96 protein-coding genes and 9 pseudogenes (1 of these 105 cut by a window edge) are annotated in these 114,935 nt (G+C 65.6%); 28 read left to right on the forward strand and 77 right to left on the reverse strand.

Annotated features, from left to right (window positions below; genetic code table 11):
- The 4 genes in view from RZE79_RS34100 to RZE79_RS34115 are tightly spaced (at most 54 nt apart) and all read right to left on the reverse strand, a layout consistent with a single transcriptional unit that may run on beyond the window.
- A protein-coding gene (locus RZE79_RS34100; RefSeq protein WP_319361857.1) for a tripartite tricarboxylate transporter substrate binding protein crosses the window boundary here: on the reverse strand, positions 1-528 show its 5' portion. The gene continues 447 nt to the left of window position 1, outside the view; only the first 528 of its 975 coding nucleotides appear in the window; its start codon is at positions 526-528; its stop codon lies beyond the left edge, outside the window.
- Between the two features lie 54 nt (positions 529-582).
- Positions 583-1,539, reverse strand: a complete 957-nt coding sequence (locus RZE79_RS34105; protein ID WP_319361858.1) for a tripartite tricarboxylate transporter substrate binding protein — start codon at positions 1,537-1,539, stop codon at positions 583-585.
- Complete coding sequence (locus RZE79_RS34110) at positions 1,532-2,908, reverse strand: amidase (RefSeq protein ID WP_319361859.1); 1,377 nt, start codon at positions 2,906-2,908, stop codon at positions 1,532-1,534. The genes RZE79_RS34105 and RZE79_RS34110 overlap by 8 nt, the downstream gene beginning before the upstream one ends.
- Positions 2,905-3,573 (reverse strand): RraA family protein, encoded by a 669-nt coding sequence (locus RZE79_RS34115; protein WP_319361860.1) that lies wholly within the window; start codon positions 3,571-3,573, stop codon positions 2,905-2,907. Before RZE79_RS34115 ends, RZE79_RS34110 begins: the two co-directional genes overlap by 4 nt.
- 119 nt (positions 3,574-3,692) lie before the next feature.
- Between RZE79_RS34115 and RZE79_RS34120 the strand changes: the two genes are divergently transcribed.
- A complete protein-coding gene (locus tag RZE79_RS34120; RefSeq protein ID WP_319361861.1) occupies positions 3,693-4,583 on the forward strand; it encodes a LysR family transcriptional regulator in 891 nt (296 codons plus the stop codon).
- Positions 4,584-4,674: 91 nt separating this feature from the next.
- Here RZE79_RS34120 and RZE79_RS34125 read toward each other — a convergent pair whose 3' ends face one another.
- Genes RZE79_RS34125 through RZE79_RS34135 form a run of 3 tightly spaced genes read right to left on the reverse strand, consistent with a single transcriptional unit; the run spans position 4,675 to position 8,735 of the window.
- Complete coding sequence (locus RZE79_RS34125) at positions 4,675-6,069, reverse strand: M20/M25/M40 family metallo-hydrolase (protein WP_319361862.1); 1,395 nt, start codon at positions 6,067-6,069, stop codon at positions 4,675-4,677.
- On the reverse strand, positions 6,066-7,727 hold the full coding sequence (ggt, locus tag RZE79_RS34130; RefSeq protein WP_319361863.1) for a gamma-glutamyltransferase: 1,662 nt from the start codon (positions 7,725-7,727) through the stop codon (positions 6,066-6,068). The genes RZE79_RS34125 and ggt overlap by 4 nt, the downstream gene beginning before the upstream one ends.
- Before the next feature lie 15 nt (positions 7,728-7,742).
- The gene (locus RZE79_RS34135) at positions 7,743-8,735 is read right to left on the reverse strand and encodes a tripartite tricarboxylate transporter substrate binding protein (protein ID WP_319361864.1); all 993 of its coding nucleotides are present in this window, start codon (positions 8,733-8,735) and stop codon (positions 7,743-7,745) included.
- Positions 8,736-8,837: 102 nt separating this feature from the next.
- Here RZE79_RS34135 and RZE79_RS34140 point away from each other — a divergent pair, with 102 nt between their 5' ends.
- A complete protein-coding gene (locus tag RZE79_RS34140) occupies positions 8,838-9,716 on the forward strand; it encodes a LysR substrate-binding domain-containing protein (RefSeq protein WP_319361865.1) in 879 nt (292 codons plus the stop codon).
- 136 nt (positions 9,717-9,852) lie between these two features.
- Here RZE79_RS34140 and RZE79_RS34145 read toward each other — a convergent pair whose 3' ends face one another.
- The 5 genes from RZE79_RS34145 to RZE79_RS34165 are packed head-to-tail and all read right to left on the reverse strand — an operon-like array spanning position 9,853 to position 14,220.
- Positions 9,853-10,605 (reverse strand): ABC transporter ATP-binding protein, encoded by a 753-nt coding sequence (locus tag RZE79_RS34145; protein ID WP_319361866.1) that lies wholly within the window; start codon positions 10,603-10,605, stop codon positions 9,853-9,855.
- Positions 10,595-11,428: an ABC transporter permease subunit gene (locus RZE79_RS34150; protein ID WP_319361867.1), complete on the reverse strand. Its 834-nt coding sequence runs from the start codon at positions 11,426-11,428 to the stop codon at positions 10,595-10,597. Before RZE79_RS34150 ends, RZE79_RS34145 begins: the two co-directional genes overlap by 11 nt.
- On the reverse strand, positions 11,428-12,405 hold the full coding sequence (locus RZE79_RS34155; RefSeq protein WP_319361868.1) for a PhnD/SsuA/transferrin family substrate-binding protein: 978 nt from the start codon (positions 12,403-12,405) through the stop codon (positions 11,428-11,430). The genes RZE79_RS34150 and RZE79_RS34155 overlap by 1 nt, the downstream gene beginning before the upstream one ends.
- Before the next feature lie 52 nt (positions 12,406-12,457).
- Positions 12,458-13,375: a TauD/TfdA family dioxygenase gene (locus tag RZE79_RS34160; protein ID WP_319361869.1), complete on the reverse strand. Its 918-nt coding sequence runs from the start codon at positions 13,373-13,375 to the stop codon at positions 12,458-12,460.
- Between the two features lie 35 nt (positions 13,376-13,410).
- Positions 13,411-14,220, reverse strand: coding sequence for a rhodanese-like domain-containing protein (locus RZE79_RS34165; RefSeq protein WP_319361870.1), 810 nt, complete (start codon positions 14,218-14,220; stop codon positions 13,411-13,413).
- Positions 14,221-14,455: 235 nt separating this feature from the next.
- Here RZE79_RS34165 and RZE79_RS34170 point away from each other — a divergent pair, with 235 nt between their 5' ends.
- Together RZE79_RS34170 and RZE79_RS34175 are read left to right on the forward strand one after the other, a co-directional pair.
- Positions 14,456-15,898, forward strand: coding sequence for an MFS transporter (locus tag RZE79_RS34170; RefSeq protein ID WP_319361871.1), 1,443 nt, complete (start codon positions 14,456-14,458; stop codon positions 15,896-15,898).
- 21 nt (positions 15,899-15,919) lie between these two features.
- Entirely contained in the window at positions 15,920-16,456 is a 537-nt protein-coding gene (locus RZE79_RS34175; protein ID WP_319361872.1) for a MarR family transcriptional regulator, read from the forward strand.
- A 12-nt stretch (positions 16,457-16,468) separates the two neighbouring features.
- Here the strand turns inward: RZE79_RS34175 and RZE79_RS34180 are convergent, their stop codons facing one another.
- Positions 16,469-16,711, reverse strand: coding sequence for a hypothetical protein (locus RZE79_RS34180; RefSeq protein WP_319361873.1), 243 nt, complete (start codon positions 16,709-16,711; stop codon positions 16,469-16,471).
- Positions 16,712-16,840: 129 nt separating this feature from the next.
- Here RZE79_RS34180 and RZE79_RS34185 point away from each other — a divergent pair, with 129 nt between their 5' ends.
- Entirely contained in the window at positions 16,841-17,341 is a 501-nt protein-coding gene (locus RZE79_RS34185) for an SET domain-containing protein-lysine N-methyltransferase (protein ID WP_319361874.1), read from the forward strand.
- 551 nt (positions 17,342-17,892) lie between these two features.
- On the opposite strand, the gene RZE79_RS34190 is transcribed toward RZE79_RS34185, so the two are convergent.
- The 5 genes from RZE79_RS34190 to RZE79_RS34210 form a co-directional block, all read right to left on the reverse strand.
- Complete coding sequence (locus RZE79_RS34190; protein ID WP_319361875.1) at positions 17,893-19,152, reverse strand: PepSY-associated TM helix domain-containing protein; 1,260 nt, start codon at positions 19,150-19,152, stop codon at positions 17,893-17,895.
- A 5-nt stretch (positions 19,153-19,157) separates the two neighbouring features.
- Positions 19,158-21,644 (reverse strand): TonB-dependent siderophore receptor, encoded by a 2,487-nt coding sequence (locus RZE79_RS34195; RefSeq protein ID WP_319361876.1) that lies wholly within the window; start codon positions 21,642-21,644, stop codon positions 19,158-19,160.
- Positions 21,645-21,779: 135 nt separating this feature from the next.
- Positions 21,780-22,751 carry a FecR domain-containing protein gene (locus RZE79_RS34200; RefSeq protein ID WP_319361877.1) on the reverse strand — a complete coding sequence of 324 codons (972 nt, stop codon included), beginning with the start codon at positions 22,749-22,751 and terminating at the stop codon, positions 21,780-21,782.
- A gap of 40 nt (positions 22,752-22,791) precedes the next feature.
- Positions 22,792-23,268 (reverse strand): sigma-70 family RNA polymerase sigma factor, encoded by a 477-nt coding sequence (locus RZE79_RS34205; RefSeq protein WP_319361878.1) that lies wholly within the window; start codon positions 23,266-23,268, stop codon positions 22,792-22,794.
- A 274-nt stretch (positions 23,269-23,542) separates the two neighbouring features.
- On the reverse strand, positions 23,543-24,682 hold the full coding sequence (locus RZE79_RS34210; RefSeq protein ID WP_319361879.1) for a pyridoxal phosphate-dependent aminotransferase: 1,140 nt from the start codon (positions 24,680-24,682) through the stop codon (positions 23,543-23,545).
- Between the two features lie 131 nt (positions 24,683-24,813).
- Here RZE79_RS34210 and RZE79_RS34215 point away from each other — a divergent pair, with 131 nt between their 5' ends.
- Positions 24,814-26,253: a PLP-dependent aminotransferase family protein gene (locus RZE79_RS34215; protein WP_319361880.1), complete on the forward strand. Its 1,440-nt coding sequence runs from the start codon at positions 24,814-24,816 to the stop codon at positions 26,251-26,253.
- A gap of 135 nt (positions 26,254-26,388) precedes the next feature.
- On the opposite strand, the pseudogene RZE79_RS34220 reads toward RZE79_RS34215, so the two are convergent.
- The 4 genes and pseudogenes from RZE79_RS34220 to RZE79_RS34235 form a co-directional block, all read right to left on the reverse strand.
- Positions 26,389-26,641: pseudogene (locus tag RZE79_RS34220) on the reverse strand (NAD(P)H-dependent oxidoreductase); the annotation flags it as partial.
- A gap of 18 nt (positions 26,642-26,659) precedes the next feature.
- On the reverse strand, positions 26,660-27,166 hold the full coding sequence (locus RZE79_RS34225) for a hypothetical protein (protein ID WP_319361881.1): 507 nt from the start codon (positions 27,164-27,166) through the stop codon (positions 26,660-26,662).
- Positions 27,167-27,813: 647 nt separating this feature from the next.
- Positions 27,814-28,011, reverse strand: a complete 198-nt coding sequence (locus tag RZE79_RS34230) for a hypothetical protein (protein WP_319361882.1) — start codon at positions 28,009-28,011, stop codon at positions 27,814-27,816.
- 423 nt (positions 28,012-28,434) lie between these two features.
- The gene (locus RZE79_RS34235) at positions 28,435-28,848 is read right to left on the reverse strand and encodes a hypothetical protein (RefSeq protein WP_319361883.1); all 414 of its coding nucleotides are present in this window, start codon (positions 28,846-28,848) and stop codon (positions 28,435-28,437) included.
- Here RZE79_RS34235 and RZE79_RS34240 point away from each other — a divergent pair.
- Positions 28,838-29,098, forward strand: coding sequence for a hypothetical protein (locus RZE79_RS34240; protein ID WP_319361884.1), 261 nt, complete (start codon positions 28,838-28,840; stop codon positions 29,096-29,098). The two genes, RZE79_RS34235 and RZE79_RS34240, sit on opposite strands and share 11 nt — an antisense overlap.
- Before the next feature lie 65 nt (positions 29,099-29,163).
- Positions 29,164-29,448 carry a hypothetical protein gene (locus tag RZE79_RS34830; RefSeq protein ID WP_373696608.1) on the forward strand — a complete coding sequence of 95 codons (285 nt, stop codon included), beginning with the start codon at positions 29,164-29,166 and terminating at the stop codon, positions 29,446-29,448.
- Between the two features lie 31 nt (positions 29,449-29,479).
- On the opposite strand, the gene RZE79_RS34245 is transcribed toward RZE79_RS34830, so the two are convergent.
- The 5 genes from RZE79_RS34245 to RZE79_RS34265 form a co-directional block, all read right to left on the reverse strand.
- Entirely contained in the window at positions 29,480-30,292 is an 813-nt protein-coding gene (locus RZE79_RS34245) for a sigma-70 family RNA polymerase sigma factor (protein ID WP_319361885.1), read from the reverse strand.
- A gap of 114 nt (positions 30,293-30,406) precedes the next feature.
- Positions 30,407-42,088 (reverse strand): filamentous haemagglutinin family protein, encoded by an 11,682-nt coding sequence (locus RZE79_RS34250; protein ID WP_319361886.1) that lies wholly within the window; start codon positions 42,086-42,088, stop codon positions 30,407-30,409.
- A gap of 284 nt (positions 42,089-42,372) precedes the next feature.
- A complete protein-coding gene (locus RZE79_RS34255) occupies positions 42,373-43,374 on the reverse strand; it encodes a FecR domain-containing protein (protein ID WP_319361887.1) in 1,002 nt (333 codons plus the stop codon).
- A gap of 123 nt (positions 43,375-43,497) precedes the next feature.
- Positions 43,498-44,010 carry an RNA polymerase sigma factor gene (locus RZE79_RS34260; protein WP_319361888.1) on the reverse strand — a complete coding sequence of 171 codons (513 nt, stop codon included), beginning with the start codon at positions 44,008-44,010 and terminating at the stop codon, positions 43,498-43,500.
- 5 nt (positions 44,011-44,015) lie between these two features.
- Positions 44,016-44,750, reverse strand: coding sequence for a hypothetical protein (locus RZE79_RS34265; RefSeq protein ID WP_319361889.1), 735 nt, complete (start codon positions 44,748-44,750; stop codon positions 44,016-44,018).
- Between the two features lie 246 nt (positions 44,751-44,996).
- Between RZE79_RS34265 and RZE79_RS34270 the strand changes: the two genes are divergently transcribed.
- The 4 genes from RZE79_RS34270 to RZE79_RS34285 all read left to right on the forward strand — a co-directional run bounded on the left by RZE79_RS34270 (position 44,997) and on the right by RZE79_RS34285 (position 48,265).
- Entirely contained in the window at positions 44,997-45,902 is a 906-nt protein-coding gene (locus RZE79_RS34270; RefSeq protein WP_319362392.1) for a LysR substrate-binding domain-containing protein, read from the forward strand.
- A gap of 178 nt (positions 45,903-46,080) precedes the next feature.
- Positions 46,081-47,322: an MFS transporter gene (locus RZE79_RS34275; RefSeq protein WP_319361890.1), complete on the forward strand. Its 1,242-nt coding sequence runs from the start codon at positions 46,081-46,083 to the stop codon at positions 47,320-47,322.
- 457 nt (positions 47,323-47,779) lie between these two features.
- Positions 47,780-48,028 (forward strand): hypothetical protein, encoded by a 249-nt coding sequence (locus RZE79_RS34280; protein ID WP_319361891.1) that lies wholly within the window; start codon positions 47,780-47,782, stop codon positions 48,026-48,028.
- 3 nt (positions 48,029-48,031) lie between these two features.
- Positions 48,032-48,265, forward strand: coding sequence for a hypothetical protein (locus tag RZE79_RS34285; protein WP_319361892.1), 234 nt, complete (start codon positions 48,032-48,034; stop codon positions 48,263-48,265).
- Between the two features lie 114 nt (positions 48,266-48,379).
- On the opposite strand, the gene RZE79_RS34290 is transcribed toward RZE79_RS34285, so the two are convergent.
- Positions 48,380-49,309, reverse strand: a complete 930-nt coding sequence (locus RZE79_RS34290) for a LysR family transcriptional regulator (RefSeq protein WP_319361893.1) — start codon at positions 49,307-49,309, stop codon at positions 48,380-48,382.
- Between the two features lie 117 nt (positions 49,310-49,426).
- On the opposite strand from RZE79_RS34290, the gene RZE79_RS34295 reads away from it, so the two are divergent.
- Genes RZE79_RS34295 through RZE79_RS34310 form a run of 4 tightly spaced genes read left to right on the forward strand, consistent with a single transcriptional unit; the run spans position 49,427 to position 53,800 of the window.
- Positions 49,427-49,882 (forward strand): DoxX family protein, encoded by a 456-nt coding sequence (locus RZE79_RS34295; RefSeq protein WP_319361894.1) that lies wholly within the window; start codon positions 49,427-49,429, stop codon positions 49,880-49,882.
- Between the two features lie 45 nt (positions 49,883-49,927).
- Complete coding sequence (locus tag RZE79_RS34300) at positions 49,928-50,572, forward strand: 2Fe-2S iron-sulfur cluster-binding protein (protein WP_319361895.1); 645 nt, start codon at positions 49,928-49,930, stop codon at positions 50,570-50,572.
- Entirely contained in the window at positions 50,565-51,560 is a 996-nt protein-coding gene (locus RZE79_RS34305) for a xanthine dehydrogenase family protein subunit M (RefSeq protein ID WP_319361896.1), read from the forward strand. Before RZE79_RS34300 ends, RZE79_RS34305 begins: the two co-directional genes overlap by 8 nt.
- 2 nt (positions 51,561-51,562) lie before the next feature.
- Positions 51,563-53,800, forward strand: coding sequence for a xanthine dehydrogenase family protein molybdopterin-binding subunit (locus RZE79_RS34310; protein ID WP_319361897.1), 2,238 nt, complete (start codon positions 51,563-51,565; stop codon positions 53,798-53,800).
- 376 nt (positions 53,801-54,176) lie between these two features.
- Here the strand turns inward: RZE79_RS34310 and RZE79_RS34315 are convergent, their stop codons facing one another.
- Positions 54,177-55,247, reverse strand: coding sequence for a DUF4375 domain-containing protein (locus tag RZE79_RS34315; RefSeq protein WP_319361898.1), 1,071 nt, complete (start codon positions 55,245-55,247; stop codon positions 54,177-54,179).
- A 311-nt stretch (positions 55,248-55,558) separates the two neighbouring features.
- Here RZE79_RS34315 and RZE79_RS34320 point away from each other — a divergent pair, with 311 nt between their 5' ends.
- The gene (locus RZE79_RS34320) at positions 55,559-56,599 is read left to right on the forward strand and encodes a site-specific integrase (RefSeq protein ID WP_319361899.1); all 1,041 of its coding nucleotides are present in this window, start codon (positions 55,559-55,561) and stop codon (positions 56,597-56,599) included.
- 274 nt (positions 56,600-56,873) lie between these two features.
- Here the strand turns inward: RZE79_RS34320 and RZE79_RS34325 are convergent.
- From RZE79_RS34325 to RZE79_RS34405, 17 genes and pseudogenes are all read right to left on the reverse strand, one after another.
- Positions 56,874-57,713, reverse strand: a pseudogene (locus RZE79_RS34325) (MFS transporter); the annotation flags it as partial.
- 29 nt (positions 57,714-57,742) lie between these two features.
- Positions 57,743-59,122: a protein kinase gene (locus RZE79_RS34330; protein WP_319361900.1), complete on the reverse strand. Its 1,380-nt coding sequence runs from the start codon at positions 59,120-59,122 to the stop codon at positions 57,743-57,745.
- Positions 59,123-59,271: 149 nt separating this feature from the next.
- Positions 59,272-60,366, reverse strand: coding sequence for an XRE family transcriptional regulator (locus RZE79_RS34335; protein WP_319361901.1), 1,095 nt, complete (start codon positions 60,364-60,366; stop codon positions 59,272-59,274).
- Positions 60,363-60,974 carry a hypothetical protein gene (locus RZE79_RS34340; RefSeq protein ID WP_319361902.1) on the reverse strand — a complete coding sequence of 204 codons (612 nt, stop codon included), beginning with the start codon at positions 60,972-60,974 and terminating at the stop codon, positions 60,363-60,365. Before RZE79_RS34340 ends, RZE79_RS34335 begins: the two co-directional genes overlap by 4 nt.
- 697 nt (positions 60,975-61,671) lie before the next feature.
- Positions 61,672-61,920 (reverse strand): DUF2274 domain-containing protein, encoded by a 249-nt coding sequence (locus RZE79_RS34345; protein ID WP_319361903.1) that lies wholly within the window; start codon positions 61,918-61,920, stop codon positions 61,672-61,674.
- Positions 61,917-63,227 carry a TrbI/VirB10 family protein gene (locus RZE79_RS34350; protein WP_319361904.1) on the reverse strand — a complete coding sequence of 437 codons (1,311 nt, stop codon included), beginning with the start codon at positions 63,225-63,227 and terminating at the stop codon, positions 61,917-61,919. The genes RZE79_RS34345 and RZE79_RS34350 overlap by 4 nt, the downstream gene beginning before the upstream one ends.
- Positions 63,224-64,228 (reverse strand): P-type conjugative transfer protein TrbG, encoded by a 1,005-nt coding sequence (gene trbG / locus RZE79_RS34355; RefSeq protein ID WP_373696609.1) that lies wholly within the window; start codon positions 64,226-64,228, stop codon positions 63,224-63,226. Before trbG ends, RZE79_RS34350 begins: the two co-directional genes overlap by 4 nt.
- A gap of 47 nt (positions 64,229-64,275) precedes the next feature.
- Positions 64,276-64,989 (reverse strand): conjugal transfer protein TrbF, encoded by a 714-nt coding sequence (trbF, locus tag RZE79_RS34360; RefSeq protein WP_319361906.1) that lies wholly within the window; start codon positions 64,987-64,989, stop codon positions 64,276-64,278.
- 27 nt (positions 64,990-65,016) lie between these two features.
- Positions 65,017-66,390: a P-type conjugative transfer protein TrbL gene (trbL, locus tag RZE79_RS34365; RefSeq protein ID WP_319361907.1), complete on the reverse strand. Its 1,374-nt coding sequence runs from the start codon at positions 66,388-66,390 to the stop codon at positions 65,017-65,019.
- 95 nt (positions 66,391-66,485) lie between these two features.
- Positions 66,486-66,743 (reverse strand): annotated as a pseudogene (locus RZE79_RS34370) (EexN family lipoprotein); the annotation flags it as partial.
- 14 nt (positions 66,744-66,757) lie between these two features.
- A complete protein-coding gene (gene trbJ / locus RZE79_RS34375; RefSeq protein ID WP_319361909.1) occupies positions 66,758-67,522 on the reverse strand; it encodes a P-type conjugative transfer protein TrbJ in 765 nt (254 codons plus the stop codon).
- Entirely contained in the window at positions 67,519-69,987 is a 2,469-nt protein-coding gene (gene trbE, locus RZE79_RS34380; protein ID WP_319361910.1) for a conjugal transfer protein TrbE, read from the reverse strand. The genes trbJ and trbE overlap by 4 nt, the downstream gene beginning before the upstream one ends.
- 17 nt (positions 69,988-70,004) lie before the next feature.
- Positions 70,005-70,298, reverse strand: coding sequence for a VirB3 family type IV secretion system protein (locus tag RZE79_RS34385; RefSeq protein WP_319361911.1), 294 nt, complete (start codon positions 70,296-70,298; stop codon positions 70,005-70,007).
- Positions 70,295-70,627: a TrbC/VirB2 family protein gene (locus RZE79_RS34390; protein WP_319361912.1), complete on the reverse strand. Its 333-nt coding sequence runs from the start codon at positions 70,625-70,627 to the stop codon at positions 70,295-70,297. The genes RZE79_RS34385 and RZE79_RS34390 overlap by 4 nt, the downstream gene beginning before the upstream one ends.
- Before the next feature lie 58 nt (positions 70,628-70,685).
- A complete protein-coding gene (gene trbB, locus RZE79_RS34395) occupies positions 70,686-71,687 on the reverse strand; it encodes a P-type conjugative transfer ATPase TrbB (RefSeq protein WP_373696591.1) in 1,002 nt (333 codons plus the stop codon).
- Entirely contained in the window at positions 71,671-72,138 is a 468-nt protein-coding gene (locus tag RZE79_RS34400; RefSeq protein WP_319361913.1) for a CopG family transcriptional regulator, read from the reverse strand. The genes trbB and RZE79_RS34400 overlap by 17 nt, the downstream gene beginning before the upstream one ends.
- Positions 72,135-74,132, reverse strand: coding sequence for a conjugal transfer protein TraG (locus RZE79_RS34405; RefSeq protein WP_319361914.1), 1,998 nt, complete (start codon positions 74,130-74,132; stop codon positions 72,135-72,137). The genes RZE79_RS34400 and RZE79_RS34405 overlap by 4 nt, the downstream gene beginning before the upstream one ends.
- 494 nt (positions 74,133-74,626) lie before the next feature.
- On the opposite strand from RZE79_RS34405, the gene RZE79_RS34410 reads away from it, so the two are divergent.
- The 3 genes and pseudogenes from RZE79_RS34410 (at position 74,627) to RZE79_RS34415 (ending at position 75,570) form a co-directional block, all read left to right on the forward strand.
- A complete protein-coding gene (locus RZE79_RS34410; RefSeq protein WP_319361915.1) occupies positions 74,627-74,809 on the forward strand; it encodes a hypothetical protein in 183 nt (60 codons plus the stop codon).
- 66 nt (positions 74,810-74,875) lie between these two features.
- Entirely contained in the window at positions 74,876-75,091 is a 216-nt protein-coding gene (locus tag RZE79_RS34835; RefSeq protein WP_373696592.1) for a hypothetical protein, read from the forward strand.
- Positions 75,091-75,570 (forward strand): annotated as a pseudogene (locus RZE79_RS34415) (pyrroline-5-carboxylate reductase family protein). Before RZE79_RS34835 ends, RZE79_RS34415 begins: the two are co-directional and overlap by 1 nt.
- 270 nt (positions 75,571-75,840) lie before the next feature.
- On the opposite strand, the gene RZE79_RS34420 reads toward RZE79_RS34415, so the two are convergent.
- The 17 genes and pseudogenes from RZE79_RS34420 to RZE79_RS34500 form a co-directional block, all read right to left on the reverse strand.
- The gene (locus RZE79_RS34420; RefSeq protein WP_319361916.1) at positions 75,841-77,790 is read right to left on the reverse strand and encodes a DUF3363 domain-containing protein; all 1,950 of its coding nucleotides are present in this window, start codon (positions 77,788-77,790) and stop codon (positions 75,841-75,843) included.
- A 49-nt stretch (positions 77,791-77,839) separates the two neighbouring features.
- Positions 77,840-78,199: pseudogene (locus RZE79_RS34425) on the reverse strand (CopG family transcriptional regulator); the annotation flags it as partial.
- Complete coding sequence (locus RZE79_RS34430; protein ID WP_319361917.1) at positions 78,196-78,384, reverse strand: hypothetical protein; 189 nt, start codon at positions 78,382-78,384, stop codon at positions 78,196-78,198. The pseudogene RZE79_RS34425 and the gene RZE79_RS34430, both read right to left, overlap by 4 nt.
- 336 nt (positions 78,385-78,720) lie before the next feature.
- Complete coding sequence (locus RZE79_RS34435; protein ID WP_319361918.1) at positions 78,721-79,608, reverse strand: LysR family transcriptional regulator; 888 nt, start codon at positions 79,606-79,608, stop codon at positions 78,721-78,723.
- Positions 79,609-79,764: 156 nt separating this feature from the next.
- Positions 79,765-81,108 carry a lipase family protein gene (locus RZE79_RS34440; RefSeq protein ID WP_319361919.1) on the reverse strand — a complete coding sequence of 448 codons (1,344 nt, stop codon included), beginning with the start codon at positions 81,106-81,108 and terminating at the stop codon, positions 79,765-79,767.
- A 2-nt stretch (positions 81,109-81,110) separates the two neighbouring features.
- Positions 81,111-82,514, reverse strand: coding sequence for an MmgE/PrpD family protein (locus tag RZE79_RS34445; protein ID WP_319361920.1), 1,404 nt, complete (start codon positions 82,512-82,514; stop codon positions 81,111-81,113).
- Positions 82,515-82,584: 70 nt separating this feature from the next.
- On the reverse strand, positions 82,585-83,589 hold the full coding sequence (locus tag RZE79_RS34450; protein ID WP_319362394.1) for a phosphoglycerate dehydrogenase: 1,005 nt from the start codon (positions 83,587-83,589) through the stop codon (positions 82,585-82,587).
- Positions 83,590-83,600: 11 nt separating this feature from the next.
- Positions 83,601-85,733 carry a hydantoinase/oxoprolinase family protein gene (locus RZE79_RS34455; RefSeq protein WP_319361921.1) on the reverse strand — a complete coding sequence of 711 codons (2,133 nt, stop codon included), beginning with the start codon at positions 85,731-85,733 and terminating at the stop codon, positions 83,601-83,603.
- The gene (locus RZE79_RS34460; RefSeq protein ID WP_319361922.1) at positions 85,730-87,406 is read right to left on the reverse strand and encodes a hydantoinase B/oxoprolinase family protein; all 1,677 of its coding nucleotides are present in this window, start codon (positions 87,404-87,406) and stop codon (positions 85,730-85,732) included. The genes RZE79_RS34455 and RZE79_RS34460 overlap by 4 nt, the downstream gene beginning before the upstream one ends.
- On the reverse strand, positions 87,399-88,442 hold the full coding sequence (locus RZE79_RS34465; RefSeq protein WP_319361923.1) for a LysR substrate-binding domain-containing protein: 1,044 nt from the start codon (positions 88,440-88,442) through the stop codon (positions 87,399-87,401). The genes RZE79_RS34460 and RZE79_RS34465 overlap by 8 nt, the downstream gene beginning before the upstream one ends.
- An 8-nt stretch (positions 88,443-88,450) precedes the next feature.
- The gene (locus RZE79_RS34470) at positions 88,451-89,809 is read right to left on the reverse strand and encodes an MFS transporter (RefSeq protein WP_319361924.1); all 1,359 of its coding nucleotides are present in this window, start codon (positions 89,807-89,809) and stop codon (positions 88,451-88,453) included.
- 13 nt (positions 89,810-89,822) lie between these two features.
- Positions 89,823-91,498 (reverse strand): annotated as a pseudogene (locus tag RZE79_RS34475) (AMP-binding protein).
- Positions 91,499-91,502: 4 nt separating this feature from the next.
- Entirely contained in the window at positions 91,503-92,567 is a 1,065-nt protein-coding gene (locus RZE79_RS34480; RefSeq protein ID WP_319361925.1) for an AbrB family transcriptional regulator, read from the reverse strand.
- A 48-nt stretch (positions 92,568-92,615) separates the two neighbouring features.
- Entirely contained in the window at positions 92,616-93,599 is a 984-nt protein-coding gene (locus RZE79_RS34485; protein WP_319361926.1) for a tripartite tricarboxylate transporter substrate binding protein, read from the reverse strand.
- A 69-nt stretch (positions 93,600-93,668) separates the two neighbouring features.
- Complete coding sequence (locus tag RZE79_RS34490; protein ID WP_319361927.1) at positions 93,669-93,977, reverse strand: DUF4387 domain-containing protein; 309 nt, start codon at positions 93,975-93,977, stop codon at positions 93,669-93,671.
- A 23-nt stretch (positions 93,978-94,000) separates the two neighbouring features.
- Positions 94,001-95,392: an acyclic terpene utilization AtuA family protein gene (locus tag RZE79_RS34495; protein ID WP_319361928.1), complete on the reverse strand. Its 1,392-nt coding sequence runs from the start codon at positions 95,390-95,392 to the stop codon at positions 94,001-94,003.
- A 102-nt stretch (positions 95,393-95,494) separates the two neighbouring features.
- Positions 95,495-96,556: a porin gene (locus RZE79_RS34500; RefSeq protein ID WP_319361929.1), complete on the reverse strand. Its 1,062-nt coding sequence runs from the start codon at positions 96,554-96,556 to the stop codon at positions 95,495-95,497.
- 203 nt (positions 96,557-96,759) lie between these two features.
- On the opposite strand from RZE79_RS34500, the gene RZE79_RS34505 reads away from it, so the two are divergent.
- From RZE79_RS34505 to RZE79_RS34520, 4 genes are all read left to right on the forward strand, one after another.
- A complete protein-coding gene (locus RZE79_RS34505) occupies positions 96,760-97,560 on the forward strand; it encodes a GntR family transcriptional regulator (RefSeq protein WP_319361930.1) in 801 nt (266 codons plus the stop codon).
- 87 nt (positions 97,561-97,647) lie between these two features.
- Positions 97,648-98,490: a MipA/OmpV family protein gene (locus RZE79_RS34510; RefSeq protein ID WP_319361931.1), complete on the forward strand. Its 843-nt coding sequence runs from the start codon at positions 97,648-97,650 to the stop codon at positions 98,488-98,490.
- Between the two features lie 15 nt (positions 98,491-98,505).
- A complete protein-coding gene (locus RZE79_RS34515) occupies positions 98,506-99,192 on the forward strand; it encodes a response regulator transcription factor (protein ID WP_319361932.1) in 687 nt (228 codons plus the stop codon).
- Positions 99,161-100,534 carry an ATP-binding protein gene (locus RZE79_RS34520; protein WP_319361933.1) on the forward strand — a complete coding sequence of 458 codons (1,374 nt, stop codon included), beginning with the start codon at positions 99,161-99,163 and terminating at the stop codon, positions 100,532-100,534. The genes RZE79_RS34515 and RZE79_RS34520 overlap by 32 nt, the downstream gene beginning before the upstream one ends.
- Positions 100,535-100,557: 23 nt before the next feature.
- On the opposite strand, the gene RZE79_RS34525 is transcribed toward RZE79_RS34520, so the two are convergent.
- A complete protein-coding gene (locus RZE79_RS34525) occupies positions 100,558-100,794 on the reverse strand; it encodes a hypothetical protein (protein WP_319361934.1) in 237 nt (78 codons plus the stop codon).
- 331 nt (positions 100,795-101,125) lie between these two features.
- Here RZE79_RS34525 and RZE79_RS34530 point away from each other — a divergent pair, with 331 nt between their 5' ends.
- Together RZE79_RS34530 and RZE79_RS34535 are read left to right on the forward strand one after the other, a co-directional pair.
- Positions 101,126-101,863, forward strand: coding sequence for a phosphatase PAP2 family protein (locus RZE79_RS34530; RefSeq protein ID WP_319361935.1), 738 nt, complete (start codon positions 101,126-101,128; stop codon positions 101,861-101,863).
- The gene (locus RZE79_RS34535; RefSeq protein WP_319361936.1) at positions 101,860-102,129 is read left to right on the forward strand and encodes a hypothetical protein; all 270 of its coding nucleotides are present in this window, start codon (positions 101,860-101,862) and stop codon (positions 102,127-102,129) included. The genes RZE79_RS34530 and RZE79_RS34535 overlap by 4 nt, the downstream gene beginning before the upstream one ends.
- Here RZE79_RS34535 and RZE79_RS34840 read toward each other — a convergent pair.
- Positions 102,119-102,385, reverse strand: a complete 267-nt coding sequence (locus tag RZE79_RS34840; protein WP_373696593.1) for a molybdopterin cofactor-binding domain-containing protein — start codon at positions 102,383-102,385, stop codon at positions 102,119-102,121. The genes RZE79_RS34535 and RZE79_RS34840 overlap by 11 nt on opposite strands.
- Before the next feature lie 304 nt (positions 102,386-102,689).
- Between RZE79_RS34840 and RZE79_RS34540 the strand changes: the two genes are divergently transcribed.
- Positions 102,690-103,169, forward strand: coding sequence for a hypothetical protein (locus tag RZE79_RS34540; protein ID WP_373696610.1), 480 nt, complete (start codon positions 102,690-102,692; stop codon positions 103,167-103,169).
- Here RZE79_RS34540 and RZE79_RS34545 read toward each other — a convergent pair.
- The 6 genes and pseudogenes from RZE79_RS34545 to RZE79_RS34570 all read right to left on the reverse strand — a co-directional run bounded on the left by RZE79_RS34545 (position 103,112) and on the right by RZE79_RS34570 (position 110,160).
- Complete coding sequence (locus RZE79_RS34545) at positions 103,112-104,479, reverse strand: MmgE/PrpD family protein (protein ID WP_319361937.1); 1,368 nt, start codon at positions 104,477-104,479, stop codon at positions 103,112-103,114. The genes RZE79_RS34540 and RZE79_RS34545 overlap by 58 nt on opposite strands.
- A 116-nt stretch (positions 104,480-104,595) precedes the next feature.
- On the reverse strand, positions 104,596-104,913 hold the full coding sequence (locus RZE79_RS34550) for a DUF4387 domain-containing protein (RefSeq protein WP_319361938.1): 318 nt from the start codon (positions 104,911-104,913) through the stop codon (positions 104,596-104,598).
- Complete coding sequence (locus RZE79_RS34555; protein WP_319361939.1) at positions 104,906-106,297, reverse strand: acyclic terpene utilization AtuA family protein; 1,392 nt, start codon at positions 106,295-106,297, stop codon at positions 104,906-104,908. Before RZE79_RS34555 ends, RZE79_RS34550 begins: the two co-directional genes overlap by 8 nt.
- Before the next feature lie 55 nt (positions 106,298-106,352).
- Positions 106,353-107,414: pseudogene (locus tag RZE79_RS34560) on the reverse strand (ABC transporter ATP-binding protein); the annotation flags it as partial.
- Positions 107,407-109,074 carry an iron ABC transporter permease gene (locus RZE79_RS34565; protein WP_319361940.1) on the reverse strand — a complete coding sequence of 556 codons (1,668 nt, stop codon included), beginning with the start codon at positions 109,072-109,074 and terminating at the stop codon, positions 107,407-107,409. The pseudogene RZE79_RS34560 and the gene RZE79_RS34565, both read right to left, overlap by 8 nt.
- Positions 109,075-109,077: 3 nt before the next feature.
- Complete coding sequence (locus RZE79_RS34570) at positions 109,078-110,160, reverse strand: ABC transporter substrate-binding protein (RefSeq protein ID WP_319361941.1); 1,083 nt, start codon at positions 110,158-110,160, stop codon at positions 109,078-109,080.
- A gap of 113 nt (positions 110,161-110,273) precedes the next feature.
- Between RZE79_RS34570 and RZE79_RS34575 the strand changes: the two genes are divergently transcribed.
- Positions 110,274-110,954, forward strand: coding sequence for a GntR family transcriptional regulator (locus RZE79_RS34575; RefSeq protein WP_319361942.1), 681 nt, complete (start codon positions 110,274-110,276; stop codon positions 110,952-110,954).
- A gap of 52 nt (positions 110,955-111,006) precedes the next feature.
- Here the strand turns inward: RZE79_RS34575 and RZE79_RS34580 are convergent.
- From RZE79_RS34580 to RZE79_RS34605, 6 genes and pseudogenes are all read right to left on the reverse strand, one after another.
- A pseudogene (locus tag RZE79_RS34580) lies at positions 111,007-111,321 on the reverse strand (DUF3363 domain-containing protein); the annotation flags it as partial.
- Positions 111,322-111,859: 538 nt separating this feature from the next.
- Positions 111,860-112,369: a S26 family signal peptidase gene (locus RZE79_RS34585; RefSeq protein ID WP_373696594.1), complete on the reverse strand. Its 510-nt coding sequence runs from the start codon at positions 112,367-112,369 to the stop codon at positions 111,860-111,862.
- A gap of 8 nt (positions 112,370-112,377) precedes the next feature.
- The gene (locus tag RZE79_RS34590) at positions 112,378-112,827 is read right to left on the reverse strand and encodes a DUF2840 domain-containing protein (protein WP_319361943.1); all 450 of its coding nucleotides are present in this window, start codon (positions 112,825-112,827) and stop codon (positions 112,378-112,380) included.
- Positions 112,828-112,904: 77 nt separating this feature from the next.
- Positions 112,905-113,531 carry a hypothetical protein gene (locus RZE79_RS34595; RefSeq protein ID WP_319361944.1) on the reverse strand — a complete coding sequence of 209 codons (627 nt, stop codon included), beginning with the start codon at positions 113,529-113,531 and terminating at the stop codon, positions 112,905-112,907.
- A 206-nt stretch (positions 113,532-113,737) separates the two neighbouring features.
- A pseudogene (locus tag RZE79_RS34600) lies at positions 113,738-114,556 on the reverse strand (replication initiator protein A); the annotation flags it as partial.
- 27 nt (positions 114,557-114,583) lie between these two features.
- Positions 114,584-114,877 (reverse strand): helix-turn-helix domain-containing protein, encoded by a 294-nt coding sequence (locus RZE79_RS34605; RefSeq protein ID WP_319361945.1) that lies wholly within the window; start codon positions 114,875-114,877, stop codon positions 114,584-114,586.
- Between the last annotated feature and the right edge of the window lie 58 nt (positions 114,878-114,935).

Genomic DNA, 114,935 nt, shown 5'->3' on the forward strand with positions numbered 1-114,935 from the left:
GGACGCCGCGCGCTTGTACAGCTCCATGCCCAGATGGCTGGGGTTGCCGGCGCCGCTGGAAGCGTAGTTGATCGGTGTCGTCGAAGACCGCGCGAACGCCGTGAGTTCGTCGAACGAATTGACCGGCATTGAAGGATGAACCATGACCACGCTGGGAAGAGTCACGGCCATCACGATCGGCGCGAGGTCCTTTTCCGGGTCGTAGGCGAGCCGTCCCTTGTAGAGGGTTGGATTGACCGAAAGCCCCGCCGTGGAGGCCAGCAGGATCGTGTAGCCGTCCGGGCTCGCCTTGGCGACGAAGCTGGCCGCGATCTGTTCAGTGGCGCCCGGCTTGTTCTCGACGACGACGGGCTGCTTGAGTCGCTGCGACAGCTGCTGCCCGATCAGGCGGGACACCGTGTCGGATGCGCCGCCCGGTGGATAGGGAACCACGATGCGAATGGGCTTGTCCGGGTAGTCCCCTGCGAACGCCAGCCCTGCCATCGCCAGCGAGAGGCCACACGCAGCACGTATCAAGGCAATCTTCATATCAGCATCCAATCAAGAGAGTGAAAAATTCGTCGTCCGGAGCGCCCTGCAAGATCACTGGGGCGTGATCTTCGCGGCCTTCACCAGGCGCGCGTAGCTGTCCGCGTCCTTGCGCATGAACTCCCGGAAGGCCTCGGGCGAGTCCCCGACCGGAATGAGGGAGGTCTCCTCGAGCTGCCTGCGCAACTCCCCGCGCAGCGCGGTCTTGATCACGGCATTGAGCCTGTCGATCACGGCCTGGGGTGTCCCGGCCGGCGCGGCAATGCCGGTCCAGGTGACGACTTCGAAGTCGGGCAGCCCTGCTTCTTTCATCGTGGGAACGTCCGGAAGCAGCGGGGAGCGCTGGCGGCTGGTGATGGCCAGCGCGCGCAGCTTGCCGCTCTTGACGTAAGGCAAGGCCGTCGGCGAAGTGTCGAACAGCATGTCGATCTGCCCGCCCATCAGATCCACGAGCGCCGGCGCGCCTCCCTTGTACGGAACGTGCAGGAGCTCTACGCCGGCCTGCTGCATGAAGATCTCGGTGGAGAAATGCTGGGCAGAACCGACGCTGGCGCTGCCGAAACTCAGCTTTCCCGGGCGTGCCTTGGCCAGCGCAATCAGCTCGTTGACGCTGCGCGCGGACGACTGCTGGCCCACGACCAGGATGTTGGGTTGATCGACGATCCGCATGATGGGCGCAAAGGCCTGCAGCGGATCGAAGGGCGGATTGGCATACAGGAACTGGTTGGCGGCAAAGACACCCGCGCTGCCGACCAGCAGCGTGTACCCATCCGGCGGCGCCTTGGCGACGTAGGCGGCACCGACGTTGCCGGAGGCGCCGGGCTTGTTGTCGACCACGAAGGGCTGCTTCAGCGCGTCCTGCAGGCTCTTGCCGACCAGGCGCGCGACCAGATCCACGCTGCCGCCCGGAGGAAACGGGACGATCAGGCGCACCGGCTTGTGCGGGTAGTCATGGGCGGCCGCGCACGGGACGACGAGTGCCAGCAAGACGGCGGCCAGCTTGCTAAGCATTGCGCACCTCCAGCGGCGCAATTCGAGACGGATGCAGTGCGGCGGTGACTTCGGCAGCGACACCCAGCAGCGCGTGATCGCCGCCCGCGCGTCCGACCAGTTGCAGCCCGATGGGCCGTGCGTCGTCGTCTTCACCCGCGGGAAGCGAGATACCGCACAGCGCGAGCAGGTTGATCGGGCGGGTGAAGTGGACTGGCGCCACGTTGTGGTCGACGTCCTCGAGGCGCGGCGCGGTCATCGCCGTCACCGGCATGGCGACAGCGGACAGCCCGAGCCTGTCCATCTCGCCGGCGAACTCCTGCTGCCAGCGCGACGCGGTGGCCAGAGCCTGCAGGTACTGCACGGCCGTGGTCGCGCGGGCGGCGAGGAGCCGCGACCGCACCGACGGATCCATCAGCGCGTCCGGGTCGTCCAGGAACCGGTCATTCACCCAGGCGCCTTCGGCAATCATGATGGCGTTGGTGGGCTCCTTGAACGCCGCCAGCGGCGCTGGAAACCGGAACGGCACCAGGCTGAAACCCGCCTGCTCGAGCCTTTGCAGGCTCTGTGCGTGACATCGCGCGACGGCCGGCGCGAGGGGTGCGAGTTCGTCCACCTCCAGGATGCCGATCCGCCGGCGAGCGTCCGAGCCCGAACCGGGCGCGCCGACGAGCGCCTCGAAGCACAACCGGGCATCCTGCACCGACGACGCAAGCAGGCCCACGCTGTCCAAGCTCTCGCTGAGCGCATAGACGCCCTCGCGCGGCAGCGCATCGATGGTGGGCTTGAAGCCCACGATGCCGCAGAAGGCCGCGGGCACGCGAACCGAGCCGCCGGTGTCGGAGCCGATCGCCCAGGGCACCAGGTGGGCTGCCACGGCCACGGCCGATCCGCTGCTGGAGCCACCTGCCACCAGCGTGTCCGTGGCGCGGCCGGCCGGATTGCGCGGCGTGTCCATGTGCGTATTGGTGCCCCAGGCGCCCAGCGCAAACTGCACCATGTGGGTCTTGCCGACGATGACACCACCGGCCTCGGCAATGCGCTGAACGATGGCTGCGTCCTGTTGTGCGGTGTTGGCCGACAGCAGCGGCGAACCCGCCGTCGTGGGCTTGCCTTGGATGTTCACCAGGTCCTTCAGCGCCAACGGAATGCCGTGCAGCGGGCCGCGGTCGTGGCCTGCGCGAAGTTCCTCGTCGGCGAGGGCCGCCGCGGCCAGGGCCTCCTCTTCGTAGACCGCCAGAAAGCCCTTGAAGACGGCGTCATATGCCGCGATGCGGCGAAGGCACTCCCGCGTGAGGTTTACCGAACTCGTCTCTCCGGTTCGCAACGCACGCGACAGTTCCACCATCGGTGCGAAGGCGGGCGGCTTGGTCTGATGGGCCCTCGTCATGCCGCTGTCTCCTGGAAAACAAGGCGCGTGTCCAGCACGTCGGAATAGGACTCACCGGCGAGCAGCCGTGACAGCGTCTGCTGCTCCGCCTGTTGCAGCCCGATCGCGGTCCGGGCCAAGGCCCAGGCCTCGTCGGGCGGCATCACCAGAATGCCGTTCTCGTCAGCCAGCACGGCATCGCCGGGATGCACGCGCACGCCCGCGCAGTCCACCGGCCGGCAGAAGCTGCCCGACTGCCCACCGGCGCGGGTGGTGCGGGCGCTCAGCCCGCGGGCCCACACCGGCACGCCGAGCTCGCGCAGCTGCGCGATGTCCGTGACGCAGCCATCGACCACCACGCCTGCGACACCGCGAAGGCGCGCCGCGAGCATGCTTGCGCCTCCCATGCACGCGATCGTCTCGTCGCCCGCGCGGTCGACGAACAGGAAATCGCCGGCCCGCAGTTGCCCCAGCGCGTGATGCAGGACGGATCCGTCCGAGCCCTCGCAACGCACGGTGACGGCGGTGCCGACGCTGCGCGCCACCGCGGTGATGGCCTTGATCCGCCCATGCAGGAAGCCGCGATCATGAAAGTGGCCGATGGTGGCCGGCTCGACCTCCCTCAGCAAGGCCAGCAGTTGCAGCGCGCATGGCGGCGGCAACTCTCCTCGTTCGATTGCAGTCATTTCGGATATCGTCGTTGTGAATGACGGCAATCGTAGGTAGCCACTCCCGGCACCGATACTGATCAATTCTCACGATGGTTGATTCGAGTTCTTTATCAACGAGGTTCACCCTCCATCAGTTGGAAGCTTTCGTGTGGACCGCGCGTCTCGGCACGGTGCACGCGGCGGCGCGCCACCTGCATCTCACGCAGCCGGCGATCTCGCACCGGATTCGCGACCTGGAGGAGGAACTGGGTATCCAGCTGTTCGAACGCCAGAACCAACGCCTGCTGGTGACGGAGCTGGGCCGCAATGTGCTGGTCTATGCGGAGCGCGTGCTGGCGTCGGCGCAGGACATGGCGCGGCTCGATCTGCGGCGCACCATTACCGGCCTGGTGCGCATGGGGGTGGACGAGTCCTGCGCGATCATCGGGATGCCGCAGATCCTCAAGGACATCAAGGACAGCTATCCGGCGCTTCGCGTGGACCTGACGGTAGGCGGAGGCGCCCAACTGCTTCAGAAGATCAACAACCACGAGCTGGACATGGCGCTGCACACGGGGCAAAGCAGCCAGCCCGACGTGACAAGCCAGTTCATCGGACTGACCGAACACCAGTGGGTGGCGGCCCACGACCTGATGATGTCGGAGGGGGAGTTTCTGCCGGCCCACGCCCTGAACCACCGCATCGTCTGCAATGCGCCGCCGTCGACCCTGCATGAATCGGCATCGCGCTGGCTGGCCTCGGACGGCTATTCGTTCGAGGAATACAGCAGTTGCAACTCGCTCTCGCTCATGGTGGCGCTGGTCGCCTCCGGCCATGCGATTGCCATGCTGCCCGCATCGATCACACGCCGGCAGGTCGCCGAAAAATCCTTGCAGGTTCTGCGGGCCAAGCCGGCGGTGCCGAACGTGCCTTACTACTTCTCGTACCTGGCGCGCCACCGCAGCGACACAACGGCGCGCATTCTGGACATTGTGCTGCGCAACCTGCAAGACGCCGGGTTCTTCCAGACTGAAGGATCGTCCTAGACGAACGCACCTGCAGCATCGCGTTCACCTACCGCGGTCGCGATCGGTTGCAGCTATGTACGGAGGTTCTTGCCGGAGGCGGCTGCACGCATCAGTTCCCATGGAACCGCACAGGTTCGAAAGTGGCAAGCTCTCGAAGCATTCGCGGCCATGCCCTGAGCCCCTTCTCGATCGATGCGATGCGGAAGAACTCGTTGGGCGCGTGCACCGGTTCGTCCGGCAGGTTGTAGCCGAACATCAGTGTTTCGACGCCCATGGTCTCCTTGAGCACGGCGGTGATCGGCACGGTGGCACCAAGGCGCACGTGCAGCGGCCTGCGCCCGTGCTCGGCCAGCAGCACCCGTTCGGCTGCCACGACGAGCGGGCTGTTGGGGCTGAGACTCGAGGCGGGCGAGCCGCCGCCCTCGAAGTCGATCTGGAGCCGGACACCGGGCGGGCAGCGCTCGACAAGGTGGCGCTTGACCGCATCGAGCACCCGCTCGGGCGTCTGTCCGGAAACAATGCGCATCGACATCTTTGCGTGGGCCTGCCTCGGAATCACTGTCTTGGAACCCGGACCGGTGTAGCCGCCCCAGATGCCGTTGAGATCCAGCGCGGGACGAAGCGTGATGCGCTCGCGCAGCGAGTAGGCGCGGTCACCCGCCTCGGCGGCGCCCACCTCGGCCAGGAAAGCTTCGGCGTCGAACGGAAACGCCTGCACATCGGCGCGCTGCGCCGGCGTCAGCCCCCCCGCATCGGCATCGAACCCCGCGACGGCCACATTCCCGTGCGCGTCGTGCAACGTGGCGAGCAGCGCGCACAGCTCATGCAGTGCATTTCGCACAGCGCCGCCGTAGCGCCCCGAGTGCAGGTCCACGTCCGCTGTGCGAACGCTGATCTCGAGCTTCACGTTCCCGCGTGCACCGGTGTTGACCGTGGGCACTTCGGGATGGGCCCGGCCGCCGTCAGCCGACAGGACGGCGTCCGAACGCAGCAGGTCGCCATACCTGGCGATGATGCTTCGCAGCGAAGGACTGCCTGTTTCCTCCTCGCCCTCGAGGAAAATCTTCACGTTGACCGGGCACGCGCCTTCGACGCCGAGGAAGCTGGCGACGGTTTCGAGCGCGATCGTTGTCGAGCCCTTCACGTCCGACGATCCCCGCGCGAACAACTTGCCGTCGCGCTCGATCGGCTCGAAGGGCGGCGAATCCCACAGCTCGAGCGGTTCGGCAGGTTGGACGTCGTAGTGGCCGTAGATCAGGATCGTAGGCGTGCCCGGCGCCCCCATCCACTCGCCGTAGACCGCGGGCTGTCCGCCGCCATCGAGCAATTGCACCTCTTGAAGCCCGATGTCACGCAGCCGGTGCACAAGGAATGCACGGGTGGCGTCCATCGCCTCGGCGCAACCCGGGTCCGCGCCCACGCTCGGAAAGCGCAGGAAGTCCTTGAGCCAGTCCATGATCGCCGGCTGGCGCGCGAGCAGATCGGCAACGACCTTGTCTGTCATGACCGGACCTCCTGCACGGCGACTTCGAGCGCGACGCCGTCGCGTTGCGGATCGGCCCCGCCACGCAGCCGCAGGTCTGGCTCGATCGAGATCACGTGGGGCGCCGCGAATGCGAAGCCCAGGTGCGTCCGGCTCACCGGATGGCCCTGGCGCGCCAGTTCATCGGTGATGTAGCGGGGAATCCGGTTGGACACTTCGATGGTGTCGCTGGTGGCCGAGATGCGCGGCGCGCTGACCGCCTCCGTGGGCGACATGCCGAAGTCGACCATGTTGACGATCGTCTGGACGAGTGCCGAGCAGATTGCGGTGCCGCCCGGCGCGCCCAGAACAAAGGCGGGCCGGCCGTCCCTGAACAGGATGACGGGGCACTGCGAACTGGTGCGGCTCCTGCCCGGTCCGAGAGACGCGGCATGGCCCGGGCGCGGATCGAAGCCGCTCATCAGGCCGTTGTACATGAAGCCCAGACCGTCGGTGATGACGCCCGAGCAGGTACCCAGCGTGTGCGTGAGCGACACGGCATTGCCCTGTGCATCGACCACGCACAGCTGCGTGGTGTCCTTGGGCTCGGGCGGCGAAGGCTCGGTGCCGCGCCGCACCGACGCGCGTGCGCCGGACCTGATCCTGTCGGCGATGCCCTGCGCATGCTCGGCGGACAACAGCTTGTCGAGCGGCACCTGCACGAAGCGCGGATCGCCGACGAAGGCGTCCTTGTCGATCGTCGTCCACTTGAGCGCTTCGGCCAGCGTGTGCAGATAGGCCGGCGAGTTGTGCCCCATGGCCTTCAGATCGAAGTGCGACAGGACCTGCAGGGTCTGGATAAGGGAGATCCCGCCGCCCGGGGGCGGCAGCGCCGCAACGTCGAAGCCGCGGTACCGGCCCCTGATCGGCGGCGCCTCCGAGACCTCGTAGCCGGTCAGGTCGGCCATCGACAGGAAGCCGCCATGGGCCTGCATGTCCTGCACGATGCGCGAGGCGATCTCGCCGCGGTAGAAGACGTCGGTGCCCTCCTGCGCGATGCGGCGCAGCGTCCTGCCCAAGTCCGGATTGACGATGCGGTCACCAGGACGCTTCAGATTACCGTGCGCATCGAAGAAGGCGGCCCGGCCGGTCGCACTGAGCTGGAGCCGCTCCTGGGTCTCCTTCATCCCGTCTCGTGCGCGCTCCATCGCGCAGTAGTGGTACATGTGCGGACGCATGGCAAAGCCCTCTTCGGCCAGCGCGATCGCTGGCGCGAGGGCCTGCGCGAGAGACACCGTGCCGTAGCGCTCGAGCGCATGCACCAGGCCCGCAAGCGTGCCCAGTGTGCCGACGGCCTGATGGCCCACTTCGTTGACGTTGCCCTCGACCACGAAGGCGTAGCCGTCCTGCGTCTGCGCCACCAGCTTGTTGGCCCAGATGTCGGGTGTGACGGCGGCCGGCGCGCGCGCATAGAACTCGATGCAGGTGGTGGCGTCCGCCGCCGGCCGGTGCACCACCATCGTCCCGTAGCCGGCAATGCCCGCCATCAGGGGGTCGACCACGCATTGCGCGAAAGCCGCACTCACGGCCGCGTCGATCGCGTTGCCGCCGCGCATCAATGCCAGGGCGCCGACTTCGGCCGCTTCGGGCTGGGCCGCTACCATCATCGCGCGGCCTGCGCCGGAGACTTGATTGAACATGTGTGTCATCTGCGTTCAGTCGTTCTGGATCTGGAGCTTGGTGATCAGCGGTCCCCATACCCGGGTGGCCTCGGCCATCGCCGCCTTCAGGGCGCCGGGGCCGGCAGGCATCGGCTCCACCATCATGGTGTCCAGCTTGGCCTTGACGGAAGGATCGGCCCAGAACTTGCGCGTCTCGGCGTCGAGCCGGTCCACGATCGCCTTCGGCGTGCCCGCCGGCACGACCAGGCCGTACCAGCCGGACACCGGAAAATCTTTGAAACCGGCTTCGGCGATCGTCGGAACATCGGGGAATGCCGCCGCCCTCTTTGCGCCGAAGAGCACCACGGGATTGACCTTCTTCATCTGGACGTTGCCGACCGTGGACGAGGCCACGTCGGCGACGAAATCGAGCTGCCCGCCGAGCAGGTCAATCGTGGCCGGCGCCATGCCCTTGTAGGGCACGTGCAGCAGGTCAAGCCCGAAATGTTCGGCCGTCAGGGCCACGAACAGGTGGGTCGAATTCCCCTTGCCCGCGGAGCCGTACCGGACTTCGCCGGGCTTCGCCTTGGCCTTGGCGATCAGCTCCGGCAGCGTCTTGATGCCCGACGCCGGAGCGGCCTGGATCAGCAGCGGAACATTGGCGAGCAGCGTCACCGGTTCGAAATCCTTGTCCGGGTCGTAGCCGAGCTTCTTGTAGGAGAACTTGTTGAACGTCAGCGTCGAGATGCCGCCGTAGAACACGGTGTAGCCATCGGCCGGCTGGCGCGAGGCCTGGATGGCGCCAATCGAGCCATTGGCTCCCGCGCGGTTGTCGATGACGACGGTCGTGCCCATCGACTTGCCGACGAACTCGCCCCACATGCGGCCCAAGGCATCGGCCGCACCGCCGGCGGCGAAAGGCACGACCAACTGGATCGGCTTGCTCGGATACGTCTGGGCATGGGCGTTCAGGCCCAGCAGGGCGGCGCCGCTCAGCATAGCGAGCGCGAGGCCCTTGCGAAGAAGACAGTGGTAGTTCGAGGACATCTGGATGTGACGGAAGGATGAATGACGCGCCGATTGTTGTGCGCCACCCTCCGCACGGAAAGTGACAGAATCAGCATGAGGTATTAGCTCGTTGCATATCACGTGAGGATCCACTCCCCTTCCCTGCCGGAACTCCACGCCTTCGTGGCGGTGGCGCGCACGGGCAGCCTCACGGCCGCTGCCCAGCACCTGAGTGTCACGCAGGGGGCGGTCAGTCATGCCATCCAGCGGCTCGAGGTTCATCTCGGGCTGCAGCTGTTCGATCGGCACCGGCGCGGGAGCGCGTTGAACGCTGCGGGCCAGGCGTACTTCGATGCGGTCGCGCCGGCGCTGGATGCGCTGGAGACCGCGAGCGCCCGCGCGCGAGGCCAGGAAGACCCTGACCTGCTGCGCATCGCGGTGATCCCGACATTCGCGAGCCACTGGCTCATCCGAAGGCTGCCCCGCTTTCGCGAACTGCACCCGAAGGTGCGCCTCGATTTCGTGCCGTATCAGCGGGAACACCTCTTCACCTTCCCGAACATGCACGCCACCATCCGCGGCGGGGACGGCACCTTTCCCGAGGGCGTCGAGGGCGCCTACCTGACAGGGCGTCTGATCGTGCCGGTGCTGCGGCCGGACGCCGGCTGCATCACGCAACCGGCTGACCTCCAGCATGGCCCGCTTCTGTTCCATACCAATCAGCCCGATGCGTGGAAGATCTGGTTCACCGCTCTGGGCTGTCCCGCCAGCGACCTGCAGCTTGCACATGGTTTCGATCAGGTGAGCCAACTTCTCGAGGCCGCAGCTGCAGGGTTGGGTGCGGCGATCGTCCAGCGATGTCTGGTGGGTGACTACATCGATGACGGAAGATTGCGCATTGCGTGGGATGCCGAGGTGATCAACTCACGTGGCTACTACCTCGCCTATCCCTTCCACCGACGCTTGCATCCACCACTTGCAGCCTTCCAAAAGTGGATTCTTGAGGAGGTGAATATCTAGTCCTACTGCGTCAAGAGAGGTCTTGCTCTTGCTCTTGCGCAGCAGGCACTATCACTGGCGTTCCGTTCGCGCGCGCGGGCTCACTTCCCCGTACGAAACTGCATCGACTTCAAGCGCGTATCAGTGGTACGGCACGCTAGTGCGATAGAGCTGCCATGACCGCACGGTGCACGGCGAATAGCGCCGGGTCCTCGGGGTTGCGCGGCCGCGCAACCTCCACGTCGATCACCGCTGAGAAGTGCGCCGGATGTCCACTCATCACATAGATGCGGTCGGCCAAAAAAGCCGCCTCCATCATGTTGTGCGTGACCAGGATGCCGGTAGGCCGCGGCTGCGCGCCGTCCAGCCATAGGTCCTGCAGCAGCTGGCGCAAACGCCGCGCCGTCAGTTCGTCGAGCGCACTGAATGGCTCGTCCAGAAGCAGCACATCCGGGCGCAGCGCGAACGCACGCGCGATGGCGACGCGTTGCTTCTGCCCGCCGGACAGGAACTGCGGATAGCTCAACGCATGCTCCTGCAGCTCCACGCGAGCCAACAACGCGGCGGCGACGGCCTTCGGCTCGCCTTGTGGCGGCCGGTCGCGGTCGAACACCAGCTTGATGTTGTCCTCCACCGTGAGCCAGTCCACCAGCCGCGGCTGCTGGAATACCACGCTCAGGTCAATGCTGTCACGCTCGCGCTCGAAGCGCACCTCGCCGCGCGATGGCAGATCGAGCCCCGCCACCAAATTCAGCAAAGTGGATTTACCACAACCCGACGGCCCGACCAGGGCCACCAGTTCGCCGGCGCGCACGGTCATGCCCAGTCCGTCGAAGATGATGCGACCCGGTTCGCCGGTCGGACTAGCAAAGCTCTTCTTCAGGTCGCGCAGGACGATTTCACTGCTCATGGACGGACACCTTCTTCCAATGGTTCGCATGCTTGTCGAGCGGTCGGAAAATGGCGTGCTCCACGAGGAGCATGGCGAGCCAGAACGCCAGCGTCCAAGCGATCACGCCCTCCACGTTCTGGGTGCTGAACTGTGCATTGAGCTGGTAGCCCACGCCGTCGGACATGCCGAAGATTTCCACCAGCACGATGACTTTCCAGGCAATGGAAAAGCCAACGCGGCAGCCCGAGACCAGGAAGGCATACAGCAGCGGTAGCCAGACGCGCCGCAGCACGGCCACTCGGCGCAGCCGGAACACGCGGGTCATCTCCACCGTCTCCAGGCTCAGCGAGCGCACGCCCTGCTGCACCGCGATGACCAGCGAGGGCAGCACGCCGAGCGCCACCGAGATCACGGGCGACCACATGCTCACGCCGAACCAAATCACGCACAGCAGCGCCCATACCAGCCCCGGCACGGTGAGGCCGAGAATGATCCCGGGCTCGAAGAAGCGCGCGGTGTTGTGCGACACGGCAGACCCAATGCCGATAGGCAGCGCAACCACCAGGGCCAGTAGGAAACCGAGCGACATGCGCACGAAGGTGGTCCAGATCTCGCTGAACGCAAAGCCGTCCACTGTGATCTTCTGCAGCTCGCGGAAGATGGGCACGGTGCCCGGCACCAGCGGCGAGTTCAGCCAGCGCGCCATCAATTCCCAACACACCACCAGCAGCACGAAGAAAGTCGCCTGCGGCCACATGTTCAGCGCCACGCGGCGCAGCCGCAGCCAGCCGTTCAGGCCGGACGGTGGCTGGGGCGACAGGGTGTTGGCAGTCGCCGGCATCACAGCTGCCGGTAGATCTTGGCCACCGGCGCCCGCTCAAGGATCCCCAGCCGCGTGGCAACTTCGATTTGCTTGTCGATAGTCGCGAAGACCTGCTCGTCCCAACGCGTGGCGTAGGACGGCGCCAGTCGCTCGGCCAGCAGGGCCGACGCCCGCGTCTCCTCGGCCTTCAGGCCGATCTCGGCCGAGATCGCGGTCAGCACCTGCGGTTGCTGGCGGATGGCACCATTGACGCGCTTGAACAGGTCGACCACCTTGAGCGCCGTCTCGCGATTGCTATCCAGCCATTTGCGACTGGCCGCCAGACCGACCAGGATCGGATCCTCAGTGAGGCCGGTGGCTTGCTTCCAGGTGTCCGCCACGCGGGCGATCTCGCGCGCGCCGCGGCCGACCAGCCGGGTGGCCGTGGGCTCCAGCGTGATGATGGCGTCCACGTCACCGCGCTCGAACAGCGCCAGGTTGGCTGTCGGCGAGCCAAAGATGACCTTCACATCCTTCTTGAGGTCGATGCCCGAGAGCGAGGCGGCGATGCGTGCCTGCTGCCATGTTTCGCTGGTCTCGGCCGTCGAGGCGATGGTCTTGCCGATCAGATCACGCGGCGCCTTGTACGGGCTGTCGGCCGGCACGATCCAACGGCCGTGATTGTTGAGCGCGGGGCCGAACAACTCGATGTCGCTGCCGCGGTTGGCCAGCGTGGCCAAGCCGACGGCGCCAAACACGCCGATATCCAGCGTGCCGGCGCTGAGCTGGGTCTGCATCTTGCCGGGGTCGGCCACCACCCACTGCAGCTGCAAGGCGGGGTCGGTCTGCAGCTTCAGTCGTTCGATGACCGGGCGCCATGCCGAACCGGCACTGCCCGGCGAAGGCAGCGTGATGCGCACCGATTTGCCCTGGGCGGCAGCGATGCGACTGAAGGTGGCACCCAGGCCGGCGATGCCGGCCGCGGTTGCGGTCTGGAGGAGTTTTCTGCGGTTCATGATGGGAAAGCTAAGGCCAGCCCGCGTCGCAGGTCGGCCGGCGGAAAAGAATTCACTCGACGACTGCACGGTGCAGCAGCCGGTGGCCACTGCCGAAATCGCCAACGCCACGGTGCTGCACGGTGCGGTTGTCCCAGATCAGCGCCGTGCCCTGTTGCCAGCGAAAGCGCGTCTGCACGTCCGGCGAGCGCACCAGGTCGAACAGCACCTCCAGCAGGCCCTGGCTGGCCGAGCGCGACAGGCCCAGGATGCGCTGGGTGTAAAGCTCGTTGGCATAGATCTGCTTGCGCCCTGTCTCGGGGTGCACGCGGATCAGCGGCGCCTCGATCGGCGGGTTCTTGGCGCGTTGCGCGGCCAGTTCGGCCGCATCCTGGTAGGCCAGGGTCAGGAAGCCCTGAGTCTCCACGTCGTGCACGGCGGTCAGCGTCTCCAGGTAGCGGGCCAGCAGCGGGTCCAGCAGGTCGTAGGCGGCCGTGGCGTTGGTGAAGAGTGTGTCGCCACCGAAGGTCGGCACCTTCTGGCCGAACAGGGCCGTGAAGCGCGGCGGCTCGTGGCGAAAGGCCTGGTCGATGTGCCAGATGTAGTTCATCCGGGTCTTCTTGACCTTCGAGTCGATGCTGTTGACCTTGTTGTCGTTGCCCTGGGTCGCCGGCGTGTGCGGCGTGTTCATCAGTCGCGCCGTGCCGAACAGGCCGGCCAGCTGGCCAAAATGCTCGGCGGATACGGTGCCAGGCTCGAATGCCAGGAAGCCGTAGCGCAACAGGCCCGCATAGAGCAGTGCGCGCACTGCCTCGGTGGGCGGCGTGCCGTCGTCCAGGCGCAGGCCGCGCACATGGGCGCCGACCACAGGTGAGTAGGGCTCCAGCGTGACGCCCTCGAGTTGTTCCAACGCGCCGAGGTATTGCTCCACGGCCAGGATTCGGGGCTGGACGGCGTCCAGACGTTGTTCTTCAATCAGCAGCGCGCTCATGTTCGGTGCTTCGTTCTCGTGGATGGAAGGGAGGTTCAGGCGGCCGTGGCTGCGGGCTCGCCACTCTCGACAGGCAGGTCATCGCGATTGCCCCATTCGCTCCAGGACGCGGGGTAGACCGCCGTGTCCTGATGGCCAGCCAGCTGCAAGGCGATGAAGGTGCGCGCCGCGCGCCCACCGCCTCCGCAGTACGCGACCAACCGCTGGTCAGGCGTGGCCAGCACAGCGAAGCCCTGGACCAGTTCCGCCAGCGGGCGGAAGCGGCCTGCGACATCGACCTCCTGGCGCGTGTCCCAGTGACGCGCTCCGGGAATGCGGCCGTTGCGGCGTGCGTTGGAGCGCTCGCCGAGGAATTCCACGCGTTCGCGCGCATCTACCAGCGCACCGGCACCAAGTTGCTGCACTTGCTCGGCGCTGGCCAGCCACGCCGACATCGGGCGCAATGCGAATCGGGTCGCCGTGACGGCCGGCGCCTCGTGCACCAAAGCCGGCGCAGGCAGCCCGGCCAGGCCGCCATCGAGCAGCAGCACCTGCTGCACGCCAGCGTAGCCCAGGGCCCAGGCTACGCGCGAGATGTTCACCTCGCCCGCCGCGCCGACCACCAGCACCCGGCTCCGCGCCACGATGCCCAGGCCCGAGAGAAGCTGAACCAGCAGCGCTTGGAACCGCGCCACGGCCGCGGCATCGGTGGACGGTATCGCCAGCACGCCGGCGTCCAGGTGGCGGGCACCGGCCAGGTGGCCAGCCCAGTAGTCGCTGGCCGGACGCACGTCGACGATGATGAGATCGGCTGCGGTGCGATGCCGCGCCAGCCAGTCGGCGTCGGCAAGGGAGAAGACGGTCATGGGTGCGGATGCGTTGAAGGGTGAAGGGCGGAACAGTTAGCAAGCTAACCATGTGGACGGCATGTCGAAAGCAGCGGGCATCCTAGGCGGCGCCTGCGCATCGTCCAACGACCCAAAGCGAGGAGCGATATGCGGTTTTCGAGTAAGCCAGCGCATGCCGCCCCCGCACAATCGGACCGCTTCGGCCCTCGCGGCCCGCGCCGCCGGCCACCCGCGCCAACGCCCCATCCCCGCCATGCCATCCGTCGATCCCGAATCCCCCGTAGGCGTTGCCGCGCCCTCCACGTCCTGGCGGCCTCTGTCGCTGCTGGTGGGCCTGGCGTTCTTCATGGAGCAACTGGACTCGACCATCATCGCGCCGGCCATCCCGGACATCGCGATGGCTTTCGGTGTCGCCCCGCTCAGCCTGAACTTGACGATGACGGTCTACCTCCTCTGCGCGGTGGTCTTCATTCCCACCGGCGGCCACCTGGCGGCCCGCTGGGGGACGCGCACGGTATTCCGCGCCGCCATCTGGCTGTTCGTGGCCAGCTCGGTGCTGTGCGCGCTGGCACCCGACCTGACGACACTGGCGGTGGCGCGCGCGCTGCAGGGCGTGGGCGCCGCTCTGATGGTGCCGGTAGGCCGCATGGCCATCGTGCACAGCGCGCCGCGCGGCCAGCTGGTGCTGGCGCTGGCCTGGATGATCACGCCGGCCATGCTAGGCCCTCTGCTCGGCCCACCGCTCGGCGGCCTGATCACCACGTGGTGGTCCTGGCATGGCATCTTCCTGATCAACGTACCGATCGGCTTGGCCGGGCTGTGGGCCGCCGAGCGCTGGATGCCGCAGATCCGCCAGCCCGCCGAGGCGCGCTTCGACCTGCTGGCTTGGACGCTGCTGGCGCTGATCCTTGCGCTGGTGATCGGCGCGCTGGAGGCCGTGCGCCACGTACGTGACACAGCCGGCCTGGCCTGGGCTGCGGTCATCGGCACGGCCGCCTGTGCAGGGTTGGTGCTGGCGTACCGACACCGCAGCCGGCGGGCGGTGCCCCTGCTCGCGTTCGACCTGCTGCGCGTGACCACATTCCGCACTTCGTTCTGGGCCGGCGCGCTGGTGCGCGTGGGCTATGGCGCGCTGCCCTTCCTGCTGCCGCTGATGCTGCAGGTGGCGCTGGGCTTCTCGGCATTGCAGAGCGGGCTGGCGCTGCTGGCCAGCGGGGCCGTGGCCTTTGTGACAAAGACGCAGACGGCCGGCATGCTGCGGCGCTGGGGCTTTCGACGCGTGCTGCTGATCAACGGCGTGCTGTGCGCGGCAGGTCTGGCGGCCTGTGCAACATTCCAGGCATCGTGGGGGCTCGTAGCCATCACGCTGGTGGCCTCGGTCGCCGGTTTCTTCCGCTCGATCCAATTCAATGCGCTGGCCGCCATCGCCTATTCCGGGCTGCGACCGCAGCAGGTGGCACCGGCCACCACGCTCAACACCATGGGCCAACAGCTCGGCGTGACCCTCGGCATCTCGCTGTCGGCCCTGGTGGTGGATCTGGCGGCGCAATGGGGCGGTCGGGCGCAGCCTGCCGCAATCGATTTCGCCTGGGCTTTCGGGCTGGTGGCGCTGACGGCATTGGCGGCGCTGCCCCACTACCTGCGGCTGCCGGCGCATGCCGGGGCCGACCTGAGCGGACACCGGGCCCCGGTCTAAGCCCACAACGGAGACGCACCCATGTCACTGAATCTCACGGCCCAAACGAACGGCCCCATCGCTTTCGATCTGCCGTCTCCCCCTGGTGTGCCGATGCTGGCCGAATTGCTGTACGGGCGGCCTGGCTTCCTGCTGCGTCGCGCACACCAGATATCCGTCTCGATCTTCGAGGAGACCTGCAGCCCGCTGGCGCTGACGCCAGGCCAGTTCTCCGTATTGGCCGTGCTGCGGGCTGACCCGACGCTGGACCAGTCCTCGGTGGCGCGCGCGATCGGCCTGGACAAGGTCACCGTGTCGCTGCTGCTGCGCGGGCTGGAAGCTCGCGGCTTGGTTCACCGCCGGCCGGACCTGAAGAACCGGCGCCGCCGCGTGCTGACCCTGACACCGCAGGGCCAAGACCTAATGCGGCGCTCGCGCGGGCCGACCGACGCGGCCTACGAGCGCCTGATGGCACCGTTCGACGCGCAGCAGCGTGCTTCGCTACTGCAGCTGCTGCAGCAATTGGTAAGCACGCTGGAGCCTTGCTCGCGCGCGCCGCTGCTGCCTTTGCAGCGGTGACGCGCCGCAAGGTCAGGCCTGTAGGTCCGTGAACGCCACGCGTTCGCGCGCCAGTTCCCGCAGTTCAGCCTTGCGCACCTTCCCCGCGCCATTGCGGGGCAGGACATCTACGAAGAACAGGTGCTTGGGCTTTTTGTAGCGGGCGATGCGCGTCTTGCTGAAATCATGGATCGCCTGCACGCTGACGCCACTGCCTGGGCGCCGCTCGATGGAGGGCGACCGCCTCGCCGAAAATCGCGTCAGGAATGCCGACAACGGCGGCTTCCGCCACGTCCTAGTGTTCCACCAGAACCTGCGCGACTGCAACGACTCGGAGGAGATTCCCTCATCGTGGCCTGCATTTTGCGTGGAACGGAGCCCTCCGAGTCATTTCGCCCCTGCACCATGTCAGTTGAAGTCTGCCCCCTCATCGAAATCCGCACCAGCGCCGTGCACGGACTAGGAGGGTTTGCGATTCGCGATATTTCATCAGGCACATGCGTGGGAATTTACGCGGGCCGTCGCTTCAGCGAAGCGCAATTGCTTGACGAGGACTGGACTGATTGGGACAGTGGGCAGACGTATTTGTTTGCCCTCTCCGATGGCACGACGATCGATGGTGCTCAAGGCGGCAACGCCACGCGATACCTGAATCATGCGTGTAATCCAAACTGTCTGGCGGTTGAGGAAGTAGATCCAACTGGAAAGATCATCGTACGCGTCGTCGCGACAGAAGCTGTCCCCATGGGCGCTGAACTGCTTCTGGACTACGGCCTCATCATCGACGCGAGCGAAAAAGCGTCGGACTATCCATGTCAATGCGGAACGCCATCATGTCGGGGGTCTATGGCAGCGCTCCACACATTGGGGCAGGATAAGAATCCGACGAAAAGTCGCCGGTCTTAGCGCAGCAATCCGGCAGTCCTGAAGCCTGCTCTCACGCCTGGCCTCCTCTGGCAGACCATTGAACCGCCGGAATATGACGTCAGCGGCGTCACCTTCGTATCGCTTCACCGCTCGATGCGAGCACGCAGTGCATCTCCTTTGCGGTGAACGGCGCGGCTGGCCGACGATGTCTTCGTGCGCAGGCAATGATTGGGCCGGCCAAGCTGCACCCATGAAGATGACCGGTCGTTCAGCGTGCCGCTCAACCGCGGCCGCCGTTCGGGTCATCAGTCGCGTCTTGAGTCGGTTCTGATATGTGTACATCCCTTTCTCGCAACCTCGGAGATCTGCATCCATCCGGATATTTCCCGTCCAAGGGTGCGGACGAAAACTTGGACGACCAGGAGACGTCATGAATGTCTCCCTGCCTACGGCAGCACAAGCGCCATAGGAGTACAGAGATGAGCAGCGTGACTATTGGCTGACGATCGAGCAGCCGGGCACTGATTGATCGGCGTGGAAGTGTTTGTTCCACGAGGGGATACAAGAGCCTCCCCTGCTGCGATTCGACGTCAGAGCGCGCGAGCTCTTCGCATGTGCCGCGTGGTGCTAGCGCTGCCGCGAGCCCTGCGCTTGCGCTCCCAGATCACCACCCCCGTCACGCTGAGCACCGTCACGACGAGGCCGAGCACGCAGAGGAACAGCTTCATCGGCCAGCCCCACATCGAGGCCATGTGCAGGTTGGTGAGCCACGTCTTGATGGTGTCGCCGGAGGCGGCGCCCGTCGGCAGCCACAGCCCCTTGAAGGCGCCGGAGGCGCCGTCCATCGCCATGCGCGTGTTGCCGCCCGGGCTGCGGACGTCGCGACTGCTCCTGACGTCATACCGGTACAGTCCGCGCACCGGGTCGTAGATCAGCGCTTTCTCGGCATGGACCTCGAAGCCGTGTTCGTGCGCCTGCTGTGCCATCAAGCGGCGCGCGCTCGAGAGTGCATCCGCCCAAGCCAGGGCCGGCTCAGGACGTGGCACCGCCAGCCTTGGAAGCGACTCAAGCCCGGGTTGATGTGCGAAGGCTGCTTTCATCGCCGGCTCGTATACCTGGGGAAGATTGAAGGCGACGCTGCTCCAGGCCAGTACGAACAGCATCGCCCACGTCCACAGGCCGCCGGCCCGGTGCAGGTCCACGTTCAGCCTGTAGCCACCGCTTCGGCGCAGCGTCCACGCCGGCCACCAGCGCACGAGCCACGGCCGTCGCCGGCGAGTGGCGGCCATGCGATGCGTTCGGTGGGATTTCGCTGGCAGCGTGAGGTAGGCGCCGACAAAGCAATCGATCGTCCACAGCAGCGCGACGATCCCGAATCCGATCGTTCCCACCACGCCCAATGCGAGGGAATAGTGCAGCCGGTAAATGAAGGGCATCAGGTTTTTCATCCCCTGCGACAGGTCGCCCCATTTGCGCTCCCCCAGCACCCGCCCGGTGTAAGGATCGACGAAGACCTGATCGTTGGGCAGCGCCTGCGCCGTGCGGTGCGCCCCACCCGGGGCGCTCCTGAGCATGAACAGCAGCGCGCGTCCGGGCTCCTGCGCGAGCGGCACGCGCAGGGCGAGCGCATGGGGATACGCTGCTTGCAGCCGTTCGCGGATCACGAGCGGGTCCAGCCTGCGGGCATCGGGCGATGGCGCAGCCACCCGGAACAACTGCGGACTGACGAAGGCCTCCAGCTCGTCGTTCCAGGCGAGCAGGCTGCCGGTCACGCCGGCGATGATCAGGAACCCTGCCAGCGCCAGCCCTACATACCGGTGCAGGCCGACCCAGAGGCTGCGCGTGCCCATGGGCCTCACCAGCGGTAGGTCAGCGTGCTGGTCAGTTGGCGCTCATCCCCGTAGCGGCAGATCGCGAACTCGCAGTAGGTGAACTTCTTGTTCGTCAGGTTGGTGAGGTTCGCCACGAGGTTCCACTGGCGATTGATGCGGTAGCTGAGCATCGCATCGAACAGCGTGTAGGCGGGCATCGGCCTGGGTATGCCGGACGGCTGCGTGGCGCCCTTGTAGCGCGCGCCGGCACCGAGCGTCAGCTGCGGCAGTCCGAGCGGTGCGAAGTTGTAGTCGACCCACAGCGCGGCCTGGTGATACGGGGTGTCTTCACTGCGTTGCCCGATCTCCGAAGCGATGGTGCTTCGCGTGGTGCGCGCATCGGTGTAGGCGTAGGAAGCGATCAGGCTCAGCGCCGGGGTCAGCTCGGCCTTGGCCTCCAGTTCGAATCCACGCGAGCGGACCTCGCCGGCCTGGCGGTAGGTGTCGCTGCCCGCGTCGTACTTCAGCACATCGGTCTGGGTCAGTTCATAGACGGCGGCGCTCGCAAGCAAATTGCTTCCCTCCGGCTGGTAGCGCACGCCTGCTTCGTACTGCTTGCCGCCCGTGGGCTTGAAGAGTGCGCCGCCCGCGTCGGCGACGGAGACCGGGAAGAAGGACTCGCTGTAGCTCACGTAGGGCGCCAGGCCGAACGCCGTCTTGTAGACGAGGCCGGCCCGCCAAGTCGAGGCCTCGTTGCCCTGTCCGGTTTTCGCCTGGTTGCGCCGCAGCGTCTGGTCTTGGTCGGCCCAGTCGTGGCGTGCGCCGAGCAGCACCGTCCAGCGGTCGTTCAGCCGGATCTGGTCCTGCAGGTAGATGCCCTTTTGCGTGGTGTCGATGCGCGAGCCGCGGTCCAGGCTGGCGCTGCGGTTGACGACCACGGGCTGGCCGTAGGCATGGCTGCGCAGGTCCAGCGACGGCGCGTTGCCGCGGAAGTTGCGCGAATCGTAGGAGGTCTTGTAGGCATCGATGCCCACCAGCAGCGTGTGTTCCGCGCCGAACAGCTGTTGCTTCGATTCGATGTGCAAGTCGCTCGCCAGGCCCTCGGCGCGTTCGCGCCGGTCGCTGTACTGGCGCTGAAGAATGCCCCGGGTCGATGCGGTACGGATCGCGGCGCTCGTCGTCTGCGCCTGCAGGTAGTTCCACTCGACGTCCGCGTTGAAGTAGCGCAGCTTGTGGCTCAGGCGTGTGCTGTCGCTGATGCGATGCGCGAGCTCGTAGCCCAGCGCAGACATCTCGCCCTTCATCTTGTCGTACGAGGGCTCGCCGATGAAATCCGTGCGGCCGATGCGAAACGCGCCGCTGCCCACGCCTTCGACCAACTGGTAAGGCAAAGGTGCCGGAAAGCGGCTGTCCGACTTTTGATAGAAGGACAGCAGCGTGAGCGTGGTGTCGGCATTGGGACGCCAGGTCAGCGATGGCGCGATGTAGAGCTTGTCGTCGTTCAGATGGTCCTGCGCGGTATTGCTCTCCCGGCCCAGCACCGTCAGGCGGTAGTCGAGCGTCTCGCTGCCGGGGACCGGGCCGCTGAAGTCGCCCGAAATCTGACGACGGGCATGGTTGCCAAGCTGCACGTTGAGTTCGCGCAGCGGCGTCGAAGTCGGCCGCTTGCTGATGGCATTGATCACCCCGCCCGGCGAGAGCTGGCCGTAGAGCACGGAAGCGGCCCCGCGCAGGACCTCGACGCGTTCCAGGCCGAAGGGCTCCTGGGTACCGTCGTACGAGTTGCTCTGCAGCCGCAGGCCATCGCGCAGCGACCCGCTGGTGGCCGACTCCACATCCATGCCGCGGATGCGGAACCGGTCCGCGGTGCGATTGAAGCTCGTGGGCTGGCTCGTGAAACCCGGCGTGTAGTTGAGGGCCTGGGACAGGGTCTCGGCCTGCCGGTTGCGCAGCTCGTCATTGGTTACGACGGAGATCGATTGCGGCGTCTCGATGATCGGCGTGTCGGTCTTGCTGCCGGTGGCGCTGCGCCTGGCCACGTAGCCGACCACCGGCCCGACGGCCGTTTCAGTGTCGAGGCTGGCCGTGACCGTGACCTCGGGCAGCGCCGACGCGCCCGCCGACGGCTGCGGTGCTCGCTGGATCGACATCGTCGCAGGGCCGCTGCGCACCGCGACGAGGCCCGAGTTCGTCAGCGCCTGGTCCAGCGCCTGCTGCAAGGTCAGACGCCCCTGCAGTGCGGGCGCCATCCTGCCCGCCAGAAGCGATCCTTCGGCGCCGATGGCCACGCCGGATTGGCGCGATAGCGAGTTCAGGGTCTGCGAGAGCGGCTGCGAGGGCAAGGCAAGCTGAAGGAGAGACGCGGGATCGGCCGCGCGCGGCTGTGCGCCCGCCTCGCCCGCAGGTGCAAGCGCGCCCAGCGCGACAGCGCAGGCCATCGCGATGGCGCACAGCGAGGTGCGGGGCGCGGCCGGCCGCAGCGTGCGTCCGGTCGATGCGTTCGGCTGGAAAGGTGTTTGTGGTCGGGTCATGAAGCAGGTCGTCGGTGAGTTCCTGCAGAAGACCGGCGAAGGCCCCAAACCCTGACAAACCCGATTGAAACTGTATGTATCAGAAGCAGAGAGCACGCGACCGACGTCGCCGCCCCAGACCGCCAACGCGGCCGATCAGCGCATCTCGATGGTGGCGGCGCCGCCGCCGGGCGCGTGGACCACGCGCACCGGAAGGATGTCGGGCAAGCCGGTGAGAAAGGCCTGTGGATTGCGCAGCGGAAAGCTGCCGCTCAGCCGCAGCGTCTCCAGCTGTGGGGAAGCGCCCAGACGCAGGGAGCGTTGCAGGTAGTCGTTCCAGCGCGCCAGCGCTTCGGGCAGCGGTGTGTTGTCGAAGACCAGCCAGCCTTGGCGCCACGCACCGACGGCATCGGGCTGCACCGGCATCGGTCGGCCCATGCCCTGCCCATCGGATTCGATCGCCTCGCCCCCCTGGAGGACAACCGCAGGTTCGCCCGCCATGTCGATCGGCGTCGTGCCTGCCCGGCTCGGCCAGACGCCGACGCGCCCTTGCGAGACGGCCACGCGCATGCGGTGCTCGCGTGCGCTCACGCTGAAGGTGGTCCCCAGCACCCGCACCCGTCCCCATTCGGTTGCGACGGTGAACGGGCGTTCGGCATCGGGCGTGACCTGGAAGCGGATCTCGCCCGCCTCCAGTCGGACCTCGCGCCGGTCGCGGTAGTAGACGATCGCTGCCCGGGTGCGCGCGGCCAGGCTCAGCTGGGTCCCATCGGGCAGGGTGCGTTCGAGCATCTGCGAATGCCCCGTGGCCAAGGCCACGGTGTAGACGGGTTGCTGCCAGTACCAGCCTGCGCCGCTTGCCAGCAGCGCGGCCAGGCCGCCGACACCCAGAAGACCGACGACGCGGCGCCGCGTCCGATCCGTCCCGGCCTGGCTGCGCGGCAGCGGGACGCTGTCGGCCAGTGCGCTGGCGTTCGTCGCGTCCCACAGCTGCTGTGCGGCTCGAACCGCATCGGCATGGCTCGCGTCGGTGTCGCGCCACTGCGCGAGCTCCGCCTGCGCGGCACGCGCCGCCTCAGGCTGCGCCTTGTGGATGCGGCCGATCAGCAGCAGGGCGTGCGCGATCATGGATCGGGTCGGCGGGGCCAGGGTCATTGCCTTGGGCCTTTCACGTGCGCGAGGGCGCGTAACCCGCGCAGTCGAAGATCCCGCGCATCACGTTGCGCTCCAGGGCAGATTCGCTCAGCCCCATGTGCTCGGCCGCTTCCTTGTAGGAATAGCCATGGATCCGCACCAGGATGAAGGCTTCGCGCCGTTTGCGTGGCATGACGGCCAGGCGCTCGATGAGCCTGTCCAATTGCTGGCGCGCGATCACCTGGCGCTCGAGCGTCGGTGCGCTGTCGCTGGAGATCAGGGCGAGTGTGTCGAGCATGCGCTGTTCGGCAGCACGCCGGGTCGTGGCGGTGGCCACGATGTTGCGGCCCGTGTGATAGAGCAACGCCCGCGGCTCCAGCACCGCGCCTCCGGCGTGTTCAAGCGCATACACGCGCAAGTAGGCTTCCTGCACCACATCGGCGGCCGCATCCCCGTCACGGGTCTGGCGGGTGAAATACCGCAGCAGTTCTCTGTAAAAGCGCTCGGGCACGATACACCTCAGCCAGTGAGACGGGGCAAGACTCCCCAGTTGGCTGAGATGCGGCGGGCGCTGATCTGTGGCGGGGGAGCGGAAGCAAAAATTATAGACAGTGGTGGGACATCAGGGCGTACCGCGCCGGATCACGGCTAGCGCTGGCCGGTCCCCGGGGTGCTTACAGAACCGCATGAGACACCTCGGCGTGGCGTGACGCGCCACCGCGGGTGCCAGAGCCGCCGCGCTGGCGTGTCCATCCCGATCCCCGGGGCATCGCGCACGATGCCCCTCAGACTCCGGCCCCATCGGCACTCCCCTGCACAAGGGCGACCGAGACGCACTCCAGCGCAATGGCCAGGTGCGTGAGCGTCGGCAGCCCGAAACCCAACCGAAACACCCAGGGGTCGTCCTCGAACCACGGCCCCGGCGCCACGCGCGCGCTGAACTTGGTCAACGTCGCGTAGAAACGCGCGATGCCCGAGGCATCGAAAACCTCGCGCTTGAGCCGCACGCAGCACAGTGCTCCGGCATCGGGGCGCACCCATTCGATGAAGGCGCCATGACGTGACACCCAGTTCTCGACGAGTTGCAGGTTTTCCGCGAGGAGTTTTCGGCGCTCGCCCAGGATGCGTTCGCGCTGCCTGAACACGGCCAGTGCGAGCGCTTCGTCCACCAGCGAGCATGAAATCACGGTGCTGAACTTGGCCGTCATCAGCGTCTGGCGCAGCGCGGCGTCACGCGTGATGGCCCAACCGATGCGCAGACCCGCCGAGCCGTGGCATTTGGACAGCGACGACACCGAGATCACCCGCTCGCCCAGCCTGGCCGCGCTCGGCGCGGCGACATCGCTGCCATAGGCCGCCTCGCGGTAGGTTTCGTCGACCACCAGCCACGCCTGGGGCGCGTGCTCGGCCAGCATCGCCACGATCTCGCGCAAGGTCGACGTCGGGATCGCAACGCCCGAGGGGTTCTGCGGCGAGGCCAGGCTCACGACCTTCGTCCTGGGGGACAGCAGCTTTCGCAGCGCATCGAGGCTGACCTGGTAGCCGGTGTCGAAGCTCAGCGGCAGCACGCGCGTGGTGGCGCCGACGGCGGCCAGCGCATTGCGTGGCAACGGAAACACAGGCTCGGTCACGATCGCTTCGTCGCCCGCCTGGCACAAGGTGAACGCGATGAGGAAAAGCGCGTGGGCACCGCCGACCGTGACCACCACGTCGTCGGCGTCGACGCCATGGTCCTTCGCGATTTCCTGGCGCAGTTCGGGGCTGCCCGCCGCCGTGCCGTAGTCCAGCGCAAAGTCGGCGCCGTCGCCGAAGGCGCTGTCGAGCAGTTCCGCCAGCCGCACGCTCGGCCCCACGCTTTCGGCAAGGTCGAAGCGGGGCGCCCTGCCGACCAGGGAGATGATCTTGTTGTCTGGAAACCGGGACATGAACTGCTGCTTGATCGGTTGCTGTCGATGCACCGATGTTGCAGTTTCATGCCCGACGATAACAGCCACAATTTTCCGAAATTAGATGCAGTACAGTTGCGCGCAGTGCACCACGCAAGCCGGAGTGATCCATGTCGTTGTCCCCTCGATTCCGCTATGAGGAAGTCGCCGATTTCGTCGCCGGCCTGGCCGGCCGCGGCACGCTCAAGCCGGGCACGCGCGCGCCTTCGCTGCGCGAGATCAGCACGCTGCAGCGCACCAGCCTGAGCACTGCGGTGCAGGCCTACCGCCTGCTCGAAGACCGCGGCATTCTTGAGGTCCGGCCGCAGTCGGGCTACTACGTCGCCAAGGCGCCCCCTGCCCTGCCCGTGCCCACGACCGCGCGCCATTCGATCCGGCCGGCCAAGGTGGAGCTGTCGGACCTCATGCTCGACCTGCTCAAGCATGCGTCGGACGACGCCCTCGTGCCGCTGGGCTGCGCCATCCCGAACCAGCGCCTGCTGTCGTCCTCCAAGCTCGACCTCGTGCTGGCCCGCACGGCCCGCGTGAAGGGCAGCCAGTGCAACACCTACTCGCCGCCGCACGGCGAGATGTCGCTGCGGCTGGAGATCGCACGCCGCGCGCTGCGCTTCGGGCAGGCGCTCGCGCCCGACGACATCGCCATCACCTGCGGCTGTACGGAGGCACTGGCCTTGGCGCTGGACGCGGTCACGGAGCCCGGCGACACCGTCGCCATCGAGTCACCGAGCTACTTCGGGCTGCTGCAGGTGCTGCGCGCCAAACGGCTGAAAGTGATCGAACTGCCGACCGACGCCAACACCGGCGTGGACGTCGATGCACTGGGCGACGTCGTCGCCTCGGGCAAGGTGCGCGCCTGCGTGCTGGCGTCGAGCTTCAGCAACCCGCTGGGCTGCACGATGCCTGAAGAGAACAAGCGCGCCGTGCTGCGTCTGCTGGCCAGGCACGGAGTGCCGTTGATCGAAGACGACGTCTATGGCGACGTCCATTTTGGCGAGGAACGACCCCTGCCCTTCAGCGCGCTCGACACGCACGACAACGTCATCTATTGCGGCTCGTTCTCGAAGACACTCGCGCCCGGTTACCGCATCGGCTGGATCGTCACGCGCCGCCACATGGCCCGGGTGCTCGAAACCAAGCTCACCACCAGCCTCGCGACGCCGGTGCTGACCCAGGTGGCACTGGCCGCCTTCCTGTCGAACGGCGACTACGACCGCCACCTGCGGCGTGTGCGCCGCGAGTTCGCCGAGACGCTGGCTCACATGACGCGGGTGATCGAGCAGGCATTCCCGCCGGGCACCAAGGTGTCGAGGCCGGCGGGGAACTTCGTGCTGTGGGTCGAACTGCCCGAGCCTGCGGACACACGGCGGCTCTTTGCGCAGGCGCTGGACAAAGGCATCTGCTTCGCCCCCGGCGTGGTGTTCTCTGCCAGCGGCCAGTACGGCCACTGCCTGCGCTTGAGCGGCGGCCACGGCTGGGATGCAAGGATCGAGAAGGGCCTGCGCGCGCTCGGCGCGATGGCCACCCGGGCGCTGCGCCGGTCCAAAGCCTGAAACCGGGGGGCGACCGAAGTGCGGCCGGGCCGGCCACAGCGCGGCCCAATCACCCGTGCCACCCCTGGCGGCCACGGCCGACTCTATTCCCGAAGACGCCTTCGCCGGTGGGCGGCGAATGAATGCACAGGGGCACTAGCTCCTGGCCGCCTGCGCGATCTCGGGCTGAAGCTTGGCGAGGAATCCGTCCATGGTCTGCTCGCGCAAATCCACCGCCTTGGCACCGCCGCCGGCCACCATGGTCACATCGCTGATGCCGATGAGGTTCAAGATGAGACGCAGATACTGAGTCGCAATGTCGCGTTCGCGGATCGGCAATCCCTCGGTATAGACGCCGCCCGAGGCGAGCAGCACCGTCGCCTTTGCCTTTGACCAGGCCCCGCCCGTCGCAGTCTCTCGGAGGCGCCTATTCGAACCAAGGAACTGCATTGAGTCGAGGACAGATCGCACCAATCTCGCTGTGCCGAATGACCAATTCGGCTGCCGGGTCGAGTTCATCTTCGTACGAGGAAGCGAACTGTCGCAGCGTTACGTGGTACACGCCTGACGGCGCGGGCATTCGGACATGATGAGCGGCATATGGCGCTGTATCACTGAATTGGGCCGCCATCGTCAACTGGGTGTAGTCAGTCAACCAGAGCCCGCCCTCGCCAACCCGAATCAGCCCTGATACCTCTCGCCGCGCAGCGGCCGTCGACGGAGTGTCAGAAATCCGAAGGGACGCATTGGCCAGATCAGGGCCCAGATAGACGGCGAACAGTGCCCCAGTGTTCATCTGCTCCACGAAAGTGGCGAGCACCTGATCGAGTGTCCAATCTTCGCTGACGTATCCCGAATACGTATCAGGACACACCAGCGCGACAAAGCCGTCCTCGTCCACCACGGCATGCAATTCAAACTCGGCTTCACTCACAAGCGGGCTCCATCACATTGCGTGAGTTCCATTATCCACAGGGGAAACGGATCAGGAACAACCGAACACTCAAAACGGGTTGACTGCACGCTTGCGGCGATGGGTGGCGCGGAGTTGCGAACGCCTTCCCCAACGCCTCACGCGTTGCGGGATTGGCTTCAATTCACGCATTTCACCGAGACAGCAAAGTCAGATCTGCCGCTATCGGTTCCTGCCGTCAAGGTGACATTGCCAGCCGCTTGCAACCCGCCACCGCGTCACCGGAAGTCGAAAAAGTTCTTCGGCGATGCAAGTCGGGAGACGCTGTTCGTGGCCATCGATGACCACCCAGACTGGCGTTCGGTGGCATGTACCCGACGAGAAACAGGCGCAGGCGGCTATGTTCCTGCGCAGTTCGGTGGCTTGTTACGCGCGCTTGGGCATCACCGTGAAGCGCCTGTCCGAGGGACAACGGCGCAGCATTTCGCCCGCACGAGTTCCGAGCGGCCTGCATCGAAGTGGCCATCAAGCAACGCTTCACGCGGCCCGACAGCCACAGGACCAACGGCAAGGCCGAGCGGTTCCTTGGGTCCGTGCGACGCGAGTGGTCGACGGCTAGACCGACCCGAACTGTGCCCAGCGAGCGGATGCCTTGGTCAACGCGTTCCTCAATCCACCTCATGGGGGGATCGGGTGCGGTACAGCATGTACAGGGCCAGCGGTGCACCCACGAGGCCGATGACCGCGTTCAGGTGGAACACGTGGCGGCTCCAGGGCAGATGGAGCACGGGGTCGACCGCCAAGCCCAGCACTGCGCCGACGAGGCCCCCGGCGGGCAACAGGATGCGATGGTCTGCGCAGCGCATCAGCGTTCGCGCGATCTGCGCTGCCACGAGATCGGTGGTATCCCACAAATGCGGTATTTGGTTTGCAAAACCGCATGGATAGATTCAAACCTCCCACCACGAGGAGACTTCGATGAACAACAAGAGCCGCCTATGGGCATCCGGCCTCTTTCTTTGCGCCACGCTAGCGAACGCCGATGAAGCGCAACGCGCATGCGGAGACTTCGATAGCAACGTCATGACAACGCGCGCGCAGTGCCAACGAGAGCGAACACAGGACGACAGAGAGTACTGCGCAGCCACCAAGCTCAGGCGCGCCCAAGACGCGCATGCCTCGTGTCTTGTTCGATTCAACAGCCAAGGAGCGAGATCCGTTCAAGAAACCAGGGAGCGCTCAAATCGCATCCGGCGTGAACCGTGAGGTGAACCAACGTTTGCAACGCATCACTGATTCAACGCGGTTGTATAGGAGTTCATATGATTCGATTTTCTCTCGCGATTTTTCTGGCCTTCGTCTGTTCTCACGCACTCGCCAGCAATTGGACGACGTCCATGGACAACAAAAGAAAATGTGAGACCGCCGCTCACGAGGCCGACAGGAATCGCAGACAGATGGCGGCAAGCCACTACAAGCAGTGCGCCAAGGAATTTCAGGCTGCCGCCCAGTACTTTCGTGAAAATGATCAGGCGTACAACGGAAAAACGGCTTTTCAGCGGGGTCTTGACCAGTACAACAGGGGGAACATGCAATAGCAAGGTAACTTGCAGCGCGACCCGTGAGTGTTTGCCAGTCGCTATCCTGAAGACCGGCGACTCATCCATAGCATCGGCCTGATCGAGTTTCGCAATGAACGACAAGCCGCTGTGCCTGTACATGACGATGTGCGAGATGTTCTCGGACCACCTGGGTGCAACCGGAGCGTATCCGGAGAAGTTCGTCCTCAGCACCTTGCTGCACAGGCAGTACTTGCGAGACTGGGCGCTGATGCGCCAAATGGTCACGACGCGCATCGACCCGACAAACCACATGGGTGTACCCATCGAGATTTCGGATATCACGCCCAGCATCATGGTGGCCTCCAACGGGGCCGAGGTCGCGCTGCCGTGAGGCGCCACCGCGACCGAGCAGGGCACAGCACGAGATGGTTGAAAGTGCTTCTCGCTGCGGCAACGCTGGTCGCGAGCGGCGTCTCTTCAGCGAACTACCCATGCTCCGGCGGCAAAGGTGGAGTCGCCCGCTGCAACGGCGCACTGTTCATCTGCAATGACGGATCGATCAGTGGCTCGAAGAAGAACTGCTCGTCCGAGTCGGGTGCACCGGCGCTCAACCTGGTTGCGCCTCGACGCGCGGCGCCGGGAGGCGACTGTTTCTGCCGGTCGAACAACATTTGCACGGGCCCACGTGGCGGGCAGTATTGCTTGAGCGACAACGGCGCCAAGAGCTATATCCGAAGATAGCGGATGAAAGGCACAACGTTGAGCGGCCGGCCTAGAGACTGCGGCGCGCGTCGCAGGCACGAATTTCCTGGGAACCGCTTTGTTCACCGTGTCGACTTCGGGCTTGCGCGCTGGTGCCTTCCTGGGCATCGGGCATTGGCACCAGACGCAGGGCACGCCGCGGGGTGCTCACGCCAGTGAATACCTCCTGGCCGCTGTGTTCGGCGCAGTAGTCCAGTGCCTGGCACAGCGCCGTGTCCACGCTGCGCAGCGAGATGCCCAGCCAGTCGGCCACCTCCTGGCGGGACTTCTCCTCGATGCGAAGCCCGATAAGCGCCAAACGATGGCGGCGCGGCAGTCGCTTCATCGCGCGTTCGAAGGCTTCCAGGTCGGAGCGGGCTTCGGCGATGAGATCGGGGCCCGGGGAGTGATCGACCAGCGCTTCCAGTTCGGACGCCACGTCGGTGGCGTACTGCCAGGAGCGGTTGCTGCGCAGGCGGTCCATGGCGAGGTTGCAGGCCACGCGATAGACGTAGGCCTCGGGGCTTTGCACGGGCTCGGACACGTTCATCTCACCCAACCTCAGCCAGGCATCGTGCAGGCAGTCGCTGGCCAGGTCGGGGCAGCCCAGGTGCCGCTGCAGGCGCTGGCGCAGGCGGGCGTAGTTCGCGGCAAGGCACTCGCGCAGGACGGCGCCGTGGTCTTCGACAGGGGTCTCGGGAGCCACCGCATCCGTCGCCTTCAAGGAGGCAAGGCAGTGCCAGGCACGCAGGTCCGTGAGGGTATGGCCGCGCTGATCGTGTGCAGGGCGCCGGGCGTTCGCCAGCGGCGCATCGGTGCGACGCCAGCGCAGCGCGGGTGCCATGGCAGAGGCTGAAGCGGGGTGGTGTGCGTTCATGGCAGTTCCTGGGCAAAGGGTTCCCCGCCTGTTTGCCGCCAGGGCGGGAACAGGTGAAGGACACGATGTCGATGGGTGGGCCTAGCGGTCCTGCTGCAACAGGCGCCGCTCTTCCGCGGTCAGGCGGCTCAACTGGCGTGGGTCGAAGTGCTGACCGTTTCCGACGAGCTGCACCAGGTTCGAGGTGTCATATCGCGGCACACCGGACTGCAACCCCGACGGCGGCGGTGCCGGCTTGCTTGAGTCGTCGCGCTCCAGCCGTTCATTGCCGAAGCCCAGCACCCGCACCGTGAAGACCGAGGGCAGGTTCTGCCGGGCTGATGCCCGTTCGCGCTGCATCGCATCCTGTGCAGCCATGGCCGCCGAACTCGCCGCGGCGCTGGCGTTGGTCAGCGCGCCGATGTTCACCGCCGCCACCATCGGCAGGCCCGTCGATTCGCCTTCGACCTGGATGTTGTCGGCATTGAACACCTGCAGCGCGGCGATGTTGAGGTTGCTGGCAACGCGGATGCCCGCGTCGCCGGCGTTGATGGTGCCCTTCGGCGCCACCAGGTCCACGTCGCCCTCGCCCACCGTGCCGATGCCGCTGCCGCTCATGTCCAGCTTTTCCTGCACAGTGATGTTGCCGTCCGCGTCCGCGGTGGTTTCCGGTGCCTGCGCCACGCGCACGGTCTTGGCGCCGCGGCCGGCGTCGATGTCGCCCCGCGTCGCCCACAGCATCTGGTCGCTGCCCAGCGGGTTCGCCTTCGACACGAAGGACAGCAGGCGCGAGCGGTTGACGACGATGTCCTGTTCGGCGAAGACGTTGACCTGGCCCGGCGAGGCCAGCGTCACAAGACCGTAGCCCTCGGGCACGGCCGCACCGAGCGCGGCCATCTGCAGGCCCCCGCCGGGCGTGAACACGTTGATGTCGCCGCCCTGGTGCGTGCGCACCGCCATGCGCGTGGCTGCAATGTCGCCCCTGCCGCTCCAGTCGCTGTGCCAGTCGCGCGGGATGTCCTGCGCATGGCGCACCGGCCGGTCCTGCGCATGCTCGTTCCGGAACAGGGTGTCGATGGCCGCGTAGCCCCGCTGGTAGCCGCCGTTGAGCGGCTGCTCCTGCGCATCGGTCTGGTTCTGATCGCGACCGCCTTCGCGCAGTTCGTAGGTGAACACCTGGCGCAGGAACTGCTGGCGCGCGAGTGCCGGCAACTGCCGGTAGCGCTCCCACGACTGCTGCGGCGACAGCGCCTTTTCCCCGGTCATGCCCTCCACGAACGACACCAGCCCGCGCCGGGTGATCTTCTCGAGGTCCCCGCGCGTTTGCGCGCCATCGGTCAGATACAGCGGCACCCGCGTACCGTCGGCCAGCGTGGTCTTCAGGTAGTCCGGCATCGCGGCCACGTTGGCCGGATTCAGGTAGGCCTGTTCGAAGGCCTCGTAGCTGGCGGCTTGGTTCATGCCGGCCATCAGCGTGATGCCGGCACCTTCGCCGGGCAGGGCCTTGATGATGTTCGTTTCCTCGCCGTACGGCTTGGCCGAAACGTACTCCCAATAGCGATTGCCATTGGTGTACAGGGAGAAGTTGTTGCCCTGGATGTCGCGCCCGGCCAGCAGCAGCAACTCTCCCGGCCCTTGCAGCGCGACGCGGCTGCCCCGGTCGTAGTGATACGCCTCTGCGCTGCCGCTGTAGGGCGTGTAGCGGTGCGTCAGAAGCCTGTTCGCGACCGCCAGGATGTCGTTGCCCGCCGCCATCAGGGTGGTGTCCGTGGCGCGCAGGTTGCGCGTGCTCAACTCGAAGTTGCGGATGTCGGTGCCGGCCTGCACATGCACCGATTCCGATGCGATCAGGTTCAGGTCGATGATGGAGCCATCGCCGGCGTACAGGCGGCTGGGCGTGAAGTCGTGCGCCTGCATGGGCAGTGCATCGGGGTTGTCGAACAGTTCCGCGCCATTGAGGCTGTTCGTCAGGAACGTGTTGTTCACCGAGAAGCCGGCGTAGACCGACTTCAGCGGCGCGCCGAATGCGGAGGTGCCGTCGAGCATCGTCGTCAGGCCCGTCCACGGACGAAGGATCGACGGCCATCGGGCCAGCGTGCTCTGGGCCATGACGATGGCGCCGGTATTCAGCAGGCTGTTGCCGCGCAGGAAGCGCAGGTCCTGCGCCGCCAGCAGCGACAGATCGCTGGTGTTCGCCGGCGCCATGGCCAGCAGGCCGCCGACGTCGATGCTGCCGCCCAAGGCCGAGACGCTCACTTTGGCAGGGTACAGGCCCACCATGTCCGTCTGGAGCTTGGTGTCCGTGACACCGCTTGCCAGCCCGGTGGTGTTGCCCGCGTTGTTGCCGGCGACGTATTCCGACTGGTTCACCAGGTGCACGTCACCACCGGCGGACACGAGCCTGACCGCACTGCGCTCGGTGTAGCTGCTCATGAACATCCCGTGGCTCGCGCCGCCATCGACCTCCCTGTCGGCCTGGTCGACGTAGGCACGGCGGATGGCCATGGGATCGATCACGGTCTGCAGGACGAGGTCACCGAGCGTCTGCAGCTTGAGTGTGGCGTCCGACAGCGCCAGCACGGGCGCGATGTCGTAGGCATAGGCGGCATAGGGCCAACCGCTCGAGGTGCCGGTCAGGGCATAGCCGGCGGCGCTGGCACCGGCTTCGATCTCGCCCGCGCCGCGGCCCACGTAGTACTGGCCGGCCTTCAGGGTGCCGCCCGCCGTCACCTGCAGCTGCCCGCCGTTGCGGGTCACGATGGAGGCCCCGGCATCGCTGGCGGAACGCCCGCCTGTCACCCGCATGGTGCTGGGCAATGCCACCATCAGGTTGACCAGGTCACCTCCGGCCGAAAGCCGCAGGTTGCCGCCGCCCAGGGCGCCCAGGCCCTGCTGGAAGGTGGCGTAGTTCACCCACCAGCTCGGCTGCTGGCCGTGTGCGGACATGACGGGCGCCCAGGAAGGGCCCGCGTTGTAGGGATCGTAGTAGCCCGTGGGATTGTCAGACTCGCCTCCGTAGCGCCCTTGGCGGAACAGCCATTCGGTCAGTATCTGGTCCGAACGCGATCCCTGCGCGGTGGGTGCCCGCACATGGCCTTGCGCGGCGATGTCCACGTGGCCGCCTTGCGCGCCGTACTGGGCGTCGACGCTGGCGGTGCTGAATCGCCCGCCCAGCGTGGGGTCGGCCTCGGCCCGGCCGGCTGTGTAGAGCACCGAGTCCTTGTGCGCCAGCACCAGGTCGCGCCCGGCGCGCACCGTCAGGTCGCCGCTGCCGGTGCGCACCAGCTTGCCGGCGCCACCGGTGCCCGGCTCGGTATCGGCCGTGCCCACGCGGATCGTGCCGGCACCGGTCGCCAGCGCGCCCAAGGCTTGGGTGGCGAGCGCATCGACCGAACCCAGGTCCGCGCCCGACACCAGGCGCAGGTTCCACGAGTTGGCCTGCTGCAGCCGCGCCGCACGGCCGGCGCCATCGTCGCGGCCTGCCATGTCGAAGCCGTCGCTCAGGTGGCCGTCGATGTTCAGGTTGCCGCCGGCGCGCAACGTCAGCGTGCCGTCGCGGTGGGCCGCGCCGAAGCTGTCGAACAGGTTCCAGTCGCTGCCGAGTGTCAGGTCGCCCGCACTGGCGATCTCGATGCCCGCCGCCAGCGTGTAGCCCGCGGCATGGCCGCCCAGCCGCTGCAGGATGCCTGTGCTGGCGGCAAAGGCGTTGGCCTCGGCGATCGCCTGCGGTGCCACGGATTCCACCGTGCCGTCCGCGCTGGCATGGCGGCGCACGCCTTCCAGCACCGCGGAACGCGCGCCCTGCACGACGGCGTCCAGCGCCGTGACGTTCAGCCCGTCGTTGCCTGCCGTGCGCTGCGCGCGCAACCGCAGCTTGCCGCCCTCGCCCCCGCTCAGGTCCAGCGTGCCGCCGGCCAGATACAACTGGCCGTTGGCCGCTTCCAGGTCGATGCGGCTGCTGCCCAGGCCATCGATGGCGTCGGTGGCGCGAGCGGCCAGCATCGCGCCGGGCTGCATCGTCAGCCCGCCCCCGCCCACCAGGCGGATGCTGCCGCCGTACGCGGCATCGGCCTCGATGCGCGCCGCGCCGTCGATGGTGATCAGGCCCTGGTCGGTGATGACTTCGAAGTCGGCCACGCGCGTGGTGCCCGCCAGGGTCAGGTCGCCCTGGCGGACCCGGAACCGGCGCGATTGGCTGAACCCCGTGTCGTTGAGCGTTTGCGCCAGCGCGCCGAAGTCGGCCAGCTGGTCGATGGCGAGCGCAAAGCGCCCTCCCTGGCCGTTGCTGCCGCCGTGTGCCTGCAGCGCGCCGCCGAAATTCACGCGTCCGCCGGCCGACGCATCCACGGTCAGGCTGCCGGCATCGCCGCCGCCCGGATGGGCGGACACGTCCAGCAGGCTGCCCGCGGCCAGATCGATCAAGCCACCCCGGGTCGCCAGGCTGATCTGGCCAGCATCCACGTAGTGCGCGACGTCGTAGATGGCTTTTTCCAGGCCGCCGGCGCGCAGACTGCCGGCGCCGGTCAGCCGCAGGTCGCCCGTGCCGGCATCGACCGCGATGCTGCCGCCCAGTGCCAGCACGGGCAGCGCCAGGGTCACGCCCTGGCCCGACAGGCTCAGGCGCGCGCCCAGGCTGGCGCGGCCCAGCGCGGCCACTGTGCCCGCGTCCGGCGCCGTCCCCGCCTGTTCCAGCACCAGCGCGTTCTGCGTGCGCAGCGTCTGGTCCGAGCCCGACAACCCTTGCAGCGCCGGGGCGCGCAGTGTCAGCGCGGCCGTGCCGGCATCCAGGCCGCCAGTGCCTTCACCGACGATGCGCCGGCTGGCCGACAGCAACACGCGATCGAAGCCCGACAAGGTCTTGGCGCCTTCGCCCAGCACCAGTTCGTCTGCCGTCAGTTCGAGGCGGCCGCCGCCCGCACTCGTACCGGTCGACGGCGCGCCGGTGTTTTGCAGCGTCAGGTGCGAGGCCTGCACCTGCACGGTGCCGACGCCGTGGCCTTGCAGGGCCGCGGCGTCGAACACCACCTGCGCCAGGCCGCGCATGTCCAGCGCGCGATGGAAGTCCAGGCTGCCGTAGCTGTGCAGCGTGAGCGCCTGGGTGCGCGACAGCTGCGCCAGCGCGTCGTCGTCCAGCACCAGGCCGCTGCTGCCGCCACCGATGCCGATGCGGCCCGCGGCCACCGACAAGGCCGTGCCCGACAACTGCGCGCCGGCCGCCATCTCGGTGGTGTGGGTGGCGTCGATCAGCAATGCCGCGCCGCCCTGCAGCAGCGCGTCGGCGCCGATGCGCACTTGCCCGCCCATCGATGTGCCCACGTTCTCGCGCAGCGCCCGCACGGCCTTGCCGCTGCTCACGCGCACCAGCGCGCCCCAGTCCTTGGAGGGTGTCGTGATGTGGTCGTCGCCGGTGTCGTTCGGCGTGTTGTTGTCGTTCCACACGGGCGCCACCTGCGGCTTGAGCACCAGGTTCACCTCTTCGCCCGACGCCCGGCCGTCCGCGCGCAGCACGCTGCCCGACTCGACCGACACCTGATTCGTCGCGGCCAGGATCACTTCCGGGCCGCTCAACGCCGTGCCCGACGTGTTGCGCAGCACCACGTCGCTGGCGGCCACGTCCAGCAGCAGGCCCCGCGCATTGCCCGTGCGCGTGCCGCCCACCAGCAGGCTGCCCGCACCAAAGCGCGTGAGGCTGCCGGCATCCACGACCAGGTAGCCGTCGGCCCGCAGGTCGCTGTCGTTCTGCCCCGCCCCGACGATGGCGATCTTGGCGGCCGCGATGTCCACCAGGCTGCCGCGTCCGCCCGCGTCGGGCTGGGCGCGCAGTTCGCCGTCCAGCGTCAGGGCGTGGGTGGCCTTGAACACCACCGCGCCACCGTCGCGCGGCAGACGCGGGGTCACGACATCCTGCCCCGTCAGACGGTATTGCGTCAGCTTGAATGCATCCGAGCCAAAGAAGACATTGCCGCGGGCTTCGTTGTATTCGCTGACCTGGCGCACCAGGGCGCCGGGCAGCACGCGCCAGCCCGAGACGGCGACTTCCTGCGCACCGCTGGTCGTGTCCCGCGTGCGCCCGCCCACGATCGCCGAGCCGTCGCGCAGGCCGACCACCTTGGCGCCGGCTGCATCCCAGCCCGGCAAAGCCAGGCCCGCGCTCTGCACCGCGAAGGCGCCGGGCAGCAGCGCATAGCGTGCCGGCAACAACGTATACCAGCCGGCAGCCAGGCCGTCACCGGCCAGCCACACCTGCCGGCCCGCCGCGCCGCCCGCCACGGGCGACAGGCCCTGGTAGCCCGGCAGCACGGCGTACATGCCCGGCAGCGTCAGCACGTCATGCGAGCCGCCCGAGCCGGGCACGTGTTCCCAGGCGTGCAGCTCGCCGCCGCCCGTGATGTCCACCACCGCGCCCGCGGCCATGGCCACGTCCGGCGCTTGCAGCAGCACACGCTTTTCAGGGAGGGACGAGAGGTAGCGGTTCTCGTCCAGCTGGTTGGCATCGCCGCCGTTGGCGCGATTGCGGCCCGAGGGGTTGGCCGGGTCCAGCCAGTACTCGGCGTTGCGCAGGCTGCCATAGAGCACGTCCAGGCCGGCGCCGGACACCGAGGTCAGGCTGTCCGCGCCCAGCACCAGGCGCTCGCCGGCGTTCAGCGCGATCTGCCCGAAGGGCGCGCGCAGCACGCCATGCTGCTCGATGACCGGGGCGGTCAGCGTCAGGCTGCCGCCGGCCGACAGCGGTGCGGAGGCCGTGCCGTTGCCACGCACGGTGATGGATTCGCCGGACCTGATTTCCGCCGTCACGGCCGTGGCGGGGTAAATCTGTGCGGCCTTGATTTCCAGCGCGCCGGGCACGTCCAGCGTGGACCTGAGCTGGGCGTCGTCGTAATCGGTGCCGCCTTCACTGTAGGCGCCCGCCACGAAGCGCAGGTCGCCGGTTTCCAGCACCGTGCGTTCGAAACCGTGCAGCTTGACGGACTGCGCCTCGCCATTGCCGCCCTTCACGCTGCTGCCCGCGATGTCGATGGCCTGGCTGGCCGACAGGATCAATTCGCCCGCCTTCGTAGCGGCGGTGCTGGCCGCGCCCGCCAACGGGTTCAGTTGCAGATGGTGGGCGTGCAAGCGCGCCACGCCGCCCTGGCCGTCGCTGCGGATGACCGGTGCGGTGATGCTCAAGCGCCCGTTGATGTTCAGGTCCACGCCGCCGGAGACCTGCACGCCCACTTGCGTGGAGTGCAGGTTGACCGCCGACAAGCCCGTGCCTTGCAGCGCCGCCGCCGAGACGTGCAGCGTGCCATCGGTGGTGCCGATGCTGCCGATGTTGATCTTGTGGCCCAGGGCCGTTCCGGTCCCGCTCCAGAAGTACTTGTTGAGCAGGTCCACCACCTTCTGGTCGATGGCCGTGTTGTATTCCCACGGTGCCAGGTGCCCACCCGGTCCGGCGGCCATCGCCGGGCCCGCGTCGATGATCAGCCCGTTGCTGCTGGACACCGCCGTCGGCAGCGCGCTGTTGATCGCGGTGCGCATGGCGCTCGCCATCTTCACGTCGCCGGCATATTCGTCGTGCACGTCGAGGTTGCCGCTGGTGCCGATGATCCGCGAGTATCTTTCTCCGTCGAACGTGTAGGTTCCGGCCGGATTCTTGTAGAAGAGGAAGGAGCCGATGTCCGGTGCCACCAGGTCCCCCGACGCGCTGCCGGCCGCGCTGGTGTCCATGATGGACAAGGCCCCCCCCGCCGCCAGCGCATTGCCACCGTGGGCGCGCAGCCTGGCGTTGATGGCGCCGCCGTTCGACGCCGCAATCGCCACCTCGCCACCGTCACTACCCCATTCCTGCGTCACACGGCGCAGCGGGCCGAGCGCACCCGCGTCGCGAGCCCAGTGGTCCACCGAACCCCGCGTGCCCGATACGTCGATCAGGGCGCCTGCCTGCGCGTCCAGCGTGCCGGCGGTCAGCGTGACCTTGCCACCCGGCAGCACCTGGCCCTTGCGCAACTGCGTGGCGGGATCGTGAAAGACCTGCGCCGCGCCGGACAGCAGAAGTTCGGCGCCGTCGGCCAGCGTCAGGGTGTTCTTGGCACGGATGTTCAGCGTGCCCGCGGGCGCCAGGATGCGCCCGGCCACGACCACGGAAGCGCGCTGCTCGGCGCCATCCGCATCCAGCGACACCGCGCCGCCGGGTTCCACCTGGATGGTGGCGCCCGCATCGATGCGGATGCCCCCGCCCGACGCGCCGGTGGCCAGCGACAAGCTGCCGGGCGCGCGCGCAGCGCGACGCTGTGCGCCCAGTTCGTCCAGCGCGACCGGGGCCAGTGCCTGGCCCAGCGAACTTCCGCTGGGCAGCGCCCGCAATGCCGACACCGCCGCAGGCAGGTCCCAACCCGTCGGCCGGATGTGCGCCCGAGCACCTTGCGCGACCACGATGTCCCCGCCGATCGAACGGATGCCGATCGTGCCGAAGCCGCGTTCGGCGAACAGGGTTTCGGGCAGGTGCAGCGTGTCCGCGGACGCAGGCGCAGCGCCGCCGATCTGCACGTCGCCGGTGGCCCTGATGGTGAGCCGCGACGCATCGCCCCCCGACCCGCCGCGCAGGTCCAGCGTATCGAGCGCCTTGCTGTCGAAGGCCATCAGGGTCAGGGCGCCGCCGTCGCCGGCCTGCGGCTTGCCGACTCCGCGACCTGACGCAGCACCGGGCAACCAGCCTCCGCCGGACACGTCCAGCACCGCACCGGCGGCCACGTCCACCTTGCCGTACACCGTGCCCAGGCCCTCTTTCACCGGCGTGCCCAGCGTGATGGCGCCCCCATGGATGGCGCGCCCCAGCGTGACGCCGCCGGCGGTGTCGTTGATCCACTGGCCCGCGACGCTCAGCAGGCTGTGCGCGCCCAGGCGCAGCACGCTGTCGGCGACGCCGCCCCCGCTCAGGGTGATGGTGCCGCCCGGTGCGATGAGGCTGCCCTGGATGTCGAAGTTTCCGGGATTGCCCTGGCCCTCATAGACCGCGGCCGTGAAGCTCGCACCCGGCGACAGATTCACCACCGCGCCTTCTTCCAGCGCGAAGCCGGCGCTCAGGTTCAGCGCCATGGTGCCCAGCCCGGAACGGCTCAGCCCCGCGGCCGACAGCCAGGTGGTGCGGTGCGGACCTGCGCCCGCGCCGGGGGATTGCCCTTCGGGCTCGGTGAGGAAGGCGTCCTGCCCGAGCCGGCTGTCGATTGCGAAGCCAGCCGGCAGCAGCGCGGGCCGGTCGCTGATGACGACCTGGCCCAAGGTCCACATGCCTTCCTGCGCCCGGTCGGAGCCCAGCGTCAGGCGGCCGGCCCGTGGCAGGTCGGCCTGCTGCTGTGCGCGGTCGCCCGGCTGTACCGAGCCCCTGAACTCGCCTTCGAGGATGAAGGCGCTGCCGGCCAGGATCTCGATCGAACCTGCCTGCCGGCCTTCCACGTAGCCCGGCTCCCAGCGCCGCCCCGACAGCAGCGGATTGACATAGGTCTGCGTGACACCCCAGCGCGCATGCGACTGCAGGTACTGGCCGGCAATGCCCACGTAGGTCATGTCCGCCGGCGCGGACGACATGAGGTAGCTGCGCCCGTCCGCGCCGCGCAGCAGGGTTTCGGTATTCCAGCCGTCGCTGTAGCGCACCGACCCGCCCGACACGTCCAGGATGGAGCCGGGCCGCGTGATCACCGAGCCGTTGGATCGGACGGTGATCTCGCCCCCCCGCGCCGCCAGTTCGGACAAGGCGATCAGGCCATTGCCCACCCAGCCCGTCACGTCCGCCAGGGGGGTGCCGACCCACACGCCCTTGACCGGCTTGCCGGACTCGTCGGTGATCCATTCGACGCCCGCCATCAGGCCGGTGAAGCTGCCCGACCTGCGCCGATCCACGATGACTTTCTTGCCGTACAGCCAGGTGCCCGACTGCCGGTGGGAGTCGCGCAGTTCGTTGATGCGCAGTTCGGCCTCGACGAAGTTGCTGGCCATGTCGACCGGCATTTCCAGCAGGCCGGCGGTGCTGAGGGTGGCGTCTTCACCGATGAGGATGCGGCTGCCGTCGCCCACCTGGGCGTTGCGGATCAGGGCCGCGGGATTGGCTTGGGCCTGGATGTCGATGTGGCCCGCCGCGGCGGTCACCTGCGCGCGCGCCTGCACGTCGATGGATTTGCCGTACAGCTCGATGCGCCCCGGCTGGTAGCGCTGGCCGATGGCACCGCTTTCGATCTTGGTGAGGTCCCGCCAGTCGTTGACGACTTGGGTGATGCTGTCCGGCCCCAGGGTCAGCGAGCCGCCCGCCCAGGCCGCCAGGTGCGTGGCGGCGGGGTCCAGGGAGTTGTCGATGTTGTAGACGCCCTGGCCCCAGGCGCGCAGGCGGATGGAGCCGGCCCGATTGTTCAGCGCCGTGCTGGCCTGCAGGATGCCGTTCTGGCCGATCTGGCGCGACACCATGGTGATGTCGCCGTGGTCTGCCTGGATGGTGCCGGTGTTCAGCACGCTGTAGCCGACCTCGGCCGCGCGCTGCTCCATCAGCGGCATGATGTCGGACACGATGCGTCCGATCAGATACGGCTGGTAGGCAGGGCCCGCCAGCGGATTGACCGCATATTTGGCAGGGAAGGCCCAGGGCCGCACCGCCGAGGCGACGGCATCGAAGCCGCGCACGGTGGGACTGAGCTCCTTGGCTTCCAGCCAGACGTTTTCACCGGCGGCCAGCAGCGTCTGGCCGCCCGGCGTCAGGATGCGGCCGGCATTGCTGACCTTGGGTGCGAACAGCAGCACGTGGCCGCCCTGGCCCGTGATCTGCGCGCCCGCCTGCACCTCGACCTTGCCCGGCGCCGCGCCCGGATGGAAGGCCGGGCCCATGTCATCGAACAGGACGGACGAATCCTCCGGCATCCGGGTGGGGTTCTCGCCGAACGTGGGAACCCCCATCGCGATCTCCAGGCCGCTCCAATAGCCCGGGTCGCCCGGTTTCGCCCCCAGGCGCGCATTGATGCCGGCCTTGAACTGTTCGTCGCTGAGCTTCAGGCTGGAGGCGACGAGGTTGCGCACGTTGACCTGGCTGTTGCCGGTGAAGACGATGCCGTTGCGGTTGATGAGGTAGACGCTGCCCTCGGCCTCGATGCGGCCGGCAATTTCGCTGGGCCGGCCGCGGGGGTCGTTGATGCGGTTGAGCGCGATCCATTCGTTGGTGCCGGTCCTGGCGTTGGTGCCTGCGCGCTGGTCGAACTTCACCGTCGTGTGCTTGCCGACATTGAAGGTCTCCCAGTTCAGGATCGCCTTGTCATGGGTCTGCTCGATGGTCACCGTGGTCTTGCCGCCGCTCGTCGACTGGGTCGGGTCCTTGGCGTTGAGCCAGCCGGCGGTGAGGCGATTGGTATCGACCTTCAAGCCGCCTTCGCCCAGGCCCTCGGGCACATCGGAGGGTGCAAGCGCCGCAGCACGCCGTGCGGCCTCCTGCGCGGCCTGCTGGGCGGCAATACCGCGTGCGGCTTGATTCAGGCTGTGGATCGAGCGCTGCAGCTGCTCGTTGGCGCCTTGCTGCTGCTGACCCATCGGGCTCGTCAACGAGGATGCAGGCATGCCGTTGGGCAGCTTGCCGGTCTGCATGGCGGTGTTCTGCACCGCCCCCTTGGCAGCGAACCACGCCGGGCTGAAGGCCTGCCCGGCATGCGCCGTGCCGATGACACCGCCGGCGGCCAGCGTCATGGCGATGGCGCGAGCCAGGGGCGCCATCCGGAACACGCGTTCCTGCCTGCGTTTCGAAGGGGCCTTGCCGTTGCGTGCGCGTGGGGTCATGTGAGTTCTCGCCGAAGTTGCATCGATGCGGGTTCGGCTGTCCGACCTTGCCGGGCGGCCAGCCACTTTCCGGGAGTTCTGCACAGACAGAGCGGTGAGCGATCACCGGTGTCTGCACAAAAATCGCGATGGGCTAAGACGAACGGCCTCCCTGAAATCCCCCAACTTTTTTTGCGGCGCGTGTCTTCTCCGAGCATGACGACGTCCCTCAACGTATCGATGGCGCACGACATGCCCGCGACATGTGTTGCACGTCATCCGGATGTCACGACCCGCGCGGCGCGTCAGCTCAGGAGGTACAGGCCCGCCGGCAGCGAGCGGCCGTGCAGGTCGAACATCCCCTGGATCTGCGAGAGCGCCGAATCGAGCGATGCGATCAGGAAGCGTCCGCTGAGCCGGTAGTCGCGCGCGGAGGACTTCATCAAGACGACCTGACCGGGTCGATAGCGATTGATTTCCTCGAGTACCTCGCTCAAGCGCACCTCGTTGAAAACGAGCGCTCCCTGGCGCCACGCGGACACGGTGTCCGGCTCGACGTTGGCGACACCGCCGACAGCGTCGATGCCATAGAGGGTCTGCTGGCCTGCCTGCAACCGGCGCACGCCCGCCGGATGCTCGACACGCACCGCCCCTTCGAGACAGCTCACGCACGCCCGGCCTGCCAGATACCGCACTTCGAAACGACCCGACTCGGCCACGCTGCGGCCGGCGCCGGCCATGACGACGAAACGCTGGCCGGCAACCGGCAGATCGATGGCCGCTTCGCCGCTGAGCAGATCGATGCCCGCCATCTCGTCTTGCGCCGCATGGCGTCGAATGCTGGTCTGCGTATTCAATGTGACCTGCACCTGCGAAGCCAGGGTGACAGCGCGCTGCTCGCCGATGCGCGTGCGCTCGTCGGCACCCCATTCGCCCGGCGCTGGCCAGAGGCCACCGGGAGGATGCACCACCGCCATGCCGGCGACACCCGCGACGGCGGCCGCGCTCACTGCCGCGCCCAGGAACGCCCGGCGGCTCGCGGCCGGGCCGCGCATCGCGCGCCGGTGGTAGGTGGCGGCTTCGGGATCGGCCCGAAGGAACTCCGAGGCCATGGGCTTGAGGGCCTCCCAGCGACGCTTGGCCTGCACGAACGCGGCCTGGTGAGACGGGCTGGCGCGCAGCCAGCGCTGGAAGCCCTGGGCGTCGACTTCCCTGACCTCGGTCGAGGTGAGCAGGCGCAACCAGACCCGGGCCTGCTGCTGCAGTTCCTCAGCTGTCGGTGGGCGTGCGTCAGCGCGCGTCTTCATGGCATCTCGGCGCAGGGCGAAACGGGTCGCCTGCGCGGTGACGGGACCGCGCAGGCGCGTGGGGCTTGAGGTTTCTCACCCGCTAAGACGAACGGCCACACGCAAATCCCCCAACTATTTTTTTCAGTCACGGTTCAGGTGCGCGTCCAGGTAATCATGTGCGCGCTTGAGTTCGTGTTCCACCGTGCGCAGCGTCACGCCCAGGCGCCGGGCCACCTCCTTTTGCTGCAATCCCTCCACGCGCACCATCAGCAGCACTTCGCGGCGGCGCGGGGGCATGCGTTTCATGAGCTTGAGCGCCGCTTCCAGGTCCGAGCGGCCCTGGGCCGTCTGCTCGGGCCCCGGGCTCGGATCGGACACCTCCAGCAGCGCGCTGACGGCATCGTAGGGCAGCGTGCGGCTTTGCCGGCGCTGGATGTCCATGGCGATGTTGACGGCCACGCGCACCAGGTAGCCGGTGGGACTCTGGATCGGGTCTTCCTCCTGCGGGGCCTTGCTTTGGACGCGCAGCCAGGTGTCCTGCAGGGCGTCGCTGGCCAGATCGCCATTGCCCAGCAACTGGGTCAGGCGCAGCTTCAGGCTGCCGTAGTGCTTGGCCAGGTAGTCCATGAGGAGCGGGCGTGAGTCTTCGGCCATGCGCGTCAACCCGCTTCGTTGCCGCATCGCGGGGCACTGCTGCCCGCGTCGCGCGGCAGGACGATCATCGTCAAGGGTTGCACCAGGTCCGGCGGCGGTGAGCGATCGACGCGCACGCGCTTCAACGTGGCCAGCACGGCGGAGTCCCGGTCCGGATCGCCGGTCGTCGTCAGCAGGCGCGGATGCTGTACATGCCCATCGGCATCGACCTGGAAACGCAGCAGCGAACGGTACCGTCCCGGCGCCGTGCGCGGATCGGCGCACAGGGCCTGCCACACGCGCGCCTGGACCCAGGCGCCGTAGTCCGTGTCCACGCCTTCGGTGCCGGCGCGGCCGGTGTTCGTGGCGGCGCCGGCCTCTTTCAGGATGAGCGCATCGGCCGGGCCGCCGTGGACGTTTTCCACGATCAGGCCCGTGCCTTCGAGCAACAGGCGCAAGGCCGCGTCGGGTGAATAACGCCCGTGCACGGGCGAGGAGGTGCGGCCGACCACCATCTCGCCGCGGAACAGCGTCGGCCGGTTGGAGTGCGTGGCGTAGCGCCTGAGCGCGGCGGCCAGGGGCTGCGCCGGGATGTCGAAGTCCAGCGATGCGCTGCTGTCGGCGGACCCCGCCGCCTGCATGCCCTGCAAGGGCTGCGGTGATGGCTTGGCATCCTCGGACGCCCATGCCGAGCCCGCCAGCCCGCACAGCAGCCACAACACGGCGCCGCCACGGGTCAATCCGGCCGCTTGCGTGCGCATCCCGGCCGATCCTTGCGGCCCTCATTGCCACGAGCGACGTCAAGCCCGCAGCGAAGCCGCCGGCGTCGTGACAGAAGGTGTGATCGGCTCGGCAAGGGGAGGCACCAGTGGGGAATCCGCCATGGTGTCAGCCGCGCGTGACCGTTTTGCTACAAACGGAAATCACTCACGCGCGGCCATCCGCTGCGACGCGAACGTGATCGTGCGGTGTGTCAAAGTCACTGTCATGGAATGCTCGAGACCTCGATGATTGAAACGCGTCTGCTGACCCAATTCGTTGCTGTCGCCGAAGAGCTGCATTTCAGCCGGGCCGCGGAACGCCTGCACATGGCGCAGCCGCCGCTGAGCCAGGCCATCCGCCGGCTGGAAAGCGAGATCGGTTTCGCGCTGTTCGAGCGCACCAATCGCAACGTCGCATTGACGCCTGCCGGCGCATCCTTTCTGGAAACGGCAAGGGGAATTCTCCAGTCGCTGGACGAGGGCGTGGCACATACCCGCCGCGTCGCCCAGGGCGTCGATGGCCACCTGACGATGACCTTCATCAACATCACGCCGTATGCGCCGCTCCTGCGTGGGCTGCGCAACTTTCGGCGCGCATCCCCGGGCGTGGCGTTCGAGATGAAAGAGGCGACCACCCGCGAACAGGTCGAGGCATTGGAGAACGGCTCGGCCGATATCGGCTTCATGCGCACGCCGGGAATCTCCACGCCGACCCTGTGCTTCGAGACCATTCTGCGCGAGCCCATCTGGGTGGCGCTGCCCGCCGGGCATCGCCTCGAAAGCCATACGTCCGTCGAGCTCGCGCTGCTTCAAGACGAGGCTTTCGTGGCGTCGCCCAGATCCCTGGGCCCCGGCTTTCATGATCAGCTCATTCGTCTTTGCCAGGTCGCGGGATTCGTTCCGCGCGTCGTCCAGCACGCGCGCAAACTGCAAACCCTCATCGCGCTGGTGGCCAGCGGGTTCGGCATTGCACTGGTACCGGCCTCGCTGGCCAGCGAGGCGCGCGCAGACGTCGTGTTCCGCCCCCTCACCGCGCCGGGCTCCGACGAGTTGCTTCAGCTGGACCTGCTGATGGCCTGGAATGCGCTGCAGGAATCGCCCCTGCGGGACCGGCTCATCGAGGAGATACGCAGCGTCATGCCACCGCTGTGACGCATTGAGACGTCTGGCGTCTTGTTTCGCGACACGAACGGTATTTCACGTGGGCGCTTGCAGGCCCTACGCTGCCTTGGCACCTGACGTCGGAAGCGAACACGGGTGCATCGCGATGCCGAGGACCCGTGCTGCCGCATGCAGCATCTGGACTGAGAGACAGGGGCTTGCCGACGCCATGGCGAAGTCTTCCGGGCATTTCTTCGACGTCGATCCTAGAACAGTCATGCCTGCAGCCATCTATGTCTTTTCGTTGTGCACGTTTGCGTTCGGCCTTTCGGAGTTTGTCGTCGCCGGCCTGCTGTCTGCCATCGCCACCGATCTTCGCGCCCAGATCGCGGCTGTGGGCTCCGCCATTGCCGCCTATGCCTTCGGTGCGGCGATCGGCGCCCCTTTCCTCACCGCGCTCGTCTCGCACTGGAGGGACAAACACACCCTGATGCTGGCCGTGGCGGTACTCGCCCTTGGCAGCGTGCTCATGAGCCTGTCTCCGAACCTGCCGATGCTGCTGGCCATGCGGTTCGTGGTGGGCCTTGGCCACGGCGTCTTCATGGCGGTCGCATCGGACGCCGCGACAAGGTTGGTCGATCACAAGCGCGCCGGCCGGGCGCTCTCCGTGGTCTGGATCGGACTGACGCTGGCGCTCGCCTTCGGCGTTCCGATGGGCACGTTCCTCGGCAGCCTCTGGTCATGGCGCATCATTTTTCTGGCCATCGGGGCTTTGGGCTTGCTGAGCATGCTGGGCCTGTTGTTCTTCATGCCACCTGGCAAGGCTGAGGGGCACGGTACCCGCCATGGGAGCGCGTGGCACGGGCTCAGGACCATCACGCATCCGCAGCTGCTGATCACGGCCTGCATCAGCGCGCTGGTGAGCGTCGCGACCTTCTCCTTCTTCACTTTCGTTTCGCCCTACCTGCTGGACGTCACCGGGGTCGGCGTGTGGTGGCTGAGCCTGGGGATGCTCGTGTTCGGCGTGTGCGCCATCGCCGGGAATCTGCTGGGCGGCTATCTGGTGGATGTGATGGAGCCCATACGCAGCACAGTGGCCGCACTCGCTGGCCTGACCTTGAACCTGCTGGCGCTCTATGGGTTCGGCAGTTCGCCGCTCCTGATGATGGTCCTGGTCGGATCGCTGGGCGTCGTCTTCTTTTGCCTCGTGACGATGCTGACCCTGCGTCTGTTGAAACTCGCCCAGGCCCTGGCCCCGGATTCCACAGCCGTGGCGGCGGGTTTGAACATCGCATCCTTCAACCTGGGCACGGCGCTCGGGGGCGGGCTTGGCAGCCTGACCATTTCATACGCCGCCGTCTCGTACGTCCCCTTGGTGGGAGCGTCGGCTGGCGCATTGGCGATGGCCACGTTCTGGCTGCAGACGAAGCGTGTCAGACGGACCGAAGCAGGGGGAACGGCGCTGCGGTAGAAATCAGGGGCCCTGAAGGGATGCTGCATGGGTGCAAAGCGCGATCTGCAGCGGTCGAGCTTCGTGAATCGGCCCACCTGCACATGCAGGTCACAGGCATGGCACCGTGAGCATTTGCGAGTTGCTCCTGCGAATGGCGAAGCGCGCAAGAACCACGCCACCATGGCGCCGCTCGCCTCGACGCGTTGCACGCTGAACAGTCTCGGTGCGGATCCGGGCGCTGAACTGCTCAGCCGAGCGTGGTCCGCGGGCTTTGACGACGGGGTCAAATATGCCGGCCAAGCAAAGGCGTTCCGCCCGGATAGTTTCGTCCAATCCGCGACGCGCCCACCGCACGGCGAACTTCGGCCAACTGAGCACCGCACGGTGGCACCACCTACCTACAGCGCCCGATTGCGTTGTCCGACGGGGCGCATTGTTTTCGCTCGCTAGCGTGACCCAAAAACTCGGAGCCCCGATGATTGACATCGTCATTTCCACGCACAGTGAAAAAAAATTGTTCAAGGACTGCTTGGCTCATGGCCCAGCGTGCGCGCGCAGCCAGCGCCTGCTCGTTGAGCCGGCTGAATTAGTGACTCGCTGGAGCGCTCGCCCCCGTGTGCGCACGAGCGCTCGTCGGGTGACGCGTGCGTTGGGAGACTTCGTTGACGCGCTGATACAGGCGGTCGCCCAGCGCCTGCAGGGTTTGGTACCCGCCGCAGCCTGAACAATGGACTGGCTCGATCTCGTTCAGTGGCCGGCCTTTGTCGCCTCGCTCGGTGCAGCCTACCTCGTGGGCTCCAATGCGAAGGAGCGCCGCAATACAGGCTTCTGGATTTTCTTGCTGAGCAATGCGCTGTGGATCGTTTGGGGGCTGCACGCGCAAGCCTGGGCGTTGATTGCCCTGCAGGTAGGGTTGGCCGCATTGAACGTGCGCGGTCTGTTCAAAACGGAGGTGCCTTGATGAGCGGATGGGTGGACCTGTCGCCGGCGCAACCGCATGTGCCTGTGCGCACTCGCGTGTGCGATCCACGATGCAGGAGACGAGCCTTCCTTCGCCCATCGAGCGACCTGATCTCTAGTTCACCGCCGTGCGACCGGAGCCGAGCGGACCGAAGCGCTCGGTGTAGAGCTGGGTCACCCAGTCGATGAACACCCGCACCCTCGGCGACAGCTGCCGGTGGTGCGGGTACAGCACCGAATACACCATGGGCGGACACGGCGTGTGTGCGAGGATCTCGACCAGCGTGCCCGCGCGCAGCTGTCGCTCGACGCTGTAGCGTGGCACCTGGATGATGCCGCAGCCCTGCTCTGCGCAGGTCTTGTAGCTGTCGGCACTGTTCACGCTGATCCAGCCCTTAAGCATGTGTTCCTCGGTCTTTCCGTCGACCTGGAAGACGTAGGGAAAGAAATCGGGGCGTGACGCCGAGAAGAAGTTGACGGCCCGGTGCTGGGCCAGGTCGGACGGGTGCTGCGGCGTGCCGTGCGCCGCGAGGTAAGCCGGGCTCGCCACCGTGACCTGCGGAATCAGCGCCAGGCGCCGCGTGACCAGTGACGAGTCCTTGGGCTCGCCGGCGCGGACCACGCAGTCCACGCCTTCGCGCACCAGGTCGACGAGCCGATCCCCGCTACCCACCGCCAGCTCCATGTGCGGATAACGCGCATGGAATTCGCCGATGCGCGGCAACACGAGGTCGTTGGCGGGGGCGCCGTGGATGTCGATGCGCAGCCGTCCGCGCGGATTGACCGAGAGTTGCGCGAGCGAGGACTCCGCATCTTCGAGGTCGCGCAGCAGATGGCGGCAGCGCTCGTAGAACGCTTGGCCGTCGACCGTGGTGCGCACCTGCCGCGTGGTGCGCTCGAGCAACCGCACCTGCAGCCGCGTCTCCAGTTCCTTGATGGCGTGGGTGGCGGTGGCGCGCGGAATGTCGAGTGTGGCAGCGGCCTGCGTGAAGCTGCCCAGCTCGACGATGCGGGTGAACAGCCGCATGGCATCGAAGCGGTCCATGGCATCCGTCCTCGGTCCTGATTGTTGATTCCTGTTGGATTGTATTGACAGGATTCGGGTATTTATTCATCCATCTGGAATAGAGAAACTCGCCCTCGACCCACCAGGAGCGACTCCATGCCACTGATCTTTCCCCGCCTCAGAGGCCTTTACGACCGCCTCGAACCGCTGAGCTACCTGTTGCTGCGCATCGCCTTCGGGCTGATGCTCATGACGCACGGCGTGCCCAAGCTGCTAGGCCGCAGCCACGGTTCCATGGCCGACCCAATGGCGGGCTCGGTCAACCTGATCGCCAACGTGCTGCACCTGCCGGCCGCACCGCTCATCGGCTGGTTCATCGCGCTGCTCGAAGGCGTGGGCGGTCTCATGCTGGCCGCTGGGTTGTTCACGCGCCTGGTCGCGCCGATGGTGGCGGTGCAGATGTTGGTCATCTGCTATCTGCTGGCGCCGACCTTCCCCTGGATCGACCGCGGCTTCGAATACCCGCTGATGCTGGCGTTCGTGGCGCTTTGCATCACCACGCGTGGCAGCGGGCGCGGGTCGGTCGACGCATGGCTCGGGCGAGAGCTCTGACGCTCGCGCCCTTCCCGGTTCCCCTCCCAAGAAAGCGAACCCACGATGAACGACATCCCGACATGGCGCGCGGCGGACGGCCCACCGGCCCTCAGCCGCCGCACCTTCATGATGACCACGGCCGCCAGCGCGGGTGTGGCCGCCACCTGCGACGCGCTCGCCGCGCCGACCGATGCCGCTGTAAAACCGCACGCCGGCTCCCAGGCCACGCGCGTCATCGTCAACGGCAAGCCCCACGAACTGGTGCTGGAGCCTCGCGCCTCGCTGCTGGACGTGCTGCGCGAGCAGCTGGGCCTGACGGGCGCCAAGAAGGGGTGCGACCACGGCCAGTGCGGCGCCTGCACGGTGCACGTCGATGGCCGCCGCGTGGCCTCGTGCCTCACGCTCGCGGTGAAGGCCGACGGCTGCGCCGTCACCACCATCGAAGGCATTGAGTCGCCCGACGGCACGCTGCACCCCATGCAGCAGGCCTTCGTCGACCACGACGCGCTGCAATGCGGCTACTGCACCCCCGGGCAGGTGATGGCGGCGATCGCCTGCGTCCGCGAAGGCCATGCCACCAGCGATGCGCAGATCCGCGAATACATGAGCGGCAACCTCTGCCGATGCGGCGCCTACGCCGGCATCCTCGAAGCGATCCGCGAAGCCGCGCCGCAGCTGCGCCGCAGCGAGGGTGCCCGCCATGCGTGACTTCACCTACCTGCGCCCGCGCAGCACCGGCGAGGCCGTGCAGCTGCTCGCACAGCACCAGCCCGGCGCCCGCTACTTCGCGGGCGGCACCACGCTGTACGACCTCATGAAACTCGGCGTGGAGGCGCCCGCCACGGTGATCGACATCACCCGCATCGAGGGGCTCGAGCGCATCGACGCGAGCGACCGCACGGAGCTTCGCATCGGCGCGCTCGCCGCGATGAGTGACGTGGCCGAGCACGCGGTGGTGCTGCGCGAGTTCCCGGCGCTGTCCGAATCGCTGTGGAAAGCCGCCTCGCAGCAGCTGCGCAACATGGCGACCGTGGGCGGCAACCTGCTGCAGCGCACGCGCTGCGCGTACTTTCGCGGGGGGCCCGAGTTCGCCTGCAACAAACGCGTGCCCGGCAGCGGTTGCGCAGCCATCGGCGGCGCGAACCGCGGGCATGCGGTGCTCGGCGGCAGCGACGCCTGCGTGGCGGTCTACCCCGGCGACATGGCGGTCGCGCTCACCGCCTTTGATGCGGTGGTCGACACCGTGAGTCCCCGGGGCGAGCGCACGGTGGCCGTGCGCGAACTGCACCGGGAACCCGGCGCCACGCCGCAACTGGAGACGGTGCTGGCCGCCGACGAGCTGATCGTGCGCATCCGCATCCCGCGCGGCCCCATCGGCCGCGCCTCGACGTACCACAAGATCCGCGACCGCGAGTCGTACGCCTTCGCGCTCGCCTCGGCGGCCGTGGCGCTGCACATCCGCGGCAACCGCGTGACCGATGCGCGCATTGCGCTGGGCGGCGTCGCGACCCGGCCGTGGCGGGCGACGCAGGCCGAGCGCAGCCTCGTGGGCATGCCGCTCACCCGGGCGGCCGCGCGGCGCGCAGCCGAACTGGCCTTCACGGGTGCAAAACCGCTCCGGCACAACGCGTTCAAGGTCGCCCTGGGCATCGAGACCGTGACCGACGCACTCATGCTCGCCAAGGACAGGAGCTGAAGATGGCAACCCCCACGACCAAGACGAAGAAGAACACGCCGCGCGCGGGCATCGAGCGCGTCGATGCACACGACAAGGTGCGTGGCGCCACGCGCTATGCGGCCGACGATGTCCGCCCCGGCCTGCTGCATGCCGCCCTGGTGCCTTCGCGCATCGCGCGCGGCACCATCACCCGCATTGACATCGCCGCCGCGCAGCGCGTGAGTGGCGTGCGCGCCGTGCTCACGCATGAGAACATCGGCGTGTTCGACACGGGCGGCTTCCTCATGGGCGGCGGCTTCGGCTTCCAGAGCTTCTATCCGCTGCGCTCCGCCCAGATCGCCTACCGCGGCCAGAGCGTCGCGATGGTGGTGGCCGAGACGCTCGAGGCGGCACGCGAGGCCGCTTCGCTGGTGGCGGTGACCTGCGACGCCGTTCCCTTCATCGCCACTGTGGACGCCCCCGACGCCGAACCGCTGGCGCAAGCGGCGGTGTTGCCGCAACCGATGTTTGCCGATCGGCGCGTGGGCGACCCCGAGGGTGCGCTCGCGGGCGCGGCCGTGACGGTGGACCTGCGCTACACGCTGCCGGCCCAGCACCAGAATCCGATGGAGATCATCGCGACCGTGGCCGAATGGAGCGACGACGGGACGCTCACCGTGTGCGAGCCCACCCAGAATGCCGAAGGCGTGCGCCATGGACTTGCCAAGCAACTGGGCATCGAGCCTGCCAAGGTGCAGGTGCTGTCACCCACGCTGGGCGGCGGGTTCGGCCAGAAGAACTCGCTGCAGTCGCACACCGCATTGATCGCCATCGCCGCGCGCACGTTGAAGCGGCCCGTCAAGCTCGTGATGACGCGCGCACAACTCTTTCACAACGCGAGCTTCCGCCCGGCGGGCCGGCATCGCGTGCGGCTCGGCGCGGACCGCAATGGACGGCTGCTCGCGGCGATCCACGAGATCGACCAGCAGACCTCGCGGCACGATCTGTTCCCCTCCTCGGGCACCGAAATCACGTCCAGGCTCTACGGCATCGCCAACTTCCTGGGGCGCGAACGACTGGTGCGCACCGACGTGCAGACGCCGGGGTACATGCGTGCGCCCTTCGAGCATCCCGCAGCGTTTGCTTTCGAGAGTGCGATCGACGAGATGGCCTATGCACTGAACCGCGACCCCGTGGCCTTCCGGCTCGCCAACGACGCCTCGGCGGATCCGCTCACGGGCAAGCCGTTCTCTTCGCGCCATGTGTCGGAATGCCTGGTCAGAGGCAGCGAGATCTTCGGCTGGGCACGCCGCACGATGGCGCCGGGCTCGATGCGCGCGCCCGACGGCAGCCTCGTCGGCTGGGGCGTGGCGATCGGCGCCTACAAGGCAGCCACCGCCCCCGCCATTGCCACCGTACGCCTCAACACCGACGGCACCGTGCGGGTGGCCGTCGGCGGGCACGAGATGGGTCAGGGCATGCGCACCGCCATTGCCGCGACGGTCGCGCGCGCCCTCGGCGCGCCTGTTGCGGCCATCGAGGTCGCACTCGGCGACACGCGCGCCGCGCCACAGCATCTGACCGCCGGCTCCTGGGGCACGGCCACGGCGCTTCCGCCGGTGCTCGAAGCCGCGCAGCGGCTGATGGAAGACCTGCGCCAGAACGCCGGCAGCGCAGCCGGCGACAGCGGCGTCACCGCCCTCGCCCTGCTCCGTGTCTCGGGCCGCCCGTTTGCCCAGGCCGAAAGCCGGCGCCGTGCGCCGGGTCAGCCCGAGCAGGTGTTCGGCCGCCTGACGGGCGGACTGCCGGGCGCTGCGGGGCCGGTGTACCCGGACTTCGTCAGCTTCAGTTTCATCGCGCATTTCGTCGAGGTGCGCATCGAGCCGACCACGCGCCGCATCCGTGTGCCGCGGGTGGTCAGCGTGGTTGATTGCGGTGCGGTGGCCAGTCCGCGCACCGCGCGCAGCCAGGTCGAAGGCGGCGTGGTGTGGGGCATCGGCGCGGCGCTGCGCGAGGTCAGCGAAGTCGATCCGCGCTACGGAGGCTTCCTCAACGCCGACCTGGCGGAGTACGTCGTGCCGGTGGCGGCAGACATCGGCCACATGGAAGTCGATTTCATCGGCAAGCCCGACACGCGCCTGAACGCCCTGGGTGTCAAAGGCCTGGGCGAGGTGGCCATGGTGGGCGTGGCACCGGCCATCGTGAACGCGGTGTTCCATGCGACCGGCCAGCGACTGCGCCGGCTGCCCCTGATGCTGGAGGACCTGCTGACCACCTGAAGCCTGGCGCTCGTGCGGCCCGCATGGCCCAGGGAACCATCCATGCCGGCAGAGATGCAGAGCCCCGTGCCATCGGATGCAACGACGCACGAGCCAGGCGCTTTCGCGAAGGCATCGACCACGAAGTCGACGAAGGCGCGGGTCTTGGCCGACGGCCACCGCCCCGATGGCGGAATGAACGAGGTTGGTCGCGGCCGCGAACCAGCCCGCCGCGCTCGAGATGTTGCCGCCACCACGGCATCGCGACTCGCGACATCCAGACCCGCCAGGGCAGTCCACAACGACATGGCGCGTCAGGGCCACGGCGCACGATGCGCGTCTGCAACTCGACGCGTCACTGCGCAGCGCGCTCGCGCACATGGCGTCGAAGACGGGGTCAGCGTGGCAGGATGTCCTCGCGGCGGGCATAGCCGATCAGCGCATCCTGCAGCGCGCCCATGTCGACGCCATCGGTCAGGGCGTCGAGCCGGGTATCCCATTCGTTCGAGTCGTGGGCGAAGTGCCGGGCACGACGGGCCTGCGTCGAGACGGGATAGTCCGATGGGAACATGGCCAGCGCCTTGTCGAGCGTGACAGCGGAGGCCTCTTGTCCGAGTTCGCGCAGATAGGCCGCTGCCTGCACGGCAAAGGCGCCGCTCGAATTGGAGAAGAACTGGTGCATGCCACCATTGAACAGTTCCCCCTTGAGCAGCGTGAGCACGAAGACGACACGATGGGGCTTGGGCATGCGATCGAGTTGGCGCAGGATTTCATCGGCCTCGCCGAAGCCGGAGGGCCCGGGCAGGATCCGACTCCAGAGATGGTCCAGCCGCGCGTCATCGGGCAGTTCGGCACGCAAGCGTGCGAGCTCTTCTGCGAGCTTGGGATCGCCACGCACATGGTCCTCGACCTGGCGGATATAGCTCGTCTTGTCGCCGAAGCGCGGCCCGAGCGCCTTCAATTGGCGTTCCGTCTCGGTCAGCGGCTTCGTGAGGTCCGGGATGACGCTCTCGGCGATGCGCAGAAAGCTGTGGGCGAAGTAGTCGGAGCGCAGGCGGTTGTCGGCCGGATAGTTCGGCCCGAACAACGCCATGGCCTCGGCCAGCATCTGCGCCCGCTCGTGAAAGCCGGCCTCGCGCAAGGCGCCCAGCACCTCAGGCGCAACCGCACCGCTGGGGCTCGAGAGGAAGACGTGCAGCGCTTCGCCGGCGCTTGCATCGTGGATGCTGTCGCCCAGGCCGACCAGCAGTCGCAGCCGGCGCCGATGCGGTGGCTCCGACGCCAGCGTGGCCAGATAGTCTGCGCGCTCGCCGACGACCAAGGGGGTGAATTCAGCCGGAAAGCTCAAGTGCAGCACGTCGTAGTCAGGGATCATCATCGGCCTTTGTTGACTCTCGAAACGGGAGGCGACCAGCGGCTCGGCGCGATGCGGCGCTTCGACCTGGGCCGGCAACAGAGCCCCCAGCACGAGAGCCGCACCAGCGAGCCGGAGCCGGTGCCCCCATCGACTGCTAACCCTCATCGGGATCGAACACGCCCAGGGTGGACCGCATCACGACGCAAGGCCGCTGCCTTCGTGGCCAGTGCAGGACAACATCGCTGCCACGATCTTTCACGAATGAATTTCTGAGCGGAGTGCGCCCTACCCATGTCGAGCTCCATCTTAAAATAAACTAACGGCAAGCCGAAGCAATCACAGTACAGCCCCACATTCTGCCCGCCCCAACCACAGAGCCTTCCAAGACAGGCGCCTCGCCGTTAGTTTATTTTCCAACTTCGATGCCACCCCCCACCTCTACCCTGTCACTGTTCGACGACCCACCCAGCGGCGGGCATGTGGCCGCATTCCGAGAGGCGTTTACCGCCTGGGTAGAAAACCAGCAGCGCGTCGGGTCGCTGCGCCGCCCGGATGCCGCGGAGGTCTACCAGGCCATGTGGGACAGCTTTTCCACCTGGTGCCTGAGCCAGGCCCCCACCGTCACGCTGGACACGCTGGACCTGTCCGACCTGCAAACCTTCCAGGCCGCCCGCTTCGGGCGCAAGACCTTGGACCTGTCGCTCTCGCCGCGGTATGCGTTGCGGCTCATGCGCCTGATTGATCGCGTGCTGCGCCATCACGCGGCGCGCACCGACACGAAACCCAATACGGCCGCCGCGGACTGGATCGCGGCCAATCCCGAAGTCCGCTACGCCGATGCCGCGCGTCAGGATCCCCTGCCCGAGTACCTGACCGTCGTGGAAGCCCGGCAACTGATCGCCTATCTCTCGGCGGCGCGGCCGCGTCCAGGCCGAAGCCGCGATGCCATGCCATCCATGCCCTGGCAGGAGGTGAGGAACCGGGCATCCGTGGCGCTGCAGCTGGGTGCTGGAATCACGCCGGGCGATGTGCGTGCACTGCCGCTGAGTTCGCCGGTCATCCAGGGCGGGCGCATTCGCGAGCGTCCCTGGAAACTGCAGGTGCCCGGCAACGGGACCTCCCAGTCGCGCGAGACGCCGATCGCGCCCTGGGCCGGCGAACTGCTCCAGCACTGGCTCGACGTGCGCAAGGAAGCGCGCATCGCAGGCGAGTTCCTGTTCCCCTCCACCCGAACAGGCAAGCAGTGGTTGCACGCCTCGCAGTACCTGTGCGCCCGGCGGGTGCTCGAGGAGGCCGGCGTCGAATCTCGCGAGGGTGGTTCATTCAGGTTGCGACACACGTTCGCTGTGCGCCAGCTGCGCCGCGGGACCGCCCCCGAGCAAGTGGCCCGATGGCTGGGCGTCGAACCAGCGGAAATGAAACGCTACGAACGGGTGCTTCCAGGGATCATCGAAGTCGTCTGATGCAGCGTTTGCTGTGAACCCGGTCGAAAGATGGACTGCACTGCGCATGGATACCGGCATCGGCCGATTCGGAAAGGTCTTCGCCCCCCTCCTGGACGCTCTTCATTCAGGTTGCCTTTGGCATCATTGTTGGGGTCGCAGAGGTCGTAACGCCATCGAGAGCCATCCCTCTGTCCTGAGCATGAAATCCTTGGACCTGTGCTTGCCTTGTGTTCTCGAGCAGACCGGGGACGGGCCGACGGTGGCGGTTGGGAAGAGCCAACGTCAGCTCCAACTAAGCATGTAAATTCTGAGCGTTCCGCCTGTTCTGGCCAGCCGGATCGACTCTGACCCGCAGCGCGATCAGCAGCGCCGCGAGCAGCATCAAGATGCCGGCCGCGACGAACACCCCCGCGATGCCGCTGACGCTGAACATCGCGCCCCCCGCCGCTGCACCTGCGGCGATGGCCGACTGCACCGACGCTACCACCATGCCCCCTGCGCTTTCCGCTTGGTCCGGGACGGCCTGGGCCACCCAGTTCGACCACGCCACCGGCACGGCGCCGAAGGCCAGGCCCCAGAGCGCTAACAGCAGCGCCTGCCCGGCCACCGTGGCGGGCACTCCCACCAGGACCAGTGCGGCCACGCCGACGAGCGCGGGCATCAAAACCAGCGTGACGCGCACACTGTGGTGCAGCATCCAGCCGGCCAGCAGCGTGCCGGCGAAATTCGCCAAGCCGAAGCCCAGCAGCATCAGCGCCAGCCCATCGGGTCCGATGCCGGTCGTGCTTTCCAGGAACGGCCGGATATAGGTGAACAGCGCGAAGTGGCCGGTATGCACCAGCACGCAGCCCAGCATGCCCACGCCGATGCCCGGGCGCAGCAGCACCTCCAATACGGTCCGCAGCCGCGCGGCCTTGGTGGGCGCGAGCCGCGGCAACGTGAACCACTGGAAGGCCAGCGTCACCACTCCGACCGCGGCCGCCGCGAGGAAGGCGCTGCACCAGCCGTAGCGCCCTCCCAGGTAGCTGTCGAGCGGCACCGCCACGACGGTCCCCACCGCGATGCCGCTGAAGATGATCGACAGGGCGCGCGGCAGCAGCGCCGCTGGCACCAGGCGCATCGCTACCGCCGCGCCGTGCCCGAGCACGCTGACTTCTTTCGCTAGAAACTAAGCGATGAGGCGCCCGGCAATACAGCAAGCCGAGCGTCTTCTTGCGCCTTCAGTCCTTCAATCGCGTGACGAACGATCGGAGAACGGCAACTGGATCGCTCTATATGCTGCAAGAAGTGGCAGTCATGTTCGATCAAGATGTCATGGACTCGCTGCGCCAGTTCCGGGTCCTCAACTGAGGAAATCATTTTTGTGCAAGTTTCCATAGCAGCGAAGCGGTTCTGGCGAACAGCAGCGATGATCGAGGATCTCAGCGCTTCCGCCTTGGTTTGAGCGCTGACATTGTGTGCATCAAACAGCACCTTCATGTTGCTCGCGATCTCCTCAGCGAAGCTCCATGCATACGTTGCTTCAAGGGCCATCTGCTGATAGATCTGCACGAATTGCGCACGCAAACCTGCGTCGATTTCCAAGGCCATTACCAAGAAAAGCTCCTTGGGCGAAGCCATGCACACTTGGTACCTATCCTGCGCAGCAAGCATCGCTAGCGCTTCGATGAATGAGCCAACCTCTGCTGGCTCATAGTTTCCAGATGCCTTCAACCGGTCAGTAATTGCCCGTTGTAAACCATCTGCGCTGATAGGACCTATTGCGCGCCCAAGTACCGCATCGAACGCTGCTTTGAGGCTCTGCTTCAATGCAGCCAGCGATTGATAGCGGCTAGCTTTTGCCATAGTGCAACAGCGCTCAATTACTGGAAACAGTGCTCCAGGAATTCCATCCGCCATTAGATAGATCGGATTGCGGCCACTCAATACGGAGTAGAAGGTCTTGCCGAGCATAAAAATATCGCCTGCGGCATCTGCATCCCTGAATCCGCCCTGCAGAAACTCGGGTGGCAGATACCCCTCGGTACCCCAGTACATCGACTGGCGCGTGAACGCGGTACTTGACCCATGCTCAGTACACAAACCGAGGTCAGACACTACCATCCTATTCCCGCTATGGAGAAAATTCTGCGGCTTAATATCCCGATGAAAAATGGATCGAGCGTGCAACTGCGAAATGCAATCGATCATGTGATTGAAGTACACCTCTATCGCTGGGAGATCGCTTCGAATGATTTGTGCCCGAGCCGACAGATCGCCATTCTCATAGAACGGCATGACGAAATAGGGCGGGTCGTGATCAAGATTGGCGGCAAGGATCGGCATCACATAGCTATTGCCCTCGAACTGCTGCATTACTCGAACCTCCCTTCGAAATCTGGAGCGAGCTTCAGCCTCCGGTAACTTGCAGTACTTCAACACCATGACAGGCGTCGCCATACCGACATAGGCGACGAAAAGCAAAGTCCCCATCCCTCCGGCGTCACTGCACAGACTCTGTACAACGAACCGGTCGTCAATCACCGTTCCAGCTTCAAACATGGATGCCCCCAAAATTCGATATCGCGCAGTCGATCCAGTAGATGCCGAGTGCCCAATCACGCGGCCATCGATCGCACTACAGGCAAGAGCTAAGCAATCAACTGGTGCTCGTTACAACAGCCAAGCCAACCGACTTGCTGAGTGCTTTCTCACGGTGCGGAGAACAAATTGACGACCTCCGCGCTCCGCAGTCCCTGCGGCTGTCCCAGAAGATCACTCAGCAGCCGTGGCTGCACGTACATCTTTCGAGCAACAGCGGCGAGCGGTACTCCAAGCTCGTCAGTCATCATTTGAAGCCCGTCGGCAACCACCTCCGGACTTTCAACAATCATGCCGGCGTCCTCGTGTTCTTCGATAGCTTCACCGTGCCGCCGAAGCGTGATGTAGCCCGCGCGAACTTGATCGTCCGTGAATACTCCCAGCTGCCGCCCACGATAGAGCATCGCAGCCTTGGACACGCCCCACCGAAGCTTGAGCTCGCTCAGCCCATCCCAGTTAAGGCGCGAACGCCTAAGGGCCTTATGACTTTCGGCCAAGAATGAAGCCCGCGGCAACAAGAAAGCGCTGGCGAATCGATTAGCTTGGTTTTCGGTCAAGCGATCCCCCGTAAGCACGCCAATATGCAGTGCGAAATGTCCAAGCTCATGAGCGACGCCAAAACGAGCGCGGCAAGCCGACTTGCCGGCGCCATTGAGCGCGATCACCGGTCGACGAGTGGCAAACGAGACTGCGTCAACTTCATGGGCCAAGCCGTTAACGCGCATGACCACAGCGCCGGCGTTTTCAGCCACCCGGGTAACGTTGCTAATCGGTCCCCAGCCCAAGCCCCATTCGGCACGACACCTTTCTGCACCACGCTCAATCGATTCGTCCGATGAAGGGTCGGCCTCTTCGATGCGGTAATCGGGCAAATCGAGATACTCATCCAGCACGCAGACCAGCCGCTTCAGCATCTCACCGCGCGCACGCGCGTACTGCCGCAGCGCAACCTTTGTGGTGAGTTGCTTTCGAAAATGACATTGCTCCTCCGTCAGCGGCATCGGGTCTACATGCCGCAGAAATTCCGGCAATATTCCCAAATGATCGACCAAGGATTGCTCAAGCGTTGCAGATACAGGCTCAGCACCCGTCTCGACGCGACTAAGGTACTGCTTCGACTTTCCTAACTTCTCCCCCAATTCGGTCAGCGACAGACCGTTGAACAGGCGGGCAAGGCGGATGTTGAAACAGAGGATCTGATTCATGGCCCTGCCGACGCTTCTGCACCGTCATCAGCAGCCGGGCGCCGCTTAGGCGTGATGAGCGGCTTCTTGATCTCGACCGAAGCAGGCATAGATGGCTTTGCCTCGCCAATCTTCCTGAAGGTTTCGCCAGAGGTCCAACGGCATACCTCTTGCCCAGACTGCGAGAAGCCCAGCAGCACAACGCGCGGCTCACTCATCTCATCGGCTCCTTGATCAATCACGAACACGAAACGGGCTGCCTCGCCCGGCTCCGCCTCCTCAAGCAGAGGAATCTGAAACTGATGAACCTCAAGAACGGCGCGCTTCTTGGGCGAGTCTGCGTCGTCGTTGCTAAATCGGCAGGGGATACCGCAAATCGAAAACACGATGTCCAGTCCGTTGTTCTCAACCTTCAGCCAAGGGTGAAGCCCCGACAGATACTCCAAGGTAATGCGTTGCTTCTGGCGCCCGAAACGAGTGGTGCCCCGGGTATATGGCGTGTCCGTGTCGCGCACCATGTCGTCTTCCGTGGCCCGCCATTCTTCGAGGAACCATGAGGAGACCACGTTCAAATACTCCTCCTTGAGGGCCGAGGGGAGACTGCCACCAGATGATTTCAGAACGAGCATGTTTGTGCACTCTTGATTGATCGTCAACGGATTATGTGCGAAATCCGATATTCGTCAACCACGCACCATCGAAATCTGACCGGCGGACGGGCCCACCGCCAAACTGCCGTCCCGATCAAGAATGCTCACCCCGCCATACCGCGCTCCCCATCCTCTTCCCCATCCGCCGGCATGCTTTGTCGAGTTTGCTGACCGTGCGCCGTTGAGCTCCCATTTCTCGTCGCCGGGAACGCTCCTGCTGCGGAAAACAAACGGCAACAAGGTAACGGAGCACATCATCGAACGCGGCCGATATGAGGCAAGCACCGGCTCAGCCGCAAAAGACTCGGATTTGCTTGCTCTGGCAAGCAGGTACCATCCGCCAAGCGGACTTGATCGATTCAGAACCACGGCGGATGTGGTGGAAATCGAACCTGCGCCTCCGAGTTACCTCGAACCCTGCAGACTCAGCCTGCAACATTGCGAAATTAGCATGCGTGCAGCTCGGCCTCTGCTCCGGGTGCGAGGAACGAGAGGAGCCGCCGATTTACCGGTGGAAACGACCATGCCCGTCGCAGGCCCCGACCAAGCACGGTGTCGACGTTGGCGCTGACGTCTGTTCCCCCGTCTGAGCGCCGTCGGCTGCGCAGCAGTCTCTCAGGCTGAAATGCCATACCGGCCGTTCTCCTGCCAACGTGACACAAGTGGCCTGCGCTTTTTATTCGCCAGGTTCCGTCTTCATTGCTCGCGCGCTCATCGATCTAAAGCCTCGATCCCGCGCCATGAACGCGGCGAGCATATGGGGAATCAGCGTAACCGCGTCGACCGGCACCTGATGCACCCGCTCATGCATCTGCGCATAGGCATCGAGTTGGGTCTTCAACTCCGCCGGCAGCGTGATGGTCAGTTTCAACGCCTCCGGGCGAGGAAGCGCACCGAGACTCAACCGGCTTTGCCCCTTGTTCACTGCAGCGCTCCTTTCTGGAAAAACAACGGCTGGTACGGCCGCAGCACGAGATCCTTGCTCGCCATCACCCGCACCGGAAACCCCGGCCGGATCGTCAGCGTCGGCTGAATGCTCGCATTGCGCTTGGTAATCTCCTGCCCGACCTGGTTCACTGTGTCCTGCGCCCCTTCGCGCACTGCGATCACCAGGCGGTTGCCGTCCTGATCCGTCCGGTTCGGCGCGGCAAGCTCGGCCCCCACGCCCAGCAGCGTCGACAGCGCCGCGCCCGCGAGGACGCGGTCCCAATGCCAGTGGACACCGTCCTCCAGCCCGGCATAGCCGGCTGAGTCGATCCCCGGCAACCGATCCAACGCCACCGACGTCGTGTCCGGCAGGATCAGCCGCGTCCAGACCAGCAGCACGCGCCGCTGCCCGAAGGCCACCTGGCTGTCGTAGCGACCGATCAGCCGCGAGCCCTGCGGGATCAGCAGGTGGCGCCCCGTGGCCGTGTCGTAGACCGCTTCGGTCACGGAGGCGATCACCTGCCCCGGCAGGTCAGAGTTGATGCCCGTCAGCAGCGCTGCCGGAATGACGGTGCCCGCCATCACCTGGTACGCCGAAACCGGCAATTGCAGGCTTCCGGGATTGCGCGTCGTCGTGTCACCGGCATTCGCGAGGAAAGCCTCCTTCCGATCCTGACGGTTCTGCGCCGCCACCGGGTCTGTCGGCGAAGCCCCCGCTGCGCTCACCTGACCCAAAGGATTGGAAGGAAGATGCCCCGCCGCCGTCGGGCTCGAATCGGGAGCGTTGGCAGGCATGGGCCTCTCGGCCAGCACCCCCCGTTTCGCAGCACCACCCTCGCCGCTGCGCCGGAAGAACACCGAGGACCGCGCCGCCTCCTCGTCCGCCAGCCGCTCGGCCTGCGCCGGATCCACGGCACTGCCCATCCTCGCTTCCATCGGCTGGTGCGCCTTCGCCATCGCCGACCCGAGGTCTCCCGGCAACGGCGGCCCCAGCACCGGTGGCGCCGGATTCGGGGTCGGCGGCATTCCGGCATAGTCCTTCGGCAACTGGTCCAGCCCGTCCGCGCGCGCCACGCGGTCCACGTTGTACAGCTCGGCGGCCGGATTGCGCTCGCGCTTTTGCGACTGCAGCGACCACAAGGTACCGCCGAGCACGGCTGCCGCCAGAGTGCCGGCGCCCACCGCCAACATGCGCCGATTGAGCCGCACGACCGACCGGGGCTGAGCGCGCAGGGCCACCGTCTCCGGCGGGACCTTGGGCGCAGTTTGGGGCGAATGACGCGCCGAGGTGTCCTCCCCACTCATGACCCATCGCTCCGCGCACCCTGAACGCTGCCGATCGCGCCATCCGTGCGCTCGATGCGAACCACCTCGGCCTTACCGTCCTTGAAGCCGCCCAGCCGCAACTCCGCCGCGCCAAAGAGGCGGTCCACCACGTAGTACGGCGAGCGGAAACGGTAGTTCACGAGTTGCCCATCGCCCTGCGGCCCGATGACGAACAGCGGCGGCAGCTCGCCCTGCGCGATGCCGCCCGGGAACTGGATGTAGACCTTCTGCCCGTCGTCAAAGGCTCGCAGCGGCTTCCAGGGTGGCGCATCACCGCTGATCGCATAGCGAAACCGGATCCGTTCCACCGAAAGACCCGCATCCACCAGTGCCGCGGCCTGCGCCTCCCTCGCCTGCTTCTGCAACGCCAGCATCCGGTCCTTCGGATAGTCCCAGGACACCGATGCCATCCAGGCCTGCGGCGTCGAGGACAGCTCGAGCAGGTAGGTGCGCCGGTTGGTCGTAATGACCAGGTTCGTCTTCAGGCCCACGCGCGTGGGTTTCACGAGCACGTGGACGCGCTGATTCGCACCGCTGCCGCTGACCGTGTCGCCCACGATCCAGCGCACGGTGTCGCCGGCCGACACCGTCACCAGCTCCTCGTCCTCCTGCAGCACGACGACGGTCACCCGACCCGGGCTGGTGTAGACCTGATAGAGCGCCCCCTCCGTATACGGCCACACCTGGATCGCATTGACATAGCCCTCGCGCGTCGGCGCGACGCGGGCCTCCTCGTTGGCGCGTGAGACACGGACTTTCTCGTCGGTGGGCTCGGGCGCCGGCTTCGCATCCTCCTCACGCGGCAGCGTCTTCATCTGCCCGGGTAGCGGCAAGGGTTGGGGCACTTCGACCACCTCGACGGGCGGAGCCGGCTCCGGCACCAGCTGCGCCGCAACGGCCACCGGCTCGTCCAGCAAGATCACCGGCGGCGGCTTGCCTTGCGTGGTGCAGCCGGAAACACTCGCGACGATGGCGGCCATCGCAATCAGCCCGATCGGCGCAGATACACGCCGAGTGAAAACCGTCTTCATGGCTTGCCTCCTTTCGTTGCGTCCGTCGCATCGAACTCGCGACTCCACGACAGACCATTGACGTAGATGCCCAGCGGATTCCTGCGAAGCCGCTCCTCGGTGCGTGGCGCCTGCAACGCGATCGCGAGCACAGCGGTCCAGCGCTCGAGGCCTGCGGCCTCCCCGTTGACGTAGCGTCGCTCCGTCCAGCGCACCTGGAATGACGAATCGCTCGCACGCACCACGCTGTTGATTTGCACCACTACCGAGCTCTGCCCGATGCGAGTGAACGGGTCGTTCGCACGTGCATAGTCGTTCAGCGTTGCCGCGCCGCGGTCCGTCGTGTACTCGTAGGCTTCGAGCCAGTTCTGCCGCACCACGATCGGGTCGATCGAAAGCGACCGCACATCGGTGATGAAGCGCGCCAGGTGGTGCGCAATCTGTGCATCGCTGGGCTTGTAAGGCGTGGCAGCCTCGCCCACCGCGCGCACCTGGCCTGCGCTGTCCACCTCGACGACATACGGCGTCACGATCGACTGTGCCGAGCGCCAGACCAGCCCGCCGGCCATCAGCAGGGCCAGCGTGAGACAGCCAAAGGCCATGACCCGCCAGTTCTTCGCCTGTACGCGCGCGCTGCCAATGCGCGCGTCCCAGACCTGCCCCGCCGCCTGGTACGGGGTCACAGGCGCGGGCGTGTCCGAGTACCGCACCTGGGTTCGTTTGAATCGCATGGATGGTTCTCCGCAAAAGAAGCCGGGTCAGACGCTGGAGTCGTCGCGCAGGCTCGGACTGGCGCCGCTGCCGCCGTGGTCGCCCGAGCGCAGGACATGCGCCGTCGTCGAGGCCGCATGGCTCAGCTGCTGCTTGCTGCGCATCTGCCGGGCCCATGCGGGCTCGGGCGGCGGCGCACCGCCCTCCTCCCCACCGGCGGATGCCGCACTCCCCGCAGTCGCTGGCGCCGCGGCATCGGCCACGAAGCTCGCCACGCGGTCCTTCACGGCCCTGGCCCCGGACGCGATGCGCTGGCCGACGGCCCCGGCACTGGTCTTCGCAACGTGGGCGAGGCCGGCCCCGGCCGCGCGCACGCCGCCACTGCCCGATGCCTCGGCACCCTGCTGATAGGCCGACCTCGCACCACCGGCCAGGCCACGAGCCGAGCGCGCGGCCGCCGCGCCGCCGCCGATGGCCGCATGCGCAGCGCCGGGCGCCATGCGTGCGCCCGCAGCCACAGCAGATCCGGCACCCGCCACCGCCGCGCCACCGGCGACGGCCAGGCCCGTCGCGCCCAGCGCCGTTCCGGCGGCCGCGCCGGCGCCGAGCTGCGGCGCACCCGACACCAGTCCCGTCGCGATCCCCGGTCCGAAGATTCCCAGGCCCAGCATCGCCAGCGCCGCGAGCATGAGCGTCAGCGCATGGTCGATCGATGGCTCGGCGTCTGGCGACGTTTTGAACTCCGCAAAGAGGCCCTTGCCGATCCCGACGATCACGGCCAGCACCAGAACCTTGACGCCCGAGGACACCACGTTGCCCAGCACCTTCTCGGCCAGAAAGGCGGTTCTGTTCCACAGCGCAAAGGGCACGAGCACGAAGCCCGCCAGCGTCGTCAGCCTGAACTCGATCAGCGTCACGAAAAGCTGCACCGCCAGCACGAAGAAGCTCACGATCAGCACCAGCCAGGCCAGGAACAGGACCGCGATGGTGTCCAGATGCGCGAACACCTCGGGGAACCCCGTCATGAGGCTGATCTGCTCCATGAGCGGCCGGCCCGCGTCGATGCCCACCTTGGCGAACTGGCCCGGCTGCAGCAGCTGTTCATGCGTCAGGCCGGACCCCGAGGCCGTCAGGCCCAGCCCCGCAAAGGACCTGAAAACGATGCCCGCCAGGTTGTTGAAGTTGCCGATGATGTAGGCAAAGGCTCCGACATACAGCACCTTCTTGACCAGCTTGGCGATCACGTCGTCGCCCTGCCCCGCCGCATGGCTCATGGCCCAGAACAATCCGGCCAGCGTCATGTCGATCGCCACCAGCGTCGCCGTAAGGAAAGCCACCTCGCCCCCCAGCAGGCCGAAGCCCGAATCGATGTAGCGCGAGAAGACATCGAGGAAGCGATCGATGACGCCCACGTCGCTCACGGCGCAACCTTCGGCAACGGCGATGCAGCAGATGAGGCAGGCGGTGCCGGTGCCGGCACCCTGGCCGCATCGGCATCCTCCTGCCAGAAGCCACCCGGCGGCGATGCGGGTGGCGTGTACTTCGGACCGCCGCTGCCAAAGAATCGCCGGCGCGTCGCCTCGGCCGCCGCATTGCATTGCGCATCGCCGACCCTGGCATGGTCGGCCTTGCACTGCGCACGCAGCGCTTTGAGGCGTTCGGGATTGGCCACCAGGGATTCGACGGACTCGATCCTGGGTTCAGAGGACTCTGGCCGGTCACAGGCGGCGAGCACCAGGACTGCTGCGGCAATGACGATGAGGAGAGGCTTCATGACCGATGGCTCCTTCAGTTGTCGTAGAAATGCACACGCTGAGGCGTGTAAGGCGTGCCGCTGCCCATGAAGCGCCGGCGCACCTCGCGCGCACGCTCCTGCACCGCTACCTGCCGCGCCTGCTCCAGCGCCGTGGCGCGGTCCTGCATGATCTGCAGCTGCTGTGCCTGGATGGCCTGACGCGACTGCAGCGCCAGCAGCTGGTTGGTCGCCTGCATCGCCTGCAAGGCGCCCGTGGCCGACTGGCTGCGGCTCACGAGATCGGTGAGCGCCTGCTCGTCGGAAGTGAAGTTCTGCATCGCCTGCGACTGCACCTGCGTCGCCGTGCGCAGCGCCTCGAGCGAGTTGCGCCAGCGCTGTCGCGCATCGCCGGCCATCTGCGCACCGGACAGGCCCGCCGCAAACGACTCGGGGTACAGCCGCTTGAACTCCTCTTCCATGCGCGAGACGTCGAAGGTCAGCCCTTGCGCCTGCTGGATCAGCCGGTTCGTCGCCGACAGCGTCGACTTGAGCTCGGACAGCGCGCTGAAGTCCAGGCTCGTCAGGTTCCTGGCCTGGTTCCTGAGCATCTCGGCTTCGTTCTGAAGTTGCTCGACCTGGTTGTTGATCTGCTCCAGCGCACGGGCCGCCGTGAGCATGTTCTGCATGAAGTTGGACGCATCGAAGACGGTGTCGCCGACGCCGAAGATGGCATGCGCCGGCGTGGCCACACCGAAAGCGATCGCACTGACGGCGACGATGGCGGCGATCCGCGGCTTGAGAGAAGACTTCAGGTTCATGTCGATGGCTCCTGAGGGGTTGAAGAAGGGGACGGGAACGAAGAAAGAAGGTCCGCCGCCCAGCCGAGGTTTCGGTGGCGCAGCCAGGCCGCGGCGAAGACCGAGGGCATCCGCGCGAACGCCGACGCCTGGACCAAGGCCTGCACGCGATCGATCGCGCGCTGGTCCTCGGGCGACGCCGCGCCTGCGAAGGCCAGCGTCACCGGCCCGAGCCCGAGATCGAAGACCCGGTTGCCCAGGCGCGACTGGTAGTAGTAGTCGCGCTTGGGCTGCGCCGTGGCGACGATGTCGATCTGCCGGCTGTTGAGCCCGAAACCCTCGTAGATCACCCGGATCTGCGGCTCGGTGGCCTGCGGGTTGGGCAGGAAGATGCGGCTCGCGCAGCTTTCCACGATGGCCGGCGCGATCGTGGAGTTCTGGATGTCGGCCAGCGACTGCGTGGCAAAGACCACCGACACGTTCTTCTTGCGCAGGGTCTTGAGCCACTGGCGGATGCGCGCGGCGAACACCGGGTCGTCCAGGAACAGCCAGGCCTCGTCCAGGATCAGGAGCGTCGGCGCGCCATCGAAGCGCTCGTCGAAGCGCGCGAAGAGATAGCCCAGCACGGCCAACACCGCGGCCTTGCTGTGCATCAGCTCCTCCATCTCGAAGCCCTGCACGGAGGCGCAGCCCAGGCGGTCGCTATCGGCATCGAGCAGCCGGCCGTGCGCCCCGCCGAGCACATAGGGCTGCAGGGCCTGTCGCAGGGCGTTCGATTGCAGCAGGACCGACAGGCCGGTCATCGTGCGCTGTTCGATCGGCGCGCTCGCCAGGCTGTTGAGCGCCGACCAGACGGCCGCCTTCTCCGGCGGCCCGACAGCCACGCCTTCCTGGACCAGGCGACCTTCGATCCATTCGGCCGCCCAGCTGCGATAGCGCTCGACGTCAATGCGCGCGAGCGGCTGGAACGCAATGGAGGCGTCCGAACCCAGGTCGTAGTGTTCGCCGCCCAGCCCGAGGATGGTGGCCCGTAGCGAGCGCCCCATGTCGAAGGCCAGGATGCGCGAGCCGGGATAGCGGCGGAACTGCATCGCCAGCGTGGCCAGCAGCACCGACTTGCCCATGCCGGTGGGCCCGACCACCAGCGTGTGGCCCACGTCCCCGATGTGCGTGACCAGCCGGAACGGCGTGGCGCCATCGGTGCGCGTGACGATCAGCGGCGGCCCATCGAGATGCGCATTGCGCTCGGGTCCGGCCCAGACGGCCGACACCGGCATCATGTGGGCCAGGTTCAACGTCGAGACGATGGGCTGGCGCACGTTCGCGTAGGCGTGGCCGGGAATCGAGGACAGCCAGGCCTCCACCGCATTGAGGGTTTCGGGGATCGTCACGAAACCCCGTCCCTGGATGGCGCGCTCCACCGCGCGCAGCTTCTCATCGGCCGCCGCCGCGTTCGCGTCGAGCACCGTCACCGTGGCCGTCACGTAGCCGAAGGCCACCTGGTCGCTGCCCAGCTCCTGCAGCGCCGCGTCCGCATCCCCCGCCTTGTTCGAGGCGTCGGAGTCGACCAGCGGGCTTTCCTGCTGGAAGATGGTCTCTCGCAGCAGCGCCACGATGTTCTTTCGCTTCGCGAACCACTGCCGGCGCAGGCGCACGAGCTCTTTCTCTGCCTCCGCCTTGTCCAGGCACAGGAAGCGCGTGTTCCAGCGGTAGGCAAAGCCCAGGCGGTTCAGGTCGTCGAGCAGCCCCGGCCAGGTCGACGTCGGAAAACCGCGCACCGACAGCACGCGCAGATGCAGCCGTCCGAGCATCGGCGCCAATCCGCCCGTCAGTGGCTCGTCGGCCAGCAGCGCATCGAGGTGCATCGGGATTTCGGGCACCGCAACCTCATGCCGGCGCGTGGACACGCAGCCATGCAGATGGGTCAGCGTCCGCGCATCGTCCAGCCAGGCCAACTCCGGCATCACGCCTTCGAGCAGATCGAGGAAGCGCTCGGCCTCTGCGACGAAGGCATCGAGCCGCCCTCGCCAGTCCGTGCCGTCCTGGTGTTCGGGATCGGCGCGCTCGTAGAGCAAGCCCGCTGCACGCGCCTTCGACTCCTCCGGCGGCAGATACAACAGCGTCAGGTGATAGCTGCTCTCGAAGTGGCTCGCGTTCTCCTCGAATGCGGCGCGGCGCTCCTGGTCGACCAGCCAGGAAAGCGCCTCGGGAAACGACGATTCCGGATAGCCGGCCGCTTCGCGCCGCTCGGCCTGAACGAACAGCGCCCAGCCCGCGCCAAGCCGGCGCAGCGCGTTGTTCAACCTCGCCGACGTGGCGACGAGCTCGCCCTGCGTGGCGCTGTCCAGGTCCGGCCCGCGAAATCGCGCGGTGCGCTGGAACGATCCATCCTTGTTGAGCACGACCCCGGGCCCGACCAGCCCAGCCCAAGGCAGCCAGTCGGCCAGCAGCGCCGGGCGCCTGCGGTATTCGGCGAGGTTCAGCATGGCCGCGCCCTCCCCGCTCATGCATCGAGCAGCGGCCGCTGCTTGATGTGCCTGGCGAACACCTGCATGAACTGCGGGTCCAGCCGCGCGCCCCAGACGGCCAGCGCATGGCCCACCATCCACAGGACGACACCAGGCAGCCACAGCTGAAGCCCCAGGCCCACGGCGGCGGCCAGCGTGCCGTTGGCGATTGCCACAGTGCGCGGCGCGCCGCCCATCAGGATCGGCTCTGTCAGCGACCGATGCAGCGGGATCTCGAAACCGGTCACCAGGCCCGAAGCGCTCGCCGAAAAAGCGGGCGACGCGTTCATGCGAGCACCGCCCCGCCCGCGAAGCTGAAGAAGGTCAGGAAGAAGCTGGAGGCGGCAAATGCGATCGACAGGCCGAACACGATCTGGATCAGTTTGCGAAAACCCCCGCTGGTGTCGCCGAAGGCCAAGGTCAGCCCGGTCGCAATGATGATGATCACCGCGACGATCTTGGCCACGGGTCCCTGGATCGAGTCGAGGATCGACTGCAGCGGTGCCTCCCAGGGCATGTTCGAGCCCGCGGCACGCACGGGCAGCGCGACGGCCAGTCCGAGCACTGCCGCCGCAGCCGTGTGCAGAAGCGGTTTTGCGGATCTACGTGAAATCGTCATGACGGCTCTCCTGGAGTCGATGGGTTGGAAGGAACGAAAGGGAAGGGAACGAAACCGATCAATGGCTGCCCGATCCCGCCGAGGTATCGAGCTGATAGCCCTGGCTGTCGCAGCCCATGACACGTGCGATCTCGCGCACGCGCCGGCCACGGCCGCGGCCCGCGATGAAAACGATGACGTGCACCGTCTCGGCGATCAGCGCACGCGGCACGGTCACGGAGACTTCCTGCACCAACTGCTCCAGCCGCGTGAGGGCTCCGTGCGCCGATCCCGCGTGCACGGTGGCGATGCCGCCCGGATGTCCCGTGCCCCAGGCCTTGAGCAGGTCCAGCGCTTCGGCGCCACGCACCTCGCCGACCACGATGCGGTCGGGTCGCAACCGCAAGGTGGTGCGCACCAGGTCGGCCATCGTGCTGACACCCGGCTCTGTGCGCATGCTCACGTGGTCGTCGCAGCGGCACTGCAGCTCAACCGTGTCCTCCAGGATCAGCACACGTTCGCGCGTCTGCGCGATCTCGTCGAGCAGCGCGTTCGCGAGCGTCGTCTTGCCCGTGCTCGTGCCGCCGGCCACGACGATGTTCAGGCGCGCGTGCACCGCCTGCCGCAGGAATGCGGCCTGAGCCTCGGTCAGGATGCCGTCGGCGACGTATTGCGCCAAGGTCATGAGACGCAGCGCCCGCTTGCGGATGGCAAAGGACGGCGCGCGCACCACAGGCGGCAGCACGCCATGAAAACGCTCGCCGGTCTCGGGCAGCTCGGCCTGAAGGATCGGCGCGCCGGCGTGCACTTCGGCGCGCACATGCGCGGCCACCAGTCGGATGACGCGTTCGGCCATGGGCGGCGTCAGCATCGCCCCGGTAGGCTCCAGGCCCGTGCCGAGCCGGTCCACCCAGAGCGAGCCATCAGGGTTGAGGAGAACCTCGGCCACCTCCGGGTCCGCTAGCGCCGCTGCAATCTCCGGCCCCATGGCCGTATGCAACATGCGAATGCGGCGGGCCGCGGCACTGGCCGCGGCGACCTCGGTCGACGAACCGGGCGCAGGATCACGCGGCGGTGTCATGAGCCTCCTCCCGATCCTCCTGTCCTGCCTGCACTGGCACCGATTCGGGTGCGATGTCCTCGTGGACCTCTCGCACCAGGCTGCGCCCGCGCTGGATGTGGCGTCCCAGCTGCTCGATGAACTGGGCAAAGCGCGCCCTGCCCTGTGCTCTGGCAGCTTCCTGCTGGCCTTCGGGCACCGGGATCGAGACCGTGAGGAAGTAGCGCACGTACAGCGCGAGTGTCTCGATCAGCACGTTCTGGTCGCGCTCCAGACGCTCGAACTGCCGCGAGAGCCGGTCCAGGCGCTTGGTGATCGCGGCCTCCCGCTGATCCGCCCCATCGGGCGACAGGAAGGACGCCAGCGCCGCCGCAATCACGGCCGACTTCGACACGTCCTTGTGCGCCGCGAGCCGTTCCAGGCGCTTGGCATGCTCCGGCTCGATGAAGATGTTCAGGCGGGCCCGCTTCATAGTGCGATCCCGTCGTCAGGGTCCAGCGCGGCCAGGCGCGCGGTGCGCGTGAGCTGCCCCTGCAGCTCCTGCGGACGCAGCGGCACGTCGTCCTCGTCATCGAGCATCAGCAGGCCATCGTCCTGCGGCAGAGTCGATGCCTCGCCCATGACCTCCAGTTCGGGCTTGAGCTGATGACCACCTTCGTCGGCAAAGCCAACCCCATCACTACCTGCAACGCTCGCCGCGGCCAGGGGCGCAAGTGCGCTCCAATCGTCGGGCCGAGCAGCGGGCCGATCGGCGTAGTACCCGGAAGCAAGCCCGGGCGGCGCCAGCACCCGCCGCGTGAAATTGCGATCCTTGAAATAGCGCAGCTTCTTGGCCTTGATCGGCGGATGCCCCGAGACCATTACAACTGCTTCGTCGGGTGGCAATTGCATCACCTCACCAGGCGTCAGAAGCGGCCGGGCCGTCTCCTGCCGCGAGACCATCAGATGGCCGAGCCAAGGCGACAGGCGATGCCCGGCGTAGTTGCGCTGCGCACGCAGCTCGGTGGCCGTGCCCAGTGCTTCCGAGATCCGCTTGGCCGTGCGCTCGTCGTTGGTGGCGAATGCAATGCGCACGTGACAGTTATCGAGGATCGAGTGGTTCATTCCGTAGGCCTTGTCGATCTGGTTCAACGACTGGGCGATTAGAAAAGCGCGCAGCCCGTAGCCGGCCATGAACGCCAGCGCCGATTCGAAAAAATCCAGCCGCCCCAAGGCCGGGAATTCGTCGAGCATCAGCAGCAGCTTGTGACGACGGGCAATGCCATCCGAGCCATCGAGCGACTCGGTGAGCCGCCGACCGACCTGGTTGAGGATCAACCGGATCAATGGCTTGGTGCGGCTGATGTCGGACGGTGGCACCACCAGGTACAGCGACACAGGATGGGATGCGGAGATCAGGTCCGCGATGCGCCAGTCGCAGCGCGAGGTGACCTCGGCCACTGTGGGGTCCCGGTACAGGCCCAGGAACGACATGGCCGTGGACAGCACGCCGGAGCGCTCGTTGTCGCTCTTGTTGAGGACCTCGCGCGCCGCCGAGGCAACGACCGGATGAACTTCCGAGCCCAAGTGCCGCGTGGTCATCATCCGGTGCAACGTCACTTCGAAAGGACACGCAGGATCGGACAGAAAGTTGGCGACGCCGCGCAGCGTCTTGTCCGCACCCGCGTACAGCACATGGAGGATCGCGCCCACCAGCAGCGCATGCGACGTCTTCTCCCAATGGTTGCGGCGTTCCAGCGCGCCTTCAGGATCCACGAGGATGTCCGCGATGTTCTGCACGTCGCGCACCTCGTGCGCGCCGCGGCGCACTTCGAGCAGCGGGTTGTAGGCAGCCGAGCGCGCGTCGGTCGGGTTGAACAGCAGGCAGTGCGAAAAACGCGAACGCCATCCTGAGGTCAAGCTCCAGTTTTCGCCCTTGATGTCGTGGATCACAGCCGAGCCCAGCCACGACAGCAGCGTGGGCACGACCAAGCCCACTCCCTTGCCAGAGCGCGTTGGAGCAAAGGCCATCACATGCTCGGGGCCTTGATGGCGCAGATAGGCGCTGCTCTTGTCCGATGTCCTGCCGAGGAACACGCCTGCAGGCTTCGTCAACCCAGCCTTGGCGATCTCCTCACGCTCAGCCCAGCGGGCAGAGCCATAGGTCGTGACGCGCCTGGCCATCCGCGCGCGCCATACCGCCATTGCGATGGCCGCGCCCGTGGCCGATATCCCGCTCGATGCGGCAATGGCCCCGCCGCGCTCGAACACCTCGGGCGCATAGGCGTCGTAAAAGTACCACCACTCGAATAGTTTCCAGGGCGCGTAGACCGGCACGCCAATCGACACGGGCCAAGGCGCTCCGAGCTGTTGCTGGTAGTCCAGCGCATGCGCAGTCCACTGCGTGGCCACCCATACGCCGGCAATCGTGACGCCCAGCACCACAAGAATCTGTCCAAACAGGATGCCGTTGGCTCCCCTCGGCATGGTCACCTCCGTGTTAATTCCAGTGCGCGTGCCGAAACAGCACGGCCATCTGAAGTCTGAAATCAATGAGCCGCAGCGCACACCCACCGCAGCGTGATGCCGCGTACGTAGGCGGATGTGTTGTTCTGGCCTTGAGCCTATCGATGGCTATGCGCGAGGATCGCGGCGCCGCGCGACGGCGTAGCATTTCAAAAGATCGACGGCCTGTCCAACGCCGTTGGCGCGACGCAGCATCGCGCCAATCAACCGTACGCTGAGGAAGGCATCTTGTGATGTCTCTGTTTATTGGCGGCGGGAACCGAACGCGACTCTGATCGCGGGAGTGAGCAGTGGACACCATTCGTTGCTCTTGGAGCATGCCCGCGTTTGGCCAGCTGCCGGCCCGGTCTAACCGGTGCGCTTAGTCACGTCGAAGCTGAAGCCGGCTGCACATGAAAATTCGCTGGACCCGATAGTTGCCGTGTGTGCGCATAAGGTATCAAAGGAGCACAACCATGGTGCGCAAACGGTTAGGCATTGACCCACATCCTCTTGAACAGCCCGAAGCTAAGAACGAAGGTTCAGCTTCGAGCGCATCAATGACTCTGAAAGAGAAGCTCATGACCAAGTCTTTTCATTCCGGCCTCCTTGCCTTTGTAGGCGGTGGCCAGATGGCTTTCTCCCTGGCGGCGGCCTGATCAGCGCTGGATGGCCCGCTCAAGACTTGATCGTCATCGATCCTGTGGACAGCCAAACGGGCCAAATTGGAGGCGACACTTGGCGTACGAACCGCAGAACGAGCCAACGACGCTCTGTCCGCGGCACAGGTCGTGGTCTGGGCGGTGAAACCGCAGGTGTTGCGGGAAGCAGTTCTGTCGGCTCTGCCTTACCTCGGAAAGCCGCTGCACGTGAGCATTGCTGCCGGCGTGGTTCTGAAGACCTCGCGATCGGGACGGGCTCACGCCGTATTGCTCGTGTGATGCCCAACACTGCTGCACTCGTCGGTGCGGGCGTTTCCGGGATCGCAGCATTGGACGGTGTAAGTGAACTCGATCGAGAGTTAGTCGCCAACATCCTTTCGGGCACTAGTCACTCCTTTAGGGTAGATTCCGACGAACGCCTGGATGCAATAACTGCTGTTTCGGGGAGCGGTCCCGCTTACGTCTTTCACTTTCTGGAGGCGTTTCAGCGCGCGGCTCAAGCGCTCGGCTTCAACGAAGAGTAGGCTCCCGATCTGGTGCTGAAGAACGCCTCGGGCGCCGTCCAGCAGGCCGCTGCCAGTGCTGCTCCGTTCGGCGTCTTGCGTCAGAACGCCACATCCAAGCGCGGCACCACTGAAGCCGCAATCTCTATGCTGGATAGCAAGGCGACAGGCCAAGCGCTGGAGACATCTATCCAAGCCGCGTATCTGCGGGCGGGAGAGCTGTCCAGAGAATTCGGCGCCGGAACGCGGGTCTGAACTTCTATTGGATCTGATCCTGGATCGTTCTTGCCTTCCTTTCCAGTATTTCGGGTGACACTTATGAAATCGACCGCACCATTGGCGGCGAAGATCCTGAGCTCCCGCAGACGGCCTGGCCGCTTACCGCGCCTGCACTTTCCCGTTTTTAGCCGCTTAAGCAAAATGTGGAGAGGAAACATGCTTATGGATGAACTCAATGTGAGCGCACAAGCCGATGTGCGATCCAGGGCGAATTTCGGTGGGAATCAACAGGGTCATGGGTTCGCTTCATCCTATGCCCTGCCCGAGCTGCCTGATGAAATTCCAAGACACCGAGCTGCCACGCACTGTGGCGGTCAACGTCTTCCCTAGCCGCAGTTCGATCACCGGCTTCCACGGGACCAGGCTGAACCCCATGCCGTCGTCGAGTATGGCGAAGCTACCGCTTGCGAGCCGGATGGAACGGCGGTAGACCCCGCTGGCACGCGCACCCTCCTGCATCGGTCGGTAGGTCTTGCCGGTCTGGTCTTGCAGAGACTTCCCGGCATTCGCCAGTTCGCGGTCGCGCAAGGTGGCCAGCAGGTTGCGCGCGAGCACCATGCGTTGGCCTCGGCGTTCGGCCAATCCCTGCTCAACGAGAAAGTCCGCGCGGCCGCGCCTCGCATCGCGTACCTGCGCGCCAAAGCCCTGCGCTGCCAGCCCGCCGCCCTCCCCGATCAATTGCCTGTCCAGCCAGGTCGCACCGATGGCGCGCACCTGCTGGTCGATGGGAAGGTGCGAACGCAATTCGATGGTCGGACCCGTGCCTGTCTGCGCGTCATACTGCTGAGCTTTCTGCATCAGGTCCGGCGGCACCTGCCAGACGCCATCGGCCACGCGCGCCACGACACCGCTGCGTCGCAGCGCCTCGAGCCGGCGCGCGTGGACATCGACCATGGCCTGCGGATCGCGGTCTGCCGCCTGCTCTAGTCGGGCCAGATGGTCGGCGGTCTTGTAGATACCATCCTGGGCGATGGCCGCAATGGAGGGGTCCACGGCCCGCTCCTGCCCCGGCGGCTTCGCCTCCACGATGCCGTCCACCGGCAACGCCGACAGGTCGGCGCCGGCCGGTAGTTTCAGGTAGTGCGCTCGGCCATCGATGCCATCGACCACCAGATAGCCTCGGTCGTGTAACTCGTCTCCCAGGCCCTTGCCTGCGATACGACCTATGACAGGGATGGTCGACACGCCATCCAGGACGCATTCGCGCAGCTGACCCTTGAGCGCCCGGCGCATGGTGTCCAGCGTATCCTCGCGCTCGCCCATCGCGGTCAACGTGCGCGCCATGTCCGGCGCCAGCCGCCAACGGTTGGCATCGACCTGCTCGGCCAGCGCCAGGGCTTCGAGCCGCTGCAGCCGCGCCCGCAGCACGTTCTGGCGTTGTCGGTCTTCGGGCCGGCCGGTCAGATCGACGGTATTCGCCACGGCCTGGCGCAGCAAGGCCCGGTCCAGGCCGGTGAGCCGCTGCTGCTCTAGTTCGCGCTGCAGGCTTTGCCGGATCTCGGTCTCGGTGCGCGGCCCCAGCCATTCGATGGCGATCTCGCTCGCGCGCACACGCACTCCATGCGCCAGGTAGTCTGGCGCGATCACCAAGTCTTCCTTGCCGGCGGTGTGGCCGTTCAGGACGATGTGGGTATGCGGGTTGTCGGTGTCCCAGTGATCAACGGCCACCCAGTCCAACGGTGTTTCCAGATCGACCGCCATGCGCTGCATCAGTTGCCGGGTGAAGCCGCGCAGGTCTTCCAGATCGACCGCATCCTCGGCCGAGACGATGAAGCGGAACTGGTGGCGATCTGCCCTCCCCCGCTCTTCGAAAGCCTGGAGGTCGGCGGCATCGATGTCGGGCCCGTAGGCCTGGCCTCGCTGCCCGTCGCGTGTCACCCCATCGCGCTCGATGTAGCGCAGGTGGGTGGATACCGAGTTCGCGCCGGCTTTGCGGAGCACTACGAAGCGGGCCTTGATGACGACGCGCCGAGCCTGCCCGCCCAGGCGACCGCCGGTCATGCTGGCCGCGACGCGGCCCCGGCCAAAGGTCGACGCGGGTCGCCGTGCCCGCTGGCCGGACGGTTTGGCACCGGCCTTCGAAACCTCCCTGAGCACCCGGGACGCGAAGCGCTCCGGACGCGGTCTCGCGCGGGACTTCGGGGCCGCGGGTCGGACACGGAAGCGATCAGCATCGGAGTCCTTACGAGTGGGCATGACAGGCACTCCAGCGCAATAGGACGCACGGCATCGGACGCGGCACGTGCACCAGGTGCCGCCCGAGCTGCTCGACGAACTGGGCAAAGCGGGCCCGCCCCTGCGCCCGTGCGGCGTCCTGCTGGCCTTCGGGCACCGGGATCGAGACGGTGAGGAAGTAGCGGACATAGAGCGCCACCGTTTCGATCAAGATGTTCTGGTCGCGCTCGAGCCGGTCGAACTGGCGCGAGAGCCGGTCCAGTCGCTTGGCGATCGCCGCCTCGCGCTGGTCGCCGCCATCGGGCGACAGGAACGATGCCAGTGCTGCCGCAATCACGTCCGACTTCGACACGCCCTTGTGCACCGCCAACTGATTCAGCCCCTTGGCATGCTCCGGCTCGATGAAGATGTTGAGGCGCGCCCGGCTCATAGCGCGATCCCGTCATCAGGGGCCAGCGCGGCGAGCCGCGCGGTACGCGTGAGCTGACGGTCCACGTCCCGCGGCCGCAGGGGCATGTCGTCCTCGTCATCGAGCACCAGCAGCCCGTCATCCCCGTCTAGCGCTGACGGGTCGCGTACGACCTCCAGCTCAGGCTTGAGCTGGTGGCCGCCCATACGCCACCCATCGTGACGCCCAGCACTACAACAATCTGTCCGAACACATGCCGTTCGCTCCCCTCGCCATAGGTAATCTCCGCGTTCTTTCCCGGCGCGCATGCCGAAGCGGCACCGCTCTCTGAAGTCTGGAATGAAAGTGCCGTCGCGCACATCCACGGGAGCGTGACGTGGCGTACTTGGTCGGGTGTGTTGTTGTGGCTTTGGGCCTGTCAAAGGCCAAGCGCGGACGATCGCGGCCCTTCAGGCAGCGGGTAGCATTTCAAAAGATCGGCGCTTTGTCCAACGCCATTGGCGTGAGGCACGCGTCACGCCAAATGCAGCGCGCCGCCCGCATCAATGCGGCCTCTTGGCATGCGCCAAAAATCGTTGTAGCGCGTCGTGCAACTCGTGGCTTTGAGGCTTGTGCAGCACGTAGGTGATGACGTGTATATCTTCGGCCAGAGCTACGGCCACTACGTCGGTGCGGCGCAGAGTTTCCATGTGGCCGGCATCGGCGACCCCGACCCCCAAACCAGCGGCCACACGGGTGATGTAGCCCGCCAGGGTCCGGGCCTCACCCGCGATGACAGGGCTCGCCGTGTATCGCTGACGCACAGTGTCCATCTGCCGGCGCAAGCCCGGCAGGCGGCCGGGGTGAGAGGCGATCATCGGAAACGCGAGGAGTTCAGAGATCGACAGGACGTCACGCGTTGCCAGCTCGTGACCAGGCGGGAGCAATGCCACCAACGGGTAGGACCACGCTGCGTCCGGGACGATAGCCTCGTCGTCCGGCACGCCGAAGGAGAATCCGACATCGATTTCCTCGCGCCGCAGCGCGGCCAGCAGTTCAACCGCGCGCATCTCGGCAATGTCGAGCGGGATATTGGGTGCCAATGCCCGCCATTTTGCGAAGCACTCTGAGAGATTGGGTTGGGCGATCCCGTCGGCGACGCCGACGCGAAGCGGCGCCCGGTAGCGAGCGTCCGTTTCTCGCACGACGCGATAGGCGCGTTCAATTCGAATGAAAACCTCGCGCGCCTCTTTCAGGAGCCGGAGACCGGCAGGAGTCAGATGTAGCCTCCGAGGCGCACGAACGAACAATCGCACGCCCAGCCGATCCTCAAGGTCGCGGATGGCCCGCGAAAGAGGAGTTTGATCGATGTGAACACGTTCTGCGGCCCGACGAAAGTTGAGTTCTTCAGCGGCGGCGACGAAATAACGAAGGTGGCGTAACTCGATCATCAGTACCCGTGAAACGCAAAGAAACTTCTCTCATCATGAACATCATGGTTTGGAACCGGCGGCGCTGGTCACCTGCCTGGCGACCAGATCAATGATGTTCGGATCTTGATTGAGCGCAGTTGTTCAGAAGTGCTGACGACGTCACCGATGTGGGCTTCAGTCCTCATTGAACAGCAGGCCCTCCTGCCGCGCCCCTGGGGGACCCGGCTGTGCGATCGTCGAGCAGTTGCTCGAGACCTCCTTTTTCTCCAAAACCGCGCGCGCGAAGGCGATCGAGTCATCGAATGACTCGTGCAATGCACCATCGTGCCCGCGGCCCTCGTAGCGATTCCAAACTACGCTGTTGCCGGATGCGCACAGTGCTGAGACGGCAGCGTACTGGCGCACGGGAGTGATGGTTGCGTCGGCCAGGCCAGTCCCGACAAAGAGCGGCACTCCGATGTTGCCCATCGGCATATTCGTCACGAGGATCCGAAGTTCCTCCAGGCGTTCCGTGGAGATCGACAAAGCCTCGCTCAGGTCCCCGATACGCAGTTTCCTGGCGAGTTTCATGACCTCCCCTGTACAAGCGATGCGCGCTGTATCGAGGAGCTGGCGGCCCTTGTCGCTGACGATGTCGTCGATCGGGGGGCCATCGTCGCGCAATCCTCCCGCTGCAAAACTAAGGAACATGTTGCTCGAGTTGCGCACCGGCACTGAAACCGGCCCACCTGGGAACGTGCTGACGAGTCCAGTCGCCACGGCGCCAAGCACCTTCAACTCTGGCGCGTACTCGCGCGCAAGCCTTGCCGCCCCCACCGCGCTCCCGGAGCCCTGAGACTGGCCCGAGATGAAGACCCGGTTTGAGATCTGCGCAGGGCGCGCCGCGAGGGCCGCCCGAACGGAATCCAACACCGAGCGCCCCTCGACCTGCCAGTTGAGATATGGATGTGGACCGGGGCCGCCCAGGCCTTGATAGTCCGTCACGACCACGGCAAAACCTGCCTTGAGCCAGCGATTGATGTAGGTGGCATCGCGCGGACGAAACCCGGTCCACGAGGGCGCACACGCATCCGCGATTCCCAGCGTCCCGTGTGCCCAAGCCACGAGGGGCCAGCCTTTGGCTGGCGCCTTTCCGACGGGCAGGTAGAGCGTGCCGCTGACTGGTATTTGGCCCGACTGCCAGCGCACATCGGTGGACGTGTAGAGAATGCGCCGGCTTTCACTGGCTGCATCGATCTCCGGCTGGCCCCGCATCGTCTCCTCCCGCAGAAGTACGCCGGGCGCGTCGGGCAACAGGTTGGTGACCCGGTAGAACGGCGACAGCTCCATGTCACCCGCGGCCGGCCCAACGGGCCGACGTCCCAGTGCGAGCGCTGCGCTCGAGACGGCCATGAACGCGAAGGCCAGCACGCTCATGATCACCTGACGAGATGAGCCGGCGGGAGGCTGGCTCGCAGCAGATGTCGCGGGCGGATGTGCGCAGCTGTCGCCCTTCTTCTTTCCGTCGGGTTGGTTCATGCTCATGCTTGCTCCCGCGATGCGGCCGCATCGGGCTGTCGAGACATGGCGTCGAACAGCGGCTCGTATGTCCTCTGGTTCGCCAAGTCGGAGACGAATTCGAGCACGCGGTCCTGCGCGGCACGACGGATGTGCGGCGCGGCCATGCGCCGAAACTTTCGCTCGAAGTCCTCGTCGGTCATCGGTGTTTCCAGCGACCCAGGGCCGCTGATCCGCTCGCTGGTGAACGCCTCGCCCGATACCAAAATGACAGTCACCCGATTCGCGAGGTGCTTGGGGAATAGTTTCGTCAGCGCAGCGTCCTCGCTGACCGTCGTCTTGCTCATGAGCGCAATGGCGCGCGGATCGGCAATCCGCTGCGCCGAATAGGACTCGATGCTGATGTCCCCGTCCAGCAGCGCCCGCGCCACGTTGTAGGGCAGGCTGTGGTCCGCAGTCTCCCGTGTCCGGGGTCGCCACTTCTCGGGCGTGTCGGCGAGCACCCGCAGGTTGAACTCCGAGGTTTCGATACGAATCGCGGCAATGGCATCGATGTCGGAAATCTTCTGTCGCAGATCGATTCCCGCCCACACCGCGGTATGCAGTTCCCCGTTGGTGGGGAAGGTCTTGGTGAGCGAGCGCAGGATGGCGAACCGGCCGTTCTCGCGGCTGCCGAAATTGTCGACATCGAGCTCGAACTCGCCCGTCACTTGCTTGAAGAACCCCATCTCGCCCTCGAACACAGGAGTCGGCCCGGTCATCCCGTGGCGCGCAAGCGTGGCGGCGAAGATCGCATTTCGTGCTGCGTTCGCCGCCGAGCAACCCTTCCAGTCGGACAGCGATCCAGACCGCACCTGGCGCATCGCAATGTGCGCGCTGAGCGCGATGTTGATCGCCTGCTCGGCTTGCGTCTCTTCGAGCTTCATCAGCCTAGAAGCCGCAGCGGCCATCGCGACATTGATGTAGTTCACCTGATCCCAACCGCGCTTGTTCAGACTGGCTGCATCCTGCAGCCTCATCTGGATTTCGTAGGCAATAACGATGGCTGCGATGAGCTCTCTGCCGGACGATCCTGCAGCCTCCGCCAGCGCCAGGCATGCAGGAATGTTGTCGCTCGGATGGCCGGGCTCGCGCGCCATGTAGCCGTCGTTGTAGTCCAGAAAGCGCACCATGACGCCGTTGGCAAACGCGGCGAGATCAGGTGTGGTGCGCAGGCGGGTGCCGAACACGGTGGAAGACGGCTGTGGCGTGCCGGCTGCCACCGCCACGGCGGTCTTCACCGGGTCGGCGCCATAGGCCCCGAGGATGCAGGCCAGGCTGTCGACCACCCGCCTGCGTACACAGGCGCTCACTTCTTCGGGGATATCGTCGGCGGAAAGTTCGATCGCATAGCGCGCGATGCGTCGGGCGAGGGTCAGGTCTGACATGTATGGGCCTTTTCAGTTATTCGGGAAATCTCATTGCCGGGCTTGCCGAAGCTTGGAAAGGTACGCAGGGTCATGTCGATCCCGCGCGATGGCGCCCATCGGCAACCACGCAGCCAGGCGGCGGCGCTCTACCCTCCAGGACCGCAGCGATGCATTCCGCCGCAATCCGATTCGTGCGGACCAAGCCTTCGCGCGTGGATGCGCCCGAGTGCGGTGTGGCAATGACGTTGGGCAATGCGATCAGCGCGTTGGTCACGCTCATGCAGGAAGGATCGGACTCGCTGAGGAAGACATCCAGGCCCGCACCGGCAATGCGGCCGGCCTTCAGGGCATCAAGCAGTGCGGCGTCGTCGACCAACCCGCCGCGCGCCGTGTTGACGAGGATCGCCGTGGGCTTCATGCGCGCGAGCGCCTCCGCGTCGATAAGCATGCGGGTGGCGGGCGTCAGCGGCGCATGCAGGCTCACGACGTCGCTCGAGGCCAACAACTCGTCGAACTCGACATGCGCGACGCCCATTTTTCGGGACCATGCCTCGTCGGGGTTTTCCGTCACCGCGAGAATCCGCGCCTCGAAGCCCTGCAGGCGCTTCACGACGCCGCGGCCGATGCGGCCGAGCCCGACGATGCCGACGGTCTTCCGATAGAGGTCCGCCCCGGTGAGGATGGTCCACGATCCCTCGTTCATCTGCATCTGCGATTCGCGCAATCGATGGCTGACGGCCAGCATCAGGGCCAGGGCATGGTCGGCCACGCAGGCGTCGTTGCCCCCCACTGCAATCGCGCCCACCTTGCCGAGGTCGGCCACGGCCGCAGTGTCGATCCGCTCATAGCCCACGCCGCGGCGAGCGATGACCTGCAGCCTGGGTAGCCTGCCCAGCAGCTGCCGGGTCACCCACGCATGGCCGACGATCCAGCCATCGGCATCCGCGAGCATCTGCACGAGGCTGTCCTCGGTGAGTCCCCCATCGGCCTGGCCGGGCGGCAGCTCGGCCAGGCGGACCTCGCATCGGTGCGAATTCAGATAGGCAATGGCCTCTTCATCGAAGAATCTCTGCGTGACCACCACGGTCCGCATCGCTTGATTGCTCACCTCGCGTCCTCCATGCTCGGTTCGGCCCTTGCTTGCGTGGCGGCGCTTGCCCCGTGGTCGATGGTGACAACCAGGTTGAAGAAGCGATCGACCGTGAAGCTGCAATCGGGGCCGAAGCTGCTGCTCGATTCCCTTTCCTCGACCACGGCGGGGCCGACGATCCGCACACCGGGCGCGAGCGCATAGCGGTCATAGACCCTGGCCTTTCTGAAGCCGTAGCCGTCGAAGTACACGTCCCGCTCGCCGCGCAGCGCCTCGCCTTGCACGCAGGCATAGGCCAAGGTGATGTCCTTCGCCGGCAGCGACGCCTGCAGTCGCCAGTTGACGGCTTCGATGGCCACGCCCTTGACCACGCGGCCAAAGCGCGCGAGGTAGGCTACGTTGAACGCATCCTTGACCTCCTGGACCCTGGAGGCATCGAGCGGCCCGTCGGGAAGGTCCACGGTGACATCGAAGCCTTGGCCAACATAGCGCATGTCGGCCTGCCGACGCACGGAGATCTCGCCGTTACCGAGCGCGGCGCTGGCCAGCAGCTCCCAGCTCGCGGCCTCCATCTGGGCAAACAGGGCGTTTACGACCGACCAGTCGGCGCCATCCAGGCGCGCCAGATAGCCGCGCACCTCGTCGACCGCAGGTGCGGCGACAAGGAATCCCAGCGCGGAGATGACGCCCGCACCCATCGGCACGATGAGGCGCGGAACCTTGAGCAGGCGCGCAAGCGAATAGCCGTGCACGGCGCCGGCGCCGCCAAACGCAATGAGCGAGTGCGCGCGCGGGTCCTTGCCCTTCTCGGCGAGGTGCATGCGCGTTGCCGCAGCCATGGTCTCGTTGGCGATGGCCTGGATGCCCCGGGCCGCGTCCATCGCATCGATGCCGAGACGGTCGCCGAGACGCTTCTGCATCGCCTTCCTGACGGCTTCCAACGACAGCGCCATCTCGCCGCCCAGGAAGAACTGCGGGTTCAGATAGCCGAGCACCAGATCGGCATCGGTGACCGTGGGCTCGGTCCCGCCGAGCCCGTAGGCAACGGGCCCCGGCTCCGAGCCTGCGCTTCGCGGTCCGACCTTCATGAGCCCGTTGGCATCGACGGTGGCGATGGAGCCACCACCGGTGCCGATCTCGATCAGGTCGACCACCGTGAGCTTCAACGGCAGGCCGGAGCCCTGCTTGAACTTGCGGATGCGGCCGGCTTCGAACTCGTGCTTGAGGTTGGGCTTTCCGTGCTCGATCAGGCACATCTTCGCGGTGGTTCCGCCCATGTCGAAGGAGATCATGTGATCTTCGCCGACCTGGCGCGCGACGAAGGCCGCGGCCATCGCTCCCGCCGCAGGGCCGGACTCGATGAGGCGCACCGGGAAGCGGCGGGCGTCCTCGATCGTGGTGATGCCGCCACCGGACAGCATGATGTAGAGCTCGCCTTCGAAGCCGATGCCTGTCAGGTCGCTTGCGAGGCGGCCCAGGTAGGCATGGACGCGCGGCTGCACGTAGGCGTTCACGCAGGCAGTGTTCGTGCGCTCGTATTCGCGGATTTCCGGTGCGACGTCTGAAGACAGGGTCACCAGCAGCTGCGGGTACAGCGCGCGAACCGCCTCGAGCGCGAGCTGCTCGTGGACCGGATTGCGGTACGCGTGCATGAACGCGATCGCCAGCGCTTCGATCTGCTCCGACTCCACGAGCCACCGCACTTCACGGACTACATCGTCGAGGTTCAGCGGCTCATGCTCGACGCCGCTGGCCAGCAGCCGGCCGCGCACCGGTCGGCGCAGCCGTCGCGCAACGATGACGGGCACCGGGGGCAGGAAGAGATCGTCGACGTCGTAGCGGCTCTCGCGTCCCATTTCCAGAACGTCGCGGAAGCCCTCGGTACACAGCAGCCCGACCTTGGCGCCCGTGCGCTCCAGCACGGTATTGGTGATCAGCGTGGTCCCATGAATGATGCTGCCGATCTGGGTCGCATCGGTGTTCGTCTCGGCCAGCAGCCGCTGGATGCCCTCCACGATGGCCCTGCTCGGCGCATCGGGCGTGGTCAGACGCTTGCCGATGCGCGTGATGCCGCGCGGTTCGTCGTGCAGGACGAAGTCGGTGAAAGTGCCGCCGATATCGACGCCGATGCGAGTGCTGCGCTTCATCGGGCACCTCCATGCACCTGGCCGGAGGCCTGGGGATAGACCTCGCGGACCTGCTCCGAAGAGACGAAGCCGTCCGCCACGTCGGCCGCCACCGCGGCGATGTCCCGCTGCGCCGGATCTCCGAACCCTCCCCCGCCGGCAAACCGGATCACCACGCGGCTCCCGGGCATCAGCGTAGATTGCGACTTGAGGCTTGCAGAGGAGCCGTCGGGCAGGATGACCTGCGCCACCGCACCCGCCATGCCGCCGTGCAGGCCCAGCGCGGGATGCGACTCGCGATCGCCGAGCATCCCCATCATCACGGGTCGCCTGGCAAGGCTCTGGACGATGCACTCCTGGCCCAGGCCGCCGCGGAACCGGCCAGGGCCACCGGAGTCCTGCCGGTACTCCTTGTGGGTCAAGAGCAGCGGAACCACCGCTTCGAGCGCCTCGATGCTCCCGGCGCCCGAGTTGGTCGGAAATGCCGTCGTGGAAAGTCCATCCTGCCGGGCCGAAGCGCCCATGCCGCCGCTGGCGAACAGGATCTGGCCGAAGCGCTCGCCTGCATCGTTCACGCCTGCGAGCCCCAGCCGGAAGGCCGGCGCGCCGCCGCTATCGGCGATGACCTGTTCCGGAATGACCTTGCCGAGGGCCTGGTAGATCGCGCATGAAAGCAGATGCCCGGTCAAGTGGCGCGCAGCGACTGCCGCCGGGTATTGCGCGTTCACGATGCTGCGCTCGGGCGCCCGCACTTCGATGGCCCGGTAGGAGCCCTCGTTCCTGCGCGTGAGTGGATCCACCGCACACTTGATCGGGTAGACCGAGTAGGCGCGCGTGTAGTTGATCGTGCAATTCGTTCCCTTGTCGACCTGCACCGAAGTGCCGTCGTAGTCCACCACCATCCTGTCGCCCGCGACGGTGATTGCGCAGTGGATGCAGGTCGGATGCCCCGGAAAACCGTCGGCTTCGATGGTCGACGCATAGTGACCGTCAGGAATCGCCGCGATGGCCTTGCGCATTGCCGCATCGGCCTTGTCCAGTACGGCCGTGGCAAGGCGTTCGAAATCGGGCTCGCCGCTGTCGTGCAGGAAAGCTGCCGCGCGTTCGCAGCAGACCCGGTTCGCAGTGCATTGGGCCTCGAGATCGCCGAGCACCTGCTCCGGCAGTCGCACGTTGTTCAGGAACAACTCCACGAAGGGCTCGTTGCGTTCGCCGGCCCGATACAGATGCATCGGTGGAATGCACACGCCTTCCTCGAAGAGATCCCGACAGGTGGCCGAGAGGTTGCCACCGACGTCGGGCGAGTGCGCCGCACAGCCAGCGAAGCCGACGATCCGCGTCTTGTGGAACACGGGGCTCACGACTGTGATGTCCGGCAGGTGCCCGGTGGCGATCCAGGGATTGTTGGTGAGGACGCAGTCGCCTTCGCGCCAGGTCTCGAGCGGAAACTTCTCAAGCATGGCACGGATCGTTCGCGGGATGATTCCCGCGAAGGCCGGGATGCCGCCGCTGCACTCCGCGATCGATTCCCCGCGCAGGTTCGTCAGCACGGTGGCGAAGTCATTGGATTCCCGGACGATCGTCGAGAAGGCCGTGCGAAGAAGCGCGGTCGCACCTTCGTCGACGATCGCGACGAGCCGGCTCCACCATATCTCCAACGTGATGGCATCGATGCCACCTACTTGCTCATTCATGCGTTGTCTCCGGGTCTTCATTGGGAAAGACTGGATCGTAGGAAGGAGGGAGGCTCGCGTGTTTAGCTTCGTGCGACAGGTCTTTCGCGGTACGCGAAACCTCTTCAGCCGGAGCGCTGCCGGTCGGACCCGGCAAATGCCGCTGCGGCTCCGCTTCGCCCGCGTCGATGCAGCGGCGCAAGAATGCCCGCGCCGCGCCGCTGAGCCCCTGTTTCGAGCGTGCGCCCACCAGCATCTGGCGTGCAGCCCAGGGCTCGTCGAGCTCGACCAGCTCGATCGAGAAGCAGTTCTGGTAGTTCTCCACAATCAGCCTTGGCGCTACGCAGATTCCCAGGCCCGCATGGACCATCCTGCAAGCCGCGTCGACACTACCGACACGGATCCGCACGCGGTAGTCGACTCCGCCCTCGGTCATCAGCTTCTGGCTCAATGAACTCTGGGTCTGGGTGCCGATGTGGTCGTAGCTGAGCGTCTCGGCAAAGCGAACACGTGCCTGCGCCGTGAGGTGGTGTCCTCTCGGCACAACGACGCAGAGCTCGTCGCGACGGTACGGAAACGTGACCAGCCCGTTGCCCGACACCGGTTCGAGAAACACCCCCAGATCGGCCCGTCCGTCCGCGATCGCCTCCACCACCTTCTGGCTCGTACCTTCCGACAAATCGATAGCCACTCCGGGATGCGCGTCGGAGAACGAACGCAGCTCCTGCGGAAGGAACTCCGAAACGGCCGACGCGGTGGCCGCGATTCGCAGCAGCCCGTGAATCCCCCTGGAATAGAGCCGCAGGTCGCTTTGCATCCGCTCGACGCCGTAGATGATCTCTCGCGCGTGCTGCAGCAGCGCCCGCCCGGCAGGCGTGAGTGACATCCCTCGGGCCCGCCGCTCGAAGAAGCGCGTGCCGGCCGATGCCTCCAGGTCCGAGATCCGCCTACTCAGCGCGGCGATTGCGATGTTGCACTTGTCGGCAGCCGTCGTCAGACTGCCGCAATCGGCGACCGCCAGGAAGAGCTTCAGCGTCGTGAACTCGAATTGCTTCATGACGAGACTCAGGCTCCTTCCGCCTGTTCGCGCGGTCGGGGAGCGGCGCCGCGCACGACCTTCAGCATCAGCAGCGCGGACAAGCAGGACAGTACGGCGGCATGCAGCATCATGTAGCGCCACGCCGTCAGGTCGACCAGCAGGCCCAGGACGGCTGGCATCAGCGTCTGGCCGATGGCCGCGGCGGTCCAATACATGCCCGTGTAGGTGCCCAGGTACTTCTGGTTGGGCACGATGCTCCAGAGGATCGCGACCGCATTGATCGCAAAGGCGGCCCATCCGACGGCAGCGAGGGCCATGGCCGCCCCGACCTGGACCGTGCTCGTCGAGAAGAAGACGGCCACGCAGCCGAGGGCGACGATGATCATTCCGAGCATGCAGACCACGGCGCGGCTCGTCCGATCGGCAATGATGGCTACCGGTATTGCGGCAACGAGGAACGCGATTCCTGCCGGAAATCCGATGGAGCCGGCGGTGCCTCGCGACAGCTCAAGCACCTCCATCACATAAGGAGTCAGCTGGGAGCGGATCGCCGTCCAGGTGCCGTTCGCGCCGAACACGGCAAGCAGGAGCAGCAGCCGGCGCTTGTCGGATGAAGTGAAGACATCCAGCACCAGCTCCTTGAGGTTGAGCTGCGCATGGTCGTCGGCGCTCTGTGCCGGGCGATGCGCCACTTGCGACGAAAGCCCCCGGCATGCGATGTACATGCCGATGACCAGGAGCACCGCCGGAATGAAGAATGCCAGCCGCAAATCCCTGTCCACCACGAGGAAGCTGATCGCGGCCGACGCGAGGATGGTCAGCGCCACGCCGATGCGAGCCACCGCGTTGCCCTTGCTCCGATGGTTCGGCGCCTGGTAGTCGGCCGTGAGCGACTCGGCAATCGACTTGAACCCGTTCGCGATGAACGCGAAGCCGATCATCGCGACCAGCAACATCTCGAAGGAGACGGCCCAGGGAATCAGCGCGAAGAGCAACGCGGCCACGGGGGCGCCGATGAGCAGGAAGCGGAAGCGGTTGCCGCCTTTGGCCTTGTGCTGGTCGGACATGTGCGCCATCCAGGGCTGAACGAAGATTCCGAGCAGGTTGTCCACACCCATCAGCAGGCCGATGACGGCAGCGCTGCTGATGTACTGCCTGAGCGAGGCGGGAACCTGCGCGTCATAGAAGTTCCAGACCGATTCTTGGGCGAACATCGCCAATGCCACGAAGAACGCAGCCTTCTTGTTGAAGCGGTTGATGTCAGGATTTCGGGTGGCCATTGCTTGATACTTTTTAGCTTTGTGGTCGCGGCCACTTTTGTGGCAAAGACGCGGTTCTTGACACGGTCGTCTCTTCCCCGGAGCCGCTCCCAGCGAGGATTCCACGTGGTTTGTTGGACTAGGTGGTCGCGGCTCGCAACTCACGGCGCAGGATTTTTCCGGCCGAGGATTTCGGAAGCTCCGTGCGGAACTCCACGAGCTTGGGTCGCTTGTAGGCCGTCAGGTTTTCCTGGCAGTGGCGTCGTATGGCTTCCTCGCTCGGCCCATCCGCCTTCTTCACCACCACGAGCTTTACGGCCTCTGCAGTGACTGGATCCGGTACGCCCACCACCGCACATTCCAGGACGTCCGGTATCCTGGAAACGACATCCTCGATCTCGTTGGGATAGACGTTGAAACCGCTGACGAGGATCATGTCCTTCTTGCGGTCCACGATCTTGTAGTGGCCGCTGTCCGTTCGGATGCCGACGTCGCCGGTGCGGAAGACGCCGTCACGGGTCATGCACTTTTCGGTTTCATCTGCACGCCGCCAGTAGCCGGCCATGACCTGCGGTCCACGCACCGCGATCTCGCCAGGCTGCCCCGCCGGCACCGGGCCGCCGTCGTCGTCGATCAGTGCAATCTCCGTGTTGGGAAGCGGCAAACCGATGCTTCCCGTGTACGACGCGCTGTCGACCGGGTTGCAGGTGACCGACGGGCTGGTCTCGGACAAGCCATAGCCCTCGCAGATCGGGCAGCCAGTCTTCTCCAGCCACAGCGCTGCCACTCCGCTTTGAACGGCAGCGCCGCCGCCGACCGAAAGCACCAGATTGCGCCAGTTCACCGCGCCGAATCCGGGATGGTTCGTGCCATCGCGGCGAACATCGTGTTGACTGCCGGGAAGCTGTGGAAACTGACGCCCTGCAGCTCCTTGAACAAAGCTTTCAGGTCGCGCGGATTGGGGATCAGGATATTCCTGGCACCCATGTGCAGCCCGAGCATCACGCAGGCGGTGAAGCCGAAGACGTGATAAATGGGCAGCGCGCAGACAAACGTCAGCTGCTCCCGCGGAGGAACCTTCTCGAGGGCTGGCACATACCATTCGGCCGACTGCAGGATGTTAGCCACGAGGTTGCGATGCAGGAGCATCGCGCCCTTGCTGAGGCCGGTGGTACCGCCCGTGTATTGCAGCACGGCCAGTTCGTCGGACAGTGGCGTGACACGCGCCAACTGACGTTCACGCCCCTCAGCGAGCGCCGCGCGGAAGCCGACCGGGTTCGGCAAGGTGAACCGCGGCACCAATTTCTTCACCTTGCGCACCACCTGGTTCACCAACTGGCCCTTGAAGCCGAGCATGTCGCCCAGGGTCGCGACGACCGTGTGCTTGACATCCGTGCGCGCAATGACCGCCTGGAGCGTGGCGGCGAAGTTCTCGAGAATGACGATGGCTTTCGCGCCCGAGTCGACCAATTGATGCTCGAGCTCGCGTGGCGTGTACAGCGGATTCACATTCACAACCACCAGTCCCGCGCGCAAGACCGCGGCAACGGCAATCGGGTACTGCGGCACGTTGGGCATCATCAAGGCCACGCGGTCGCCTCGGGCCAGGCCGATGGACTGCAGATAGGCGCCGAACGCCTTGGACCACGCATCGACCTGCCCGAAGCTGAAGGAGCGCCCCATGAAGATGTATGCCTCCGACCGGGCATGCCTAGCGAACGCGACATCCATCAGCTCCACGAGGGAGCCGTATCTCGTGACGTCGATTTCGCTTCGGACGCCGCTCGGGTACAAGTGCTGTTGCTCGTTCTTCATCTGGTTACCTGGGTTCGCAATATCTGGACACGAGCCGCGCCATCTGAGGCGCGAGGATCGTGACGACAATGAGCCGCATCACCTGCACCGCGAGAATCACCGGCACAGAGGCATGCATGCCATGAGCCACAGCCACGGCGGCATCGATGCCTCCGGGCATGATGGCGAGGAAGGCCGTGAGCGCATCGATACCTTCGAACGAGCGAAGAATCGGCCACATCAGCGCGATGCACGACCCGGTCATCAGAAGGATCCCGAGTAGCATCGCCGGCATCAGGTGGAGGCAGTCGAGCAACACCTTCCTGTTGAAGCGCAGCCCCGCGTAGCAGCCGCCGAAGGCGAACGCGACGGCCGCGACCATGACCGGAATCTCCACGGTGCTCAGGTGTGCCAGATGCAATCCGCTGCCCACGACGAGGGGCAGCCAGAACGCCGCCTGCCGCCACCTGGTTGCCATAGCGACGGCAACACCTGCGGCGATGAGTGCTCCTAGCACCGCGACCACATCGGCAGACACCGCGCCGGCGAGGAACACAGTCGCCGGCACCGGCGAAGCGGCAGGCCCGCCGCTCGCGCCGACGAGTCCCGCCACCGCGACGGCCGTCAGCGTCACGAAGACGATGCGAAGGTGCTGCATCAGCGCAATCACGCGCGGGTCTGCCCCTTGCTGCTCCCCCAACATCATCATGGTCGAGGCCGCCCCCGGGGACAGGCCCCATATGGCCGATTGGCCCGGCAGCCAGCCACGGCGAGTGAACACCACAGCAACGACACCTGCCGCAGCCACGCTCAGGACATTCACTGTAAGCACGACCACCCAGTGGTCTGCAATCAGCTGCAGCAGGTCCCGGCTGACGACGGAGGCGACCATGCAACCGAGAACCGCTTGTACGGGCAAGAAGATGCCGGGCTTCAGTTCCAGGCCCGCGCCGCTCAACGCGAAACCGATGGCCACGAGCATCGGCCCCAACAGCACCGCACCGGGGACGTGGAGTGCGCGCAGCAGAACCAGGGATGCCCCGGCGCCCGCCATCAGCAGCACCCATTGGAAGACTCTCTTGTGCGGCATGAATTCGTCGCGAGCGGCTTGCTGCAGTCGATGTGGATGTTGCGGCACTCAATCGGCCTTGATGCCGGCCTGGGCAATCAGCCGGCCGTACCCGGCGAAGTCGCGCTGGAACAGGCTCTCGCAGTCGTTCACCGTGCCTCCGATAACGGCACCGCCGCTATCGCCAACAAACAGCTCGAGCTCCGGGGTATGAAGTGCGGTGTTGAATTCACCATTAAGGCGCTGGACGACTACCGAAGGCGTTCCCTTCGGCGCGATCAGTGCCAACCAGCCGTCGACGTCGAAGCCCGGAAGCCCGGACTCCGCCAGCGTAGGCACGTCGGGCAGCACCGGCAGGCGTTTGAGCGTGCTGATGCCCAGCGCTCTGATCCGACCGGACTTGATCAGCGGAGCCGCTGCGATCACCGGAAGGAAACCGGCCATGACCTGGCCTCCAGCCAGATCCGTGGAAAACGCCCCGATGCCTTTGTATGCGACATGGAGCGCCTTGAACCCGCCCTTCAGCGACATCAGCGCGCCGGCGACGTGCAGCGGTGTACCGTTGCCGGAATTGCCCAGCGTCACCGACTGCTTCTCCGGGCGCGACCTGGCGTACGAAATAAGCTGCTGGACGTCCTTGGCGGGCACGCTCGAGTGCACGACGAAGATCATCGGACCCGAGGTGAGTGCAAGGACGGGCTGCACATCCCGCAAGGGATGGAAGCTGGCCTTGTAGAGATGCGGTGTGATGCAATGGGTCGAGGCCACGATGGCCAGCGTGTAGCCGTCAGCGGGACTGCGAACCAGCTGCGCGGTCGCGATCAGGCCCGCGGAGCCGGGCCGATTCTCGACGACCAGCGGCTGTCCGAGTGCGCCTTCGAGCACGGGGCCGAGCCGCCGCGCAGTCGCGTCGATCGCGGAGCCGGGTGAGACCGGCAGGACCATCTTGATGGGCTTGTCCGGATAGCTTGAACCCCATGCGGAGCCCAGCATTGCGCTGCCGAGCGCACCCGCAACGAATTTCCGCCTTTGAAGTGCGTGGTGTTGGTTCATCTCTGTCTCCTGCTTCCTTGTCATCGCGGATCAGCCATCGTCGAGCGGCACGCCTTTCGGGCTTGCCCTCTACTTCAGTTCGATGTCGAGCAATCGCACGTATTGCTGACCGGAGTGCATGTCACGCTCGACCATTCCTCCTTGAGGGTTCGCTCGCGGAAAGGAGATCTTCAGGACGTGCAGGGAGTCGACTGGGATGCGTTTGACGAGGCTTGGATCCACGCCATACAGCCGATGGAAGAGGTCTGCGGACAGTTCTTCGCAGTCTCGGTACTTTCTGTACTTCTCCTCCCCATCGAAGAAGAGATCGACCGTGACCCAGAACGGACCAGCGACCTTGGAGCGGATGTGGTGGCAGACTTCACGCAGCTTGGGCATATCTAATTCCTTCTTGATTCCGTTCAGGCTGCGATCGCCTTGCCACCCCTGTCCAGCCAGACGGTGCGGACCAGCGACAAAGGGTCTTCAATGGCGACAACATGGTTGAGCTTGAATTCGAAGACTTGGCCGCGCGGAACGTCTGCCGGGCTGAAGGCAAAGCCGTAGCTCGGCAGCTCCTTGTTCATCACCATCGGATAGTGGAAGAAGTAGGGGTTGCATGCGTGAGCGATCGCGTTGGCCAGTTCCTGCGTCCGGGCCGTGGCAACCAGCAGCACACCGATTTCCCGTGGCGGCGGAACATTCACCGGCACATCGCCGGTCACGGCGTTCCAGCCATACATGCGAAGCGAGATGTGGAATTCACCAAGCTCCTCCGCGGGAATCGACTTGCGGGTGCGTTCATGGAGCGCCTCCAGCAAGCGGTCGTGGAATGCGTTGACGTTGTTGAGAACGTCGGGGTCCTGAATGCCGATGAGCATCAGCGTCTGGTAGTTTCCAGCGGCCGCACCTTCGAGCTTCATCGTGTAGGGCTGCTTCACCCAGTTGGCACCTTCCACGCGGACGGTACGCTCGCCGCGCTGCGCATACACCGCACCGGTGACGTCCAGAATTCCCCCCGGTTCGTGGAGATAGTGGGGGTCGCTGTTTTCATACAGCATGTGCTTGGACACGCTGTGCGGCGTACACCGGTTCGTTGTGGACAACGGCTCCACCTCGAAGCCGCTGTCATCGATGGTCAGCAGAACCCCTGAGCCATCGGCAGGATTGAGACAGCACTGGGCGCCGCATTCTGCAATTTTTCCGGCGTGCCACGAAGCTCCCCACGACGCGCCCTTCCAGATCGGATAGCTGGCCAGAACGGCCGTGTCGGTGGACCTCCCGCCGATGACGATGTCTGCGCCCGCCTCGAGTGCGGCAATGAAGGGCTCCACGCCCATCAAGCCGACGATGTGCTCGCAGGCATCGATGGCCGAGTCTTCCAGTGGACCCAGCGGCGGCAATGGCCGCACCTTGCCTTGTCGGTTGAAGGCCTTGAGGCTGCCCTTCTCCTGCTCGGAGTACAGCAGCGCGATCTTCGGCGAGATGTCCAGTTCCTGCACAAGTTCCAGGAGAATGTCCCGGGTCCAGTCGACGTTGAGATCTCCGCCCGCCTGGCCCGCGGTGCCGACGATGATTGGAATGCCCGTCTTGGCATGAGCGCGCAGCAGGATGCCCAAGTCACGCTTGACCGCTCCGCGGTTGTTCTTCGATTTTCCAAGGGCGAGGTAGGCCGCTCCACTGTCGGTGGAGCCGGCGTCCGTTGCAATGACGTTGGCTCCCTTGGCAAGCCCGTATTCAATTTCGCTCTCGCGGACCCCTGACCCAAGGGAGCCGCAGGGCACCATTACTTTCACATTGCCTTGCAGGGCCATGGTTGTCTTTCTTTTCAGATGATTGGAAGGTCGTGTCGACCCGGCGGTTCAGCCGCCCAGGTCGAACGAAGGAACTCAGAAGTCGTGACGTACCCCGATCGCCTAGCCGGAAGTGGAAGAGCGTGAGGGGTCCCGGGTGAGGCCAGCGATGTTGACGGGGTCGAGCCTGTACCCGTCCGAGAAGGAGTTGCTGAAAACCGAAAAGCTCAGTGTCGTGCGCCGGGAAAGTTGATAGTCGACGGCGGCAATCGCGGTCTTCTTCTTGCCGTCGCGGCCCGCCACGTTGTTGATGTTCTTGCCGCTGTCCAGCGTGTACGAGAACTTGAAGATGAACGGCGCCATGTCATACCGGAAGCCCGGTGTGATCAACGTGTTGGCCTGTTCTGGCCTACCCCTTGCAGAACCGTCGAGCGTGGCCCGCGCCACATTCAGGTAGAGGCGCGCACTGCTGCCCAGGCGAAGCTGGCCACCCGCACCGAGGACGGTGTGCTGGGGATGTTGACCCGTTGCCGCAAGCGTCGGCGACTTGAAGGTCACACCGTAAAGGGCAACGGTGTAGGCATTGGTGATCTGGGCCAGGTCGAAAGCCATGCTTCGGCCAGAGCCTTCATTCGGCGCGGCACTCAAGGCCGCGGTAATTCCTGCCGGGCCGTCCCAGCGGACCTTGATAACGTCGTCGCTGCGCGAGTCATTGCCTGCAAACTTGTTGACCCCATAGAGCGCCAGCGGCGTGACGTGCAGGCTCGCCCCACTCACATTGAAGACGTCCAGGCTCCGGGTGACACGGTCCGTGGAGGCATGGAACTGGCGACCGAGCGTGAGCGTGAACGCCTCGTTGGCAAGGCCGACGGTCGATTCGCGATGCCAGAACTTCCCTCCCGAACCCACCTCACCGGTGTCCGAGTCAATATTGGTTTCGAGACGAAAGATCGCTCTCAGGCCGCCGCCGAGATCCTCGCTGCCACGAAACCCCAGATAGGACCCATTCAACAGGTAGTTGCTGACCTCAGTCTTGGCGCCGGTTTGATTGGTCTTGTGCGAGATGCCGGCAGAAATCCGACCATAGATCTGCACACTGCTCGTCTGCGCAAAAGCGACGCCGCTCATGGCAAGCGTAGCGCCCCCCGCAACCGCAATGCGGCGCCCCATCGTTCCGATCTTCACAGTGTCTCCTCTGGCGGATTTATCTGGATTTGTTGGCCGAATGCGAGGCGCCGAGGCCGCTTGCAAATCGGCGATGGGATTATGCAAGCATGATATCATAATCTCATGCTAGTGAAAACCCGCTCCGTCGCTCGATGCCGGGGCACGCGACAGACCTCCCTGACAATGCAACCTTCAGCCACGAGAAGAGTCGAGAAGACACAATGTCAGTGATCCTTCGCCGCGAACGCGGTGACCTCTTGCATCGCCAGCTGTTCCTGGCTCTTCGGGAACAGATCAGGCGGGGCGCCTACAGGGAAGGCGACCCGATACCCACCGAGGATCAGCTATGCCAGTCATTTGGTGTTTCGCGCATCACGGTGCGGCGCGCCGTCGCGGACCTAGTGGAAGAAGGATGGCTGGAGAAACGCCTCGGACGAGGCACTTTCGTCAAGCAAACAGCTGCCAAGCCTCAGAACCGCACCGGTTCGACGTTCACGGAATCCCTGGCGAAGCGGTCAAAGCAGACAAAGGTCACCGTCCTCGAGGTATCGAAGTGCTCGCCACCGCCCCTGGTTGCGGCGGCCATGGGGCTGGCCGAAGACGCACAGGTGATGTACGCCAGTCGTCTTCGCTCCATATCCGGTGTCCCCCTGCTCTTCGTCGACTCCTGGGTGATGCCGGAATACGCAGGCACCATCAAGAATGACACGCTCGAGAGGCGTTCGATCACCGAGATGCTGTTGTCCGAGGGCGTGCGGTTTCGATACGTGACCGAGGAAATTTCCGCTGTCGCCGCGGCTCCTCACGTGGCGGCGAGCTTGCATGTAGAGGTCGGCTCGCCGTTGCTATGCGTTGCACGCCTCGTCAGCAAGGATGTGGGCAAGACGGTGATGTACCTGATGGCCTACATGACGTCGGAGCGCAGCCGCGTCGTGTTCAGCCACGAAGAGCAAGACCTCGACCGCATGTACGAGGCCAAGCTCATTCACGACATCGATGGCTACGGCCCGGACCAGGGATGATCCTTCGCGCCGCCGGTGCCGGTAAGAGTTCGGTAAGACGATCGCGCCAACGATCGAAGCCCCCTTACAACCCTGATTGGCTCCGCGATGCCGCGTGCGTTTTCGACTCCTGTCTTCCCCGTTTTTCCCTCCTTGCTTTTTGGTGTTTCGCTGGCGCTGGTTCTGCCCGCTGCGTGGGCGCAGGACAGCAGCCTTGATCAACCTCTGGCTGCCGCGGTGTCGCAGCCTGGGCAATCGGCCGACGCCTCTCGCTGGGGCATCGGCATTGCCGCCGGTGTCAAGCAGCAGCCATACACCGGCGCGGGCACGAAGACCCAAGGCATTCCGCTCATCTACTATGAAAACCGCTATGTACGGGTGCTCGGTGCAGGTGCGGAACTCAAGCTGCCGAAGGTCGAGCTGGGCACCAATTCATCTTTGTCCTTTGGTCTGCGCGCCAAGTACGGCCTCGGAGGCTACGAGCCGAGCGATGCGCCTATCCTGAAGGACATGCAGGAACGCAAAGGAAGCGTCTGGCTCGGCGCCGGCGTCACCTGGCGCAACGAGATTGCCGACGTCTCGGCCGAGTGGCTCGGCGATGCCTCGGGCAAGAGCAAGGGCCAACAATTTCGTCTCGGCGTGCAGCGCGACTTTCGCGCAGGCAACTTCACATTGACACCACGGATCGAGGCCAACTGGCAGGACAAGAAATACGTCGACTACTACTACGGCGTACGCGCCGAGGAGAGCCGCCCCGGCCGTTCTGCATACCTTGGAAATTCGACTGTCAACACGGAAATCGGACTGCGCGTCGGCTACGCAATCGATTCTCACCAGTCGGTGTTTGTCGATGTCAGCGCCACGCAGTTGGGCAAGCAAATCAAGAACAGCCCGCTGGTCGATCGTTCGAGCCAGTCGGCCGTCTCGCTCGGCTATCTCTATCGTTTTTGACGCTGCCTCGACCGCATGAACCGCATCGCGCTGATCGAAGACCACGACCGCATGGCCACCTTGGTATGCCAAGCGCTTCTCGGCGCGGGCATCGAGGCCGATGTGTTCGGGCGCGTCGACGTCGCCTGGCACGCACTGCGCCGCACGCCCTATGCGGCGCTCGTTATCGATCGCGGACTACCCGATGGCGATGGCCTCGAACTGGTACGGCGGTTGCGCGCGGCCGGTACGCGCACGCCGTGCCTGATGCTGACGGCGCGGGATGCCCTGCATGATCGAATCGATGGCCTGGAGTCGGGCGCCGACGACTATCTGGTCAAGCCATTTCCCATGGAAGAGCTCGTCGCGCGCGTGCGCGCGCTGCTGCGGCGCCCGGCCCAACTGCAGAGCTTGTCGCCGGCGTACGCCGACATCTGCGTGCACCCCGAGAGCGGAACGCTGACTTGCGATCATGACGCCGTCACGCTCGCGGCTGCCGAGCTTCAGATCATGCTTTGCCTTGTGCGCAGCGGCGGCCAGACCGTGCGCCGCGGCGCGCTCGAAACGGCCGCGTGGGGAATTTCGGAGGCGGTTACGCCCAATGCACTCGATGTGGCGCTGCATCGCCTGCGCAGAAAGCTGCAGGCCGTGGGCTCTGCGCTGCAGATTGCCAATGTGAGAGGACATGGTTATGCGCTTCGCGAAGCCCCACTGGCCACATAGCCTCGGCACGCAGCTGCTGGCGACGTACGTGGCCGGCATCCTGGTCTGCATTGCGGTGATCGTTGTCGTGAGTGCGGCCACGCTGCTTCTGCGCGGAGACACTTTCAATGAAGGAATCTCCACCCATGCGCGGTTGATCGGCGGACAGCTGGAGTTCGACGCGACCGGACGCCCGAGCGGACTGGACGAATCGGAGCTCCCGATGTGGCTGTATTCCGGCATGGGGAAAGAAACCGCTGTGCGCGTGCTCGACTCGACCGGCAACGTCGTGATGCCAGCAAGGAAAAACGATTCAGCGCTGCTCCAGGAGGGCAAGGGCTTCGAGCCCCGTGATCACACGTTCGATTCGATTGCAGACGGGCTTGCGGTGCGTGCGGCAACACATGGCCTCGATCACGAGGGTCAGCGATGGTATGTGCAAGTGGCGGTGAGCCAGCGCCTGATCGAGCTCATGGACCGCAGCGTCGGCATGCCAGCGCTTGGACACGGCATTCTGCTTGCGTGCTTCGCATCGGTCCTGGTGTTCGCTGTGGTCATGTATTTCACACTGAGCCGCATGCTCAGACCGCTGCGGGTGGCGTCTGAGAGTGCCGCACGTATCACGCCGCGTACGCTCGACGCCCGCTTGAGCGTGCAAGGGCTGCCCTCGGAGATGCTGCCGCTGATCGAGGCCTTCAATCGCGCGCTCGACCGTTTGGAGAGCGGCTACATCGCGCAGCAGGATTTTCTTGCGGCGGCTGCGCACGAGCTCAAGACACCGCTCTCGTTGATTCGCGCGCAAGTCGAACTGGGCAACGACAGCGGAGCCGTCTTTAATTGCGATGCCTTGATTCGCGACGTGGATCAAATGGCTCGGCACGTCAGTCAACTTCTGCACTTGGCCGAGGCGACCGAGTTGTGCAACTACGAGGCGGGCGTTGTCGGTGCAGCCGCGCTGGTGGACGAGGTCGGCGACTATCTCGGACGACTTGCGGGGCGCCGCGGCGTGCATCTGGATTTGCGGGTTGCGCCGGACTCCGCGTCCTGGCAGGCGGACCGGGGTGCGCTCTTCACACTGCTGAAGAATCTCCTGGAGAACGCGATTCAGCATTCGCCGCCGCATGGCGTGGTGCGGCTCATGGCCGATGCACGGCAGATCTCGGTTCGCGATGAGGGTGCTGGTATTCCAACTCGCGATCTGCCGTTGATCTTCGATCGCTTCTGGCGCGGCGCGGGGCGGCGCGACGAAGGCGCGGGGCTGGGCCTTGCAATATGCCAGGAGATCGCGCTCGCCCACGGTTGGCGATTGACAGCACACGCGGCATCGCCTGGGACGGAGTTTGTTCTCGCATTCGCGCCATAACGGCGATAGCCGCTTCAGCACTGTCAAGGACAGTGCTCGAAGCAAAGCAGCAGCCAGAAGGCGATGGCTCCACGGTCCATGAACAGCTGAACCTCGAACGCAGCGGCGATCAGTGCAAGGCAATTCAGGACGTCCAGCAGGCAGGTGTCAAACAGCCATGACCCAAGGCGTCCGGGCCAGCAGAGTTTCGCGAAAAGCTTGGCGGCTGGCCTCATGTCGGCGAACTGAAGGGCTGAGCCGCAGAGGTCGATTTTCGGCACGGGGAGGTCAACGCCACGTCGGGCGCATTTTGCGTCACGGCGAGCCCCCTTGGGCCGCAGAGAACGAGGGTGATAGAGGCACGCAGCATGACGGGGTCCGATAGTGATGAAGCCTGAATGCTCGGCCTACCAGCCTTACCCTCGGCTTACCTGGCGAATGGCGTCGCACCTTCGAGCCGGGCAGGTCCGGTAAGGATGCAGCAAGGCTACGGGGTGGAGCATCTGGACACGATCAAACCGGAGCCCGCGTGTCCTCAGTTCTTTTTTCCGAAACAGCGGCGCCCTCCTCTGCCCCGTCCACAGCAGCGATGCTGAGCGGTGGCTTCGCAGCATGACAAGCAGCCCTCGCGACCGAGCCCGCAATGAAACTCCCGCTGCTCGTATCCTGAAGTCCCTCGGCGCGCTGCTTGGCGGCGTCGTGGCCATGGCGGTCTGGTTGGACGCCGCGCTCATACGGGTCATCCACGCGCTTCTGACAGCGGAGTCCTCCGGCGTCTTCGACACGGTCAGCGATGTCGCCGACGCCCGCTTCTTTGGGATCGCCGCGTTGGGTATCTACGCCTCAAGTCTTCTTGCATTGTCGGTACCGGTGACAGTGCACTGGAAACACGGTTGCGAGCGCTGGGTCCGCGGAAGCCTGCTGATGCTCCTGACTTTGCTGACAGGCGGCTTCATGACGTTGGTTCTCAAGCATGTCGTCGCGCGGGCCCGCCCTTTCCTGCTTCTGGAGAACGGACACTACGGCTTCGCCGCACCGTTTGCCGGGGCACCCTTTAATTCGTTTCCGTCAAGTCACGCGTTCACGGCATTTGCCGTTGCGTTCGTGCTCGCTGGCCTGTTTCCCAACTGGCGCAAATGCTTGTGGGCGTTGGCCTCCATCCCAAGCATCTGCCGCGTTCTCGCGCTCGAGCACTTTCCGAGCGACGTGATCATGTCCGCGGTCATTGCCGCGTGGTGCGTGGGCTTCTGGGCACCGCGCATATTTGCACCTCGATCGAACTGGCCGCTGCAGCGTCCCTGGCACTGGCGCAGGACCCCGGTACCGGTTACCGCCGAGCAAAGGCGATGATCGCGAAAGACCCAGCGGCAACTCCTTGGTCGGGATTGCGTCCAATGATGTGGTCGACCCACAATCTGGTACTGCATTTCGATGGTTCCCGTGAGCGACATCCCGTCAGCGACGCCGTTGATGAGGACCACTCCGTTGTCACGCCCCATCTGAGGGCCTGCCACACGGACGCGCAGACCCTGGACGCGGCCGTCCGCGTCGAGCGCGGCGCGCAGGCGACACATCATCGTCTGGCGGTAGTGCCTCTGCTGAAAGTCATCGGCTAGCGCCCAAAGCACCTTCACCGGGCGGCCACCTGCAGCGCAGGCTCGTGAGCATGGCTTGCATGGCCGCCTCAGCCTGGGTCTTGCGGCCGAAGCCGCCGCCGAGATAGGGGTATGAAAGTAGACCTGCTCGGGCTTGTAGCCCCCCCGCTGCTCCGCATTCACGCAGAAGGATGTCTTGGGCCTGCGTACCGGTCCACAAGTCCAGCCGATCCGGTCCGGCTTGCGCCATGCAATTGATCGGTTCCATGCATTGCATGCGCGAGGAGTGGCACGGCGCAGTCCGCCTCTACCACCTGATGCGGCGCACGGAACGCTGCAGCGATGTCCCCGCGCTGCAGCGGCCGGCCATGTACCGCCTTCCAGTGCGGCGCGCATGCGCTCGTCGAGCTCAGGGGTGCTGACACGTTCGTTGAGCGTCCCTTTGAATCGAATGGTGAGTTTGTCGGCTGCCTGCTTGGCTTGCCACCAGCTCCGTGCAACCACGACTGCTCCGTTCGGGGCGGGTACCCTCCCAGAAGACCCGGCGCTATTGGCGCTCGCGGCCCGACCCATTCGCCGACGTGTGGGACACGCAGATTGTTCCGCTGCTCAGGAGCGCGCCCGCGCTGATGGCCGTTACGCTGCTGCGCAAGCTCCAGGACGACTACACCGATCGTTTCCCCGATGGCATGCTGCGCACGCTGCAGCGTCGCATCCGGCAGTGGCGCGCTGTACAAGGTCCATCCAAGGAAATGTTCTTCCCGCAGGGCCATGCCCCTGGCCATCGCGGCCTGTCGGACTTCACCGCCATGGGGAAGTTGGGCGTGACGATTGCGAACGCGCCGTTTGCCCATATCCTGTACCACTTCGTGCTGAACTTCTCACGCTGGGAACACGTAGAAGCCCGCATAGCCCACAGGCAAATCGAGGCGCTGCTCGTACTCGCGGTGCCAGCCCTTCAGGGCATTCCTAGGCTGGGCCATCGCGACAGCAGTCCGTGCAATCAGGACTTAACGTCAAGCTCGAAATTCGAGAGAAACTGGTGTAGCCCTGCCTGCTGATCCAGTGCCCAGCAAAGTCCAAGTGCCTCTTCGATTTTCTGTTGGCTGAAATGCTCTTGGGCGAAGTCGCGAAACTTCGTCTCGATCGCGCGATCGTCAAGCCCGATGCGTGGATTTTCCTTGGTTCCAAGCTCCTCGCTCAGCGATTCCCCATTCTTCAGCCGAAGCGTCACCCTGTTCGCGAGCGACGGCATCTGCGCAGCAAGCACCGGGTCTTCGTGCACAGTGATCTTGTCGATGATGGCCAGTACCTGCGGATCGGCAAGCTTGGCGACGTCGTAGGTTGCACGCGTGATCGTCCCATCCAGCAGCGCGCGTGCGACGGTGTAGGGCAAGCTGTGGTCGGCGGTCTCCCGGGTTTCCGGGCGCCACTTTGCTTTGTCTTTCGCCAAGAACTTGTAGCCGACGTCAGTGGTGTCCACGCGAATCGATTCGATGGCATCGAGACTTCCGATCTTTTCTCTCAGGCTCACAGCGGCCATCACGGCTGTTTGCATCTCGCCATTCGTTGGATAGAGCTTCGTCTTCGCCACCTTGATGCGAAAGTCCTGGCTTTGTCGGTTGCCAAAGTAGGCTGTATCGAGATCGATGGCACCGCTGACCTGGGCGAAGAATCCCATCTCACCCTCAAAGATCGCGCAGGGTCCTGTCATGTCGTGCTTGGCAAGGTACGCGCAGAACACGGCGTTGCGCGTCGCGTTCGCGGCCGAGGCGCCCTTCCATCCCGAAAGTTCACCTGAACGCACCTGACGCATCGCAATGTGCCCGTTGAGAGCCATGCCCAGCGCGTGCACGAGTTGCGGACGCGAAAGCTTGAGCAGCTTTCCCACAGCCATCGTTGCGGCAATGGTCACGTAGTTGACATGATCCCAGCCTCGCCTGAACAGAGTCGCAGCGTCCTGAAAGCGCATCTGGATCTCGTAGGCGATGACCATCGACAGGATCACGTCCTTCCCACTGAGATTCTCTGCTTCTGCGACGGCAAGGCATGCGGCGATGCTGTCGCTCGGATGCCCCGGCTCAAGGCTGAAGTAGCCGTCGTTGTAGTCGAGGAATCTGACCATGGTCGCGTTCAGAAACGCAGCGACGTCCGTTGCCACCTTCTTCCGGGAGAAGAAGATGGTCGATGCCCCCTGTGGAAGGGTGTGTGCATAGGATCGAGTGCTAGTCGCGGGCGCACTGTTCATGCCGCCGAGGGCGCAGCCCATGCTGTCGACAACGCGCTGCTTCGCGACATGAATGACATGCTGGCCAAGGTCGCTGTACTGAAGCAGATCGACATACTCGGCCAGTTTTTCAGCCAGTTGCATAAAGGTTCTCCGTCAAATCAGTAAGGGAAATGGCGATCGTCCGCGCCGATGCAGGCGATGCGCGTGGATCTCCACGCATCAAGTGTGAAGAATGGACGACGGCTTCCTGTGGCCGGCTATCGAGTCGCCGTTAAATCAACATCAAGAAGCCGGACATATTGCTGTCCGCCGTGCATATCCCGCTCAAGCGAACCGCCTTGAGGACGTCGCCGTGGATAGGAGATCTTCAGTACCAGCAGCTCAGGCACCGAGAAGACCTTGATCAGGGCCGCGTCGACGTCGTACAGCTTCGAAATGGCTTCCGGCTTCAACTGGGCTGCACCGCTGTAGCGCTCGAACGAAGCGCGGTCGGGGAACGACAGGTCCAGCGTTATCCAGAAAGGCCCGGCGTTCTTCGATCGGACGTGCTTGCAAACTTCGCTGACCTTAGACATGTGCGTGCTCCTTCGCTTCAACGAAGACAGTTCTGACAAGCTCCAGTCCATCGGCGACGTGCACCACATGGTTGAGCTTGAACTCGTAGACTTGGCCCTTCTCGATCTCCGCCGGAGAGAACGCGAACCCATAACTTGGCAACGCCTGTTCCTGCTTGATTGGCAAATGAAAGAACCAGGGGTTGCAGGTCTTCGCAATCTGGGTTGCCAACTCCTGCGAAGATGCGGTCGCCACGAAGAGCAGGCCGATTTCCCGCGGTGCTGCAGCGCCCGCCTCGACCGGCAATCCGTCTACGGCGTTCCAACCGTAAGGACGCAATGAGATCTCGAAGTCGTTCTGATTCAGGCCCATCGCAGCCACTGCGCGCTGCGTGAGCACTCTTTGCATCTGTTCCACAAAGAAATCGATCTCGGTCAGGACGGCGGGATCCTTGATTCCCACAAGCATCAGCGTTTGAAAACCGCGCCGCGCCGCGCCCTCCAGCTTCATTGTGTAAGGCTTGGAAATGAAGTTGGAGCCCGAGACCATCACGGTGCGTTCATCAACCGCGTCATAACGTGCCGCCGTCACGTCGAGCACGCCACCTGGCTCGTGCAGCATGAATGGATCACTGTTCTCATAGAGCATGTGTGCCGACACCGTGAACGGCGTGCAGCGGCTCACTGTTCCGAGGGGCTCAACCTCGAAAGCGTCACGACCCACGCGAATCATGACGCCTCCTTCCCGTGAATGCGTCGTGCACAGGCCACCGCACTCGGCAATCTTCCCTGCATGCCATGCCGAAGCCACGCCCGCTCCGTGCAAGAGCGGAAGTGCCGCGAGCACCGCCGTGTCGGTTGTACGGCCGCCAAGGACGATGTCTGCCCCGGCTTGCAAAGCCGCCACATAGGGCTCGGGGCCCATCAGCGCGACGATATGTTCACATTCGGCGAACAGGTCCGCCCCTGCATCCGTCATCGGTGCAAGCGGAGTTACGCGTCCGTCCTTGGCATACTTCGCCATCAAGGCAGGCTGCTGTTCGGAGTAAAGCAGCGCAATGCGCGGGTGCAAGTCATGCTCACGTGCGATTTCAAGTGCGACGTCGCGGGTCCAGTCCAAGGCCATATCGCAACCCGACGTACCGCATGAGCCGATCAAGAGCGGAATGCCGGCACGTGCCTGTGCAAGCATCAGGATGCGCATGTCCTCCTTGATTGCCGCCCGAGAGTATTTCGTTCGTCCGGTCGCCAGGTAGGCTGGGCCGCTGTCCGTGGATCCAGCGTCGCAGGCGATGCCGTGCGCTCCCGCCGCAATTCCTGCAGCGACATCGCTTTCGCGTATTCCTACGCCCAGCGCCCCGACAGGGACAATGATGTTGACGGTGTCTTTAAGTCGTTGTGACATGGGGTTCCGTGGTGTGTTGAAGGGGCAGTCTGTTTTGCGAGGCGGCCATGGCAGGCTGATCCGGAAAAAACCAGACTGCCTCGCGCGGCACATGAAGAAGGTGGTGGCCCGCGTCAATACGCATCGGGCTGAATGCACGTATGCGTGTTTCGCCCAAGCGGAAGATGAGTTCCCATTTGCCACCGAGGTAAACGGCGGTCTCAAGCTCCGCGCGCAGGGTGTTGGGGCCTTCGTGGTCGGCCAGCCTGACGGATTCCACCCTGATGACCGCGGTCCCTTTCTCACCGCCACGCGTGGCGCCTCGCACTTTTCCTTCCAGGCGGTGCGAGCCGACTGCCAGGACAGCGTTGCCGTCCCTCTGAGACTCGACGCTGGCCCTGTGCTGGTTGTTGGCGCCCATGAACTCTGCGGCAAACAAGCTCGTCGGGCTCCCGTACAGTTCCTCGGGGGAGCCCGTTTGCGCAATGACGCCCGAGTCCATCAAGACCACGCGATCGGCGATCGCCATGGCCTCGACCTGATCGTGCGTCACGAAGATGGCGCTCAGGCCGAGCGATTTGATCAACGACCGGATCCAGATCCGGGCTTCTTCCCGCAACTTGGCGTCCAAATTGGAGAGTGGCTCGTCGAGCAGGATCACTGGGGGGCTGTAGACCATGGAGCGGGCAAGTGCCACCCGCTGCTGCTGCCCGCCTGAGAGTTGATGGGGATACCGGTCCCCCTTGCCTTCGAGACCGATACCGGCCAGCACCTTCGCGACCTTCATCCGGATCTCGTCGGGACTGGCCCTGCGCAGCTTCAACCCATACGCGACGTTCTCGAAGACTGTCTTGTGCGGCCAGAGCGCATAAGACTGGAATACCAGGCCCAGGTTTCGCGCCTCGGTCGGCACGTCGACGCCGTTCGCGCTGTCGAAGACGGCCTTGCCGTCGATCGCGATGCGCCCGGACACCGGTCGCTCCAGACCTGCGATGGATCGCAGCAGGGTGGTCTTGCCGCAGCCAGACTGCCCCAACAGGACGACGATCTCGCCTTCTTCGAAGGATGCGGAGACTCCCTTGAGAATGTCGTTCTGGCCCAGGGTGACACGAAGGGACTCGACTTCCAGCTTAGGCATGCTTGACCTTTCCGAACTTGGCAAGAAGAAGCACGCCAACTCCGATCATGAGAATGTTGAGGGTCGCCAGTGCGGCGATGGTGTCGATGGCACCGGTGTCCCACAGGGACACCATGAGGGAGCCGAGAACCTCCGTGCCCGGTCCCAGCAGGTAGACAGCCGTCGAGTACTCTTTGACGTAGGTGATGAACATCAATGCCCACGCGCTCAGGAGTCCGGCTTTGATGAGTGGCAACGTGATGTCGCGGCTGATCCGTGATGGAGACCCGCCGGTCACACGCCCGGCTTCCTCGAGTTCCGGTCCGATCTGCAGCAGCGAACCACTCACCAGGCGCATGCCGTAGCCAAGCCAGACGAGTGTGTAGGCTATCCAGATGGCCATGAGCGTTTGCCTGAAGGGGCTCAGCACACCGACAAAGAGGAAGATCCAGAAGATGGCGAGACCGGCGACCAGGCCGGGCATCGCACGGGGCAGCAGCACGAGGTAGTCGAGAAGCGCGCTCCAGCGGGACTGCCATCGGTGCGCTGCCAGATTGATCACTGTGTAGACGGCCACCGACAGCGCGCTCCCGAGCGTTGCCAGCAGGATCGTGTTGACGATGCCGCGCTTGAGATTCGGGAACTCGAAGACCGAAGCGAAGTGCTGAATGGTGAAGTTCCCGGCCAGCGGGACACCTTCGCCCCAGGTCTTCAGGAAACCGCGCAGGACAACCGCGCCAACGGGAACGAGCACGGTCACCACCAGCCACACGACGATCACGCCGCTCGCCACCCATCGCCACGGCCCCAAGGACAGAAGGCGGCGCGACGCACCCTTGCCCTTGACCGACACGTAGCGGTCCGCATCGTTCATCATCTTGCGTTGCAGCCAGACGAGAGGGAGCGTCATCGCGACAATGAGCATGGCGACGACCGCCAGCAAGTGGTACGCAGGCGTGCCGAACAGATTCGTCAGCTTGAAGAGATAGGTGGAGAGAACAGAAAGTCCCTGGGGTTCACCGAGCACCAACGGAAGCCCGAACAGTTCGATGCCGAGAAACAGCATCAGCACGGTGCAGAACAGGATTGAGGGAAGCACCATTGGCAGGCTCACGTCCAGGGCCACGCGCAACGGGCTGGCGCCTGCAACCCGCGCGGCCTCTTCGACGTCTGAGCCCAGCCCGCGCAGAGCAGTCGACACGTACAGGAAGACGTGCGGCACATGAACCAAGCCGGCAATCAGGATGATGGTGGGCTTGGAATAGAGAGTCCAAGGCACAAAGCCGAACAGTGACTTGGCCGCCAGGCTCAGGAAGCCGACCGGCCCCGCGCTCACCACATAGCCAAATGCCAGTACCAGCGAAGAGATGAACATCGGCACGAGCACGAAAGGCTCGATCCAGCGAGCCCCCGGCACGTCGGTGCGCACGAGCAGGTAGGCCAGCAGGCTGCCCAGTGGCACTGCGATCAAGGTCATCCCGACAGAAATCTGGGCAGAGTTCCAGAGTGACTTGTAGAAGTCCCCGTCCGTCAGAACATACTGGAAGGCAGCAAGGGAGAGTTTGGCGTTCGGCTTGAAGAACGCGTCGCTCTGTACGCTTTGCCAAGCGATCAGCAGGATGGGCGACAGGACGAAAATCGCTGTCGCGAGGATCAGCGCGATGCGAAGCTTGCGTGGCATCGATTACTTCGCCTGCAACACGGTTTTCCATTGCTTCAAGAAGCCGCCGCGCCAGACCGGGTCAAAAACGACCAGCCTTTCGGGACTCGGCATCAAAGCCCTTTCGTTCTTGCATTCGGCTGGACGCTGAAGCACCGGGTTGTTCTGCACGTCTGTCCGGATGCTGCCGATCGACTTGTCCGCGAGTTTTTGCTGGCCTTCCTTGCTCAACAGGTAGTCGAGAAATACCTTGGCGGCATTCGGATGCTTGGCCTTTTTCGAGATGATTGCAGTGCGTGTCAGATAGAGCGTGTAGTCACAGGGAACAATCATCCCGATCGTGGTGTCCGTCTTCAGTCGCTCCGCGATGTTGGCAGCCGCAAGGTTGTACGCGAGCGCGATTTCGCCAGATGCCACGCGCTCGACCATGGTTCCGTTGGACGTGAAGAACTTCAGGTCGGCTTGCGCCATTGCCTTGAACAACGGCCAGGCCGTGTCGGGGAACGCGCGGGAATCCTCGCCCAGGAATCCAATCCCTGCCGCGCTTCTCTCGACGTCGTACGTGCCGATCTTTCCGCGATAGGCCTCGCGCTTTTCGGTCAGTACGCGCGTCAGTTCCTGGCGGGTTTTCGGCACATCGGCCGCTGGCAGCAGACGCTTGTTGTAGATCATCACGATGGGCTCGTAAGTGATCGAATAGGCGGCGTTCCTGTAGTTGGCGCCGGGCCGCAGGTTTCCAGTCTCCGGCGAGGTGTATTCCGCCGCGATGCCGTCTTCAATCAGCTTGACCGCCGTGTCTGCGCCGCCCCATGCGAGATCTCCCGTGCCCTGTCCCGCTGCAAACTCGCTGGTGAACCTGGTGTAGACCTCGTTGCTGCTTTGGTCGACGAACTCGACCTTGATCTTGGGATACCGGCCCTGAAACGCCTGCAGCACACCGGCCACGGACTTCGAGTCAGTGGAGGAGTAAATGGTGACCGCCCCTTCTTTCTCAGCAGCGCGGATGAGTTCGGCGTAGCCCGCTGGGTATCCGTCAGGAACTTGCTGGGCGCTTGCCAACGAAGAAAGAAGCGCCAAAGCCAAAGAGGCGCGCTGCGGCAGTCCCATAAGTGTGTCTCCTTTTAAGGCTTTCTATTTTGTAGACAATCTTTGTAATTGTCTACAATCAAGCATAGGTGTTTACGCTGGCCTGCATTCGTAGGCTGTACGATCGGGCCCATATGGCTGAAGTCGCCCCCCTTTCTAACGTCCGCGCTCCTCTGGAAGAGACCGTCCAGTGGTTGGAACATGCGATCTTCTCCGGCGAGTTGAAGCCGGGCGACCGCATCGCGGAGTCCACCCTGGCAGCGCGCTTGGGCGTCGGGCGTGGCCCGCTGCGCGAAGCACTACGAACCCTGGAAGGAAGGCGCCTCTTGGAGCGCACTCCTTTTTCAGGCGTGCGAGTTGTCGATATCAGCAACGACGAACTCGAGCAACTGCTGATCACTCGCGAAGCGTTGGAAGGCATGGCAGCCAGGCAGGCCGCCGAGATGATGACGCTCCCCCAGACGCGGCGACTGCGCGAACTCCTGACAGCTGGAACTGATTCGACCAGCCTGGGTGAGTTCTTCCTGCAAAAGACACAGGACAACGATTTCCACGTCCAGATTGTTCGTGGCAGCGGGAACCGATGGCTGGCAGAGTTTCTTTGCCGCGACCTTTACTCGCTTCTCAACATTTGCAGGTTTCGGGCCGCCAGCGTGCCGGAGCGCATCGAACCGGCGCGAGATGAACACGAGGCCATCTTGGTCGCCATTGAGTCGCGAAATCCAGATCTGGCGGAGCGCCTGATGCGAGAGCACGTGGCTCGCGGACGAGAGTTGCTGTTGCGCCGCTTGCGAAACTCGCAGCGTGCTAAATAAACTGCTCGGCGGCAGATTTATCGACGAGCATCCAGCACCGGGAAGTTACTAGGACGCCGGTTCCGGCGGCCATCCCCTTTGCGGCCTGAGCCGGCTCCCGATTGCGCAGCGCCTCCAGCAGGTTGCGCGCCAGGATCACGCGCTGCCCGCGCCGATCGGCCAGCCTCTGTTCTTCGAGGAAGTCGGCGCGCTGCTGCATGGCCTGCTTGGTGTCACCACCAAAGTCCAGGTCGCCCAGCCCTCGGCCACCGCCGATCAACTGCTGATCTAGCCATGTCGCCAATTACGCTGGCCTGCCGCTCGACGGGTAGATGTGATTTCAGCTTCACCGCCGCACGCCCACGCGCTGCGCGTCGCGATGCGGGCCGCCCTGGCCGCTTGCCGGCCTTGGCGCCGGCCTTCGAGACTTCCTTGAGAACCCGGGACACGAAGCGCTCCGGGTGCGGTCCTGCACGTTACTTGGGGGCCGCCGGCCGAACACGGAAGCGGTGGCCATCGGATTCCTTAGGCGTGGCCATGGCGGGCACTCCTGAGCAATGACGCGCAAGGGATCGGATGCGGCACGCGCGCATTGCCGCAGCGACGCAGCGTTAGGCATCGACGCAGCACCGGCACCGACAGGTGCCGTGCCGCGCACACCCCACGTGCAGACGCGCTTTGCGGGTGGCGGCGTGCCGCCCCTTTTATCTGGCCCTCCCTGCACCCCGACGATTTCGCCTCCCGCATCCGCATCCGGCTATGACTGGCTCTCAGCCACGCACGGGGTGCACAACGCGGCCCAACAGGCAGCGGCAGTGCAGCAAGCGCTGCTCGCCGGAGTCGGAATCGCTGCACCACGGAGCGCGCCACGGACGCACATCCGGCTCCAGTTCGGCGGAACGCTACACCACGAAATGCCGCGATGTTCACGGCGCACTCCCTGTCCACAAGGGTCGCGCAACGCCGAACACGGTCGAGGCAGGAATGGGCCCGAAATAGCGGCTGTCGAACGACGTCGGATTTGTGGTGCTGAGCAAGAACACCTCCCCCGCCGCGAGGAAACGGCATTGCAGCCAGGGGCGCAGCGGGCGATACGCGCCGTCGTGCGATCGCGCGCACGCCACCGCTGTGCCGTCGATGTACAAAAGCCGCGCGCGAATGCACACCGATTGCGACGCGACGGCCCCGATGCGCTTGAGGATCGGCACGCCAACGGGCAGGTAGCCGCGCTGCGCGGCGAACTGCGCCACATCACTAGGGAGGCGAGCCAGGACGATGCTGCCGACGTGCAGCGATCCGGCATCCTCGATCTCCTCGACGACGTACCAGCCACGCGGAACACTGTCGCTCGGGTTGTAGACGATTCGGATGGGCGCATGCAGCGCCAACGGAACGCCCAGTGCTGCCGAACCGAGCGCCATACAGGCGAAGTGCATGACCCGGCTCAATGCAATTTCCGTCTCGCAAGATGCGCCGCGTGGCGCTCGAGCGAGGAGGCGGGTGGTAACTGACGCGCCGCCAGACGGTTGCCGGCGATGCGCCAGTACGTCACAGCCACAGCGCACGGGTCGACGCGCATGGCCTCGATGGCGTCGATCGTTTCGAGTACCGCCTTGACCTGGGGCTCGCCATCGACGCGCAGCAGAATGCGCGCGCCAGGCGTCACCCCAGCAACGCGCTGCATGGCCTCGAACGGCACCGGTGCCTGCAGCACCATGAGCTGCCACAGTGCAGTGCCATGATCGTTGCCGATCCATTTCACGCGACAGCAGACCGCGCCCGGTGCGAACACTGCGACCCTTCGCCAGCGATCCAGCACGGCCTTCTGCACCGGTTGGCCGAAGCGCAACGAGACGTTTACGCGATGCGCGACAAAGGCGAGCGAAACGCGCATGGGAGCGGGCCCCTCCGGCTGCTGCGGCTGTAGCACGGCGTGCGCGCATGGCGGCGCCGAGCCCATCCGTGGAAGCGTCATGACGAGCCCTCCCGGAACTTCCGCTCCAGCAGCTTGCACAACATACCCACAGCCGTGATGTCACGCCCAAACGGGTTCACCATCGAGCTACCGGTCACAGCGCCGACAACGCACCCCTCACTTCGACAATGAGCAACAACACCGTGCCTCTCCCAGACGTCGTAGGCGCTGGGCTGCACCGGGATCAATACCCGATCAAAGGCCAGTACCCCGGAGCGCGCGAGCGCCACGTCCCGACGCGGCCTATCGGTCACCCCACAATGGGCCTGCGCAGCGATCCTCGGAACCTTCAGGTGCAGCGTGTCGCTCGACATCCCGGAGACGTCATAGGATCGCTTCAGGCCACTTTGAAGGCGCCGCTGTGTCCAGTTCAAGGCGGGCCCTCGACGATCGGCGTCGACCAACACGTCGCGGCTTCCTGCCATCACCGGCTCGCCATTCAGATCCATGGCCAGCGTCGTAATCGCACGTCCTACCCTTCGGGTAAGCAAAGCGATCGCCCTGCCGGGGCGCCGTGCCCCTCCTGCCACGCACTCATCTGTCATCGAGCCCGACGAGGCTGCGCCAACCAAAGCATTGCTCATTTTTTCAGCGGCTTGGTTCCGCGCGCGCGTGATTTCCATTTATGTATTCCTTTAGATGTTTAGCGGGGCCCGAGGCCGTTGCCGGGTGCGGCCTTCCGGTCGGTCGGTGCGGGTGATTCACCGACACTTCTGCGGACGATCCACCGAGACTCGTGCGGGTGATCCACCGAGCCCATCCACACACCATCCACAGCTTCTTCAACAGGATCTGTGGATAAGTCGGGTCGCTGGGATGAGTCCGCGCAAGGTTTGAAACGCAGCCAGTCGGTGCCACCGATGCGCTCGATCGACAGGCTGTAGCCGGGCAGAGCCTGCTGTCGAACAAGCCGACGCACCTGCAGTGCGAAGTCGGAGCGACGCTGCAGGCTTCCGGATTTCAGATGCAAGTGGCGCATGTCGAACTTCCAGCCCCCCGCCTGTCGACCGCCGTGCTTGCGCACCAGCCGATACAACCAGCGTTCAATGCCTCCGGTGAGCTGGAAATACGTGGGGTCGAGCGTGAGGACCAGTGCCTCGTCCATCACGCCCGAGAAGAACCAGTCGGCCAGGATCAGTTCGATCCCGTCGGATCGCCCATCGGGCCGCAGGTACTCCTTCCATTCGTTGATCCACGAGAAGCGATGTACACGCATGCCGCCGTTGGGACGCTCACGCTGGCGCAGCGTCGTCGCGACGGTGGTGGATTGCAGCCGGTCAAGTGCGGCGCGCAACGCCAGGTAGTCACTGCGGCCCGTGCCGCGCCTCACGAAACGCAGAATCTCGTAGGGCGTGGCCACCATCAAGCGCGAAGGCACGATGCCTTCCTTCTTCGCTTGGACGATCTGGCTCGCCGCCCAGATTAGGACGTCGGCATCCCAGATCGTCGCGATGCCATGCTTTGGCACACCTTCGACAGAGAGTGAAACACCACCGGCTTCAAAGCGTATCGGCACTGTGCGCCGGGATTTCGCGAGACTGAAGAAAGGATACGCCATCAGATCCTGCGCGTCGCGCAGCACCATGTCGGCGCCCGGCAGCGCGCGGAACAGCGACAGCTGCTCACGTTCTCCCGCGCGCCTCGACACCGACGTACTCTCTGCCCAGCGAATCGGTCAGCGCACGGAATTGCGCTGCACGTAGTCAGGGTCCGAAGTCATTTCATAGGAGCGACTATCGGCCCAAGCGCGCAGGTCGGCAGCCGCATAGACCACACGCGCGCCCAGCTTCCGAAAACGCGGGCCACCGCCCTGCACGCGCTGCTTCTCCAGCGTGCGCGGCGAAAGGCGAAGGAATGTACCGGCCTCGTCTGTTGTCAGAAATTCAGGATTGACACTGCCCAGCGCTTGGGCGGCTTGAGTTGCATTCGCTTGCGCTGCGCAGGAAAGAAATGAACGGCCAACAGCCATGACGATCTCCATCGTTGTTGAGAGGCCGCAATCCGTTCGCAGCCCGATGAAGTCAGTT

It is taken from the genome of Variovorax sp. EBFNA2, from assembly GCF_033802765.1.
Classification (GTDB): Bacteria; Pseudomonadota; Gammaproteobacteria; order Burkholderiales; family Burkholderiaceae_C; genus Variovorax; species Variovorax paradoxus_H.

Excerpts from the sequence above, each read along its gene's own strand:
- RZE79_RS34105 (WP_319361858.1), bottom strand. The coding sequence starts at position 1,539 with ATGCTTAGCAAGCTGGCCGCCGTCTTGCTGGCACTCGTCGTCCCGTGC.
- RZE79_RS34110 (WP_319361859.1), bottom strand. The coding sequence starts at position 2,908 with ATGACGAGGGCCCATCAGACCAAGCCGCCCGCCTTCGCACCGATGGTG.
- RZE79_RS34115 (WP_319361860.1), bottom strand. The coding sequence starts at position 3,573 with ATGACTGCAATCGAACGAGGAGAGTTGCCGCCGCCATGCGCGCTGCAA.
- RZE79_RS34125 (WP_319361862.1), bottom strand. The coding sequence starts at position 6,069 with ATGACAGACAAGGTCGTTGCCGATCTGCTCGCGCGCCAGCCGGCGATC.
- ggt (WP_319361863.1), bottom strand. The coding sequence starts at position 7,727 with ATGTTCAATCAAGTCTCCGGCGCAGGCCGCGCGATGATGGTAGCGGCC.
- RZE79_RS34135 (WP_319361864.1), bottom strand. The coding sequence starts at position 8,735 with ATGTCCTCGAACTACCACTGTCTTCTTCGCAAGGGCCTCGCGCTCGCT.
- RZE79_RS34145 (WP_319361866.1), bottom strand. The coding sequence starts at position 10,605 with ATGAGCAGTGAAATCGTCCTGCGCGACCTGAAGAAGAGCTTTGCTAGT.
- RZE79_RS34150 (WP_319361867.1), bottom strand. The coding sequence starts at position 11,428 with ATGCCGGCGACTGCCAACACCCTGTCGCCCCAGCCACCGTCCGGCCTG.
- RZE79_RS34155 (WP_319361868.1), bottom strand. The coding sequence starts at position 12,405 with ATGAACCGCAGAAAACTCCTCCAGACCGCAACCGCGGCCGGCATCGCC.
- RZE79_RS34160 (WP_319361869.1), bottom strand. The coding sequence starts at position 13,375 with ATGAGCGCGCTGCTGATTGAAGAACAACGTCTGGACGCCGTCCAGCCC.
- RZE79_RS34165 (WP_319361870.1), bottom strand. The coding sequence starts at position 14,220 with ATGACCGTCTTCTCCCTTGCCGACGCCGACTGGCTGGCGCGGCATCGC.
- RZE79_RS34170 (WP_319361871.1), top strand. The coding sequence starts at position 14,456 with ATGCCATCCGTCGATCCCGAATCCCCCGTAGGCGTTGCCGCGCCCTCC.
- RZE79_RS34175 (WP_319361872.1), top strand. The coding sequence starts at position 15,920 with ATGTCACTGAATCTCACGGCCCAAACGAACGGCCCCATCGCTTTCGAT.
- RZE79_RS34185 (WP_319361874.1), top strand. The coding sequence starts at position 16,841 with ATGTCAGTTGAAGTCTGCCCCCTCATCGAAATCCGCACCAGCGCCGTG.
- RZE79_RS34190 (WP_319361875.1), bottom strand. The coding sequence starts at position 19,152 with ATGGGCACGCGCAGCCTCTGGGTCGGCCTGCACCGGTATGTAGGGCTG.
- RZE79_RS34195 (WP_319361876.1), bottom strand. The coding sequence starts at position 21,644 with ATGACCCGACCACAAACACCTTTCCAGCCGAACGCATCGACCGGACGC.
- RZE79_RS34200 (WP_319361877.1), bottom strand. The coding sequence starts at position 22,751 with ATGATCGCGCACGCCCTGCTGCTGATCGGCCGCATCCACAAGGCGCAG.
- RZE79_RS34210 (WP_319361879.1), bottom strand. The coding sequence starts at position 24,682 with ATGTCCCGGTTTCCAGACAACAAGATCATCTCCCTGGTCGGCAGGGCG.
- RZE79_RS34215 (WP_319361880.1), top strand. The coding sequence starts at position 24,814 with ATGTCGTTGTCCCCTCGATTCCGCTATGAGGAAGTCGCCGATTTCGTC.
- RZE79_RS34230 (WP_319361882.1), bottom strand. The coding sequence starts at position 28,011 with ATGCGCTGCGCAGACCATCGCATCCTGTTGCCCGCCGGGGGCCTCGTC.
- RZE79_RS34240 (WP_319361884.1), top strand. The coding sequence starts at position 28,838 with ATGAACGACAAGCCGCTGTGCCTGTACATGACGATGTGCGAGATGTTC.
- RZE79_RS34245 (WP_319361885.1), bottom strand. The coding sequence starts at position 30,292 with ATGGCACCCGCGCTGCGCTGGCGTCGCACCGATGCGCCGCTGGCGAAC.
- RZE79_RS34250 (WP_319361886.1), bottom strand. The coding sequence starts at position 42,088 with ATGACCCCACGCGCACGCAACGGCAAGGCCCCTTCGAAACGCAGGCAG.
- RZE79_RS34255 (WP_319361887.1), bottom strand. The coding sequence starts at position 43,374 with ATGAAGACGCGCGCTGACGCACGCCCACCGACAGCTGAGGAACTGCAG.
- RZE79_RS34260 (WP_319361888.1), bottom strand. The coding sequence starts at position 44,010 with ATGGCCGAAGACTCACGCCCGCTCCTCATGGACTACCTGGCCAAGCAC.
- RZE79_RS34265 (WP_319361889.1), bottom strand. The coding sequence starts at position 44,750 with ATGCGCACGCAAGCGGCCGGATTGACCCGTGGCGGCGCCGTGTTGTGG.
- RZE79_RS34270 (WP_319362392.1), top strand. The coding sequence starts at position 44,997 with ATGATTGAAACGCGTCTGCTGACCCAATTCGTTGCTGTCGCCGAAGAG.
- RZE79_RS34275 (WP_319361890.1), top strand. The coding sequence starts at position 46,081 with ATGGCGAAGTCTTCCGGGCATTTCTTCGACGTCGATCCTAGAACAGTC.
- RZE79_RS34280 (WP_319361891.1), top strand. The coding sequence starts at position 47,780 with ATGATTGACATCGTCATTTCCACGCACAGTGAAAAAAAATTGTTCAAG.
- RZE79_RS34285 (WP_319361892.1), top strand. The coding sequence starts at position 48,032 with ATGGACTGGCTCGATCTCGTTCAGTGGCCGGCCTTTGTCGCCTCGCTC.
- RZE79_RS34290 (WP_319361893.1), bottom strand. The coding sequence starts at position 49,309 with ATGGACCGCTTCGATGCCATGCGGCTGTTCACCCGCATCGTCGAGCTG.
- RZE79_RS34295 (WP_319361894.1), top strand. The coding sequence starts at position 49,427 with ATGCCACTGATCTTTCCCCGCCTCAGAGGCCTTTACGACCGCCTCGAA.
- RZE79_RS34300 (WP_319361895.1), top strand. The coding sequence starts at position 49,928 with ATGAACGACATCCCGACATGGCGCGCGGCGGACGGCCCACCGGCCCTC.
- RZE79_RS34305 (WP_319361896.1), top strand. The coding sequence starts at position 50,565 with ATGCGTGACTTCACCTACCTGCGCCCGCGCAGCACCGGCGAGGCCGTG.
- RZE79_RS34310 (WP_319361897.1), top strand. The coding sequence starts at position 51,563 with ATGGCAACCCCCACGACCAAGACGAAGAAGAACACGCCGCGCGCGGGC.
- RZE79_RS34320 (WP_319361899.1), top strand. The coding sequence starts at position 55,559 with ATGCCACCCCCCACCTCTACCCTGTCACTGTTCGACGACCCACCCAGC.
- RZE79_RS34330 (WP_319361900.1), bottom strand. The coding sequence starts at position 59,122 with ATGTTTGAAGCTGGAACGGTGATTGACGACCGGTTCGTTGTACAGAGT.
- RZE79_RS34335 (WP_319361901.1), bottom strand. The coding sequence starts at position 60,366 with ATGAATCAGATCCTCTGTTTCAACATCCGCCTTGCCCGCCTGTTCAAC.
- RZE79_RS34340 (WP_319361902.1), bottom strand. The coding sequence starts at position 60,974 with ATGCTCGTTCTGAAATCATCTGGTGGCAGTCTCCCCTCGGCCCTCAAG.
- RZE79_RS34350 (WP_319361904.1), bottom strand. The coding sequence starts at position 63,227 with ATGAGTGGGGAGGACACCTCGGCGCGTCATTCGCCCCAAACTGCGCCC.
- trbG (WP_373696609.1), bottom strand. The coding sequence starts at position 64,228 with ATGGCCGCCATCGTCGCGAGTGTTTCCGGCTGCACCACGCAAGGCAAG.
- trbF (WP_319361906.1), bottom strand. The coding sequence starts at position 64,989 with ATGCGATTCAAACGAACCCAGGTGCGGTACTCGGACACGCCCGCGCCT.
- trbJ (WP_319361909.1), bottom strand. The coding sequence starts at position 67,522 with ATGAACCTGAAGTCTTCTCTCAAGCCGCGGATCGCCGCCATCGTCGCC.
- trbE (WP_319361910.1), bottom strand. The coding sequence starts at position 69,987 with ATGCTGAACCTCGCCGAATACCGCAGGCGCCCGGCGCTGCTGGCCGAC.
- RZE79_RS34385 (WP_319361911.1), bottom strand. The coding sequence starts at position 70,298 with ATGAACGCGTCGCCCGCTTTTTCGGCGAGCGCTTCGGGCCTGGTGACC.
- RZE79_RS34390 (WP_319361912.1), bottom strand. The coding sequence starts at position 70,627 with ATGACGATTTCACGTAGATCCGCAAAACCGCTTCTGCACACGGCTGCG.
- trbB (WP_373696591.1), bottom strand. The coding sequence starts at position 71,687 with ATGACACCGCCGCGTGATCCTGCGCCCGGTTCGTCGACCGAGGTCGCC.
- RZE79_RS34400 (WP_319361913.1), bottom strand. The coding sequence starts at position 72,138 with ATGAAGCGGGCCCGCCTGAACATCTTCATCGAGCCGGAGCATGCCAAG.
- RZE79_RS34405 (WP_319361914.1), bottom strand. The coding sequence starts at position 74,132 with ATGCCGAGGGGAGCCAACGGCATCCTGTTTGGACAGATTCTTGTGGTG.
- RZE79_RS34410 (WP_319361915.1), top strand. The coding sequence starts at position 74,627 with ATGGTGCGCAAACGGTTAGGCATTGACCCACATCCTCTTGAACAGCCC.
- RZE79_RS34420 (WP_319361916.1), bottom strand. The coding sequence starts at position 77,790 with ATGCCCACTCGTAAGGACTCCGATGCTGATCGCTTCCGTGTCCGACCC.
- RZE79_RS34430 (WP_319361917.1), bottom strand. The coding sequence starts at position 78,384 with ATGGGCGGCCACCAGCTCAAGCCTGAGCTGGAGGTCGTACGCGACCCG.
- RZE79_RS34435 (WP_319361918.1), bottom strand. The coding sequence starts at position 79,608 with ATGATCGAGTTACGCCACCTTCGTTATTTCGTCGCCGCCGCTGAAGAA.
- RZE79_RS34440 (WP_319361919.1), bottom strand. The coding sequence starts at position 81,108 with ATGAACCAACCCGACGGAAAGAAGAAGGGCGACAGCTGCGCACATCCG.
- RZE79_RS34445 (WP_319361920.1), bottom strand. The coding sequence starts at position 82,514 with ATGTCAGACCTGACCCTCGCCCGACGCATCGCGCGCTATGCGATCGAA.
- RZE79_RS34450 (WP_319362394.1), bottom strand. The coding sequence starts at position 83,589 with ATGCGGACCGTGGTGGTCACGCAGAGATTCTTCGATGAAGAGGCCATT.
- RZE79_RS34455 (WP_319361921.1), bottom strand. The coding sequence starts at position 85,733 with ATGAAGCGCAGCACTCGCATCGGCGTCGATATCGGCGGCACTTTCACC.
- RZE79_RS34460 (WP_319361922.1), bottom strand. The coding sequence starts at position 87,406 with ATGAATGAGCAAGTAGGTGGCATCGATGCCATCACGTTGGAGATATGG.
- RZE79_RS34465 (WP_319361923.1), bottom strand. The coding sequence starts at position 88,442 with ATGAAGCAATTCGAGTTCACGACGCTGAAGCTCTTCCTGGCGGTCGCC.
- RZE79_RS34480 (WP_319361925.1), bottom strand. The coding sequence starts at position 92,567 with ATGCCGCACAAGAGAGTCTTCCAATGGGTGCTGCTGATGGCGGGCGCC.
- RZE79_RS34485 (WP_319361926.1), bottom strand. The coding sequence starts at position 93,599 with ATGAACCAACACCACGCACTTCAAAGGCGGAAATTCGTTGCGGGTGCG.
- RZE79_RS34490 (WP_319361927.1), bottom strand. The coding sequence starts at position 93,977 with ATGCCCAAGCTGCGTGAAGTCTGCCACCACATCCGCTCCAAGGTCGCT.
- RZE79_RS34495 (WP_319361928.1), bottom strand. The coding sequence starts at position 95,392 with ATGGCCCTGCAAGGCAATGTGAAAGTAATGGTGCCCTGCGGCTCCCTT.
- RZE79_RS34505 (WP_319361930.1), top strand. The coding sequence starts at position 96,760 with ATGTCAGTGATCCTTCGCCGCGAACGCGGTGACCTCTTGCATCGCCAG.
- RZE79_RS34510 (WP_319361931.1), top strand. The coding sequence starts at position 97,648 with ATGCCGCGTGCGTTTTCGACTCCTGTCTTCCCCGTTTTTCCCTCCTTG.
- RZE79_RS34515 (WP_319361932.1), top strand. The coding sequence starts at position 98,506 with ATGAACCGCATCGCGCTGATCGAAGACCACGACCGCATGGCCACCTTG.
- RZE79_RS34520 (WP_319361933.1), top strand. The coding sequence starts at position 99,161 with ATGCGCTTCGCGAAGCCCCACTGGCCACATAGCCTCGGCACGCAGCTG.
- RZE79_RS34530 (WP_319361935.1), top strand. The coding sequence starts at position 101,126 with ATGACAAGCAGCCCTCGCGACCGAGCCCGCAATGAAACTCCCGCTGCT.
- RZE79_RS34535 (WP_319361936.1), top strand. The coding sequence starts at position 101,860 with ATGATCGCGAAAGACCCAGCGGCAACTCCTTGGTCGGGATTGCGTCCA.
- RZE79_RS34840 (WP_373696593.1), bottom strand. The coding sequence starts at position 102,385 with ATGCAATGCATGGAACCGATCAATTGCATGGCGCAAGCCGGACCGGAT.
- RZE79_RS34545 (WP_319361937.1), bottom strand. The coding sequence starts at position 104,479 with ATGCAACTGGCTGAAAAACTGGCCGAGTATGTCGATCTGCTTCAGTAC.
- RZE79_RS34550 (WP_319361938.1), bottom strand. The coding sequence starts at position 104,913 with ATGTCTAAGGTCAGCGAAGTTTGCAAGCACGTCCGATCGAAGAACGCC.
- RZE79_RS34555 (WP_319361939.1), bottom strand. The coding sequence starts at position 106,297 with ATGTCACAACGACTTAAAGACACCGTCAACATCATTGTCCCTGTCGGG.
- RZE79_RS34565 (WP_319361940.1), bottom strand. The coding sequence starts at position 109,074 with ATGCCACGCAAGCTTCGCATCGCGCTGATCCTCGCGACAGCGATTTTC.
- RZE79_RS34570 (WP_319361941.1), bottom strand. The coding sequence starts at position 110,160 with ATGGGACTGCCGCAGCGCGCCTCTTTGGCTTTGGCGCTTCTTTCTTCG.
- RZE79_RS34575 (WP_319361942.1), top strand. The coding sequence starts at position 110,274 with ATGGCTGAAGTCGCCCCCCTTTCTAACGTCCGCGCTCCTCTGGAAGAG.
- RZE79_RS34585 (WP_373696594.1), bottom strand. The coding sequence starts at position 112,369 with ATGCACTTCGCCTGTATGGCGCTCGGTTCGGCAGCACTGGGCGTTCCG.
- RZE79_RS34590 (WP_319361943.1), bottom strand. The coding sequence starts at position 112,827 with ATGCGCGTTTCGCTCGCCTTTGTCGCGCATCGCGTAAACGTCTCGTTG.
- RZE79_RS34595 (WP_319361944.1), bottom strand. The coding sequence starts at position 113,531 with ATGGAAATCACGCGCGCGCGGAACCAAGCCGCTGAAAAAATGAGCAAT.
- RZE79_RS34605 (WP_319361945.1), bottom strand. The coding sequence starts at position 114,877 with ATGGCTGTTGGCCGTTCATTTCTTTCCTGCGCAGCGCAAGCGAATGCA.